Raw genomic sequence first — 114,469 nt, 5'->3', positions numbered from 1 at the left:
GGACTACAACGACGTAGCCGAGATGACCGAGGAGATGATCAGCACCGTTGCGCGCCAGGTGCTCGGCACCACCGTCATTGAGTTCCGCGGCCACCAGATCGATCTTGCGCCGCCGTGGCGCCGGATGACCTTCATCGAGGCGCTTCGCGAATTCGGCGGCCCCGATCTCGAGGCGATTACCGACTCCGACACCCTGCGTGACGAGCTCCGCCGCCGCGGGCTCCCGGTCACCGACCAGATGGGGTACGGCAAGCTCGCCGACGAAGCGATGTCCCACTACGTCGAGCCGAACCTCATCCAGCCGACATTCCTCCTCGATTACCCGGTCGAGCTTTCGCCGCTCGCCAAGCGCAAGCCCGAAAACCCGCGCCTCGTCGAGCGGTTTGAGTGCTTTATTGCCGGGTTCGAATGCGGGAATGCCTACACCGAACTGAACGATCCGCTCGATCAGCGGCAGCGGTTCGAACAGCAGCTGGCACTCAAGGCGGCGGGTGATGAAGAAGTCGAGCTGGTCGATGAAGATTTCCTCTTCGCGCTCGAACACGGCATGCCGCCAACCGGCGGATTCGGCATGGGGGTCGACCGCCTGGTGATGCTGCTCACCGGACAGCCGTCCATCCGCGAGGTCATCCTCTTCCCGCCGGTGCGGGCGCGCGAGGACTGACGCGTGGAGCCGCTCGAACGGCACCACACCGCGACGGCCTACATCGTTGCCGGAGGCCGAACCCTGCTCCTCTGGCATCGGGGCCTGCGCATGTGGCTTCCACCGGGCGGCCACCTCGAGCCAAACGAAGACCCCGTGCAGGGCGCCATCCGCGAGGCGCGGGAGGAAGCCGGGCTTGCCGTGGAAGTCATCCCCCCGCCGGGGCTTATCGCCGTCGAGCGGCCGCTGGTGCTGCCGCCGCCCGCGGTCATCCTCATCGAGGACATCGTCCGGTCCGACCAGCCGTTCCACCAGCACATCGACCACGTCTATTTCACTGCGGCCCTCGAGCAGGTTGATTTTGAGGCGCCGGTGCCGCACGGCCCGCATCGCTGGGTCACGCTTCAGGATCTGCGCATCGCGGTTGCGCTCCCGGAACCCGGTGGTACGCTCGTCCCCGTTGCCGAGGACGTCCGCCTCCTCGGCATTCGCGCCATCGAGGCAGCCGCGAATCGCGGGAGCGTACCCGGATGCTGAGCCTGCAATTCATCCGTGAAAACACCGACCGCGTCCGACGCGACATGCTGCTCAGGAATGCGGATGTCAACATCGATCGCATTCTCCAGCTTGATGAGCAGCGGCGAGCGCTCCTCCAGCAGGTCGAGAGTCTCCGGGCAAAGCGCAACGCCGCGAGCAAGGCCATCGGTGCGTCCAAAGATCCGGCCGAGCGCGAAGCCCGTATCGCTGAAATGCGCCTCGTCGGTGACGAAATCGAGCGGCTGGAGGGCAAGCTCCGCTCCATTGAAGACGAGCTCCAGCGGCGTCTCTACGAGGTCCCAAACATCATCGATGAATCCGTTCCCCGGGGCCCGGACGAGACCTCGAATGTCGTCGTTGAAACCGTCGGTGAGCCCCGGGAGTTCGACTTCGTTCCGCGGCCGCACTGGGAACTCGGCGTCATCGTCGATGGGCTGGACATTGAGCGCGGCGCGAAGATGTCGGGCTCGCGGTTCTACGTCCTCAAAGGTCCGCTCGCCCGGCTGCAGCGTGCGCTCATCCAGTTCATGCTCGACGAGCACGTCGCCGCCGGGTTCACGGAAGCGTATGTGCCGTACATGCTCTCCGAGGCGTCGCTGCTCGCCTCCGGCCAGCTGCCGAAATTCCGGGATAACCTGTACCGCGACGCCGAGGAGGACTTCTATTTCATCCCTACCGCCGAAGTCGCACTCGTGAACTACCACCGCGACGAGATCATCCCGCCCGGCCAGCTGCCGCAGCGGTTCGTCGCCCATACGCCCTGCTTTCGTCGCGAAAAGATGAGCGCCGGCCGCGACGTGCGCGGCATCAAGCGCGGCCACCAGTTCGAGAAGGTCGAGATGTTCGTCTATTGCGAGCCGGAGGCCAGCCCCGCCGAGTTCGACCTGCTCGTGAGCCGGGCGAAGCACATCGCCGCAGCGCTCGAGCTGCCGCACCGGGTGGTCGCGCTGTGCAGCGGCGACCTCGGGTTCAACGCTGCGCGGACGTTCGATCTTGAGGTTTGGGCCCCCGGCCAGGGCGAGTGGCTGGAAGTCAGCTCGGCCTCCAACTGCCTGGATTTCCAGGCGCGGCGCGCCAACATCCGCTACCGCCCGGCCCCGGACGCGCCGCTCCGCCACCCGCATATGCTCAATGCATCGGGCCTTGCGCTCCCGCGGACCGTGATCGCAGTGATGGAAAACTACCAGCAGCCCGACGGGAGCATCGTCATCCCGGAACCGCTGCGCCGGTACATGAATGCCGACGTGATCCCGGCGGTAACTCCTTTGCCGCCGCAGCGGGATTGACCACGGCTTTACTTCTGTTCACGTTTCACACGCAAATTACACAACCGCGATCTCATCCAGTTCACCGGAACATTTCCCGGGCGCACACTCGTCTCCAGCACCAGATCCGAGCGTCACTGGAGGAATGGCATGCGCATCTTCAAGTTCGCCGCGGGCGCTGCACTTGTCGCAGCGCTCCTCCTCGGGAGTCTCGCCTCCGCCGGAGGCGCGCTGGCACAGTCGCCGCCGGAGCCGCCGTCGCGGTTCGCCGGGACGGTGACCATTGACGGCCAGCCCGCCCCCGCGGGGACAGCCATCGAGGCCCGGGTTGGCAGCGCCAGCTGCGGGGTGACAACCGTCTTCCTGCAGGGCGGGCAGGCCCGCTATGTCATCGACGTCGCCAGCGCGGCAGCCCAACCCAACTGCGGGACGCCGGGCGCGACCGTCACGTTCATCGTTGGCGGAGCCCCTGCGCCCCAGACCGGTTCGTGGCGCAACTACGAGCTGGCGCAACTCGACCTCGCGCTGACGAGGTCCACTCCGACCCCGGCGGTCTCCCCATCGCCGACGCCGACGCCGCGGCCGCCGGTGGCGGGCACATCCACGTCGGCGGCCGACGCCCCGAGCGCCTGGTGGCTGGTGGCCATGGCCGGTCTCGGCGCGCTCGGGTTTGCCGGCATGGGCTGGGCCGCCTCGCGGCGCGACTGACCGGCCCGCGTGACGCAGTTCGAACCCCGAACGTAACTGGACTGCCCCGGTCGCCGCAGGCAACCGGGGCAGTATCATTTTCAGCCATGACGGACGTTCAACATGGCCGGGCCGGCTCCATTGAGTGGGCTGCGGCGACGGATATCGGGCGCCGGCGGGACGAAAACCAGGACGCCTGGCTGGCCGAGGAGACGCCAGCCGGGCTGCTCCTCGGCGTGGCTGACGGGATGGGCGGTCACCCGAACGGGGCCTGGGCCAGCCGCTATGCCCTCGCCCTGTTTGCACAAGGCGTGCGGGCAAAAGGCGCGCGGGCTGCGGCCCCGAATCGCGTCGACCTCGGGCGGGTCGCCAGGGAAACCAACGCCAACCTCCGCCGCGAGGCGGCCCGGATTGGCACGCCCGGGGCCGGAACCACGCTGGTCGCAGCACTCATCCAGTCCAATCGCGTTCGCTGGGTCAACGTTGGAGACAGCCGGTTATACGTTGCGGCTGACGAGGAGCTGCTGCAGATTAGCCACGACCACAATCTTGCCGCGGGGCCGGGCGGGGACCCGCGGCTCGCCAACATCTTGACCCGCTGCCTCGGATCGGATACGGCCGAGCCGGATGTCGGTGTGGTTAAGCTCGGCGCCGGGGTCCTCCTCGCCACCGACGGGCTTTACCTGCTCGTGCCCGAAGGGTCACTTCGCGATGCCCTGGCCGCGCCGGTCCTCGCAGAGGCCGCTGAGTGGTTGGTTGAGCTCGCCAACGACGCCGGCGGGCCCGACAACATCACCGTCCTCCTGGCCCGGCCGATAGCTACCGGCTAGCGCCGGGAGGCGGTACGCTTCCTCCCGCAATCCCTACCGGAGCACCCCATGAAGCTTCATGAGTATCAGGCGCGCGACCTGCTCGCGAAAAACGGCGTGCCGGTGACGGCAGGCCGCGTGGCTGCCACCCCGGCCGAGGCGCGGAAGATCGCCGAAGAACTCGGCGGCAAGGTCGTCGTCAAGGCCCAAATCCACGCGGGCGGCCGCGGCAAGGGCCGCCTCGTTGAACAGGCGGAGACCGCGGAGATGTACCAGAAACTGGTCTCCGACCCGGAGAACTACTCGGGCAAGGTCCGCGGCGACCGGGTCGGCGGTGTGCGGCTCGCCGACACCCCAGAAGAGGCCGAGCAGGCCGCCGCCGCCATCCTCGGGAAGTACCTCGTCTCTATTCAGACCGGCCCTGAAGGCAAGCTCGTCAAGCACGTGCTCGTCGCCGAGCAGACCGACATCGCGAAGGAGTACTACCTCGCCGCCATTATCGATGGCATGCAGGGCTGCCCGCTGATCATGGCCTCGGCCGAGGGTGGGCAGGAGATCGAGGTCGTCGCGCACCGAAATCCCGAGGCGATCGTTCGAATGCCCGTTCCCCCTGCTGCCGGCTACTCGCCGTACATCGGCCGAACGCTCGCCGCGCGCCTCGGCTTCACCGGCGACCAGGCCGACCAGTTCGGCCGCGTGGTTGAGGGCCTCTACCGGACGCTGATGGCCACCGATGCCAGCCTTGTCGAGATCAACCCGCTCGCCCTCACGACCGATGGCCGGGTCGTCGCCGTCGATGCCAAGCTCAACATCGACGACAACGCGCTCTTCCGCCAGAAGGAGCTTGCCGCCATGCGCGACCTCGACGAGGAGGACCCGCTCGAGGTCAAGGCCCAGCAGCTGGGCGTCGCCAACTTCATCAAACTCGACGGCAACATCGGCTGCATCGTGAACGGCGCGGGCCTCGCTATGGCGACGATGGATACTATCAAGCTGGCGGGCGGCGAACCGGCGAACTTCCTTGACATCGGCACGGTCAATGACCCGCAGCGCGTGGTCAACGCCATGAAGGTTATCCTCGAGGACCCGGCCGTGAAGGCGATCCTGGTGAACATCTTCGGCGGCATGGCCCGGGTCGACATCATCGCCCAGGGCGTCATCGAGGCGCACCGGCAGATGAAGATCGACGTTCCGGTCGTGATGCGGCTGGTCGGGACGAACCTTGCCGAAGGCGAGCAACTGATTCAGGAGTCCGGGCTCCCGCTCATCCGGGCGAACGGCCTGTTCGAAGCGGCGAAGAAGGCCGTGGAGGCCGCGAACGCGGCCTGAGCCGCCCGGTCCCGGTTCGCGGCACAACGAGGGCGCTCCGTTCGGAGCGCCCTCGTTGCATGCGCGATGCGCAGGGTCCGGGCTGGTGACCGTCTCAGCCCGCAGCGATTTTCCCGTTCGGGCTCCCTTCGCCCTTGGGCGGCCGGTCGAGGATTTCGTCGATCAGGCCGTACTCCTTGGCCGCAGGCGGGTCCAGCCAGAAGTCGCGGTCGGTGTCCTGTTCGATCTTCTCCATCGGCTGACCGGTCCGCTCCTGAATGATGGTGCGAAGCACGCGCTGGAGGCGGAGCGTCTCGCGGGCCTGGATTTCGATATCGCGGGCCTGACCCTGGGCGCCGCCGAGCACCTGGTGCAGGTGAATGGTGCTGTGCGGAAGCGCGTACCGCTTGCCTTTGGCGCCCGAGCAGAGGATGACTGTGCCCATGCTGGCCGCAAGGCCCATGCACAGCGTGGAAACCTGCGGGCGGATAAGGTTCATGGTGTCGTAGATGGCCAGCCCCGCCGTCACGCTCCCGCCCGGGCAGTTGATGTACATCATGATGTCCTTCTCATCATCCTCGCGGGCAAGATAGAGAAGCTGGGCGACGACGAGGTTCGCGACCATCGCATCGATCGGGGTGCCGAGGAAGACGATCCGCTCCTTCAGCAGGAGCGAGTAGATGTCGTAGGCGCGCTCCCGCCGTCCGTCGCTCTCGATCACGAACGGCATGATGTCCTGCGGCCGAACGATATCGGCGTCCGGACGCTTCCCGGCGACGAGTTCCTGGATCAGGTCGTAGCTGCTGCTCATCGCGGCCCTCCGGTCGTAGTGATGTCCAGTGTGCGGTGCCGCGCGCGGATTCGCAAAGGTCCGGGCGCCGGTCGCCGCTTCACCGGGTGCAGCCGCTCCCGCACACTGGAACTATGCCCGAGCGCCGCTCCGACATCCGCAACGTCGCCATCATCGCCCACGTCGACCACGGCAAAACGACGCTGGTCGATGCCCTGCTCAAGCAATCGCACGTCTTCCGCGATAACGAGCAGGTTGGCGAACTTGTCCTCGACTCCAACCCCCTCGAGCGGGAGAAGGGGATCACCATCATGGCCAAAAACGCCGCCATCGAGCACCGCGGCGTCCGCATCAACATCATCGATACCCCGGGCCATGCTGATTTCGGCGGCGAGGTTGAGCGCGTGCTGAACATGGCCGATGGCTGCCTGCTCGTCGTCGACGCGGCTGAAGGGCCGATGCCTCAGACCCGGTTTGTCCTGCGGAAAGCGCTCGAGCTTGGCCTCTACCCCATCGTGGTCATCAACAAAATCGACCGCCCGAACGCCCGGCCGGCCGAGGTGCTCGAGCTGACCTCCGACCTCATCCTCGAGCTTGCGACACAGGAGTATCAGCTCGATTTCCCGGTAATCTACGCCAGCGCGCGCGAGGGGTACGCCGGCACGTCGCCCGATGTGCGCGGCGGCGATATGGCGCCGCTGTTCGCCGCCATCCTCGAGCGGGTGCCCGGCCCGGAGTGCGATGCCGGTGCTCCCTTCCGGATGCTGGTGACCACGCTCCTCTACGATAGCTACCGGGGCCGCATCGCGGTCGGACGGATCCACGATGGGGCCGTGCGGCCTGGGATGGCCATCCAGCGGTTCGCCCACGACGGCGGGCGCGCCAGCTTCCGCATTGGGCAGGTCTTCGGTTTCCGCGGTCTCGACCGGGTGGAGCTCGAGGAGGCCCTCGCCGGCGACATCGTTGCCGTCACCGGCGTGCCCGACGTGCTCATTGGCGAGACGCTCGCCGACCCTTCCGTCACCGAGCCGCTGCCGTCCATTGCCCTCGAACCGCCTGCGGTGAAGATGACCTTCCGCGTGAACGACTCGCCGTTTGCCGGCCGCGAAGGGCAGTTTGTCACCAGCCGGCAGCTCCGCGAACGGCTGCTCCGCGAGGTCGAAACCAACATTGCGCTCCGGGTCGAAGACGGCGAGACGCCGGACCAGTTCATTGTCAGCGGCCGCGGCGAACTGCACCTCGCGATTCTCGTGGAGACCATGCGGCGCGAGGGGTACGAATTCGCGGTCACCCGCCCAGAGGTCATCCTCCGGGAGGGCCCGAATGGGCGCGAGGAGCCCTTCGAGCGCCTGTTCATCGAGGCTCCCGAGTCGGCGACCGGCTTCCTCATCGAGGCGCTCTCGGGCCGCAAGGCCCAAATGGTCGGCATGCACTCCGGTGAAGATGGGCGCGTGCGCTTCGAGTTCGATATTCCGACCCGTGGCCTCATCGGCTTCCGCGACGTGTTCATCACGGGAACCGGCGGCGAGGGCATCATGAACACCGAATACCTTGGATACCGGCCGTGGGCCGGCGAAATCGGCCGGCACCGCTCCGGCGCCCTGGTGGCCAGCGAGACCGGGACCGCGCTCGCCTACGGCATCGCTGCCGCCCAGGAGCGCGGCATCCTGTTCATCAGCCCCGGCGACGAGGTCTACACCGGGATGGTCGTTGGGCTCCACGCACGGGAGAACGACCTCGACGTGAACGTCTGCCGGGCCAAGCACCTTACCAATATCCGCAGCTCGACGGCTGACATCGCGGTCAAGCTCGTGCCGCCTCAACCGCCGAGCCTGGAGCAGGCGCTGACGCTCATTACCGCTGACGAGATGGTCGAGGTGACCCCGCGCTCCATTCGAATTCGCAAAGCCGAACTCAACCCGTCGCTTCGCGCCCGCGAGGCCCGCCGGGCGAAGTACGCCGCCGCGGAGGCCGCCCGCAGCTGACGGTAGCGAGACCGCCCGTGACGCCGTAAAGTCCCGCGCATGCGCCTCGATGACATCGACACCCCCGCGCTCCTGCTCGACCTCGACGCGGTCGAGGACAATATCGCCAGCATGCAGCGGCTCCTGGCGGGCAGCCATGTGCGCCTGCGGCCCCACTTCAAAACGCCCAAGTGTCCAGAGGTCGCGCGCATGCAGCTTGCGGCCGGCGCAATCGGTATCACGGTAGCGAAGCTCGGTGAAGCGGAAGTGCTCGCCGATGCCGGTCTCGGGCCGATCCTCGTCGCCAACCAGGTGGTGGGTCCGCAGAAGCTGAATCGGCTGATGGCGCTGCTCGCCCGGAAAATCGACATAACAGTTGCGGTCGAATCGGAGTTCAACGTCCGCGAGCTGGCGGAGGCCGCCCGCGAGGCAGGCGTTCGGGCGGGCGCAGTCATCGAAGTCGACGCCGGGATGCGCCGGTGCGGCACCGCGACACCCGCCGAAACGGTCCGGCTCGCACGGCTGCTGGTCGAGGAAGGCGTCAACTACCGGGGTGTCATGGGCTACGAGGGGCACATGTACGGTCAGCCCGACCCCATTGCCCGGGAGGCGCTCATCCGCGATGCGCTGGAGCTGGTGCGGAGCCACGTCGAGGCACTGAACGAGGCGGGCCTGCCGCCAGCAATGGTCTCGACCTCCGGTACGGCAAGTGTGCCAATCGCAGCCAGTATGCCTTTTGTCACCGAGCTCCAGGCCGGGACCTATATCTTCAACGATCTCCACAACGAAGCGTTCATTCCCGGTCACTTCCGGTTTGCGCTGACGCTCCTGACGACGGTCATTGCTGTGAAGGAGCGGTACGCCGTGGCAGATTGCGGCATGAAGTCGCTGACGAACGAGTTCGGCCCGCCCGTTTCCGTTGACGGGCGCATCCGAGCCGCGCGCTTGAGCGAGGAGCATGCAATCCTCGTGGGCGACGGCCTCGCCGACCTCCGCCCCGGGGACCGGGTCGAGCTGATCCCCAGCCATGGTGACACCACGCTGAACCTCCACGATGTCTACTTCGTCCGCAGGGGCGGTGAAATCGTGGACACCTGGCCGATCCTCGCGGCGCGGCGGTTCCGCTGAAGTCCGTACAATTTGCCTGGGAGCACCGCAGCGGCCGACGCTGCAGCTCGAGAGAGGGGTTCCGGCAATGCGCAAGTGTCCGTGGTGCGGACGTGAGAATCTCAGCGTGTACGCCTACTGCCAGGGATGCGGCCGGGGTTTCGCCGGGCCTGCCGAGCAGCGGGAAGAAAAGAAGCGACGGTTCCCCTGGCCCTTCGGTTCGAAGAAAGCCGCCTGACACAGACTTGCGCCCGGCCTGTCCGGGACCTACGCTTCGCGGCCTGCGAGGAGGTGCACCATGCAGGCCGCCGTATCGTCACTGCGTGACGCTGCCCGCGCGATCGCCCCGCTTGCGCGCGCATACGCCGACCAGACCGAGCGAGACCGCCGGCTTGCCGAACCTGTGGTAACGGCACTGCGCGATGCCGGGCTCTTCCGCATGCTGGTTCCGCGCGAACTTGGCGGCCCCGAGGCCACAGTGGCCGACCTGGTTGACTGTATCGCCACGGTGGCAGAGGGCGACGGCGCCGCCGGCTGGTGCCTGATGATCGCCGCTACCACCGGCCTCACCGCGGCCCTCCTCCCGAAACAGGGCGCGATGGAGATTCACGGCGACCCCGCGTCGATCACCGGGGGGATGCTCATGCCCCGCGGAACCGCCGAGCGGGTCCCCGGAGGCTACCGCGTGTCGGGCCGCTGGGCCTATGGCAGCGGCTCGCCGCACTGCACATGGCTGCTGGGCGGCGTGACAGTCATCGACGCCGACGGAAAGCCGGAGATGCTGCCCTCCGGCCATCCCCACTTCCGGATGGCATTTTTCCCCGCTGGCTCGTACACGGTCCACGATACCTGGCACGTAGCCGGTCTGCGGGGCACCGGCAGCCACGATTACGAGGTCCGCGACCTCTTCGTGCCCGAGCATCACACGGTCGGCATCGGCGGGGAACCGCCCTGGGTCGACGGCCCCCTCTACCGCTTCCCGATGTACGGGCTCCTTGCAATCGGCGTGGCGGCCGTGGGACTGGGCATCGCCCGGGCAGCGATCGACGAGCTCAGCTCCCTCGCCCGCGCGAAGACGCCGACCGGGAGCCGCCGTGTGCTCGCGGAGCGAGCCGCGGCCCAGGCCGGGCTCGCGGAGGCCGAGGCCCTGCTGGGCGCCGGCAGGGCGTTTCTCCTGGATGCCGTCGCCTCGGCCTGGGCCGCGGCCGAGGCTGGCGACGCGCTGCCTATTGCTGAGCGGGCGCGGCTCCGGCTGGCTGCCACCTACGCCGCCCGCAGCTGCGCCCGGGCGGTCGACATCTGCTACGACCTCGGCGGCGGGTCGGCGATCTACGAGTCGAGCCCGCTCCAGCGGCACTTCCGCGACATGCATACACTTACCCAGCACGTTATGGTCGGCCAGCAGATGTACGAAGTCGTCGGCCGCATCATGCTCGACCTTCCGACCGACACCTTCATGCTCTGACCAGGACGCCCATGGACCTCATCGACGGCATCATGACCCTGCGCGCCATCCGGCGGTACACGCCCGAGCCCGTGACCGACGACGAAGTGCTGACCTGCCTCCGGGCGGCCCGCCAGGCGCCGAGCGGGGGGAACATCCAGCCATGGCAGTTTCTCGTGGTCCGGGATGCGGCCACCCGTGAAGCCTTGGGCGAAATTTACCGCCGCGCCTACGACCGCTACGAACCGGCGATGCTGGCGGCGACGCCCCCGTTGAGAGATGAAGCCGAGGCTGAGCGCCACCGACGGACCGTGGCCTCGGCACGGCACCTCGCCGAGCATTTCGCCGAGGCGCCCGTTGCGGTCCTCTTCCTCATGCCGAACATCAGCATGACGCTCCGCGACGCCGAGGGGCCGCTCGATGTCGGCTCGCCCTACGCGTCCGTCTACCCGGCGGTGCAGAACTTCATGCTTGCGGCCCGAGCCCTCGGTATCGGGACGACCCTGACGACCGTGATCCGCATCTACCAGGACGAGGTCCGCCAGCTGCTCGGCATCCCCGACCGGTACGAAATCGCGGCGCTGGTGCCGATGGGCCGGCCCCGCGGCCGGTTCGGCGTCGCCCCGCGCAAGCCGCTCGGCGCGGTCACGCACTGGGAGCGCTTCGGCAACCGCCGCGTCGACCTGGATTGACCCGAGACCGCCCTGTAGCCGGCCTTCGCTGTCGTGGTGTACTGTAATTTGGCCGACCGTACAGGCGGCAGGAGGCAGCATGGAACGCAAGAACACCGAATTCGAATTCCGGGGCATCAACCACCTCGCGCTCGTCTGCCGGGACATGGAGCGCACCGTCGACTTCTACTGCAACGTGCTCGGCATGCCGCTCATCAAGACGATCGAGCTGCCGAACAACATGGGCCAGCACTTCTTCTTCGACATCGGGAACGGTGACTCGCTTGCCTTCTTCTGGTTCCCCGACGCTCCCGAGGCCGCGCCCGGGATTGCGTCGCCGGCCGGCATGCCCGGTGAAGGCGAACTGGCGACCGCCCACGGGTCAATGAACCACGTCGCCTTCGACGTGCCGCCCGAGAAGTTCGACGAGTACTACGAGAAAATCAAGGCCAAGGGCATCAAGGTCACCCCGATCCTGAATCACGACGACAGCCCGCGGCAGGTCTCGCGCGAGGTGCACGAGGGAACGTTTATCCGCTCCTTCTACTTCCAGGACCCGGACGGCATCCTTCTCGAATTTGCAACCTGGACACGGCCGCTCGGCCCGGACGACGTCAAGCACAGGCCGGCGCGGGCTGCGGACCGCGACCGCTACCTCGGCCTGGTCGGCACCGGCGGCGGCTAGAAACCGTTCGGGCAGAACGGCGCGTACGCGGTCCTGAAGAGGTCATCGGCGAGCCGGAGTTTCGCTTCGTCGGCGGCCTCGAGCCGCCCGGCGCGAGCGAGGAAGCTGGCAGACCACTGGCCGGCGAGGAGCGATGCCAGCGCGGCGGGCTCAAGGGTGATGTCCGCGCCCGGTCCGCTCACGCGGCGTACCTCCGCCCGGGGCCCGTTGGTTTCGAGTTCGTACGTGCCTGAATTCCAGGGGCACTCGTCGTCAGCCGTGAGCGATATGGTCAGTCGCCCTGCCGCTCCATACGCGCGCGCTTCGAGCGCTCGCTGAACATCGACGACGCGCATCCAGATGGCATCCTGCGTGCGCCGGTTGAGGACGCGCGGCTCGAGGAGAAGCAGCGGCGCCGGGTCATCGGGAGAGACGGCGCGAAGTTCGATCCGCCTGGCGAGGTCGTGCGACCGCAGGAACTCCCAGAGCGCCATCCATGCGGAAGCATCGAGGGCGACCAGCTCGTTCACGCGAATCTCCTGTTCACCCTCGTCGGGGGCGTGCTCCACCCCCTGCGCGGTATACACCGCGTACCCGCGCGGGGTGCCGTCAGCGTCGCGGTAGACGGCGACGTGCACCGGCAGGCCCTTCTTCGGCGGGCGAAACGTCGAGACGCGCCAGAGTTCGGCCGAGCGGTGGATGACGAGATTTCGCGGTGTGGCCCATTCGATGAAGACGGGCTTGATGACCGGATACGCCTCGTCCGTCGTCAGCAGCTCAATCTGGCCGGTAATATTCGGCCGTTGCGCGAGCCCCGCAAGCCGCGGGTCGAACCGGTAGGTCACCCCCGTGGAGGCGAGGCCATACCCGAACCGCTGGTAGATCGCCGCCATGCTCGCCCAAAGGATCGCCAGCGGCTGGCGCCGCTCGTACATCGTCTCCAGTGCCCTGCGCATCGTTTGGCGCAGCAGGCCGCGGCGCCGGTAGTTCGGCAGGGTCCCGACTGCGGTGACGCCGCCCATCGGAACGGGAACGCCGTTCAGCCGGACCGTAAACGGCCAGACGCCAAGGGTCGAAGCCATCTTCCCGTCGACGAACGCGCACACCGTCCATTCCGGCTGCGTGGCTGCGAGTTCGTCGTCCATCCCTTCCTCGCTGGCGAACACGTAGGAAACGATGCGGCCGTATTCGCGCAGCTCATCCCGGTCGGCGCAGGGGCGAATCTCGATAGTCATGGCGCGAGAGTATACGCAGCCGCGGTCACGGCTGGAGCGGCTGCAGGGTGACCGCCTCGCTGACCTGCACCTGGTAGGTTGCGCACGCCTCCACGAGGTCGAAGCCCGCCGTCCAGGCGGGTGCCGTGCCGTCGCCGAAGCGGCGCCAGCGCTGGGTAGCGGCGTCCCACTTCGCGACCTCGAGGAGCTTCCCCTCCAGCGAGGCAAGCGCATCGCGCGGGTCCGCGGACCCGCCGATGTAGACGACATCGTTCCAGCCCGGCTGCAGCGTGACCGGCACCGGGAACGAGACCGAGAAGCCGCCCGGCAATGTCAACGGCGTCGTGGCGAGAAACCAGTACTCCTGCCCCGGCTCGAGTGCCGCCAGCGTCCGGCCTGCCGGGGTCGCAGCCAGCCACCTGCGGTACTGCGGCGTCCCGTCGACCGCCTTGTAGATGGCCGTAACGGCGGGCGACTGCGCAGAAGGGAAGGCATCCCCCAGGATCAGCGGCGAACTCCCGAAGTACGCCACATGGTTCCACCCCGGCAGGAGCTGGACATTTCCGCAAACAACGGCGCCCGACCCAACCCGCGCCGGCCGGCTGAATTCGCTCGTGTTGCCCTCCGCATCGGTCGCCAGCGCCACCAGCCATTGCCCGGGCGAGACCGTCGCGGCCACGGAGAAACGACCGATTGCATCGGCGGTCACCGGCGGCCCGAGGGGCGCCGTGCCATAGTCGGTCTGCCCGCCGGGCGTATGGCTGGCCAGGTAGATCTCGACGCGGCAGCCCGGGCAGGTTGTGCCTTCGATGCCAGAAGGAGTCGCGCGCGTAATTGCGGGGTAGGCGACCCAGCCATTCGGACCGGGCGGCGGCTGGCCCGGCGGATTGCGGACGCCGTCTGCGCCGAGGTCGATCGCCAACCCGCGGATCCCCGCGAACGTGTTCCCGGTGAAGCTGTTCCCGTCGACAGGTGCCGGCTCAGTCACCGGGTCGACAACGATGCCGCTCCCGCAGTCCTCGAAGGCGTTGCCGCGGACGGTTGTCCCCGACGAGCCTGCCAGCAGCTCGACACATGGCCCGCTCACTGCGCGGAAGCTGTTCCCTTCGATGACAGCATTGGCTACGGGTACCGTGTTGCCCGAGACCCGGATTCCGACCGCCGTCCCTTCGACCGCGTTCCGGGCCGCGCCGGCCCCACCAATGGTGACATTGCTCCCGGACACCAGGATCCCGATGGCGTCCGGAAGCGAGGCCGGGTCAGCCGAGATGTCGTTCCCGGCGACTGTGCCGGCCGTTCCGGCGACCCGGATCGCGACGCCGCAGTCGTGGAACCGATTGGGAGCCGCCGGGGAGCCGACGGTGGCGTTCGCCCCTTCGGCCTGGAGGCAGGCGCCCGAAAAGCCCTCGAACGTGAGGCCCCGGATGGTGGCGCCAGGGCCGGTCACGCGCAGACCATCGTGCGGAACGGCCAGGCTGGCGGAGGCGCTGCGGAGGATGACGCCGCTGCCGGAGCCATCAATGGTCGCCCCGTCGGCGGTGAGCGGCGGGAGCGGGCTCGAGCCCACCGAGATGACCGCCGGGGCAGCCGCCGGGAAGATGGCCGGGTCGAAGCGGATGGTCGAGGCCCCTCCGCTGTTGACCGCGGCGATCGCTGCGCGAAGGGTGCAGTTGCCCGGGTGCGGGCAGGTCCCCGCGGTGTCGGCCGTTGACGTCACGGTGACGATGCCGGCGGCCCGGGCAGCGGGGGGCCATCCACCGCCGCCGGTAATGACTGCCGCAAGCGTGACGACAAAAAGGAGGAGGCCGAACCGGGCGCTCATTGCCCGTCACGCTACCGACTCGGCTGCTGCGACCGCAACTCGCCGTCAGAGCGGCTCGAAAACACGGCGGCCGTCCCGCCGGGTCAGCCGCCCGATGCCGGGGTGCGGCCAGTGCCCGGCCATCCAGAGAACGCCCTCCGCGATGGCGCGTTCGAAGAGCGCTTCGCGCGTCGCCGCGGACTGCACGGGGTCGACATCGAACGCGGGCGACCAGTCGGGGTGGATCAGCTGGGCCGGGTGGTGCGACGCATCGCCGATGATGAGCCCCCGTTCGAACCCGTCGACGATGCCGATGGCGACGTGTCCCGGTGTGTGCCCGGGTGTCGGGACGAACACGAGGTGCTCGTCGAGCGCGGTCTCGCCCTCGACGAAGCGGATGCGGCCTGTGTCGCGAAGGGGTTCGACGCACTCCCGCAGATGGTCGTTTCCCGGCGCCGCGAGCCGCTCCGGCGCCATCCAGTAGTCCCATTCCGTCTGCTGAATGACAAACTCCGCCTTCGGGAAGAAGACCTCGCGTCGCCCGCCGTCGAGGTCGATGGTGTTCCAGCCGACGTGGTCGATGTGCAGGTGGGTATGGACCACGAGGTCGATATCGGCCGGGTCCACCCCCGCGCCCCGGAGGGCCTCGTCGAGCCGGCCCACGGGGAATCCCGGCCGACGCCGGGGTCCCAGCCCGGTGTCGATGAGTAAGGTCCGTCCCGCGGAACGGACGAGGTAGCAGGTGATGCTCATGGTGAACAGCCCGCGCTCATCCGCCTCGGTTCCGAACTCTTCGTAGAAGCGGTCGGCGTGCTCGGGCAGGAAGTGGCGCGGGTTCATGAGGACCGGTGCGTCGAGCAGCGGTGCGATGGTGACTGACCCGATGGAGACCGCGTCGATGGCGGGCATCGGCGGGCTCCTACTTCAACCCCGAGCGGGCGGCAACGTCGGCCATCGCCTCGCCGAGCCGCTGGATGCCTTCTTCGATCTCTTCCATTGCGACATAACTGAAGGCGAGGCGGAGGTGGTTCGTGGCCTTTCCGTCGGCGAAGAACTGGGGGCCCTGTCCGACAATGACGCCACGCTCGTTCGCCGCGAGGTGGACATCGCGGGAGCTGAGCCCCTCCCGGAGCTCAAGCCAGAGGAAGAAGCCCCCCTTCGGACGGGTGTAGATCACGTATGGAGCGCAATAGCGGGCGAGCGCCTCTTCGACCCGTTCGAGCTTGCGTCGGTAGATCCCCCGGAGCCGGTCGATGTGGCGGTCCAGGTCGCCGTTCCGGATCATCTCGGCGATGACCCGGCCGAGGAAAGGACTGGAGCCCATGTCGTATCGGAGTGCCGCAATGCGCGAAATGAGCGCCGGCGGGCCCTGGATCCAGCCCATCCGGAGGCCGGTCGCGATGGTCTTGGAAAAGCTGCACACCTTGACCCCGTGCTCGCCGTTGCTGAGGGCAAAAATGGATGGCGGCGGTGGCTCTTCGAACCAGAGCTCACCGTAGGCATCGTCCTCGAGGACGAAGGTGTCGTATCGGCGGGCGAGGTCGAGCAGGTGCTCCCGGCGCGCGAGGCTCATCGTGCAGCCGGCCGGGTTCTGGTGGTTCGGAATGCAGTAGATGAACTTCGCCCGGCGACCCTGGGCGGCGAGTTCAGCGAGCTTCACTTCGAGGACATCTGTCCGCATGCCGTCGGCATCGAGCGGGATCGCCACCATCTCTGCGCCAAACGACCTGATGGTGCGCATCGAGCCGGGGAAGTTCGGGCTCTCGACCATAACGATGTCCCCGGGGTCGAGCAGGGTTTCGCAGACCATCCCAATCGCGTGTGCCGAGCCGCTGGCGATGATGACGTGGTCCCGGGAAACGGGAACGCCCTCCAGGCGGGTCCACCGCTCAGCGATGGCGTCCCGCAGGGGCAGCGGGCCGAAGGTGCCGCCGTACTCCAGGGCCTCCTTCCGCTCGCGATCGAGGACAGTGCGGGCGGCGCGGAGCAGTTCCTCGGCCGGGAGAGACGGGATATCGGGGAGGCCGCCCGCGAAGGAAATGAGGTGACGAGGGTCGGGTGTGGCCGCTGCCCAGACCTGCGGCCCGAGAATGCGGGCACGGGCGCTCACCACCTGGTCGACGCGTTCCGGGGTCCAGTAGGGCTCGGCCATGCGGCTGCTCCGGCGGGAAAGGGTGCCCGGATTATACGCGCTCGGGCCTGCGGAACCGGCCGGCGCGGCCGGACTCGACACGGTGATTGACGGGTTTGTTATACTTCAAGCTCACCCACCTTCTCGCGTGAGATTGCGAAGCATTTCACAAATGGCGCCCCGAAATTCCGGTGACGCCGAGGGCTTTTTTCATTTCGCAATCTCTTCGCGGCGGTGAGTCGGAACGAGGGGTACGCAGCATGCAGCATGCCGGAAGGCCCGCACGGCAGGGGCTCTACCAACCGGGGCTTGAGCATGACGCCTGTGGCGTCGGGTTCATCGTTCACCTCAAGGGACACCGCTCCCATCAGATTGTCCAGCATGCGCTGACGGCTCTGGAGAACCTGTACCACCGCGGGGCGTCCGGAAGCGAGCCCAACACGGGTGACGGCGCGGGCATCCTCATCCAGATGCCCCACGAATTCCTGCGCCGCGAATGCGCGCAGCTTGGCATCCGCCTGCCCGAGGCCGGCCACTACGGTGCCGGCCTGTTCTTCACATCACGCGACCCCCGGGCAACCGAACAGGCAAAGGCGCTCTTCGCCGCCATCGTGGAGGAGGAGGGCCAGCACCTCCTCGGCTGGCGCAGGGTGCCGACCAACAACGCTGACCTCGGCGCCACTGCGCTCGCGGCCGAGCCGGATATGTGGCAGGTCTTCATCGGCCAGGGCGCGAACGTGGCCGACAACGATGCGTTCGAGCGGAAGCTCTACGTCATCCGGAAACGGTTCGAGAAGGCGATCCAGCGCTGGGGCATCCGCGACGCTGAGTGGTTCTACTTTCCGAGCCTCTCCTCGCGCACCCTCGTTTACAAAGGCATGCTCACTGCCCGCCAGCTGCGCGGCTACTTCCCCGACCTCAGCGACCGCCACCTGATAAGCGCCCTCGCCATGTTCCACTCCCGGTTCAGCACGAACACTTTCCCGAGCTGGGAGCTGGCCCATCCCTACCGGATGATCGCCCACAACGGCGAAATCAATACCCTCCGCGGCAACCGGAACTGGATGGCTGCGCGCGAGGCGCTGTTCGCGTCGCCGCTCTTCGATGACATCAACAAGATTCTTCCCGTCATCAACGAGCACGGGAGCGATACGGCGAGCCTCGACGAAGCGCTCGAACTGCTTGTTATGGCCGGCCGCAGCCTGCCCCACGCCATGATGATGCTGATCCCTGAGGCGTGGCAGGAACACGAGAGCATGGACCCGGCAAAAAAGGCATTCTACGAGTATCACTCCTGCCTGATGGAGCCCTGGGATGGACCGGCCTCGGTCGCGTTCACCGATGGCCGCAACATCGGCGCCGTGCTCGACCGGAACGGCCTCCGCCCCTCCCGGTACTACGTCACGAAGGACGACCTCGTCATCATGGCCTCCGAAGTCGGGGTTCTGCCGATTGAGCCCGAGCGGGTCCTCATCAAGGGGCGTCTGCAGCCCGGCAAGATGTTCCTCGTCAGCCTGGAGGAAGGCCGCATCATCGACGACACCGAGCTGAAGATGAAGCTCGCGAACGAGCGGCCGTATGCCCAGTGGCTGAAGGAAAACCTGGTTCACATCGATGACATCCCGGCGACGGAGACGCCGCCGCCGCTGCCGCCCGACCTCCTGCTCGAGCAGCAGATGGCCTTCGGCTACACGATTGAGGACGAAAAGTACCACCTCGGTCCGATGGCCCAGAACGGTGAGGAGGCCGTCGGCTCGATGGGGACGGATACGCCGCTCGCCGTCCTCAGCGACCGGCCCCAGCCGCTCTACAACTATTTCCAGCAGCTGTTCGCGCAGGTCACCAACCCGCCGCTCGACGCCATCCGCGAGGAGCTCGTCACGTCGGTCAAGACGGTGATCGGCCCCGAGGGCAACCTCCTCGACCCGGAGCCGGAAAGCTGCCACCTGATCAGCCTCGACAACCCGTTCATCGACAACGAGCAGCTCGCCAAGTTCAAGTCGCTGAAGGACCACGCGCTCCGGGCCACGGTCCTCCCGATGCTCTTCCCGGCCAAGGCCGGCCCGGCGGGCCTCGAGGCCGCCATGGAAGAGCTGTGCCGCGCCGCCGACCGGGCAATCGAGCAGGGCGCGAAGATCCTCATCCTCTCTGACCGCGGCGTGGACGCCGACAATGCGCCCATTCCATCGCTGCTGGCTGTCGCCGGCCTGCACAACCATCTCGTCCGCGAAAAGAAGCGGACGCAGGTCGGCCTGGTGGTCGAGACTGGTGACGCTCGCGAGGTGCATCACTTCGCACTGCTCATCGGCTACGGCGCCGGCGCGGTGAACCCGTGGCTCGCGCTTGATTCGCTCGAGCAGGTACGCCAGGACGGCTACATCACTGCGGACTACCCAATTGAGAAGCTCCGGGCGAACTACCTCAAGGCGATTAAGAAGGGCGTCGTGAAGGTGATGTCCAAGATGGGCATCTCCACCATCCAGAGCTACCGCGGGGCCCAAATCTTCGAAGCCGTCGGCCTGAACGAGGAGTTCATCGACAAGTACTTCACCAATACGGTGTCGCGCATCGGCGGCATCGGCATTCATGAAATCGCGCAGGAGGTGCTTGTCCACCACCAGCGGGCGTTCCCCGAGCGCGATGGCGGCCTGCGCGAGCTCATGTGGGGCGGCCAGTACCAGTGGCGGCGCGATGGGGAGTACCACCTCTTTAACCCCGAGACAGTCTTCCGTCTCCAGCACTCCACCCGCACCGGCCAGTTCAAGATTTTCAAGGAGTACACCCGCCTCGTTGACGACCAAAGCAAGCGGCTCGCCACGCTCCGGGGGCTGTTCGAGCTGAAATCCGACCGCCAGCCGATCCCGATTGAAGAGGTCGAACCGGCCGAAAACATCTTCAAGCGGTTTGCCACCGGGGCCATGTCCTTCGGTTCAATCAGCGCCGAGGCCCACGAAACCCTTGCTATCGCCATGAACCGCATTGGCGGCAAAAGCAACACCGGCGAGGGCGGCGAAGACCGCCGCAGGTACACCCCCGACCCGAACGGCGACTCCCGCCGCTCCGCAATCAAGCAGGTGGCATCGGGTCGGTTCGGCGTCACGAGCGAATACCTCGTCAATGCCGACGAAATCCAGATCAAGATGGCGCAGGGGGCGAAGCCCGGCGAAGGCGGTCAGCTGCCAGGGAGCAAGGTCTACCCGTGGATTGCGGAAGTCCGCCACGCAACTCCCGGCGTCGGCCTCATCAGCCCGCCGCCGCACCATGACATCTACTCCATTGAGGACCTCGCGCAGCTCATCCACGACCTCAAGAACGCGAATCCGCGGGCCCGCATCAGCGTGAAGCTGGTGGCCGAGGTGGGCGTCGGAACGGTAGCGGCAGGCGTGGCGAAGGCGAAGTCGGACCACGTCCTCATCTCCGGCCATGACGGCGGCACCGGCGCGAGCCCGCTGACGTCGATCAAGCACGCCGGGCTTCCCTGGGAGCTCGGGCTTGCCGAGACCCAGCAAACGCTGGTGATGAACAAACTCCGGGACAGGATCGTGGTCCAGGTCGACGGTCAGATGAAGACCGGGCGCGATGTGATCATTGCGGCCCTGCTCGGCGCCGAAGAGTACGGATTTGCGACGGCGCCCCTGGTGGTGATGGGCTGCGTGATGATGCGTGTCTGCCACCTCGATACCTGCCCGGTCGGCATCGCGACCCAAAACCCGGCGCTGCGCGAAAAGTTCGCCGGGCGCGCCGAGCACGTCGTGAACTTCTTCCGGTTCATCGCCGAGGAGGTCCGCGAGTACCTGGCCCAGCTTGGCTACCGCTCGCTGGACGAGATCATCGGCCGGACGGACCTGCTCGATGTGCGCCGGGCCGTCGACCACTGGAAGGCCCAGGGGCTGGACCTTTCGGCCATCCTCTACCGGCCGGAGGTTGACCCGTCGGTGCCTGTGCGCTGTGTCACGACGCAGGATCATGGCCTTGAGCGGGCACTCGACAATGAACTCATCCGGCTCGCGCAGCCGGCCCTCGAGCGGGGCGAGAAAGTTGTGCTCGACATGCCGATCCGGAACGTGAACCGCACGGTGGGCACCATGCTTGGGAGCGAGCTGACCCGCCGCTACGGCCACACCGGGCTCCCGGATGACACCATCGACATCACCTTCCACGGCTCGGCCGGGCAAAGTTTCGGCGCGTTCCTGCCCGCGGGCATCACGCTGAGGCTCGAAGGAGACGCGAACGACTACATCGGCAAGGGCCTGTCGGGCGGCAAGATCATCGTTTACCCCCCGAAGAACGCCTCATTCGTGCCCGAGGAAAACATCATCATCGGAAACGTCGCCCTGTACGGCGCGACCAGCGGGGCCGCATTCTTCCGCGGGGTGGCCGGCGAACGGTTTATGGTCCGCAACTCAGGCGCCGTCGCCGTGGTCGAAGGCACTGGCGACCACGGATGCGAGTACATGACGGGCGGCCGCGCGGTGATCATCGGGCGCACCGGGCGCAATTTCGCCGCTGGAATGAGCGGGGGCATCGCCTACGTGCTCGACGAGCACGGCGATTTCCACACGCGCTGCAACATGGAGATGGTCGGCCTCGAGCCGCTTGAGGAGCCGGAGGACCTCGACCTTGTGAAGGGGCTGCTCGAGCGGCACGTCGAATACACCGGCAGCACCGTGGCTCAGCGTCTTCTCGCCGATTGGCCGGCAGCCGCAAAGAAGTTCGTGAAGGTCATGCCGACCGATTACCGCCGCGTGCTCGAGCAGCAGCGCTACCAGGCGCAAAATGGCGGGCAGGGCACGCAGACGTCCACCGTGGGAGCTGCCCGTGGCTAAGCCGACTGGATTCCTCGAATTTCCCCGCGAAACTCCAAAGCGCCGCCCTGTCGAGCAGCGCATCCATGATTGGCTCGAGGTCTACGAAGAGTTCCCGCTCGATAAACTCAAGACGCAAGCCGCCCGCTGCATGGACTGCGGGATCCCCTTCTGCCACCAGGGCTGTCCGCTCGGCAACATCATCCCCGACTGGAACGACCTGGTGTACCGGGACCGCTGGCGGGACGCCATCGACCGGCTGCACGCGACGAACAACTTCCCGGAGTTTACGGGGCGCCTTTGCCCCGCCCCATGCGAGGCAGCGTGCGTTCTCGGCATCAATGCTGACCCGGTGACCATCAAGCAGGTCGAGCTCGAAATCATCGAATACGCGTGGCAGGCCGGGTGGGTGAAGCCCCAGCCTGCCACCCACCGGACCGGGAAGACCGTTGCCATTATCGGTTCCGGCCCGGCCGGTCTCGCCTGCGCCCAGCAGCTCGCGCGGGCCGGTCACGACGTCACGGTCTTCGAGCGCGATGACCGCATCGGCGGTCTGCTGCGTTACGGCATCCCCGACTTCAAAATGGAGAAGAGGTTCCTCGACCGCCGGCTCGCGCAAATGGAGGCCGAAGGCGTGGTGTTCCGCCCGGGCGTGAACGTCGGGAAGGACATCGATGCCCGGGAGCTGCTCGAGGAGTTCGATGCCATCTGCCTCGCTGGCGGTGCGACACAACCGCGCGACCTCCAGGTCCCAGGGCGGGAACTCAAGGGCGTCTACTTCGCAATGGAATACCTGCCGATGCAAAATCGGCGCAATGCCGGGGACGAAATTCCTGACGAGGAATTCATTACCGCTAAGGACAAGCGCGTGATCATCCTCGGCGGCGGCGACACCGGAGCTGACTGCCTCGGCACTGCCATCCGCCAGGGCGCCCGGGAAGTTCTCCAGTTCGAGATCATGCCGAAGCCTCCGGTCAGCCGGCCGCCAGAGCAGCCGTGGCCGCTCTACCCGAACATCTACCGCGTCTCCTCGGCGCACGAAGAGGGCGGGGTGCGGGATTACTGCATCATGACTACCCGCCTCTCCGGCGAAAACGGCCGCCTGACGACCCTCCACGCGGTCCGTGTCGAGTTTGTGAACGAAAACGGGCGCCAGGTAATGCGCGAAATTCCCGGTTCCGAGTTCTCCGAGCCGGTCGACCTGCTCCTGCTCGCCATGGGGTTCCTCGGGCCCGAAAAGGGCGGCCTCCTCGAGCAGCTCGGCGTGCAGCTTACCGAACGCGGCAATGTCTGGGCCGATGAGAACAAGATGACCTCGGTCCCAGGGGTCTTCACGGCTGGCGACATGACACGAGGCCAGTCGCTCATCGTGTGGGCCATCGCCGAGGGCCGGGCCGCCGCCCGCGGCATCGACCAGTACCTGATGGGCGAAACGATGCTGCCGATCAACTAGGCCCGGGGGCATCCCGTCCCACGCTCGGCGTGGCGGCCTCAGGAATCTGCAGACGAACTCCGGGCTGGACCGAGCGGGTATTCGTGCTCGACCACCCGCGCCGGCACCCCGACTGCCGTGGCGTTCGGCGGGACGTCGCCGAGGACGACGGCATTTGCGCCTATCCGGGCGTTGTCGCCGATCGTGACGGGGCCGAGGATTTTCGCACCCGTGCCGATGAAGACGAAGCGACCGATCGTCGGACCCTCGAACGACACGTCCGGGCCGCCCGTATTCAACCCGATCGTGACGAAGGGTGCGATCGAGCAGTGGGGTCCGATACGGGTCGTTCCATCAATCACCACATGCCCGTGATTGATGAGCAGTCCCGGTCCAATTTCGACCCGGTCGCCGATGGAGACCCCGGCCAGCGCCATCGTGAGCCGTCGGCAGAGCACCGGCAGCAGTGGAATGCCCCGCTTTCGCAGCCAGGCCTGCAGGCGATAAATGAGCACGACCTGTGCTTCAGCCGAAAGGAGGACACTCGCGATCGTTTCGGCGCGGGGCCCGAACAGCCGGCGTACGCCGGGCACAGCGTGCCACGTGACCGCCTGACGGACGTCCTCGCGCACGTTCTCGAACATGCCGTCCTCCGCCGCTCGCCTCGTTCCTGGTTCACCTGCCATCGTCGCACCGGCCGTGCTAGCGGTCACGCTCGACGATGAGCCGCCCGAACTCGTACAGGCCCCCGGCCGCTCCGGCGGTCAGCCCTGTCGAGGCGAGCAGTGCTTCCGCCTCCCGCGCAAACGAATTCGCAAGCTCTCGGGTTCGCTCACGAGCCCCGGCCCGTTCGAGCAACTGCACAATCCGTGCGGTGTGCGCCGGGTCCTCGGCAGGCGAACGGTACAGCTCCCGGAGCTCCTCCCCTGCGCCCGTCGCCATCGCGAGAACGACCGGGAGTGTCTTTTTGCGCCGGACGATATCGCTCGACGTCGACTTCCCGGTCGCGGATACGTCGCCCCAGGCCCCGAGGTAGTCGTCGTGCACCTGGAATGCGATGCCGAGCCGCTCGCCCCACTGCCGCAGCCGCTCGACCTGCTCGCGGCCCGCACCGGCGAGGGCGGCACCGATGCCGGCTGCCGCTCCGAGGAGCGCGCCGGTCTTCCCGGCGACCATATCGAGGTACTCGGCCTCCGTGACGTCGGACCGCGATTCGAACGCAAGGTCGAGCCACTGCCCGGCGACCATCCGCTCGACTGCCTCGAAGAGCATCGCTAACGCCAGCTGCGCCCCTGGCGCCCGGCTCTCTGCAAGCTGCCGCAGCCCGCGCGTGTAGAGGAAGTTGCCGAGGTTGATCGCCTGCGCCTCGCCGATGAGCTGCCACGCCGTGGGCCGGCCGTGGCGGAGGAGGTCACGGTCCTGGATGTCGTCATGGACCAGCGAGAAGTTGTGCACCAGCTCCACGGCGACGGCGCCGGGCAGCGCGTCCACAGGGCTGGCGCCGCAGGCGGAGGCCACTTCCATGCACAGCAGCGGGCGAAGCCGTTTCCCGCCGGCTGCCGCCGGGGAGCCGTCGGCCGACTCCCACCCCAGGACGTAACGAGAAAGCCGCAGGAGCTCGGGGGGGCCGTCGGCAAGGGCAGCCCGCAGCGCAGCATCGAAAATGGGCAGATGGCGCGCCAGCGGCCCGGCGCTGCTCATGCGAGCGAAGGCGTCGGCGTGGCGGTGTTGCTGGTCGCTCCCCGGCCCGCGAGGGCCTCGCGCGCCGCAGCAGCAATCCCCTCGGCATCCAGGCGGTACAGGTGCCGCATAGTCGCCTGCGGTCCGTGGTCGACGATGGCGTCCGGCATGGCCAGCGCGCCGAGGTACCGGTCAGCCAGCCCGTGGTCAGCGAGCAGCTCCAGCACAGCGTCGCCGAAACCGCCCGCGCGGACGTTCTCTTCGGCTGTGATGATGCCGGCCGTCGACTGCGCGACCCCAAGCAGCAGCTCTTCGTCCAGCGGCTTCGCGAAGCGGGCGTTCACGACCGCCGCATCGATGCCCTCCGCGGCGAGCAGGTTAGCCGCTTTGAGGCACTCGGTCACCGGTGCGCCAAAGCCGACGAGCGCGATGTCTCGCCCCTCGCGGAGCAGTTCGCCCTTTCCGATAGGGAGCGCCTGCATGGGCAGGTTCGTCGGCGCGCCGGGCCCGCTGCCCCGCGGATAGCGCACGGCGAATGGGCCATTGTGCTGAATGCCCGTGTACAGCAGGTCGCGCAGCTCTCGCTCATCCTTCGGGGCGCTCACGACCATGTTGGGCAGGCAGCGCATGTAGCTGATGTCGATAAAGCCCTGATGCGTCTTGCCGTCGTCACCCACAAAGCCAGCCCGGTCCATCGCGAACACGACAGGGAGGTTCTGGACAACGACGTCGTGGACGACAGAGTCGTACCCGCGCTGGAGGAACGTGCTGTAGATGGCGGCGATGGGACGAATCCCCTGCGTGGCGAGGCCTGCGGCGAACGTCACAGCGTGCTGCTCGGCAATGGCGACGTCGAAGACGCGGCCCGGGTGATTCGCATGGACCGGGGCGAGCCCGGTGCCCTCCAGCATCGCTGCTGTGATGGCCACGACCCGGGGGTCCGACTCAATCAGCTCCTGCACGGCCTGGGCGAACACCTGGCTGTAGGTGGGCCGGGGTGGCGGAGCTGAGGGGTCCGTCTTTTTCAGCCAGTATGTCCCGCTGTGGCTCTTGATCGGGTCGGCGGCGGCCTCGGGGACGCCGTGACCCTTTTCGGTCAGGACATGCAGGAGCACAGGCTTTCCTTCCACCTTCTTGATGGCCTTGAGGGTCGCTTCGAGCTCCCGGATATCGTGGCCGTCAATGGGACCGTAGTACTCGAACCCGAACTGTTCCCAGAAGCTGGCAGGCACGAGGAGATCGCGCAGGCTGGCCTTGACGCGCTTGGCGCCCTCCCAGACCTGCCGTCCGAGAGGGAGGTGCTCAACGAGCTCGCCGATTTCCCGCTTGGCGTTCCGGTACAGCGGGTCGACGCGGAGTTTGTTCACGTTGCGGCTGAGCGCACCGACGTTCGGCGAGATCGACATCGCGTTGTCGTTCAGGATGACGATGAGCCGGTGGAGGCCGAGATGTCCGGCGTGGTTCATAGCCTCCAGGGCCATGCCGCAGGTCATGGCGCCGTCACCGATGACGGCGATGGTGTAGAAATCCTCGCCCTTCAGGTCGCGCGCCACCGCCATGCCGACGGCGGCGGAAATGGATGTCCCTGCGTGACCGGCGCCAAAAACGTCGTGCTCGCTTTCCTTCCGGTCCGCGAAGCCGCTCAGGCCGCCGAACTGCCGGATAGTGTGCATCCGGTCCTTGCGCCCGGTCAGGATCTTGTGGACATACACCTGGTGGCTGACGTCCCAGACGATTTTGTCCTTCGGCGAATCGAAGAGGCGGTGGAGCGCAAGGCTCAGTTCCACGACGCCGAGGTTCGATGCGAGGTGTCCGCCGCCGCCGATGCCGTCCACGGTTCGTACGAGGAATTCGCGGATCTCGCCAGCCAGCGTCTGCAGCTGCTCGTAGGTCAACCCCCGCAAGTCCCGCGGAGTTTCGATCCGGTCCAGTAGCTGAGCCACGTCATGCTCCTCCTGACTCATCAGTAGGCCACGGCCCTGGCCTTGCGAGCGGTACGGCGGCTTACGCGACCACCTCTCCCGCTGGCGTACCTGGCATGGGCGGGGGGCTCGTCACGCAAGCCTGCCAGCCTCCCACTGCAGCGCCCTGGGACGGCGCGAACCCGATTCCGCTCTCTCCCCGGCCGGGGCGTTCGGAAGCTCGACCCAGAACGTGCTGCCGACTCCAGGCTCGGAACGGACTCCGACGTTCCCTCCCATCGCATGGATGAGCTCCTTGACGATGGCCAGGCCAAGTCCCGTGCCGCCCTCGCGTCGACTCCGCCCTTTGTCGACCCGGTAGAACCGGTCGAAGATGTGGGGAAGCGCCTCCGCCGGGATGCCGGGCCCGTTGTCTTCTACCTCGACGCGCCCCGAATGACCGGTCTCCAGCACTCTAACGGTCACGGTGGCCCCTTCGCCGGAGTATTTAATTGCGTTATCCACCAGGTTCAAGACGCAGCGGTGGAGCAGGTCCGGGCTGGCCAGCACCTCCCCGCTATCGGGGGTGTCGAGCCGGAGGGCGACACCCCGGTTTGCAGCGAGCGGCTGGAGCTCAGCAACCACGTCACTGGCCAGCGCACCAAGGTCGACCGGTTCGCGCTCAATGCGTGCGCCCTCCTCGTTCGTCAGCAGGAGAAGGTCTTCGCTCAGGCGGGTCAGCCGCTCAGTCTGCGACTTGATGGTTGCAACCAGGTCGCGGTACTCCTCGAGCGTCGCATCGGGGTCCATCTCCGTGACTTCAATATTGGTCCGGATGGCCGCCAGCGGCGTGCGAAGCTCATGGGACGCATCCTGCACAAACTGGCGCTGGCGCTCGAATGACGCCTCGAGCCGGCCGATCATCGAATCGAATGTCTCAGCGAGGGCCCACAGCTCGTCACGTGGGCCCTGGTAGTTGATCCGCCGGCTGAGGTTGGTGGCGCTGATTTCGGAGGCGGCCTGCGTGATATCGCGGACCGGCCGGAGCAGCACCCCAGACAGGACATAACCTCCAATTCCCGAGGCCAGCGCCAGTCCAACCACCGAGACAAGGGACCAGTACTGGAGGCGATCGAGGCTGCGCGAGTAGATGCCGTCCTCCACCTCGCGAAGGGTGTACGACTCGGTCTCGATCGGCACGATGATCGCCTGGGCCGGCCCTGTTCGCACCGGCGTGTAGACCACATCGTTATAGCGTGAGAGCTCAAAGACCGGCGGCTGGTCAAGCCGTACTGCGAGGTTGAGCGCGACCACGAAGGCAACGCCGAACACCAGCAACAGGCTGGAGTACCAGACCGTTAGCCTGAAGCGGATGCTGCGGAAGAACGGCGGCAGTCGCACCCTAGAGCACGTAACCCTTTCCGCGGATCGTTTCGATCAGCTGCTCCTCAAACCCATCATTCAGTTTCCGTCGAAGATTGTTCATGTGCACCTTCACCGTCTGGGTGAAGGGGTTGGCGTGCTCGTCCCAGATCTTCTCGAGGAGCTCTTCCTGGGGCACGGCCCGCCCCTCGTTCCGGGCGAGGTAGTAAAGGAGGGCGAACTCCTTCGGCGTGAGGTGAATTTCCTTCCCCTCGCGTCGGCAACGGTTCGTGTTGGGGTCGAGCTGAAGGCCTCGGGTTTCGATGATCGGCTCACGCATGGAACCGTCCCGGCGGGTGATCGCCCGGATCCGGGCAGCCAACTCGCTGAACGCGAACGGTTTGACCAGGTAGTCGTCAGCGCCCTGGTCCAGACCCTCGATCCGTTCCCGGATTGAGCTGCGGGCAGTTAACATAATAATGCCGCCCGCGAATCGGTCCTCGCGGAGCCTTCGGCATACTTCGATGCCGTCGACCCGTGGCAGATTAAGGTCGAGGCAGATCACGTCGTAGTTCGTCGTGGCGGCCATCTCGAGCGCCTCGGCGCCGTCCCGGGCTACATCCACCTCGTACCCCTGCTTAATGAGGCCGCGTTCAATGGCGCCCGCGATTGCCTCCTCGTCTTCGACGACCAGCACGCGCATTGCCGCAATCCCTCCAACCCGTAGTTCTTTTACCGTAGCGCAGCAAATCCGAAGCGAAGGTAAAGGAATCGCGGAACAGCATGGTGCCGGGGCGCTTTGAGACGACTGGCTGATGCAGGCGCTGTATCATCCCCGTGGCGGCTCCCCGCCACATTGACCCAAGGGGACAACGTATGGTTCTCGCAGAACGCCCGACCCGCGAACTCTCCCTTTCCGACATCGCCGACATTCTTGGGGACGAAGCGCAGGACCTGCTTGAGCACCGCTGCGAAGGCATCCCTGCCTCCTCGCTCCACCTGCCCGGCCCGGACTTTGTGACCCGCGTTTGGGCCCAGTCCGACCGGTCGCCGCAGGTGCTACGCAACCTCCAGGCGATCCTGGACCACGGCCGACTTGGCGGCACCGGCTATGTCTCGATCCTGCCAGTCGACCAGGGCATCGAGCATTCGGGCGGCGCCTCCTTCGCCAAGAATCCCGCCTACTTCGACCCCGAGAACATCGTGCTCCTTGCCATCGAAGGCGGCTGCAACGCGGTGGCGTCCACCTTTGGGGTCCTTGGCGCGGTGGCCCGGAAGTACGCCCACCGCATCCCCTTCATCGTCAAAATCAACCACAACGAGCTGCTCACCTACCCGAACAAGTACGACCAGGTCATGTTCGGGACCATCAAAGAGGCGTGGAACCTCGGCGCCGCCGCAGTCGGCGCGACGATCTACTTCGGCTCAGAGGAGAGCTCGCGCCAAATTGTTGAGGTGGCCGAAGCATTCGCCTATGCGCATGAGCTCGGGATGGCGACCGTCCTCTGGTGCTACCTGCGAAACCCTGGCTTCAAAGTCGACGGCGTCAACCATGAGACGTCCGCCGACCTCACCGGTCAGGCGAACCATATCGGCGTCACTATCCAGGCCGACATCGTCAAGCAGAAGCTGCCCGAGCAGAACGGCGGGTACAGGGCGCTCAACCAAAAGGGCAGCTACGGCAAGTTCGATGAGCGCATGTACACGAAGCTCACCACCGATCACCCAATCGACCTCACCCGCTACCAGGTCGCCAACGGGTACATGGGCCGGGTCGGCCTGATCAACTCCGGTGGCGCCAGTTCCGGCGAGAGCGACCTGAAGGAGGCGGTCAAGACCGCGGTCATCAATAAGCGCGCCGGGGGTATGGGCCTCATAAGTGGCCGGAAGGCGTTCCAGCGGCCGATGAACGAGGGCGTTGCGCTGTTGAACGCCATCCAGGACGTCTACCGCTGCGAGGGCGTCACCATCGCCTGAAGCTCCGGGAGCAGGCTGGGATGCGACCGGCCCCGGCAGAATCTGCCGGGGCCGCTGTCGTGATGCGCTGTGGGGGGATACGCGGGCGTCAGGCGGCCTCCGTGGCCCGCGCCACGTCACGCCGGTTGCTGCGCCGCTCGAGCATGTAGCCGAATCCGCGGACGTTCACGATATAGCTCGGCTCGGCTGGGTCGTGCTCGACCTTCCTGCGGATCCGGCGGATGTAGACCTTCACAATCTCCTGTGCCTCCCGCTCCGAGTACGTGTAGTCCTGCACCGCGCGGAGGATTTCGACCGGGCTGACCACCTTCCCCGCATTCTTCGCGAGGTACGCGAGAATCTTGAATTCCGTCGGGGTGAGCGGGATGGTCTCGCCGTTACGCACGGCCTGGCACCGGTCAAAGTCAAGCACCAGGTCGCGGACGGAGATGGTGCTGGGGCCGTCCTCTTCGGGCTCAACCTGTGCCGCCACCTTCCGGCGCATCATGGCGCCCAGCTGTGCGTGGAACATCTCAGGCCCATCGGTGTCCCGCAGGCAGACATCAGCGCCGGCCTCAAGCGCGAGGCTGAGCCCGTGCGGGTGCGGCCCCGGTGCGACGACGATGATCTGCGCCTTGCATGCCCGGGTAACTTGGCGCACCAGCGCGATGTCTTCGTCGTGCCGCGGGTCGATGGCCAGCACCACGAGATCCGGGTCAAACTGCGCGAGCAGCCGTTCGGTCTCGCGGTCGTGCGGACGTTCCGTTGTCGTAAACCCGTGGCGTGCAAGCGACGGGAGCACGTCCGCGGAGCGGTAGTCGCGCGTGTGAGTCACAAACGCGACCTGGCTCCGGAAGCCGTCGTTGAAGCGGTCCGCCATTCCTTCACCCCCAGGAGGTCGTTCCCGGCCGATTCGCGGGGCCGCGACCGGGCACCGATGCACTGTTGAGCCCCTGCGGCGCGGGCCCGGGGGCCGGCGCGCGACAGGTGCTCACTCTCTATCTTCGGCAGGTGCAGTCCGGCTAATAGGGGTCCGGCCGGTGAACTGCATCCTTGTTCGTACCCGTTCTGCAACGAAGCGCCGAACACGACGCGACGGGGCCGGCACGCCGTCCACGGCATCCCGGCCCCGCTGGAGACTCAACCCCGAAAAATTGTTCAGGCTGCTTCCCGGAGCAGCGCTCTCCGCAGCCGCTTGACCGCCTGTGCGTGGAGCTGACTCACGCGTGTCTCCGACACCTGCAGCACCGCGGCGATGTCCCGCATCGTCAGGCGCTCAACATAATAAAGGCTGATGACCAGTCGCTCCCGCTCCGGGAGGGCCGCCACGGACTTCGCGAGCTCCTCATACAGCTCTTTCTCTTCGAAGGAGCGGGTGAAGTCCAGGTCCTCCTCTGCGGTCGGCATTTCGGCCGCAGGGAAGGAGTCGCCGTCGTCGTCCCGCTCCAGCATCCGGTCGAGGGAAACGGTGACCCAACGGGCATTCGACGACGCCTCGCGATACTGCTCCACCGAGACGCCCATATGCTCAGCCGTCTCTGCTTCTGTCGGGGTGCGCCCGAGCAGCATCTCCAGTTCAGACTGGGCACGCTGGACGTCGCGAGCCTTCTGGCGCATCGTCCGGCTGAGACGGTCCATGCGCCGGAAAGCGTCGATCATCGCGCCGCGAATTCGCTGGACGGCGTAGGCGTGGAAGTTCGTCCCCTTCGACGGATCGTACCGGCGCACGGCCTCGACGAGGCCGCACGTCCCGTAACCCACGGCATCTTCGAACTCGAGGAGGCCCGGGATTTCCAGCGGAAGCGTCCGGGCGACGCGGCGCACCAGCGGCGCATACTGCATGACGAGGCGCTGCTGCTCCTCGAGTGACAGGCGGTTCGGCTGGGCGTCCCCGCCCGGTTCAGGTTCCTGGTGAACTGACGGCCATTGCATCTCCTTGCTCCCCCGAACAAGCACCCGCATCGCAACCCTGTGTGCCTTGGTTGTCGAGCGGATGGGCCGATTGTTCAGGCCGGGCCGGTGACAGAACAACGCGCGCCCCGTGACGCGCAGGTGGTGCTTCGGTGACAACTGCAGACATAAGGGTTTTCCCGACCGCGCTCGGTGAGACACCGCACCCGGGGCCGCAGCAGCAACTTGGGCGGACAGCCGCCGCACCGGCTTGCAGCGATGGGCGTGTGCTGCCCAATCGCGGGCCGTTCCAGGGGCGGCAACGGCTTTCTCCGAGGCAATCCGTCGCGCGCTCCGGCACGAGCACGGGAGTATGCAGGTTCTCCAGAGCATAACTTGTATAGTGCGAAGTTTGGACAGGGAAGGCTGGGCCAGCCCTGGGGTTCACCCGTACCCTTTCCACTGTGCGACTCCTGGCAGTATCGAGCCTCGGCACCGTGTCACTGCGTGACCTGCATCTGGGCGACTCCCGCGTTGTTGTCAGCCGGGGCGGGAACTGGCCGGCTGCATCGCGGCGAAACGTCGTCGCAGCACCGGTTGCCTGGGTGGGCCCGGGGGAAGCCCCGCGTATCCGCCTTATCGGTGCGGCCGATGAGCCCGCCGACGTGCCCGGGACCTTGCTTGAGTCTGGAAGCGCCATTGCCCCGGGAATCACGCACTATGTCCTCTGGAGCCCGACCGCCGGAAGTCTCGCGCTGGTCCAGCCGCGGGACGGCTCACTTGAGCTCAGGCTTTGGACCGACGGCATGCCGCAATCCAGGCGGCTGGTGGCCGGCGCGCCGATCTTCGCATCCTTCAGTGATGATGGGTCCCGGCTTGCAATTCACCATGGGGGAATGGACGGCGCACGGCTCACCGTGGTTGACATGACGACCGGTGATCCGGGAGGCGTACGCCTCGTCCGCCACGGCGTCGGCGGTTTCGGGACGCCCGGCTTCGCACGCGGCGGCCAGGTGGTGGCCTGGGCTGAGCCGTCGGGCACCCGCCTCCGGCTCCGTGCAGCGGACCTCGCAGCCGGGCGAATCATCGACGGGCCCGCGGTGGAAGGCCAGGTGCGGTTCATCCCCGGGCCGCAAGGCGATGAGCTCGGGGTCGCAGTCGTGGCCCCCCGGGAGGCACCGATGTTTGACCGGCTCCTTGCCTGGGAACCGCTGACTGGCTCAGTGCGGACGGTGCACCGGGGGCGCTTCCTGGCCGCCTGGCGCAGTCCCGGGCCGGACCTGGTCGCGCTGGCGCTGCCCGGGTTCTCGGTCGAAAGCCGAATTCACATCGCGTTCTGTGATGCGAGCGGGCGCGAGCTGGGCCGCCTTGAGCCATTTGTGCCCTCGCCAGCGATGCAGCTCGCGCTGGCGTTCTTTGACCAGTTCGGGCGGTCGCACAATCCGTGGTCGCCTGATGGCACCTGGTTCGTCGTCGGTGGCCGGGCCCTGCGCGACGGTCCCTTCCCCCTATTCGGCCCGCCGGAACCTGACCGGATAATGGGAGTCTGCGTCAGCGAGGCCGGCCTACGGCCGCTGCGCTGGCAGGTCCTCGCGGACGGTACGGTTGGCTGGGTGCTCTGAAAGCGGGGCCAGCCAGGGCGTAAACCTCCGGTAATCGGCAAATTGAAGCGCCAGAAGTGGCGCCTGTACACTCGTGTCATCTCCGCATATCGCGCTCTGCGCGAAAAGGACTCCAATGGATATCCCCCGCGAATCCTCCCGTCCGGGCGGCGGCGAACAGGTTGCCCGTGCGGCCGTTGCGGTATTCCTCCTCCTCAGCATGCTCACCCTCGCCTTCGGCCTTGGGTATGCAGTCCATGACCTGACAACCGATACTCCCGCCAGCCGGCCAGCGGCGGAGCAGGCCGGCGCCGGCGGGGACGATGCCATTGGCGCCGCCATCATCGACGAGATCGTCGAGCTGCTGAAGACACGTTATGTCGATAAATCGGCCATCGACCCCGAGACCCTGCGCGAGGCCGCCATCGACGGGATCATTCGTTCGCTCAACGATTCTCACACGGAGTACCTCACGCCTGCAGAAATGGCCGCCGGCGCGCTCAATCTTTCGTCCAGCTACGACGGGATCGGCGCGACCGTCTCCGACCGTGGCGGGGTGATAACCATCGTTGCTCCCTTCCGCGACTCGCCGGCGGAGAAGGCGGGAATCCGCGCCGGGGACATCATCCTCGAGGTCGATGGCGTTTCCACGGAAGGCTGGACCCAGACGCAGGCGGTCCAGGTCATTCGCGGGCCGTCGGGCACCCAGGTGACGCTGAAGGTGAAGCACACCGACGGCACGATTGAGACCATCACGATCACCCGGGGCAATATCCCGCTTGAGAGCGTGTTCCTCGAGCCGAACCTCGAAGTCATCCCCGGCGAGAGCGGTTCGAAGCTCGTCGATCGCAATGGCAACGAGGTCACCGACATCGCCTACGTTGCCATCACGCAGTTCCATGACCGCACCCTCAATGAACTCCGCACCAAGCTGAAGGACGTCGAAGCCAAAGGGTACAAAGGTCTTATCGTCGACCTGCGCGGGAACCCCGGTGGTCTCCTCCAGGCGACGGTCGACGTTGCCGACGAGTTCCTCGATAGCGGCATAATCCTCTCGGAAGTCGACGCCGACGGAAAGATAGAAAGCTGGAACGCCCGTCGCGGCGGCATCCTCACCAGGATCCCGATCGTCATCCTCCAGGATCAGGGCAGTGCATCCGGTGCAGAAGTGCTGGCCGCAGCCCTGCGTGATAACGGCCGCGCAAGAATCGTCGGCACCCGCAGCTTCGGCAAGGGCACGGTCAACCAGCTGCAGGAGCTCAAGAGCTGCGGCGACCCGAAGGGCTGCGGCGCGCTATACATCTCGGTGGGCCGCTGGCTGACACCCAAGGGCGACCAGATTGAAGGGCTCGGCGTCAAACCGGACATCGAGGTCCCTATGAGTTATGACGACTACGTCGACCGGGGCGATATCCAGCTCTTCAAAGCCATTGACCTCCTGCGCGGGAACTGACCTCGCGGTAGACTGGAAGGATGCCAGGCGGGCCCATCGCGGATGGGCCCGCTGCGTTTCACCGAGATGTCCGACGCAACCATCGCCCAGAACCGCCGCGCCAGGCACGACTACGAAATCCTCGCCCGCTTCGAGGCCGGTATCGTCCTGACCGGGAGCGAGATCAAGTCAGTGCGGGAGCACAAGGTCCAGCTGCAGGGGTCCTATGCCAGGGTCAAGGACGGCGAGGTCTGGCTGGTAGGTGCCCACATCGCACCCTACCGGAACGCGGGGTACGCGGCCCACGACCCGACCCGCGACCGCAAACTCCTCCTCCACAAGCAGGAGATTCGGCGCATCGCCCGGATGGTCGAGGAGAAGGGCCTCACGCTGGTCCCGCTCTCGATGTACTTCAAGCGCGGCAAGGCGAAAGTCGAGCTGGGTGTGGGCCGCGGCCTGAAGCGGTACGACAAGCGGGAAGCGCTGAAGCAGCGCGACCAGCAGCGCGCGCTCCAGGAGGCGCTGCACCGGCGGCGGTAGTGCCCCGTGGCGAACAGCTGTGCTATGATAGGGCCATCACGGGGACGAAAGGATTCGACAGGAAGCCAGGTAGCCGGATAGCAGGCCGAGGTTGGCTGTCACCCTCGTTAATCAGGCGGCCAAAAATAAACGGCAACACTCGCCAACTCGCTCTCGCCGCTTAGTGCGGAGCCGTCCTCCCCGGGGCCCGGCCTGGTAGCGCCGGGGTAGGGCGTCACCAAAGCCAGGCTGCCGCGGGCTGACGCCGATACCGCCCGCGAAAGACGCATCGGCTGGCCGGAGAACGTGGGGACCACCACTGCAGTTCCCCGGCGAGACCTCTATCGGTGGGAAAGCCTGTAGGATAATCCGGAGCCGACCTTCTCTGGACCGGGAGTTCAACTCTCCCGCGTCTCCACCAGCGACACCACAACGGCCGGGGCAGCTGCCCCGGCCGTCGTCGTTCTTGCCCCAGTGTTGTCGAGCTTACCGTCGTGCCAGGAGGCCGGCGGTTCAGCGCTCCCGTGCCGTCGCGGCTGCTTGCTTTTCTGCGATGAGCCGGTCGAGTTCCTCTTTCAGCCGGTCGAGGACCGTATCGTACGGGAAGGCGCCCAGCTCGACCTCGCCACGTTTGAGGTTGACGAACGTCGGGGCACACCAGAGACCCAGGTCAGCATCATCGGTCTCGCCCGGCCCGTTGACCCGGCAACCCATGACCGCAATCGTTATGTCGTATTCTTTCGCGTAGGCGGTCATCTCCTTGACCTTGAAGGCAAGGTCCACGAACGCCTCGTTCTCGACCCGGCTGCAGCTCGGGCAGCTGATGATGTTGAGCCCGCCATCGAGGAATTTCGGCACGGAGCGGAACCTGCCAGCCTCCACGTCAGCGATGATCTGCCTGCCCACTTCAATTTCGCGCCACTTCTCGGCGAAGGGCAGGGTCAGGGAGACGCGGATCGTATCCCCGATACCCCGCGACAGGAGCTGTTCGAAGGCGATGCGCGTCTTGATCGCGCCGTCAGGAAGCATGCCGGCCTCGGTCACGCCGAGGTGGAGCGGCACCTCCGGACGGATCGCGGCAAACCGGGTGTTCGCCTCGATGACCTTCCTCGGGTCGGAGTCCTTGAGGGACACGACGTACCGGTCGAATCCGAGATCGTCCAGGATCGCGCAGTGCTGGAGCGCGCTCTCGACCATCGCGGTGACCCCGTCGAGTTCTGGCGGGTCGGCGCCGTCAAACTTCGCGGCCATCTCCGGGTCGACCGAACCGCAGTTCACGCCGACGCGAAGGGCAATCCCGTGGCGGTCCGCCGTCTCCGCGATGAACGCGACCTTGTCGCGGACGGACTTCTGCTTTTCGTGATGGTGCAGGTGTCCGGGGTTGTAGCGGACCTTGTTCACGAGCGGAGCAACCTGCGTGACCAGGCGGTAGTTTTCCTGCAGGTCAACCGAGAGATTCGCCTCCGGTACCCGCGCCCGGATCTCCACCAGCGCGGCCACGTCCTTCGCGCTATCAACCGCGACACGCACGACGCCCGCGCCGGCTTCATGGAGCATCCGCACCTGTGCGGCTGTCGCCTCGATATCTGTGGTGCGCGTGGCGCACATGGACTGGACGACGATGGGGTTGCCACCCCCGATGATGACTGAACCGACCGGGACAGGCCGGGTAGCTGCGCGCTTCATGACTTCAGTCTAGCAACCGGCGTGGGAACGGGCCGTGAGCGCGGACTGCGGCGCTACTGGGCGCCCTCCGCCACACCTGCGCCGGGCAGCGCAAGCAGGCCCCGGATGTCGGCTCAGCCGTGCGGCCCGGTGTGGTCAGCCGCTCCGCCCTCGTTGCCGAACCAGCCCCGGTCGATCCCGGTGAACACGAGCAGCGGCACGACGAGCAGGACAAACGCGAGCGCCATGGCGATGGCAGGCCCGCGGTTGGCCTGGAGCACGTTTTCAACTGGCGCCGTGTACGGGTTGCCGGCCGCTCTGGCGAGCGCACGGCCCTTCGTTCGGAGCCTGAGGCTGTTCGCCATGACGCTCACCGAGCTGAGCGCCATGGCCGCCCCGGCGAAGACCGGGTTGAGGAGCCCGAGGGCCGCGACCGGCAGCGCCACCACGTTGTACCCGAACGCCCAAACGAGGTTCTGGCGGATGGTGGTGAGCGTCTCCCGCGAGAGCGCTATCGCCTCGGCGATCTTCGCCACATCACCGTGGAGCAGGGTGATGTCGCCGGTCTCAATAGCGACATCGGTCCCGGTGCTCAGCGCAATGCCGACATCCGCCTGGGCCAGCGCCGGCGCATCGTTGATGCCGTCGCCCGCCATCGCCACCGTGAGGCCCTGCGCCTGCAGCTCGCGCACGAACGCGAGCTTCTCCTCAGGGCGGACACCGGCCCGGTACTCCGTGATCCCCACGCGGGCGGCCACCGCAGCTGCGGCCCGGGCATTGTCGCCGGTCAGCATGACGACCCGGAGCCCGAGCCGGCGCAGCGCTTCGACCGCCCGCCTGGCATTCGGCTTCACTTCGTCGAAGAGCCCGAGCAGGCCGACGACCGTCCCGTCGACGGCGACCACCGCCACCGTCCGGCCCGCAGCCTCCAGCTCCCCGATACGGGGCTCCAGCGGCCCTATCTTGTACCCAAGCTCCGCGAACATGGCCGGGCTTCCCACCTGGACGAGGCGGCCATCGACCATCGCCTGCACACCCCGGGCGGTCAGCGCCTCGAACCGGGTGGCGGGCGGAACCTCCAGGCCGGCCTCAATGGCGGCATCAACAACTGCCCGGCTGAGCGGGTGCTCGCTCGGCGATTCAGCCGCGGCCGCCAGGCGGAGCAGGTCGTCCTGGTTCATCTCACCAAGAGGCACAACGTCGCTGACCTGCGGGCGGCCCTCGGTCAGGGTGCCGGTTTTGTCGAGAACCACGACATCGAGCTTGCGTGTCCGCTCGAGGACGGCCGCGTTTCGGATGAGGATCCCGCGCGACGCGCCGAGTCCGGTGCCGACCATGATTGCCGTCGGTGTCGCGAGTCCAAGCGCGCACGGGCAGGCGACCACCAGCACGGCCACCGCGGCGGTCATTCCCTGCTGCCAGTCACCGGCGAAGAGCCCCCAGCCGAAAAACGTGATGGCGGCGAGCAGGATGACGACCGGGACGAAGACCGCTGCAACCTGGTCAACCAGGCGCTGAACCGGCGCCTTAGAGCCCTGCGCCTCCTCGACGAGCCGAACGAGCCGCTGCAGGGCGGCATCTGCGCCCACGGCCGTTGCCTCAATCGTGATGGCGCCGTGCTGGTTGATGGTTCCGCCAATCACCCGGTCGCCCGGCTTCCGCTCGACGGGCACCGACTCCCCCGTGAGCATCGACTCATCGACCGCCGAAAATCCGTCCACCACAACGCCGTCGACCGGGATGCGCTGGCCGGGACGCACGAGCAGCCGGTCGCCGACCTGTACCGCATCGAGCGGCACCTCCATTTCGGCACCGTCGCGGAGCACGGTTGCAGTCTCCGGCGCCTGCGCGAGGAGCGCGCGGATGGCCTGCGATGCGGCGCCTTTCGATGTCTCTTCGAAGTACTTGCCCATCGAGATGAACAGCAGCACCGCGGCGCTCACGTCGAAGTACATGTGGGTGTCGTGACGGCCGCTGACGACAACCCAGGCGCTGTAGCCGTATGCCACGCTGGTCCCCAGCGCGACGAGGACGTCCATATTGGGGTTACCCTGCCGGAGACTCGCCCAGGCGCCCCGGTAAAACCGCCAGCCCAGGCCGAACTGGACCGGCGTTGCCAGGGCCAGGACGACCCAGGCATGCAGGTTCGGCTCGCCGAAGAGGTGAAGCCCGGCAATATCCATCGCCATGGCGAGAATGACTGCGGGCACAGCGAAGACCGACGCGGCGATGAGCTGGATGAGCGTCCCCCGCGCCTGCTCGGCCGGGTTCGGCCGCTCCCGGTCTGTGAGCGGCCGCGCGTGGTAGCCTGCCTTTTCGACGGCCTGGATGAGCGCCTCGACCGGCACGGGCGCACCGAGCGTCACGCGCGCCGTCTCGGCCGCGAAGTTCACGGAGGCGGTTTCGACACCCTCCACCCTGCTGAGCGCGCGCTCCACCCGCCGGACGCACGAGGCGCAGGTCATTCCGGTCACGCTGAGCGTCACCGCCTTTTCTTCACTGGAAGCGGCCATGTGCAAACCTCCCGCGGAGCAGGGGCGAACCGCGCGAATTCAGGGTAGAGCGGCCTCGTATCCCTCTTCCTTCACCGCTTCGATGAGCTTCGCGGGGTCGAGATTCTCGCCCGTGATGCGGGCCGCCTTCTCGGCGAGGCTAACCACAGCCTCCTGAACGCCCGGCACTCCTTTGAGAGCCGCGGTGACCGCATTGACGCAGTGGTCGCAGGTCATTCCGGTGATGTTGAGTTCAATCGTCTGTGCCATAGGGTGCCTCCGAAGTTGTTGATAAGGTTAGGGTTCGCTTGGGCCCTGCGTGCGGTACAGGCGCTGAAGTTCAGCGATGGCCTTCTCCTCTTCACCGCTGCGGATCATCTCAACGACGTGGGTTTTCAGATGCCCGTCGAGGACGAGGGCGTCCAGGCTGCGAAGGGCGCGCTGTATCGAGAGTGACAGGTCGAGAATGTCCATGCAGTAGCGGTCGTCCTCGATCTGCTTCTCGAGGGCCGCGACCTGGCCGGCGATGATCTTGATCCGTCGGAGCGCCTGGCGGCGAGTTTCCGGTGTCATGCGCCCTCCAATAGGATACCCCCCTATCCTCACATTCGAACAGGCGCGGGTCAAGTGCCAACCACCAGGCAGCGCTTAGCGAGCCCCAATCACGCCCTGGCCGCGGAGCTCCTGGATGTCGTCCCAGCTGAATCCGAACTCCAGCAGCACCTGCTCGGTGTGCTCGTCAAACTCCGGCGCCCCCCGCGCAATCCGCCCCGGCGTCGCCCCGAGCTGCACCGCCGGTCCCACGATCTTTCGCCGCTCTCCGGAGCGGTGCTCGTACTCGACGATGTAGTCGTTGGCCACGACCTGGGGGTCGCGGATGACCTGGGCGTAGTCCTGGACTGGGGCGACGGGCAGGCCCTGGCCGCACAGCTCCTCGACCCACTCCCACTGGTCCTTCGCAGCGAAGATGCGGTCCAGCTCGGCGATCAGCTCGCGGCGGTGGTCCATGTGCGCCGGCAGCGCGCAAAATCGCGGGTCATCGCGCAGGTCGGGCCGCCCGATCGCCTCGCAGAACGGTGCCCACCAGCGGCTGAGCTGGGCCATGCTCAGCGCAATCCAGCCCCCGTCCTTGCACTGGTAGACATTCCAGAGCGGCGCGGCGTCTTCCCGCGAGCGGCGGGGCGGGACCTGCCCGGTAAAGAGTGTGCCGGTGATATTGAACGACTGGAGCATCACCTGGCCGCCGAGGAGCGATGCCTCGACGTGCTGGCCTTCACCCGTGCGCGCCCGGTGGATGAGGGCCAGCAGGATCCCGTAGCTGAGCGAAATCGCGCCGACCTGGTCGGCCATTCCCCCGAACGAAAAAACCGGCGGCTGATCGGGCGGGCCCTGCACCGTCATCGTGCCGCCGCGCGCCTGCCCGAGAATATCCATCGCAGGCCACCGGGCGTGGGGACCCTTCGAACCATAGCCGGAAGCTGTGGCGTAGATAATCCCGGGGTTGCGCGCCCGCACCGCCTCGTACCCAAGGCCAAGACGGTCCATCACCCCCTGCCGGAGGTTCTGCACAAAGACGTCTGCCTGCTCAGCAAGGCGCAGCACGGTTTCGCGGCCCAGCGGGTGCTTCAGGTCGACGACTATCCCGCGTTTGTTCCGGTTATGGCTTTCGAAGTACGCCTCGCTCAGGCCGCGGCCGGGGTCGGGCGAGTCCGGGCCCTCAATCTTGATGACATCTGCCCCAAAATCTGCCAGCATCGCCGTCGCATATGTGCCCTGCTGCCAAATCGTGCAATCAAGGACCACGAGCCCCGACAGCGGGAGCCCGGTATGGGGTACGTTGGGGAACATGGGTCCCTCCCGGTTGCGCGGGATCTTGGTCGCGTCGCAGGATCCTGTCAAACGCGAGGATTCGCCCGTGTCGAATGCTTCCGGCCACCGCCGTTTCGCCGCCGCCTGGGACTGGCTCGCCCGGCACGAAAGTGCCCGCGAGCGGCGCCTCCGCGCACGCCTTGCGGGGCAGGCCAGGGGCCGCGTGCTCGAGATCGGGTACGGCGTGGGCTCGAATTGGCCACACCTGCCCGCTGATGTTTCTTATGTCGGCATTGAGCCCGACCCATTCATGCGTGAGCGGGCCGAACGCCACCGCCCGCCGGACCGGCAGCTCGACCTTCGCGACGGCGATGCCCAGGAGCTTGACTTCCCCGACGCCAGCTTCGACACGGTGCTGGCCACCCTCGTCTTCTGCACGATTCCCGACCAACGAAAGGCGTTAGGGGAGGTTCGCCGGGTTCTTGCCCCTGGGGGCCGCCTGCTGTTCTGGGAGCACGTGACTGCTGGCTCACGCCTCGGGCGCGGTGTGCTGAACGCCATCACCCCGCTCTGGAAGCGCGTCGGCGGCGGGTGCCACCCCAACCGCGACACCCTCCAGGCGATCCATGAAGCCGGATTTTCGGTCCAAGACCTCAAGGTCACCCGGATTGGCCCGCTCCCGGCGATCGTCGGGGTCGCGAGCGTGGGAGGGGAGGCGTCAGCGTGAGAATCGGAGCGCATGTCTCGAGCGCAGGAGGCCCGCATCTCGCGTTCGAGCGGGCGGCCGCCATCGGTGCAGAGGTGGTCCAGCTCTTCGTCAGCGCGCCGCAGCAGTGGAAGCTCCCGGCGCTCACCCCTGACCAGATTGCACGATTCAATCGTATCCGCGAGGCGTCCGGCATGCCGGCGTTCTTCCATGGCGTGTACCTGATGAACTTCGGCAGCCAGGACCCCGCCGTCCTCGAGAAATCGCAAGCGTCGCTGCGCGCTTACCACCGGCTTGCCGGCGAAATGGGCGTCGTCGGCACCATCTTCCACATTGGCAGTCACCTCGGCGCCGGGTTCGACGGGGCGATGGTCGAGCGCATCGCGGACATGCTGGGCGCAATCCTCGCCGAACAGCCGGGCAACCCCGCGCTGCTCATCCTCGAGAACAATGCGGGGCAGGGGAACTGCATCGGCGGGCGATTTGCCGAGCTCGGCGCCATCGTGCGGGCGATGGGCAGCCCGCCGAACGTCGGCATCTGCTTCGACACCTGCCACGCCTACGCCATGGGGTACGACATCGCGACGCCGGCCGGCCTCGAGGCCACGCTCGAGGAGCTCGACAGGGAGCTCGGCCTCCAGCGCCTCGTGGCAGTCCACGCCAACGATACGAAGCAGCCGATTGGCACGTTCCGCGACCGGCACGAGAACATCGGCGAAGGCCACCTCGGACTATCGGGGTTCCGCACGCTGATGACGCATCCCGCCTTCGCCGATGTACCCTTCATCCTCGAGGTTCCTGGGTTCGAGGGGCAGGGCCCGGACGAGGAGAATATTCGGCGGCTGAAGCAGCTCCGGGACGAATTGGGCCTGCCAGCGCCCGAAACGCCTCTGCTTGAGGCGATCCGCCAGGCGGCGCATGGCTGAGTACAGCGAAACGACGAGGACGAAGGTGCCAGCGACGGGACGCCTGCAGGGTGCGCTTTTTACGGAATGTGCTGAGTGGATTTGGGAACAGCTCCAGGAGGACGGGTTCCATATCCAGGGGGAGCTCGTCGAATTGATCCTCGAGACGGAGCGGGAGCTGGGCATTCACACCCGGCCGCTCGACGCCATCGCTGCGGCCCTGGCAGAAGAGTTCGAGCGCCGCGGCGTGGTGGCCCGGCCGTACGGCATCGATGCCCGCCTCATCAGGCTCGTCCTCGAATGGGAGGACGACTTCCTCGGTTTTGCGGGGATACCTCGTGTCGAAAGTTGACGGCCGAGACGCGGACCCCGGACACTCTGGGGCGACGCCAGGCCGGAGGTAGGTCCAGGGAAGGCCAGCATCAGAAGTACCAGAGGCACGCAGGGAGCACACCAGCAAGCGCCAGGTCCGCGCGGTTATGCGCGGATGACGAGGCGGGGGCAGTATCGAACCACTCGGCGGATGGCCCCCCGGCTGCACAGCCGCAGGTGACGCACAAACCACGCCGGGTGACCGCGTGACAAAAGCGCACCACGTGCACGGGTTCCCCTCCCGTTCTTCGCTCCTCACTGTCTGATTGCCCGCTGTCGCCTGTGCCGGCTCGCGGGCACCGCGTGCCACAAGCGAGCAGGCACCCCATGCCTGCGACCGGAGGAGCCAGCCTCATGTGTGGAATCGTCGGGTACACGGGCCACCGCCCGGCTGTGCCGATCCTTTTGCGAGCGCTCAAGGACCTCGAGTACCGCGGCTACGATTCGGCCGGTATCGCAGTACTCGACGGTGACCGCCTCGCCATCACGAAAAAACAGGGCAAGATCGCGAACCTCGAAGCGGCGATCGGGCCGCTCCCGGCTGCAACTGCCGGGATCGGTCATACCCGCTGGGCCACCCACGGCCGGCCGAGCGACCGGAACGCGCATCCTCACAGCTCCTGCGACGGACGCGTTGTCGTCATCCACAACGGTATCGTGGAAAACTACACCGCACTCCGGAGCGAGCTGCAGGCTCGCGGGCACGCGTTCCAGAGCGAAACGGACACCGAGACCGTTGCTCACCTGCTCGAAACAGAGATGGCGGCCGGCGCCGACCTGTTCGAGGCGCTCGCCCGGACGGCGCGCCGGCTCGAGGGTTCGCAGGCCCTCGTGGCGATGACGGTCGACGAACCGGGCACGCTCGTCGCCACGCGCCTCGGCAACGCAGGCGGCATCGTCATCGGATTCGGTAATGAGGAGACCATCGTGGCAAGCGACCTGGCGGCTGTCCTGCCGCTAACGCAAGAGGTCGCGTTCCTCGCTGACGGGCAGGTCGCCCGTGTCACTCCGTCCGGGGCGGAGGTGGTCACGCTCACCGGCGAGCCGGTGATGCTGCAGCGCAGGCGGATCCCAATCGACCCGGTCACTGCCCTCAAAGGGCAGTACCCGCATTTCATGCTGAAAGAAATCCACGAGCAGCCCGAGGCGATTACCGACACAATCTGGAGCCTGGCGACGCTCGACCCGCCTGCCCTCTACTTCGACGACCTCGGCAGTGCAGGCGACCGCCTCGCGGCAGTCGAGCGCGTGGTCCTCCTCGGCATGGGGACGAGCCTGCACGCTGCGATGATTGGTCAACGGTACATCGAGGCGTTTGCGGGTCTCCCGGCGGCTGCCGACAACGCGTCGGAGTTCCGATACCGCGACCCGGTCCTGGATGACCGGACGCTCGTCATCAGCGTTTCGCAATCCGGAGAGACTGTCGATGTCCTCGAAGCGATGGCCGTCGCCCGCCGGGCGGGGGCTCTCCAGGTGACGGTCTGCAACACGGAAGGTGCGCAGACGACCCGGGTGGCCGACGGAACGGTGTACACCCGCGCCGGGCTCGAGCGAGGCGTCGCCAGCACGAAGTGCTTCACCACCGCCCTCGTCGCGCTGTACCTGCTGGCACTGCGCATCGCGCAGGCGAAGGGGAGGCTCTCCGAAGAGGCGCTTGCGAGTCACCTGCACGACCTCGCCCAGCTGCCGCGTGCGGCCGCAGATGTACTGCGACGCCGCGACCAGATCCGGAAGCGGGCGGTCGCACTGGCCGCAGCGCAGCACGTCCTGTTCCTCGGGCGCGGTCTTGCATTTCCCGTTGCGATGGAGGGCGCGCTGAAGCTCAAAGAAGTCTCCTACATCCACGCGGAAGGCTACGCTGCGGGGGAGATGAAGCACGGCCCTATTGCGCTCATCGAGCCGACGTTCCCGACCGTCGCGATCGCCACGCAGCATGCCTTGCGTTCCAAGATGATTTCGAACATCGAGCAAATCCAGGCGCGAGGCGGACCGGTGACCGGGGTCATCACCGAAGGCGACGCCGAGCTCACGGCGCTCTGTGATGCGGTGATAACGGTCCCTGCCGTTTCGTCGTGGCTCGAGCCCGTGGCGGCCGTGATCCCGCTTCAGCTCCTCGCCTACGATGTGGCAGTACACCGCGGCTGCGATGTCGACCAGCCGCGCAACCTTGCGAAAACGGTGACGGTCGAATGAGCGGCCGTCCAGGCGGGCAATTCGGGCCGTTTGGCCGGCCGTGCAAACTGCCGGCATCGGCCTATAATCGTGCGACCGAAGCCATCGGTCTGCACTATGCGCGATGCGCGGAGGTATAGACAGATTGGTAAGCGTCACTCGTTCCGTTGTGTGGTTCTCCGAGGTCGGCCGCGAAGACATCGGCCTCGTCGGAGGCAAGGGCGCCAACCTCGGTGAACTCACCCGCGCCGGCATTCCGGTGCCGCCCGGGTTCGTTGTCACCGCCGATACCTACTTTCGCTTCATCCACCAGAACGGACTTGAGCCGGTCATCAAGAAAGAGCTCTTCGGCCTGAATGTGCATGACACCCGCCAGCTGAACGAGCGAGCCGAGAACATCCAGCGCCGCATCAAGAGTGCCCCGATGCCGGCCCACATCGCTGACGAAATCCGTGCCGCGTACCGGGAGCTCGGCGGCGGACCGGTCGCCGTGCGCAGCTCGGCGACCGCAGAAGACCTTCCCGAAGCAAGCTTCGCCGGCCAGCAGAGCACCTTCCTGAACGTGGTCGGCGAGGACAACGTCGTCCGGGCAGTCCAGGCATGCTGGGCGTCGCTGTTTGAGGCGCGTGCCATCTTCTACCGTGAGGAATCTGGCTACGACCACACAAAAGTCGGGCTGGCCGTTCCCGTCCAGCGCATGGTGCAGTCCGAAATCTCGGGCGTCATGTTTACGGTCGAGCCGGTGACGTCCGACCGCACCCGGATCACCATCGAAGCGGTGTACGGCCTCGGTGAGGGGATCGTCTCCGGCGAAATTTCGCCTGACCTCTACCTCGTCGACAAGGAGTCCCTCCAGATCATCTCCAAGACGGTGACGCCGCAGGACCGGATGATCGCCCGCCGGCCGGATGCTGACGGCAGCCACGAAGGGGCGAACGCCTGGCTGCCGGTTCCGGAGCACCTGCGCGAACGCCAGAAGCTCACCGATGCCGAGATCCGCGAGCTTGCCCGAATTGGCCGTGCCGTCGAAGCACATTACGGCAAACCGCAGGACATCGAATGGGCCTACGAGCAGGGCAAGTTCTACCTGGTGCAGGCGCGGCCCGTGACGACGCTCAAGGCAGCCGTGGAGGCCGACGAGGGAGAAGAGGAGACCGCCCCCATCCTCCTGACCGGCCAGCCGGCAAGCCCCGGGGTCGGCGTTGGCCTGGTGCGGATTGTCCACGACCCGCGCGAGATTGACATCGTCAAGCAGGGCGATGTGCTCGTTGCCGAGATGACGACGCCCGACTTCGTCCCGGCCATGAAGCGGGCATCTGCAATCGTCACCGAGCGCGGCGGCCGAACCTGTCACGCTGCGATCGTGAGCCGCGAACTCGGCATCCCGTGCGTTGTGGGCGTCGCCGGGGCGATGGGCCTCGAAGTCGGCCGCGAAGTCACCGTCGATGGGTCAGCCGGGCGGATTTATGACGGCCGGGCAGAAGCACGCCTCGCCTGGTACGAGCGCCAGAAGGAGCGGTACGCACGAGCAGCAGCGCTGAAGACGACCACCAAACTTTACGTGAACCTCGCCGAGCCTGAGCTTGCGGAAGTTGTCGCAAAACGTCACGTCGACGGCGTCGGCCTGCTGCGCGCCGAGTTCATCGTGGCCCAGATTGGCAAGCACCCCCGGCAGTTCATCGAAGAGGGACGGCCGGAGGAATACACCCGCCGGCTCGAAGAGGGCATTAAGGAGTTCTGCCGGGCTTTCAATCCTCGCCCGGTGGTGTACCGGCTCACGGACTTCAAGACGAACGAATACGCCAACCTCGAAGGCGGAGCGAAGTATGAGCCGACCGAAGAGAACCCGATGATCGGCTACCGCGGCGCGAGCCGGTACCTCCGCGAGCCCGACATCTTTAAGCTTGAACTCGAAGCGATCAAGGGCGTTCGCAAGGAATTCAAGAACCTTTATGTTATGGTTCCCTTCGTGCGCACGCCCGATGAGCTGCGCGGCGTTAAACAGCTCATGTCGGAGCAAGGGCTCGTCCGCGGTGACGATTTCAAGCTGTGGATGATGGTCGAAGTGCCGTCCAACGTCCTCATCCTCGACCGCTTCATCGATGTCGGCATCGACGGCATCTCTATCGGGTCCAATGACCTTACCCAGCTCGTTCTCGGCATCGACCGCGACAGCGAGGCGCTCGCCGATATCTTCGACGAACGGAACGAGGCGGTCATGGCGGCGATCCAGACCGCCGTCACCGTCGCCCGCCGGCGGGGTATTACGGCCTCGATCTGCGGCCAGGCGCCAAGCGTCTACCCGGAGGTGACCGAAAAGCTGGTCGAATGGGGCGCAACCAGCGTCAGCGTGAGCCCGGACATGATCGACCAGACGCGGGAGATCATCGCGAACGCCGAAGCAAAGCTGGGCCGCGCTCCCGTTCACTGAACGTCCGCCTGGACCTCCCCGGGCCTCCCGTCTAACGGGGCCCGGGAGCCATACGACCGAGCCCCCGATGCGACCTCCTCCCGCCGTGCCGGTTGCCGAGCCTGGTTGGGGGAGGCGGACTTGGACCGTACAATCCCGAACGTATGGACCTGTTCGACGTTCGGCGACGGCTCGAGGCGCTCGAATCGAACCTCAGCCCCTATGCTGCCCGGAGCGCCACGAGCCGGGGTCGAAAGCGCCCCGAACCGCCCTCGCCGCTTCGCGTCGAGTTCCAGCGAGACCGCGACCGGATCCTGCACACGAAGGCGTTTCGGCGCCTGAAACACAAGACTCAGGTCTTCATCGCTCCGACCCAGGACCACTTTGTCACCCGGCTCACCCACACCCTCGAGGTGGCCCAGGTGGCCCGGACCATCGCCCGCGCATTGAACCTGAATGAGGACCTCGCCGAGGCTGCTGCACTGGGACACGATATCGGGCACGGACCCTTCGGCCATGCCGGCGAGGAGGCGCTGGCAGAGTGCCTGCCCGAGGGGTTCCGGCACAACTACCAGTCGGTGCGCGTGCTCGACCGGCTCGAAAACGGCGGCAAGGGGCTCAATCTGACCTTCGAAGTACTCGACGCCGTCGAGAAAAGTTCCAAAGCCCGCGAGGACATCTTCGCCGAGGGCTGGGGCGTTCCTGTGACCCTCGAGGGGCAGGTGGTGAAGACCGCCGACGCCATCGCGTACCTCAACCACGACATCCTCGATGCCGTCCGGGCGGGGATCATTACCGAGGATGACCTCCCCGACAGCACGAAACGGCTCATCGGCCGCAGCCATGCCGAGCGACTCGATACCCTCATTTGCGATATTGTCGCGGCCAGCTGGTCAGCCACCGGGGCAGGGCCCGACCCGGTGATCCGATTCAGCCCGGAGATTCACGCCGCCGCCAACGAACTCCGCGAGTTCATGTTCCAGCGGGTCTACATGTATGACGACACTCGCCGTGAGGCTGAACGGGGAAAGCGGATCGTGCGGTTCCTGTTCGAGTATTTCGTCCGGCACCCGAACGAGATCTCGCCGGACTACTCCCTGCCCGAGGACTCCGTCGAGCGGAGGGCGGCAGACTACGTGAGCGGCATGACTGACCGTTTCGCCATCCGGCTGGCCGCGTCGCTGGGCTGCCCTGACGCGATCGGCTGGCAGGTCTGAAGACGCACGGTCCTTTCCTCCGCGTTTCACTGTCGGGAGCGTTCTGCCTTGAAGGTAGATGGAGGCGCGCTGATACTCGGGTCAGCCCGCCATGTCCAATCGTTTCGGCTCCAGCTACGACAACGAGCCCGTCATCGGTGCGACCTATCCGCCAGACGATGAGCCGGTCATCGGCGGTTCATATCCCCCCGACGAACCGGCGCCACCGACCATCGGCGGGTATACCGGAGAGCCGTACTACGAAGACGATGAGTTCGCCGGGGAAGACGGTTACTGGGACGACGAATACTACGCCGATGCGGAGCCACCCGCCCGCCAGCCGATGTTCTACCTGTTCCTGTTCCTGGCGGCGGTCGTGGGCGGCGTCCTCGTGTTTCTCGTCTTGAACCTGGTGCGGGGCGATGGCGGCAACAGTGGAACACCCGCGACCGAGTTCGCGGTCCAGATTGAATCCCCAACTCGCGACCAGCGGCTGGAAATCAATCGCGAGCACGAGGCCATCGTCCAGGCCTCAGCGACCGTGCCACTCCGCCGTTTCGAGCTGTTCGTCGGCGACCGCGTCGTGGACGCCATCGACCTGGCTGAGGTACCGCCGGACAACCGTTACCGGGCGACGCTCAGGTTTACGCTCCCGGGCAAAGGCACGTACGAGCTCTTCGTGCGCGTCTTCGCGGAGTCGGGCGCGTCAAAAGATTCCGCGAAGGTCCGGGTTGTCGCCATTGAGCCAGTGGGCGAACGCCCCCAATCGATCCAGGGGCGCGTGGTTGCCGATGCCACCCTGCGCGAGGGCCCCGGCGACACCTTCGCCGAGGCTGGCAGCCTCCGCGCCGGCGCACAGGTGACGATTACCGGGAAGACCCGCGACCTCTCGTGGCTGCTCGTGCAGCCGCCCGCGGGGCGCGCCGGGTGGGTCCGGCGGGCCGCCATCGAGCCGCTCGACACGCTCGACCTTGTGCCGGTGCGGGATGTCACGCCGACACCCGTCCCCACAGCAACCGCTACCCCGGAACCATCGCCGACTGCCACCGTTTCGCCGTCGCCGTCGCCTTCTGCCAACGCGCCCGACTTCGTGCCCACCAACGCCGTGCTCGCGTCGGGCGGGGCGGTCCTCCGGGTCACCGTGTCGAACGTCAGCAATAACGCGTACAGCGGCCCGCTCGTGGTTGCCGTCGGCGGGGATGTGCCCCAGCAGGAGCTTGCTGTCAACGTGAATCTCCCGGCCAACGGAGGCTCGACAGTCGTCGAATTCCCGGTCAGCCCGCCGATTACGCAGCCTGAGGCGCGTGCGGTGGTAACCGTCGACCCGGCGAATATCGTGCGCGAGCAGCGGGAGGACAACAACGGCGCGACCTTCGTGCTCCAGCCGCCTGTTGAAGCGCCGAATCTCGTGATTACCTCTGCGACCGTTACGACAACAACAGTCGACGTTGTGGTTCGAAACGACGGCGGCCCGCTCCCGGTGAGCACCGTAGTCGTCCAGGTCCAGCTCGGCGGCGAGACGACGAGCAAGAGCGTCAGTATCGCCCTCGCAACCGGGCAGTCGTCTCCGGTCATCTCGGTGGCGCGCCCCGCCGGCTCGGGACAGGCGACCGTCACCGTCTACGTCGGCAATCAGCCGCTGGCCAGCACCACCGTGCAGCTTCCCTAGACGTAATGCCACCACGCACGTTCAGGCCCGTGTGGCGGCACCACCACTGGCCGCTCGGGCACGTACGATGGGTCTATGGACGTTGTTGACGCCATTAAACGGCAGGTCGACCTCGTCGCCTACATCGGGCGGGTCACGCCCCTGCAGAAGTCCGGGCGGAGCTACCGCGGCCTCTGCCCCTTCCACAGCGAAAAGACGCCCTCGTTTTATGTCTTTCCCGAACGCGGGACATGGCGCTGTTTCGGCGCCTGCGGCGAGGGCGGCGACCTCTTTACCTTCGTCGAGAAGCGAGAGAACGTCGACTTCCGGGGGGCGCTCCGCATCCTCGCTGCCGAGGCCGGCATCCAGCTCCACGAAGACGACCCGAAGCGCCGCTCCCACATCGAACGGCTGGCCGCCATCGTTTCCGCTGCCGTCGGCTTTTATGAGCGCCAGCTGCACGAACCTGGGGGCGCGGAGGCCCTTGACTACCTGAGGGGCGCGCGGGGACTCACCGTCGACACCATTGCAGCATGGCATCTCGGCTGGGCCCCGGATGGGTGGCATCACCTCCGTGATTTTCTCCTGAACCGCGGATACACCATCCCGGACATGGTGGCTGCCGGCGTCCTCGTTGACGCCGAGAAGGGCCGCGAGCCATACGACCGGTTCCGCGGACGCGTCATCATCCCAATCGCGAACGAGCGCGGCGAGTTCGTGGCGCTGGCGGGCCGCGGCCTCCACGGAGAAGAGCCCAAGTACCTGAACTCGCCCCAGACCGAGATCTTCGACAAGGGCCGCACGCTGTTCGGCCTGCACGCCGCCGCTGATGCCATCCGCGCGCATGGCGAAGTCGTCGTCGTCGAAGGGTACATGGATGTCCTTGGGCCCTGGCAGGCAGGCTACCGCAACCTCGTTGCGACGATGGGCACCAGCCTCACGCGCCACCACGCTGCGCTGCTCCGCCGCTTCGCACCGCGCATCGTCCTCGCCCTCGACCCGGATGCGGCCGGGATGAACGCCGCCGAACGTGCCGGCAGCCTGCTCTTCGGCTTCACCGGCGAAGACCAGGCTGCTGACGCCGCCCGCGCAGCCGATACCCTTGCCGCCGATACGGACATCGACCTCCGCGTGGCCCCGCTGCCCGCAGGGCGCGACCCCGACGAACTCGTCCGGGACGACCGCCCCGCGTGGGAGCAGGCCATCGCGGGAGCGCAGCCGTTCGTAGAGTTCCTGCTCTTCCGCATGCTTGGCAGGCGCCGATCCCTGTCGCCGCTCGAGGTGCGTCACCTGGTCGACCGGCTCGTCCCGGTGCTTCTTGCGGTGAGCGACCCGGTCGAGCGCGGGCTCTACATCCAGCGGGTCGCCCGGCATCTTGGGGTACCGGAGGCAACCGTTGCCGACCGCCTGCGTCGAGGACGCCAGGCGCGCCCCAGGGGAGCCCCGGAGCAGGAGGTGCGTCGCCCCCTTGGACCCGAAGAGGTACTACTCGCCCTCCTCCTGCAGCATCCCGGGCTCCGGCTCGCCTACCGCAACTACCCCGAGTCGCTCTTCACCGGCGCTCTTGAGCGCGAGGTATTCCGCCGCTGGCTCCGCGACCCGGACGCTGTGCTGGCTGCCTCGGACGAAGCAGGCCAGCTAGCCAGGGAGCTCGCAGCCTATCGACTGCCGCCGCTCACCGAAGCGGAGGCCCGCCGAGCCGCTGACAGGAAGATCGAAGACCTGCTCCGGGAGCGTATCCGCCTCCACCAGGCAGCGCGCGCCGAAGAACTTTCCGAAGCGGAGCGCACGCGGGGTGCGAATGAACTGGCGCGGCTAGCGCTTGCGGCGTATCGCGGCGAGGTGCCCGCAGGGCCCGAACGCGACCTGGCCGAAGCGCTCATTGAAGAGTTCGAGCTCGGACTGAGCATCCACCGCCGCGAGACGCCGCCCGCGCACTGAGAAATTAAGGACTGTCGCAGCCGAAAGCTTCGCCACCCGGCGATTTACCATCTTGACACCATTCTGTTCCGCGCCGTATTACATACCGGCCGGTCGGCATCTTGCCGCCGGATTCTCGCGGGAGGTGCCTAATGGCTAGGCTCCGGATGCTCCTCGTTGCTGGCGCGCTGGCTGCGGTCGCGGTCGTTTCGACGGCTGCGCCCATGCTGACCATCAGCTGGTAACAGAGAGCGACCCCATCAGGAGGGGCCGCTCCATGCGGCCCCTTCATCATGTCCGGGCGTCAGGCTGAATCTCCCGCAGCCGCCGCGCCACGGTAGCGGGCGTGGAGCGCAGCGGCGTCAATGAGCCGGCCGACCAGTTCGGCGGTCGCCAGTGCTTCTCTCGGCCCCTGACCAGCCCGAATGGCCGCTGCCCCAAGCAGGGTCGACCGCTCGGCGAGGAAGGCATCGAGCAGCTCCCCGACGGCTCGCTCTCGGCCTGCAGTTATCCAGATGTCGAGCATGAGTGCGCTGTGCTCCGCATCGCGGGTTGTTCCCAGGAACGCCTCGGCCGCGGCGGGCGGCGATGCTCCGGCTGCGAGCGCCTCGGCAGCCCGCTCGAGTCGCCGTCTGGCCTCCTCCAGCACATCGGAGACCACTGCGAGGTAGAGGTCGAGCTTGGTGGGGAAGTGCGCGTAGACGGCGCCCTTCGAGAGCCCGGCCGACGCTGCGATGGCGTCGAGCGAGGCACCTTCAAATCCGCGGGCTGCGACTGCCCGACGTGCCGCTTCGACCAGCTGGCGGCGAGTCTTAGCTCGCCGCTCTTCCTGGCGCACCATCTGCCTGCCTCCATGCCGGGAGGTACAGCAGCGGCCGGGCGGGGTTTCCTGGCTCCTCCTGCCTCCACCGGGGGAACAGTGCTTCGAACGCCTCGACGACCCGCGGGTCGAACTGCGTCCCCGCGCACCGAAGTATCTCAGCAAGCGCCTCCTCTGGCGACTGACCGCGCCGGTACGGCCGGTCCGAGATGATGGCGTCGTAGGTATCGCAGACGGCAAAGATACGCGCTCCGACCGGAATCTCCTCCCCTGCGAGGCCGCGCGGATACCCGTTCCCGTCCCATCGCTCGTGGTGCGCCAGCACGATCTTTGCCGCCGGGCGGAGGTACGGCACCTGCGCGAGGATGCGGTAGCCAATTGCGGGGTGGCGCCGCATAAACTCCCACTCCTCCTCGGTCAGCCGGTCCGGTTTCAGCAGAATTGCGTCGGGCACCCCGATCTTGCCGACGTCGTGCATGAGGGCACCCCGGTAGATCGTGAGCAGCTCTTCCTCGTCCTTGATGCCGAGCAGCCTGGCGATATCCAGTGCGTGGTGCGCTACCCGTACCGAGTGGCCCCTTGTCTCCTGGTCGCGGACGTCCAGCGCGGTGACCAGCGACTCCAGCGTGCCGGTATAGGCATCCCGGAGCTGCTCCGACATATCGCGGATTTCGATGTAGGCGCGGTGGAGCTGCTCGTTCGAACGCTCCAGGCGGAGCACGTTCTCCCGAGTGCGTTCGACGAACTGGGTGACTGAGTACCGGGCGAGCACCACCGGCAGCACCATGACTGCGACGGCTGCCACGCCAAGCTCATTGAAGATGACCGCCAGGCCGCCGGCGACGAGCCCGAGCACGCCGTAGTAGGGGAACAGCCAGCCGATGTTGTCGCGGAAGGTCGCGCCGAAGCTCCGTTGCGTCGTCAGCGAAATGATGGCCGCCACGGCGACCCCGTCGACCGCGAACAGGGCGAGCGAAGCCAGGCCCCCTTCGACGAGGGCGAGCACGGACCGCGGAAGGTAGCTGCCGAGTACAGCCTGGACCCCGGCCACGAGCATGGTCGCCACGAACGCTGCCAGCGTCTCGTGCCCAAAGTTGAACGCAAGCTTTCTCTGCGCGCGCTCTCGACGGAAGTACCCGACCAGGGCGATAACCGCTGCTACGGTCACAGCCCCGGGCGGGCCGAACAGGACCGCCGCCATCGCGGTCCCGACGAAGCTCACGGAAACCCAGCCGCCGAAGTAGAGCCGGACTGAGAGGGCCTCTGTCAGCCCGGCGAGCAATACGACAATCGCCAGACCAACCGGGTCCGTAATCGGCTGGACAAAGAACGCCACGGTGAAGGCCACGGAGCCGGCCGCAAAGGCAAGCGCGATGAACCAGTCTTCCCGGGTGCGGAGCGAGCAAAGGAAGGGCATCTCACGGGTACTTATCGACCGCCCAGCATCCCCTCCGCAGGCGGCACCGAAACGCTCGGCTTGCCGGTGTGTCGTGCCCCTGTCGTCGATCCATGGCGTCGTGCCCGTTCGGTGAATGACCTTGCGCGGTAGCGATCCCCGGCCCGAGGCCGCTCACTATATTCGACGGCACGGCTTTCGGCCGCCTGAAGTCCGAGCGTGGGGCACCCGCGCCGGCGCGCTGGTGACAATGGCGACGATTTGGTGACGGAAACACGGCTTCGCAACCGACCTGCCTGCGCGTAGACTCAGTCCCATGTCCGCTCCGCTCGAAGGGATCCGCGTCATCGACTTCACCCGGTACCAGCAGGGACCGTTTGCGACGGTCATCCTCGCCGACTTCGGCGCCGATGTGATCAAGGTCGAAGAGCCGAATGGCGACTACGGCCGTCGCATGTGGCGCGAGCCGGACGGATTTTCGGCATTCTGGGAGTCGCTCGACCGGGGCAAGCGGTCGGTCTGTATCGACCTTCGCAGACCCGACGGCGCGGAGCTCGCCTTGCGACTCGCGGACACCGCCGATGTACTGGTCGAAAACTTTCGACCCGGCACGATGGAACGATGGGGCCTTGGCCCTGGCGCCGTACTCTCGCGCAATCCCCGGCTGGTTTATGCCCGCGCGACCGGCTGGGGCTCAAAGGGGCCGATGGCGCACCTCCCGAGCTTTGACCAGATTGCGCAGGCCTACTCCGGCTTCGCCCAGCACGCCGGCGGCGGACCGGGCCACCGGCCGGAAATCCCCTACCCCGGTATTGCCGACCAGACCGGCGGGATGAACCTCGCCCTCGGAATCATGACGGCGCTCTACGCCCGCGAGCGGACCGGACGCGGGCAGGTCGTCGAAGTGTCGCTGCTCGGTACCCAGCTCGCCCTGCAGGCGCCCGAACTCCAGCACGTGCTCCACTTCGGCACCGAACGCCCGCGCGAATTCCGGGCCTCGCCGACCGTGGGCCATTACCAGTGCTCCGACGGGCGCTGGGTGATGATCGTGGGCATCGACCAGAAGTTCTGGCCGAGAATCGCCCGGGCGCTCGGCCTCGAGCATCTCATCGACGACCCCCGATTCTCCCGCGGGTACGTGCGGTACAAGAACCGCCACGAGCTTGAACCAATCCTCGAGGCCGCGTTCGCCAGCAACACCTCCGCGCACTGGCTCGAACGACTCCGGCAGGAGGACGTGCCCGCATCGCTCGTCCAGGACTATTCGGAGCTCGCTGAATCGGAGCAGGCCTGGGCAAACGGCTATCTTCTGGAGATCGATCATCCTCGCTTCGGGCGCCAGCGGGTCGTTGGGCCGCACATCCAGCTTTCCGAAACCCCGCCCCGTCTTAGCTTCCCAGCGCGTGACCTCGGCGTCGATACCGAGGCGGTCCTGCGGGAGGCCGGCCTTTCGGATGCCGAGCTGGAGCGGCTCCGGCGTGAACGGGTCATCGGGCCGGCCGAGGGCTGAGTTCAGGGCGAGAAGTCGCCGTTTGCGGGGCCCCGCGCCCCGGCGAAGGCAAACCCGAGCACCTGGAGCGCCTTCCGGACCGCCGCGGCTTCGGCAGCATCCCCGGAGCCCGTGAGCACCCGGTGCGCGGCCGCGTCGGCGGCATCGAGCGCCCCGGGCACGTCAAAATCGTCGTCGAGCCGCTCCAGGAACTGCGAAAGGACGGCCCGGTCAGCTTCAGCCTCGCCTGCCCGGGCTGCGGCCGCCTTCAGCCGTTCGTACCGGTCCCGGAGCCGCTCGAGTGAGCCGTCGGTGTAATTCGCGTCCGCACGGATGTGGGTGCTAAGCAGGTAGAGCCGCAGGTGGTCCGGCTCGACGCGCTGCATCAGGTCGCGGGCGAGCACCAGGTTGCCGAGCGACTTGCTCATCTTGACCCCGTCGAGCTGCAGCATGCCGTTGTGCACCCACCAGCCGCAAAACGGCTCCACATCGTAGGCGCATTCGGCCTGGGCGATCTCGTTTTCGTGGTGTGGGTATTTCAGGTCACTGCCGCCGCCATGGATGTCGATCTGCGTGCCGAGGTGTTTCACCGCCATCGCGGTACATTCGATACTCCAGCCGGGGCGGCCCGGTCCCCACGGACTGTCCCACGAAGGGTCGCCGGGGTCCACCTGCTGCCAGAGCAGGAAGTCGAGGTGGCCCCGCTTCTTGTGGGCGCGCTTCGACTCCGGGTTTTCGCGCTTGCCCAGCTCCTCGAGAGTCATGCCGTTGAGGCGGCCGTACCGGGGGAACGAGGCCACGTCGAAGAATACGTCCCCGTCGACGACATAGGCGTGGCCGCGGTCGATGAGCCTGCGCGTGGTCTCGATGATCTCCGGGATATGGTCGGTCGCGTACGGGTACACGGTCGGGCGGAGGACGTTCAGGCGGTCGAGGTCAGCGCGGAGGATGGCATCGTTTTCGTCCCGGATCTCAGCAATCGGCCGGCCGCCCTGGCGTTTCGAGACCATGATCATGTCGTCGTCGATGTCCGTGACGTTCTGGACGTATCGGACGCGATAGCCCAGCCAGGTCAGATACCGCCGGAGGGTGTCGAACTGCACGTAGGAGAAGGCATGCCCGAGGTGGGTCACGTCGTACGGCGTGACACCGCAGACGTACATTCGCACCTCGCCGGGGCTGACCGTGCGAAACTCGCGAACTTCGTTACCGAGCGTTGTGAACAGGCGAAACGGCACGATTGGCGCTCCCCGGCGATGGCTCCAGTTAGCGTAGCAGAGGCTCGGTTGCTGTTCGCAACCGTCAGGAGAGCACCCCGCCTGCCATGAGTTCGGCGATCCGCTCGTCGTCGTAGCCCAGCACCGTGGAGAGCACCTCGAAGGTGTCCTCGCCGACCTGCCGAACTCCTTCGTACACGGGCGGCCGCTCCCCGTCGAACCGCGCCGGGAACCGGTCGATCCCGTACTCGCCCCACTTTTCCGCACGTGCGCTGCCGAAGAAGTCCCGCGCCGCGAGCTGCGGGTCGCGTTCGGCAAGGTCCCCGGCGTGCTGCACCGGCGCAGCGCACACCCCCGCCCGCTGAAGCCGTTCGGCGAGTTCGTACGGGTCTTCGCGGCGGGTCCGCGCTGCTATCGCGGCATCCAGTTCCCGCCAGTTGGCCACGCGGTCGGCATGGATGGCGAACCGTCCGCCAGGCTCGATGCCAAGCATGCCCGCGAGGCGCCGCCACTCCTCATCGCCGCGGACCGCGATGGCAACCCACCGGTCCTCGCCAGCGCAGGGGTAGATCCCGTGCGGAGCCCAGGCATCGAACGGGTGCCGGTTGCCGCGCGGCTCGGGATTCGTGCCGTTGGCGAGGTAGTCGATGATCGTCGGGCCCATGATGCCAAGTCCGAGCTCATACTGGGCAAGGTCGATAGCCAGCCCCTGGCCGGTCCGCTCCCGGTGTTCGAGCCCCTCGAGCGCCGCCAGCGCCGCGGCGAGACCGCTCAGGTGGTCCGTCAGCGAAAAGCCGTAGCCGTCGGTGTACGTTCCCTCGGGATTCGTGAGATAGGTCAGGCCGGTCAGGGCGTGAATGGTCGGCGCGTAGGTCACGAACTCCTTCCAGGGGCCGGTCTGTCCCATGCCGCCCATGGAGATGACCGTTACTCCCGGGTGGTCTGGCGCGAGGGACGCGCGGTCGAGCCCCCAGCGCTCGAGCACCCCGGCCGAAAAGTTTTCGATGATGATGTCGCTCGCGAGCGCCAGGTCTCGCGCAATCGCCCTGGCCTCGGGCCGGGTCATATCGAGCGCGACGCTCTTCTTGTTCCGGTTCCAGCACACGTAGTAGGGGTGGTCGGGGGAGTTGGCACCGCCGCTCCGCTTCGCACTGCTGACCTTGATGACCTCGGCCCCGAGGTCGGCGAGCACGCGGGTGCCGAACGGCCCCGCCAGCACATGGGTGAAATCGAGCACGCGGACGCCCTCCAGTGGCCGGCTGGCGGGGAGCTGCCGGTTGGGCGCGATGCCGGCTGCGGGACCCCGGGGCGCCCAGGCGACTGCTGACACCTCGACCTCGCGCGCGGGCTGGGGAGGCGGTCCGTCGGCGCTGGTGCGGAAAAATCGCCCTGGCAGCCGGACAGCCCCAACGCCCGGGACGTCGGCTTCGTACAGGTAGCCCCGGGCCGCGATCTGGGGGCTTTTCGTCAGCGCCTCGGCGACGTTCCAGACCACGCCGAACGGCTGGTGACGCCGCTGGGCTTCATAGAACAGCTCCTCGCCGCTCCACTCGGCCACCCACTCGCGGAGCACCTTCATGACGTATGGGAGGTTCTTGACCATCGCGACCACGTCGGGAAACTTCTCGCGGTCTGCAAGCTCCTGGGCGGCGCCGCACTCGATAAGCCATGGCACCAGGACTTCGGTGAGCTTCAATGAGGCAGTGACCATGACCCCGTGGCCGTCGCGGGCGGGGTAGACCTCATAGGCGCCGCTCCAGTGCAGGCTCCCCTGGCGCCGGGCGATGGGCGTGCCCCACGTGCCGTTGGGGAAAAACCACTGCATCAGCACCTGTTCCGTGCAGGTGACGAGCGCTTCGTGCGCCGAGAGATCGACGTGGATGCCCCGCCCGGTGAGGCGGGCGTAGCGAGCCGCCGCGAGGGCGAGCACAGCCGCGTAGAGACCGACGGTATGGTGTGATTGGTTGCCGTAACCGGAGATCGGCGGGCTCGCCGGGTCACCGGTGACCCATGCAGAACCGCAGAGGGCGTTCGCCGCAAGGTCGTTAACGCGCCAGTCGCGCCACGGCCCGTCCTGGCCCATTGGAGTCACGGCGATGTGGGCCAGCGGCGGGTTTGCGGCGCGCAGTTCAGCCGCGGTGAAAGGGGGAGCCCCTGGCACCCAATCCTCGATAAGGATGTCGGCCGCGGCGGCGAGTGCAAGAAACTGCTCCCGCCCGGCCGGTTCGCCCAGGTCCAGCCGGATGGTGCGCTTGCCGGCGTTGTAGAAGGTTGACTGGATGGAGACGCCGGTCGAGCCAAAGAACGGCGGCTCGACGGCCAGGGGATCGCCCCCCGGCGGGACCACCCGGACAACGTCAGCGCCGGCTTCGGCCAGGAGTCGGCCAGCCAGGACCCCGTTCCACCCTGCGCATTCGATGACGCGGAGCCCTGCGAGCGGCTGGAGGGCGGCCATGCCGAGATTGTACGGATTGCGCCCCAACAGGCAGCCCGCGGGAGCACGTTCGCCGCAATCAGCCGCCCGCCGGTCGGGACGAACCTGATTTGCCGTTGGGGAAATGCCGATTCAAGTATCGTGCGGGTTGTCACAACTCGCACGGCTGGGGTACGGTGCCCGGAGCCCTCAGGAAACAGGAGCAGGTGCGATGCCGATGACCCGCCACCGGCACACCCTGGCAACCGTCCTGGTCGCCATCCTTGCCATTGCCGCCGCCGCCATCACCCGCGCCGACGCCCATGCTGACGCGGACCATCCCATCGTCCAGCGCGCCCTAAGCGACCTCGGGACCTACCAGGGCGACTGCTGGCCCTGGGTGAAGCGCGTTGTTCGGGACGCAACCGGCCGGGAGATCGGTTTCGACTACCGGCACGGCTTCTTCGAAGCCGGCGCCGTCGAGGTACCCCTCGCCGAGGCTGCCCCCGGAGATATTATCCAGGTCGCGCTCGATAGCTGGACTTCGCCCGACGCCGACTACGCAGGCCTGCACACCGCGATCGTGATCCGGAACAACGGCGACGGCACGTTCGACGCGATTGATTCGAACCAGCTCTGGGACGGCATCGTGCGGCTGCGGCCCGCCTACAACCCGGCGGCCCAGGCCGCGGCAGCGGGCCTGCAGGTTCACGCTTACCGCTTCCCCCTCAATGGGGCAACGCCGGCTGCGCCCCCGATCCCGGTCGGTCCCGCGACGCTGAAGCCGGGCGATAGCGCCCGCGTCAACACCCCGGGCGACTGCCTCCGCCTGAGAACCGCACCGGGCGGCGAGATCATCACCTGCCTGGCCCATGGCACGCGGGTGACGGTCATCGAGGGCCCGGTCGATCGGCTCGGCGTGGCGTGGTACCTCGTCTCGTCGCCCGTCGGCGACGGCTGGATGGCGGGGCAGTACCTCCAGCGCGAGGCCGGCGGCCCCGGGGCCAACCCCAGCGCGCAGGGGCCCACCCGGCCGCTGATGCAGTACCGGGCGGTCGTTCCGCTCGCAGCTGCCGATTGACCCAGCGCTGAACCTTTGCTCGATAAGCATCACGAGATGTCGCGGCGGTAACGGCTGATTCCGGCCGCCGATCGCCGTAGGCTGATCGTCATGCACGCAGAGCGTCGTCCCACGTGCACATGGTGAGCGTCGACAACCCGCGCCTTCGCCCCGGTCAGCGCCTCGCGCTTGAGCGGTGGAACCGGGCGCTTGCCGCCGGCTCCCGCTCCGAGCTCGTCGTTGTGCCCGTCGGTTATGGAAAGACAATCATCGGCGTCGGCTCGTTCGCCGTCGCGGCTGCCGGGGGCCACGCCGATACCTGCCTTTACCTCACGCCGACCGACGTCCTCCGCACACAGGTCTACCACGGCCTCGAGCGGGCCCTGGAGGTCCTGGACGCGCGCCTCGATGTCCGCAAGTACCTGGCCGAAAACGCCACACTCCACCGCGCCGCGGCCAACCGTGCCAACGTTATCGTGGCGACCTACCAGCAGGTTGCCGCCGCCCCGCAGCGGTATGCGAAGCTCTGCGCCCGGCGGCGCGTGCACCTCGTCTGCGATGAAGCCCACCACCTCGGCGAGCGCGGACAGTGGGCCGCGGCGCTCCGCGCGCTCCCGGTTGCAACCACCATGCTCCTTTCCGCGACGCCGGTCCGTCTCGACCGCGAACCGCTGGCCGGCGCCCGCTACGTTCCAGTCGAGGACGGCGAGGGGCTCGTCATCGATCCCCTGGTCCACGTGACCATGCGACAGGCGTGGAGGGAGGGGCGCATCCTCAAACGGCTGGCGATGCAGATGAAAGACTACGCCGTCGAACTCCGGAGCGCTGACGGCGAAATCTATACCTTCACCGCATCGGAAATGGCCGAACTGCCTGACTTCGACCAGCGGTGCGTCCGTCAGCAGCTCCGCTGGAATGATGATTATGTTCAGCCGCTCGTGCGCGAATTTGCGCGGACGCTGGAACGGAAGCGCGCCCTGGCGCCGGGCCAGCACCAGGGGCTGGTCTTCGCCGCGACCACAGCCCACGCCGAGCACCTGGCGCGGGTCTTCGCCCGTCATCACCCGGGGCTGCGCTGCGCGGTGGTCCATAGCGGCGACGAGCTGCCTGCGGCGGAGGCCGAGCAGCGGCTGCGCGATTTCCATGCCGGCCGCTACGACGTCCTCATCCAGGTCCGGAAGGCAAGCGAGGGGTTCGATGCCCCAACGGTCTCGGTCCTCCTGAAGCTCGACGCGGTGTTCAGCCGCGAGCCCGTCATCCAACAGCTCGGGCGCGGCCTGCGGTACAACCACAACCTGCCCGAAGCCCAAAACGTGCTGCACGTATTTATCGGGCGCGACCCCCGGCTCGCGCCCATCATCGACCACCTGGAGCGCGAGGCAGCACTACCCGCGATCCCTGGCCAGCGCAACCGTGACGAACCGCGCCTGGAGGTCGAGGCCACGGAGGACGAGCCTGAGCAGCTGGCCGGCGAGGCGGAGGACCGCGCCACGCCCGAGATCGTCGACGTCGTCGAAGCCGGCGATGCGGTACTCGATGAGACCGGGCGCCTCATCGAGGGCCAGCAGCTGACGATGTTCGGCATCCCGGCACCGCCGCCTGCACCCCGCGCTGCCGCGTCCGTCGCGCCGCCGCCGGCGCCGGCCCAGCGCGAAGTGGTCGACCTCCAGGCGGAGCTGCAGGAGGCTATCGACTACTGCAAGACCTGGACGAGCCGCGCTGCCCGGGAACGGGCGAAACGGTTCGGCCCCCGCGAGAACCACTTCGCCATCCTCAACGCCGCCTACGCCCGGGAGACCGGCCAGCGCGGCACGCTTTCCACGGCGGCAGACTACCGGCGAAAAGGCGACTGGATGAAGCGGAAGTACCTGGAGCTACTCGGCTGATGTTCCCGGGCGAAGGTCAACCGCGCGGGCGCCGGTGACCGCAACGAGGTCGGCCGGGGCCAGCTCGATGTCGGCGCCCCGCACGCCCGCGCTGACAAACACGGTGGCGTGGCGGAGCGCCGCCGCGTCGACCAGGGCCGGGAACCCTTTGCCGGCAAGCGCCAGCGCACTGATGCCGCCGACTTCCAGGCCGGTCATCCGCTCGGCGTCGGCGTGGCGGGCCATCCGGAGCCGCTTCAGCCCAAGTACGGCCGCCAGCTGCTTCAGGTCCACCTCAATCGTTGCCGGCACCATGAGCAGAACGGGCTTTCGCTGCGGCGGCTCCGGTTCGAGCACAAGCGTTTTCAGCACGCGGGCCGGTTCCACGCCGGCCTCCCGGGCAACGTCGACCGCCGACCGGATGGCCGGGTCGAACCGAATGAGCCGGTGCGGGACCTTCCGCGCCTCGAGCAGGCGGACGGCCGGTGGTTTCGATGGAGGCAAGCCGCGGCTCCTGCCGGTAGGATACGCCGGCAACCTTCGACAGCGAGGCGTCGCCCCTATGGACTTTGAGCTTCCGCCCCACATCCCTGAATTGCTCCGCGAGCTGGACGACTTCATCGAACGCGAAATCAAGCCCCTCGAGCAGCAGGACGACAACATCCGCTTCTTTGACCACCGCCGCGAATGGGCCCGGACCGATTGGGAGAACGGCGGCATTCCGCGCAAGGAGTGGGAGGAGTTGCTCGCCGAGATGCGGCGCCGCGCCGACCGCGCCGGCTGGCTCCGGTTCGCCGTGCCGAGAAAGTACGGCGGGCGCGATGGCACGAACCTCGAGATGGCGATCATCCGCGAGCACCTCGCGAAAAAGGGCCTCGGCTTGCACAACGACCTCCAGAACGAGTCCTCAGTCGTGGGCAACTTTCCCACGGTGAAGATGTGGGAGCAGTTCGGTACCGAGGATCAGAAGAAGGAGTTTCTCGAGGGCATGTTCACGGGGAAGACCCGGGTCGCCTTCGGGCTGACCGAGCCGAACCACGGCTCCGACGCAACGTGGCTCGAAACCCGGGCCGTCCGCGATGGTGACGAATGGGTCATCAACGGCAAGAAGCGGTTCAACAGCGGGCTCCACAATGCGACCCACGACCTGATTTTTGCCCGCACCTCGGGCGAGGAGGGAAAGGCCCGGGGCATCAGCTGTTTCATCGTCCCGACCAATGCCGAGGGGTTCTCGGTGGATTTCATGTGGTGGACGATGAACATGCCGAGCGACCACGCCGAGGTTACGCTCAAGGACGTGCGGGTCCCCGCAACGGCGATGCTCGGCAAAGAGGGCGACGGGCTCGCCCTGGCCAACACCTTCGTCCACGAGAACCGCATCCGGCAGGCAGCCTCCGGCGTAGGCGCCGCGCAGTACTGTATCGACCGGTCCGTTGAGTACGCGAAGCAGCGGGTGACGTTCGGCCAGCCGCTCGCCACCCGCCAGGCAATCCAGTGGCCGCTCGCAGAGCTGCAGACCGAGTGCGAAATGGTCCGCTGGATGGTCTACCGCACGGCGTGGCTGCTCGACCAGAAGCATCACATGGAAATCAGCGACAAGGTCGCGATGTGCAACTACCGCGCCAACCGGCTCGCCTGCAACGCTGCCGACCTGGCCATCCAGGTGCACGGCGGCATCGGCTACACCCGGCACATGCCGTTCGAGCACATCTACCGGCACCATCGGCGCTACCGCATCACCGAGGGGAGCGACGAGATCCAGATCCGGCGCATCGCCCAGGTGATGTTCGGCATGGGGAGCTCCCGCAAACCGGAGGCGTAACGCCCGGCCCGGTGCAGGCCATTGACGCTGCTGGGGTAAAATCGCGGCTCCGTGGGGAACCTGGATTTCGCTTTCGTCGGAACCGGCAACGCTTTTGCGCCCGGGGGCCTCTGCTGGAACGGCTTCGTGGCGGATGGCCGCTACCTGTTCGAGGCGCCGCCGCAGGCCCTCCAATCGCTTAACCGGATGGGCATCGACGCGAACGAGCTCGAGGCAATCATCCTCAGCCACCACCACGGCGACCACTTCCTCGGGCTGCCGTTTCTGCTGCTCCACTGGAAGTACTTCGGCCGGTCCCGCCCGGCGACGATCGTGGGCCCGCCCGGCACGCAGGAGCTCGCGGTCGCGATTGGCCGGTCAGTCTACCCCGGGCTGTTCGATATCGTGTACGAGCTTCGCTGGGTGGAACTCGCGGACGGCGAATCTGCGCAGGTCGGGGACCTGCGGCTCACTGCCCAGCGCGTTGAGCACGACGCGCGGCTCAGCCTGAACCTTGGGTACCAGTGCGAGCTTCGCGGCAGGGTGTTCGCCTACACGGGCGACACAGGGTTCTGTGAAGCGATACTGGAAATGGCGCGCACATCGGAGGTGCTGGTGGCGGAATGCTCGTCCGTCGACGAGCATGTGCCAATCCATCTCAACCTCATCGAGGACATCCCGCGGCTCCGCGACGTGATGGCTCCTGAAGCGCACCTCATCCTCACGCACCTGACGCCGGCTGTGTCAGCCGCGACGCTTCGCAACACAACGATTGCTCGCGACCTCGAGCACTACCGTATCTGATGTCCGCCGGTAGAATGGGCCGGCGAAGGAGAATACCTCGACCTATGGCGCACCCGCTTCGTGGAGTCGCGGCCATCACCGGGCTTGGCATGACCGCGATGGGCCGCATCTACCGCTCGACCAACGAACTTGCAGCGGAGGCGGTCGCGACAGCCATCGCTGACGCCGGCCTCCGGAAAGACGACATCGACGGCCTGCTCATCAACGCGGGGATCACGGGGACTACGGGCGGCGGCCTGACGCTCGGCCTGCAGAACTACCTTGGGCTGAAAAACCTCCGGTTGCTGAACCACATGAACGCTGCCGGCTCAACGGCGGCACAAATGGTGCAGTACGCCACCATGGCTATCCACGCCGGCATGGCCACCCATGTGCTGTGCGTCTTCGCGGACGCTCCCCTGAAGGAGGGAACGTCGGCCGGGGCGGCCTACGGGGGCGCCGCACGCAACCCCCAGCGGCCGAAGGGCATGGCAGGGCTGTACGCAGCGGCTGGCTATTTCGGCGCCAATACCCCCTACGCGCTCGCTGCACGCCGCCACATGGCCCTCTACGGTACGAAACAGGACCACCTCGGCATCATCGCCGTCGGGCAGCGGCAGTGGGCCACGATGAACCCGCTGGCCCAGATGCGCGAGCCGATCACGCTCGAGGACTACCACGCCTCGCGCTGGATCATCGAGCCGCTCCACCTGCTCGACTGCTGTCTCGTCTCCAACGGGGCCGTGGCGGTCATCGTCAGCCCGGCCGAACGCGCCAGGGACATGCCGCAGCCGCCGGTGTACATCCACGGGATGGGGCAGGGACACCCGGGCGATAGCGGCCGCGCGGGCTCGGAGTGGGAAACCGAGACGGGCGCGCGCATCGCTGCCGAAACCGCGTACCGGATGGCCGGCGTCGGCCCATCCGACATCACCTGCTGCCAGATTTACGACTGCTACACCTACACCGTGCTCGTGACGCTCGAGGATTACGGGTTCTGCAAGAAGGGCGAGGGCGGCCCCTTCGTGGAGGACTGGAAGCTGGCTCCCGGGGGGTCTCTCCCGACAAATACCGGCGGCGGCGAGCTCTCGGCCTATTACATGTGGGGCATGACCCCGCTGAGCGAAGGCATCATCCAGGGACGCGGCCACGGCGGCGAGCGGCAGGTGAAGAACGACGTGATTCTCGTCACCGGGAACGGCGGCAACCTGAGCTACCACGCCTGCCTCATCCTCAGCCCGCACCCGGCCTGACCCCCGAAGGACGTCATAGATGACTGAGACTCAGCCGACAATCCCGGTTCCCGAGCCTGACGAAGCCTCGCGTCCATTCTTCGACGGCGCGGCTGCGGGCCGTCTGATGCTGATGCGCTGCATCGACTGCCAGACCTGGCGCCTCCCGGCAAGGCAGCACTGCGACGTCTGCCTCAGCGACCGGTACACATGGGAGGCCGCCAGCGGCCGCGGCCGTGTCCGGACCTTCGGTATCATGCACCAGCGGTACCATCCCGCGTTTCAGGTGCCATACAACGTCACCGTGGTGGAGCTTGACGAGGGCCCCCGGCTGCCCACCAACCTCGTCGAGGTCGCGAACGAAGACATTTACGTCGGCATGTCCGTGGAGGTCGTTTTCGAACGGTACGACGACGTTACGCTGCCGCGTTTCCGGCCAGTCCGGGACTTATGACGAGCTCATCCCTTCACACTTGACAGCAAATTACCGGAGGGAGACGGTTCGAGCGTGACACGGGAGCCGGTCCTGGGCATGGTCTTCTGGGCGACCGATGTCGGCGCCCTTGCGGACTTTCTTGTGGCGGTTGCGGGCGCGGAACTGCGTGAACGCCACCCGGGCTACGCGGCGCTGCGTCTCGCCGGATCCCTTATCGAGGTCCATGCCGACGAGTCGTTCCGCGGCCATCCGTGGTTTCATGCGCTTGCCCGCGAAGGCGTGGCCCGTGGCATCGGAGCGGAGCTGGTGATCCCCGTTGCCGACGTAGCCGCCGCGTACCGCACGGCGCTCGCACTCGGCGCTCAGGCCATTGCGCCGCCGTACGAGTTTGAAGGCAGGCTCGAATGCGAGGTCATGGGCCCCGACGGCTATGTCTTCAGTCTATGGCAGCCATGGGACTTCGCTACATCGGGCTGAAATTTTCGAAGCTGTAACGTTATCGCTACTTTCCTGTGCTACGGTGGTTGTGAGGAAACGCACATTCACTGTGCAGGGAGGTGCCTCATGTACAACCTCGACCCAATGTCGCTGGAGTATCTCGCCCGGCCGCATGAACCGACGCCCGAGACGCGATTCCGCGAGGAATACGAACGGGCCCGGGCAGATTCCCGCCGCCACCACGATGAGCTTGTCGACCCCGAGCGGCGCAACGCGGCCCGGCTGCTGCGCGAGCGCGTCATCGTCAATATCGGGCGGTTCCTGGCCCGGCCCTCGTAAGCGCAAAGCTGCGGTTCGCACCCGTAAGGAACGAAAGGGCCTGCTTCCGGCGGGCCCTTTCGGTGTCTCTGCGCTCCATCGATATCTCCCGGCGACAGACAGCCGGGCTTCCTACTCGTAGCGGAGGGCCTCCGCGACTGGCACGCGCGACGCGCTCCGCGCCGGGAGGACGGTCATCAGAATCGACGCCCCGAATGCGACCGCGCAAATCACCGCGAGTTGCAGCCAGGGGACGATAAAGCTCACTGACTCCGACCCTTCGAAGAAGTCTTCAGTCGTAAACAGTACCCACGCGAGCGACAGTCCAAGAACGAGACCAAGCAGGATGCCGGCGATCGCGATAAAGGCGGATTCGAGCAGGAAGCTGAGTGCCACCATGCGCCGGGTGTAGCCGATCGCCCGTAGCATGCCAATCTGCTGACGGCGTTCCACAACCGCCCGCGAGGCGATGACGGCGAGCGCAGCGATGCCGACGATCAGACCGAGGCCCATGAATCCCTGGAAGACGAGGAGGAACCCGGTCTGCTGCCGCTGCTGGTCGGCGAGGAGGGCATCGAGCGAACTGGCTGACGCCTGCACCAGGGCCGCCTCGACCTGCTTCGCGTAGGCTTCCGAGTCGGTGCCCGGCGCGAGGCGCAAGAAAAATAGCTCCCCTCGCGCCGCCGGAAATGCTTCCTGGAGGGTGGCCTCGCGGACCACGATCCCGGTCCCAAAATCCGGGCTGCTGAGCGCGAAGAATGTGTCGGCAGATTCCTTCAGCTGCCCGATGACCGTAACGGTGGTCACCTCGCCCGTCCCCGGGTCGCGCAGGTTGAGCGTGAACGGCTCAAACCCTTCCGTCAGCGGCTTCAAGCGAAGCCGCAGGTTGCCTCCGCCGCCGAATCCCTGGGGTGCGGTCGTGGCGTCTGCCGGGAGAAGGGCGAGATTCGGCTGCTCCCGAAGCGCCTTCCACACCGCCGCATCATCGGGATAACCGGCCGCCCGGAACTTGAGCTTCAGCTCCTGTGCGGCGAGGAAGCCGTCATCGACCCCAAACAGCTTGATGCTGCTGTACGGGGCCACCTTACCGTCTTCGGTGTTGACAAAGCCGTCGCGGTTTTCGACCTCGACTTCCTGTTGATAGGCCACCCGGGCCACACCAACTGCTTCGATCGGTCGGGTATCGGCACCGGCGGAGGACAGCGCTGCCCTGATGTCGTCGATCGGGTTGTTCTCGTTGACGGTGCCGACGACATCGAAGCCGCCTTTCGACTCATCGTTGAGGAACAGTGCGGCGAAATTCTCATTGATGGTTGACATCATTACGAGCGAAAACATGATCAGTCCGATCATGGCCATCGTCATGCCGGTGCGGAACCGCGATGTGAGCGGGTAGGCCACTGCAGTTTTGATCGCCGGGACCAGGCGTCCGAAGCGGTTCCCCAGGCTCGCAATCGCCGGCAGCACGATGTCGGCGTTGTACACGACGATGAACACGCCGCAGGTGACCATCACGACGCCGCTCAGGAAGAACATCTCGATGTCTCCTTCGAGCGGCCCGGTGAGCGGCTCGAGCCACTTGCTGGGCAGGTACCACAGGGCGAGGAGCAGTGCGCTTGTCCCCGAAAAAGCGAGGCGTTCTGAGACTCCAAAGTAACGGAGGGTCACCGCACCCCAGAGAAAGACGGTCGAGACTCCCAGGAGGAAGAAGAAGGCGCTGTCCCGGTCGAGGCCGCCATACGTGAGCGCGACGCCGGCGATGCCGAATGCGATGGCCGCCGCAACGGTCCAGGGGACGCGCACGCGCCAGTCCTGCAGCATCGCTGCGAGAAATGCGAGCGGCCACACCGCAAGCGCCCCAATGCCAAGCCAGCGAGGCAGCGTTTGCGGCTTGCGGTCGCGGGTCAGGCGCACGAGGATCAGCGCGACGGCGTACCACGGAAGCACGAGGAACCAGCCGATCACCGGGATGAAAATGCCCACCAGCCACGGCCATCTCGGCGCCGGCTCCCCGGTGCGCCGGGCCTTCGGCGCGGCCACGTCCCCATTGCGGAGGAGGTAGAACCAGGGGCTGATGAGCCCGACGAGCATGAGCGGGACCCCCAGCAGGAGCCCGGGCGCGCCGAACAGCAGGAATGCCGCGCCGATCGGCAGACTGAACGCCGCGATGCCGTTGATCGTTGCACGGTAGTAGCCCCGCCAGGTCGATGCCTCCGGGTCGATTGGGCTTGTCTCCGGCAGATCGCGAATGGCTGCCGTGATGTTGATGCGGCTCGCCCGCCACGAGGCGATGAAGATGACGAGGAACGTGGCGATGATGCCGAGGCAGAACGCCGTCACCATGCTCCGCAGCGTGAAGCTGATGGCCAGGTCGAGGCCGAGGCTGTCGCCCCCGAAGTACTGGATGACCTGGACCATGCCTGCCGTGACCGCCATGCCGGCGAACAGCCCAACGACCGCTGAGCCGAGGTCGTACCCCATACCCTCAGACAGGAACGACTCGACAATCTGCCGGCGCTTCGCGCCCACGGCCCGGGCCATCCCGATCTCGGGCTTCCGTTCCGCGGCGAGCATCACGAAGATGAGGAAGATGAGCAGGATGCCGGCGGCGATGGAAAACAGCCCAAAGACGACGAAGATGGCCGTAAACGCCGAACCGACGAGTTCGGCCGTTTCAACGAGTTCCCGCTTCACCTCTACGACGCGGTAGGGCGTTCCCTCAAGCAGGGATTCCAGCCGGGCAGTCACGGCACGCGAGCGTTCCAGCCCGTCCTTGACACCGCCGACGTTGGACACTGCGACGGCGTCGGCCACGTCGCCGCGGCCGGTCAGCTGGGCAAAGGTGTCGAACGGAACCGCGCCGCCGCGGAGCGCGAACGGGCCCACCGCCCCGGAGAGAACATTCGACGGGGTGACTGCGACCACCGTGAATTCGACCGGCTGGCCCCGGTAGAAGAGCAGGACCTGGTCGCCCTCCCTGGCATCCAGCTGCTTTGCCAGGTCTTCGTTGACGGCGATCGTCCGGCCGACCAGTTCAACCGGGTTGCCCTTGAGGTCCTTCAGCCCGCCGAGCGCCGCAGCGTCATCCGGCCGGAAGGCCACAATGCGCGCTGACGGCTCGTTGAGGCGGGTGCGCACGTTCTGGACAGGAAGCGTCTCGCGCTGGAGCGGGACGATGGCTTCAATGTCGGGGTCACCCGCGAGCTTCGCTTTCCATTCGTCGACGAGCGCCAGCGGGATGACCTGGTCTTCCTGCGGAGCCGGGTTCTCCTGTGCATCCCACGAGATCCACTCATCCGTCTCACCAAGGATGTTGTAAACCTGCGTGCTGACGGAGGAGGTGAGGGTATCGCCGGTGCCAAACGCGGCGCTCATGATGAGCGTCGACAGCATGAGGCCGACGATGATGAGCGTCGTCTGGGCCTTCCGTCGCGGGATGTTGCGGAGCCCCATCTTGAACATCACCGGGTTGCGCCAGGCGATGAACGCGATCGCAAGGAAGATGAGGAGCGTCACCGCCACGCAGATACTGGCGATGATGGTCATCGAGACGCCGAACAGCTCGTTCATCTACTCGGCCCCGCCGCCGGCCGCAACCAGTGCCCGCATCGCTTCGCGGCTGTATTCGCGTACGATGACGCCGTCCGCCATGTGAATCGTGCGATGACAGCGGGCGGCAACCTTCGGGTCATGGGTCACGATGACGCAGGTCTGCTGCTCGGTCGCGTTGAGCTCGACAATCAGGTCCATGATTTCGTTGGCTGTCTTCGAGTCCAGTGCGCCGGTCGGCTCATCGGCCCAGACGATAGAGGGGTGGTTGACGAGCGCCCGGGCGATGGTCACGCGCTGCCGCTGGCCGCCCGACAGCTGCCCCGGTCGCTGGTTCGCCCAGGCCCGGAGATTGACGCGGTCGAGCGCCTGGAGCGCCTTTTCGCGTGCTTCTTTCGGCTTCGTTCCCGAGACGATGAGCGGCAATTCGACGTTTTCAACCGCGCTCAGCACCGGCAACAGGTTGTAGGTCTGGAAGACGAACCCCATCTCCCGGGCACGGAACTCGGTTTTCCGGTCGTCGGGCATGTGGGCGATGTCGTGGCCGGCAATGAGCACCGTGCCGCTGTCGAACTCATCGAGGCCTGACAGGCAGTTGAGCAAGGTCGTCTTGCCGCAGCCCGATGGGCCCATGATTGCGACCATTTCGCCGCGGCGCACCTGCAGATTGACGCCGCGAAGCGCCTGCACCTGCACGGTACCCGTGTCGTAGGTCTTAACCAGGTCCCGAGCATCGATCACGACATCGTCCGCTGCGTGTTGGGTCATAGTTACCCCCGGCCGCTCGTTTTCCGGAGAGAACCCCAGTCCTGGCAGGGTCTCGCGCTGGCGGCTCACCAACGAGTATAACGGTGGCGATTAAATCGAAGTTCCACGCGAACGCCTGCTCGTCAGGCGGGGACCGTGATGTCCATCGCCAGGGGACGGCCCTCCTCGTCGAAACCCCACGCGCGCCACCGCCGGGCCTCAGCGGGAAGGGCGGATGCATCGAAATCCATCACCGGCCGCTGCGCAAGGGGAAACCGCTCCACGCCGCCCGGACCAAGCTCTTCGAGCAGCTCGCGAGCTCCGTCGAGCGCGCGCCAGATGCCTTCCGTGTCGAACCCCATCGCCGGCCCCGGACGATAGGGTTCGAGGTAGCCGAGTGCCGTCCGGAGGAGCCTGCTTGCGCCGGGGTACCTGCCGCGCTGGAGGTGAACGTACGCTGCGGCCGCCTGGATCAGCGCCTTGTAGAGGTCCCGGACCGGGCCATGCTCGAACTGCCAAATCTCTTCCAGGTGTTCGTGGGCCTCGTAGAAGCGCCCGGAATTGAAGTCAGCGCAGTAGCGCGCGAACGCCTCGGGAACCGTCACCTGTTTCGTCACGAACCGCTTGCGCCGCGCGACCACGACCCCAGCCTACCTCGGCATGCGTGACCCAACCAGCGAGACCGGCAAGAATTCGGACAGCACCTTCCCTGGAGCAGGATTGCCATGGCCGACCACCATCACGCGCCCGCCAACCCGAACGCGGCCCCCATGCACACCGATGTACGGGAGAGCTTCGACCCCGGCGCGGTCGCCTTTTGCTACATCCTCGCCGTTATCGCCCTCGTGGCGGGACTCGTCTCTGGCCTGGTCTTCGTCAACGATTAAGGATTTGCTGGCTTACCGGCCAGTATTTTTTGCGAAGTTCACGTAACATCGCTTGGCGAGCGCGGTTCCGCGTGTATCATCCGGCAATGGACGTCCGAACAGCGCGGGCCCGCCCGGGCGCCAGGGTGCTCCTCAGGGCAACGAAGTACGACGGCACCGCCCACTGGCTCCAGCCGTTCCGGGTACTCTCCGATGACGGCAACCTCCTCGTCACGGCCTACCGCGCGCGCACGCCCATCTACACATCCCGCGGGGAGTTCCGTTCCCCATACGATTCCATCGTCTATTTCTGGCGCGACCGCTGGTACAACGTCTTTCGCCTCTCCCGCCCGGGCTGCCGCACCGCGCTCTGGTACTGCAACGTCACCACACCGCCCACGTTCGACGGGTGCCAGATTGGCTATATCGACCTCGACCTCGATGTGAAGGTCTACCCCGGCGGCTGCATCGAGCTGCTCGACGAAGACGAATTCGAAGCGCACCGGGTCGCCTACGGCTATCCCGAGCATGTCGTGGCGAACGCCCGGAGGGCGGCGGAGGAAGTCGCGCGGCTCGCCCGGGAGCACCGGTTCCCGTTTAGTTGCGGATGAGCCGCCGGCCTGTCGCAATCCGCGCAGGCACCGTACGCTGTAGGCTCGATGCCCGACACGCGAACCATCCGGACCCATCTCGAATCGATCGTCGCTGAGGCGGCCCGCGCCGCTATCTCCGCCGGCGACCTCCCCGATGTCGCCATCCCCGGGGCCGCCATTGAACGGCCGAAGGACGCCGCGAACGGCGACTTCGCATCGACGCTGCCGCTCCGCCTGGCCCGCGCTGCAATGCGGCCGCCGCTTGAGATCGCCCAGGCGATTGCGAAGCACATCCCCGCCGACCCCGCCATCGAACCGGCGTCGGTCGCCCCGCCGGGGTTTGTCAACTTCCGCCTGTCGGTCCCCTTCCTCCAGCAGCAGGTCGAGCACATCATCGCAGCGGGTCAGGCCTATGCGGATCTCGAGCTGGGCGCCGGGCGATCGGCCCAGGTTGAGTTCGTCTCGGCCAATCCGACGGGACCCCTGCATGTGGGGAACGGGCGCGGCGCAGCCATCGGGGATGCGCTGGCTAACGCTCTCGCCGCCGCGGGGTATCGGGTTGAGCGCGAGTACTACATCAACGACGCCGGCACGCAAACGGACTACTTCGCCGAGACCCTGTACGCCCGGTACCAGCAGCTCTTTGGGAGAGATGTCCCCATTCCGCCTGACGGCTATCCCGGGGAGTACATGGTGGAGCTGGCGCGCGAGGTGAAGGAGCGCCACGGCGATGCCTTTCTGCGTCCCCCGGGCGAACCCATGCCGCCCGAACTCGGCGCACTCGGCATCGAGCTGATGGTAGCCCGCATCCGGGCGACGCTCGAACGGTTCGGCGTGCGGTATGACCGCTGGTACTCCGAAAAGTCCCTCTACCAGCCGGGCGGCGCCTACGAGCAGGCGATGGCCATCCTGCGCCAGGCCGGGATGCTCGTCGAACGCGAAGGGGCGCTCTGGTTCGCCTCGAGTGAACTCGGGGAGGACAAAGACAACGTCGTCGTGCGTTCCGACGGCCGGCCAACCTACTACGCCAGCGACATCGCCTACCACTGGGAAAAATTCATCCGCCGCGGCTTTGACCTCGTGGTCGACGTTTGGGGGGCAGACCACCACGGGCATGTTTCGCGGCTCAAAACCGCCACCCGCGCGGTCGGTGCCGACCCCGAGGCGCTCCACATCCTGCTCTACCAGCTCGTCACCCTGAAGCGGGGCGGCGAGGTCGTCCGGCTGTCGAAGCGTGAGGGGGAGATCATCACCCTCGATGAGCTGATCGATGAGGTCGGGACGGACGCTGCCCGCTTCTTCTTCCTGCTCCGCTCGCCCGGGGCGCAGATGGATTTCGACCTCGACCTCGCGGTTCGCCAGTCGTCGGAGAACCCTGTGTATTATGTCCAGTACGCGCACGCGCGTCTCTGCTCGATCCTCGAGCGCGCGAAGGAGCAGGGGCTGACGCCGGAAGGCGGCGACGTCGCCCGCCTCACGGCGCCGCACGAGCTGGCGCTCATCCGCGAGATGATGCGGCTGGCTGACGTCATCGAAACGGTCGCCACGCGCTTTGAGCCGCAGCACCTCCCCCACTACGCCCAGGACCTCGCCACCGCGTTCCACGCCTTCAACGACGCCTTCAAGCAGCAAAACGACCCCGGGCTGAAGGTCATCACGGATGACGAGGCGCTCAGCCGGGCCCGGCTCAGGCTCGTGCTCGCAGCACGGATCGCGCTTGCCCGGGTCCTCGGGCTTATGGGGATGTCTGCCCCCGAGCGGATGTAAGCCTGGCAGCTCCGGGCACCACAATCAGCCCTGCGGCCGCTGAACCGAAGAGGTCGCCGGGCTCCAGCCCACTGGTTGCGGCCTGCCACGCGGCAAATGCGCAGACTGCGGCATCGAGCCGGTCCTCCGCCGCTTTGAGCTCGCGCCCTGTTGGACATGCCCCATCGGCCGGGACGGCGGGCCGCGGGAAGTCCAGACGCAGGCCGGCAGCCATGAGCGCCGCTTCAAGCAGGTCGTAGCAGGTCGCCAATGCTGCAGAACGGTCGGCGAGCCGGCCGCGCTTGTACGGGGGCACGTCCGCGGCCCCCAGCAGCGACAGGATGAGGGCGCGAGGGAACGTTTCGAACGCGAACCGCCGCCCCGCCCCGGGGCCCGGGGGCTCGAATGACCAGCCGCTGGCAGCGAGCAGCTCTCCGAGCCGGGGTCCCGCCGCCAGCCCGCGCCGTTCGAGGAAGCCGTTGCCGATGCCGTAGGCCGTCACGCCGTACCGGCCCAGCGCCCGCGCCAGCTCTGCTTCAGCCGTTCGACCCGGGCGATTGACGAGCGGCGCATCGACCGCGACGACAGCATCCTCGAACCCATCGAGCCATGCCGCCACCTCGGCCGGTGCAAGCGTGGCCGTCCACGTCCGGACCAGTCCCTCGGCGGCCGGGTCGATGAGCGCGAAGCCGGAAGGCCTGCGGGCCGTCCAGGAGAGGTCGATGCCGATGCAGCGCATGGCACCACGGTAGCTGCCGAAGCCGGGCGTGTGCCACCATGGGGACGTGGATGAGCTGCTCCCTGCGATTCGGGACCGACGCGCGAGCCGGGCATTCCGCCCTGAACCGGTCCCGGTTGCGGCCCGCGACCTCCTTTGGGAGGCCGCAGCCCGCGCCCCCAGCCACGGCAACACCCAGCCGACACGCATCCTGGTCGCCGAGAGCGAGGCTGTTCGCGAACGACTGGTCGCGGCCCTGAACGAGGGGAACCGGCACTGGGCACGCCACGCACCACTGCTCTTCGTGCTGGCCGCGGACCCCTCGCATGACATTGTTGTTGAAGGCACCGACGGCAGCCGGCGCGAGCTCTATCCCCTCCACGTCGGGATCGCGCTCGGGAATTTGATGGTGCAGGCCACGGCACTCGGCCTGGTCGCCCACCCGATGGCGGCATTCGATGAGGCCGCTGTACGCGAGGTCTTCGGCTGCCCGGGGCAGGTCCGCATCCTGGCGGTTGTCGCCTGCGGGTACCCCGGCGACCCGAGCACGCTCCCGCCCGACCTCGCAGCCAAGGAGACGGCCCCCCAGCGGCGGCTTCCGCTGCAGCACCGGGTCGCGGTCGACCGCTGGGGCTCCGACCTCGAGGTGAGTCCCCGCGACCTCCGGAGGAAGGACGGGTGAGCGAGGCTGACCTCCCGCGCTCGGCCGCCGGCGGCGATGCGCTTGAGATCGCGAGGCACTGCGCTCGTGTCGCCCGCGACATCATCCGGGCGGCAGCCAGTCACGCCGAAGTGACAGGCGTCAAGGGGCGCGGCAATGTCGTGACTGCGACCGACCTTGCCGTCGAGCGCGCGGTAATGGCCATCCTCAGCGAGCATTTCCCCGGGCACGCCATCCTAAGCGAGGAGACGGCATCCGCCACGACGCTGGACGGCTGGACGTGGGTCATCGACCCGCTCGACGGCACAAAAAACTTCTCCCGCGGTATCGCCCATTTCGCGTTTACCCTCGCGCTCTGCCTCGACGGCGAGCCCGTGCTGGGACTGACGACCCACCCGCTCCTCGGGCTTGAAGTGGTCGCCATCGCGGGGGGCGGCTGCACGGTCGACGGCCGCCGCGCCGCGCTGCGTCCCTGCCCGACGGTTGCGGACGCAGTCGTGGCGATGGACCTCGGCTACGACGCCGAGCGGGCGCGCCGGCAGCTCGAACTCGCCGCCTACCTCTGGCCGCGCATGCAATCGCTGCGGATCCCCGGCTCGGCAGCGCTTGGATTTGCCGGGCTTGCAGCTGGCTGGTGGGACGTGTACCTCCACTCCGACCTCCAGCCGTGGGACCTCGCCGCCGGTCTGCTCATCGTTCGCGAAGCGGGCGGTGTGGTGCTGACCCGCGATGGGACTCCCGCCGCGCTGACCAGCCGCGCGGTTATTGCCGGCACCGGGACGGCAGTGCGGGATGCGCTGTCCCGCGCCGGTGAACTCCCTGTCACGTGACCGTTTCGCTGCGTCCCAGCAGCGGGCTGCCCGGCAGGCGCTCATGTCGCGACGACCTTTCCCCGGGGGCGTCCCGCTCGTAGACTTGCGGGCCGTGAAGGCAGAAATCATCGCGATAGGCACCGAGATCCTGCTCGGCGAAATCGTCGACACCAACAGCGCCTTTATCGCGCAGCGGCTTCCGGAGCTGGGCATCGACCTCCTGTACACCTCCGTCGTCGGCGACAACCTCGGGCGGATTGTCGAGACGCTCGAACGGGCGTGGAACCGCTCCGACCTCGTCATCACCACAGGGGGCCTCGGTCCGACCGATGATGACCTGACGCGAGAGGGCGTCGCTCGCGTGCTCGGCGAGGAACCGTACGTCGACCCTGCCCTCGAGCAGCGACTCCGCGCGTGGTTCGCGGGACGCGGGTATCCCATGCCGGAGTCGAACATCAAGCAGGCATGGCTGATCCCAAGCGCCCGGCCGATCGAGAACCCCCGCGGGACCGCCCCCGGCTGGTGGGTGGAACACGACGGGCACATCATCGTCTGCATGCCGGGCGTCCCATCCGAAATGGAGCGGATGTGGACCAAGGAGGTCCAGCCCGAACTCGAACGGCGGTTCGCCGGCGAAGTGCTGGTCACCCGGACCCTGAAGACGGTGGGCATCGGCGAGGGGACGGTCGATGAGATGGCGCGGCCGCTGTACGCGACCCCGGGTATCGGCATCGGCACCTACGCCCGCGCCGACGGCGTCCACCTCCGTATCGGTGCGAAGGCGCGCACGCGCGAAGAGGCATGGGCGCGAATTCGGCCGGTGGAAGAGGCGCTCGAACGCATCTTCGGCGATGCCATCTGGGGCCGCGACGACGACACGTTCGAAGGCCACATCGCCGACCTCATGCACGAGCGGCGCGCCACCCTCGCGGTAATGGAATCCTGCACCGGGGGGCTGCTTTCGAGCACGCTCACCGATGTCCCGGGCGCCAGCTCCTACTTCGTCGCAGGTCTGGTCACCTACCAAACCGAGCAAAAGATCGCGTTCGGCGTCCCGGCAGAAACCATCGCTGAGCACGGCGTCGTCTCGCAGGAGACCGCCCGGGCGATGGCCCTCGCGGTCCGCGAGCGCATCGGTACCGACTACGGGATCGGCATCACCGGCGTCGCCGGCCCCGACCCGCAGGACGGCATCCCGCCGGGAACTGTGCACGTTGCGGTCGCAACGCCGGACGGGGAGGCGTACGTCATCACCACCGCGATGAACCAGGGACGCGCCGCCGTGAAACGCCGGGCAGTAACGACTGCCATGCTGCTCCTCCGGCGGGCCCTGCTCGGTCAGCTCTCGGCCCGCCCGGCCTGAACACTCCCTGCGAGGAGCGGGACAGCCTCGGCCACTGAGCGCACGCGGACGATATTGCCGCCTTCCAGCCACCGGTTGCGCGGCCAGTCGACGAGAAAGACCTGCGGAATCAGTTCTGCTACCCAGCAGGCAGTGAACGGGTCATCCTCGAAGTGGGCCTCGGGACCGAGCTCACGAATTACGCGCACCTTGAACTGCGCCGACGTCTCGTTGGCTGACGGCCGCATCCGCAGCTCAGGGACCCGCCCGAGATAGCGCCGAAACCAGCGTTCCGTGAGCGGCCGAGCCTGCTCGCCGCGCGCTGTGACGACCACGACGTCGAACATGCCGGCGACCTCATCGAGGGCTTCAAGCGCACCGGGCATCGGGCGACGGCCGATGTAGCGCCAGCGCTCGGTCAGCCAGAGGATGCCGGCATGGCCCCGGGCATCGCGGCGCTTGCCCCTCCCGCTGCCCGGGTTGATGCCGAAGGGCGGTCTGCAAAGCACGCCATCGAGGTCGAAGGTGAGGAGCCGCCGAGCCATGTCGCCAGCCTAGCGCCTCTGGCGCGTACGGGCCGCGTTTGCCAGCGTAGGGCGTCGCATGGACCTCCAGAGTGCAGCCGGCCTCGCCGCAGCGGCATTCGCCGCCGGGGCAATCAACGCCGTGGCGGGCGGCGGCTCCCTGGTGAGCTTTCCCGCGCTCCTGGCAGCGGGGTACCAGTCCAAGGCCGCAAACGTGACCAACACCGTCGCGCTCTGGCCGGGGTACGTCGGGGGGAGCATCGGCTACCGCGGGGAACTCCGCCGCCAGCGCGGCCGGGTTGCGGCCCTCGCGGCGCCCAGCATTCTCGGCTCGCTGGCCGGGTCAGCCATCCTCCTGCTCACGCCCGACTCGGCCTTCGATGCGGTCGTTCCCTTCCTCATCCTGTTCGCCTGCGGCGTGATGGCATTCCAGGGGCCGCTCTCGCGGCTGGCCCGCCGTGCTCATACGCCCCCGGGGAGCCAGGCGCGGGTATCGCCGCAGCTGCTCGCTGTTGTGTTTGTGCTGGCCATCTACGGCGCCTACTTCGGCGGCGGACTTGGCATCATCATGCTTGCGGCGCTCGCCATCCTCCTGCCCGATGAGCTCCAGCATTCGAATGCGCTGAAAGGCCTCCTCTCGGCAGTCATCAACTTTGTTGCCGTTGCCTATTTCGTCCTCTTCGGCCCTGTCGCCTGGGAGGCTGTGCTAGTTATGGCAGCTGGGGCGCTCGCCGGGGGATACCTTGGTGTCGGCCTGGCGCGCAGGCTCGGCCAGCGGTGGCTGCGGGTCGCGGTGATCGCCTACGGCACGGCGGCCGCCCTGGTCCTCCTGGTCCGTTAGCCGGGCCGCATCGCCGGCGGGGTGCGGCAGGGCTATACTTCCATTCACGCCACTCCCAGGAGCCCACCATGCTGTTTTCCGTCCGGCTGGTATCCCGGCAGCCGCACGATATGCCGCCCGAGCAGTGGCAGGCGCTCGTCAGCGAGCAGCTCCGCGCAGTCCGCGCCCAATACGACCAGGGCAAGATCCGTGCGATCTACCGCGAAGCCGGCGTGGGCGTCCTCGCCATTTACGACGCTGCCGATGCCCGCGAAATGGACACCCTGATCGCTTCGCTGCCGCTGGCCCGGTATTTCGTCGAGACGACGGTCCACGCCCTCTGGGACATGGTGCCGTCGTTGCCGCCGGCGTAGGCTGTATGTCCGCCACACTTTCGCTGGACGATTTCAAGGGCGCGCTCGGCTCCTGGGCCTCGGGCGTCACCATCGTGACCACCGAACTTAACGGGCTGGTCTACGGCATAACCGTCTCGAGCTTCTCGTCGCTTTCGGTTGACCCCGTGCTGGTCCTGGTCAGCCTCGCCGATACGAACCACCTTCCCCGCATGATTCGCGAGTCGGGCCGGTTTGCGATTAGCATCCTCTCGGCCGGGCAGGAGAACGTTTCGAAATACTTCGCGACATCAGGCCGCGAGCCAGCGCCAGCGTTTGACCCTTCGATCCCAACCGAGACCTGGCTCACCGGCTGCCCGCTCATCCCAGGGGCCATCGCCCAGATTGACTGCGAGCTCCACCAGGCGCTGCCCGGCGGCGACCACACCATCGTCATCGGCCGGGTCGTTGGGGCGCGGTTCGACCCGGAACGCTCGCCCCTGATTTACTTCCGCCGCGCATACCGCTCCCTCGCGGAGGGCTGAGGCTATGGCTGTCAAGGTCGTCATCGAACGTCGGGTCCTCCCCGGACACGAACGAAACGTCCTGGAGCTGCTTCGGCAGCTGCGCATCCGCTGCCTCGACGAACCCGGCTACATTTCCGGGGAGACGCTCCGCGATAGCGAGGACCCGCACAACCTCGTGGTCATCAGCACCTGGTTCGGCCTCGGCGACTGGAAACGCTGGTCCCAGTCGCCGGACCGGCGGGAGTTTGAATCCCGCATCCGCCAGCACCTGGCGGCGCCGGAACGCGTCAGGGTGTTGCTCGAAGGGCTCTCCGAACAGCTGTCGGGGGCGTGAACTGCTCACCGGGTCAGCGGAAACTTTGCGCATTTCTGCACAAGCGGAGTAGTATCCCGACGGAGGTTTGGCTGTGTCACCTGCGCTGGCTTTCCTTGGCGTCTCAATCCTCGGCACGTGGGGCATCGCAAGTATCGGCCTCATCGTTGGCGGCATCATCCTGCTCTTCTTCCCGGGCGACCCCGTGACCGCGTCGGACAACACGCTCGGGGGCATCGTGCTCCTGGTTGCCGGCCTCGTTTCCGGCGGGCTGATGCAAGTGGTCGTTTCGCCCCTCCTCGGGCTTGATGCGCCGGTGCCCATCCGGGCGAAGGAGATTACGCCGCACGCAGCAATGACCCGCTGGGCGAAGGTCGGACTCCTCCGCGACTTCCCCGACGGCCTCCCGAAGGAGGTCCGCGCCCGCGCGCAGCGCGTCGTTATCGTCCGCACCGGCGATAAGGTCCACGCGCTGAACGCCCTCTGCTCGCACGCTCGCCTCCCGCTGGCCGGGTTCCCCGGCTCGCCGATTCGGCCCGAACCGATTAAGGACAACTGCGTCATGTGCCCCTTCCACGGGGCCCGGTTCGACATCGAAACCGGCAAGGTCGTCCGCCAGCCGTTCTCGAGCCAGTTCAACGCGGAGCATCCCTTCCTGGGCGGCATTCAGTCGAAGCTCTTCAAGCTCCTCCGCTTCATCCCGATGCCGTACCAGGCCTTCCCAGTGCCGAAGTTCGCCCGCCCCACCCTCACCGCCGAGGATATGCAGACCTACCCCGTGAAAGTCGAAAACGGCGAGGTCTACGTCGGACTCCCGCGGTAGCTCCGCCTTCCGCGCAGCTTGTGTATCGGGCATGCTCGCTGGCATGCCCGATTTGCTTTCCTGGCGCTCACGCTTCCCGGTCCTCGCCCGCAAGACCTACCTCATCAACAACTCACTCGGCGCGATGCCGGATTCGGTGCCCGGAGCGCTCGCCGAATATACCCGCCTGTGGGCTGAGGAAGGCGTTGTCGCCTGGGATACCTGGCTCCCGCAGGTCGCCACCGTAGCCTCCATCCTCGAAGACATCATCCGGGCCCCGCGCGGTTCGATGACCATGTGCCAGAACGTCACCAACGCGCTCGCGGAGATTCTCTCGTGCCTGGAGTACGAACCGCCGCGCAATCGTCTTATCGCCTGCGCGGGCGAATTCCCGACGGTCGAATACCTGCTCGATGGGCAGCGTGCGTACGGCGCTGAAGTCGTTCGTATCGGCAGCGACCCGCTTACCTTCCCGGCGGAGCAGCTCATCGAGGCGATTGACCACCGCACACTCCTCGTCGTCGTCTCGCACGTGCTCTTCCGGACCGCCGAACTGGTCGACGTGCGCCCGATCGTCGAGCGCGCCCACGAGTACGGCGCGATGGTCGTCCTCGATGCCTACCAGTCGATGGGATCGGTACCGTTCGATGTCGTCGAGCTGGGCGTCGACTTCCTGGTTGGCGGCTCAGTCAAGTGGCTGTGCGGCGGCCCCGGCGCCGGGTACCTGTACGTCCGCCCTGACCTGGTTGACCGGCTCGAACCGCGCATGGCCGGCTGGTTCTCGCACGCCCGCCCGTTCGGGTTCGAACCGCCGCCAATCGTCTATGCGCCGGGCATTGGGCGGTTTACGGGCGGCACACCAAACATGCCCGCCTATTACCAGGCGCGCGAGGGTTACCGGATCATCCGGGACGTCGGGGTCGAAGCAATCCGCGAGAAGGCCCGCCACCAGACGTCGCTGCTCATCGAAGGTGCGCTCGCCCGGGGGTTCATCGTCCGCACGCCGCTGGAGTTCGAGCGGCGCGGCAACCACGTCACGGTCGACCTGCCCCATGCCGAGCAGGTGAAGGACGAACTTATCCGCCGCGGGTTCGTCGTGGACTACCGGCCCGGGGCCGGCATCCGCATCGCGCCGCACTTTTACAACACGGACGACGAGTGCCGGGCCATCATCGACGAGATGTCGGCGATCTGCTCAGAGCTCGGGATTCAGGTGTAGCGGAAAAATCCGCGCCCGGTTTTTCTGCCGAGGTAGCCGAGGCTCACCAGCCGGCGGAGCAGCGTTGGCGCTTTAAACCGCGGCTCGCCGTACTCCTCGAACATGCTCTCCGCGATCGCTTTCAGGGTATCGAGCCCGATCAGGTCGGCCGTTGCCAGCGGGCCCATGGCGTGGTTCAGCCCGACCCGGCAGGCGAGGTCGATATCCTCCGCCGAGGCGACACCGGTTTGGAGCAGCTCGATGGCATCGAAGATGAACGGGACGAGCAGCCGGTTCGCGATAAAGCCCGGGGTATCCTTCACCTGTACGGTGACACGGTCGAGCTGCCGACAAAGCTGCAGCGCATCCTGGAGCGTTTCTTCGGTGGTCGAAGCAGTCGAAACGACCTCCACGAGCTTTAGGGCCCACGGCGGGTTGAAGAAATGCAGTCCGATCACCCGCTCAGGCCGTCCCGAGGCCGCCGCGAGGTCACTCAGCGGGAGCGAGCTCGTGTTGCTCGCCAGGAGAGCGTCCGGCCGGCAAACCCTGCCGAGCTGACGGAAGATGCGCGTCTTGACCTCCAGGTCTTCGACGACGGCTTCTATCACCGCCTCGGCGCGTGCAACCGACGTGAGGTCGGTAATGTCCGCGGAGCCACGTAGACGGTGCGACGCGGCTTCTGCCGCCTCCGCACTGATACGGCCCCGTTCGGCCTCGCGCTCCAGCCGCGCCCGGATGGCCGCGATGGCCCGGTCAACGTGGGCCTGGTCAACATCGACGAGCGTGACGTCGAGCCCGTGGTAGGCAGCGACCTGCGCGATGCCGCTCCCCATGAGACCGGCTCCGATGATGCCAACTTTCTCGACGCGCACCGCGCTCCTCCTCGCCATTATGGAAGGATATTCCCGATCTATGGCAGCACCGTTCGCTCCGGTCAAACTTGTCGGCCGGCCAGCCAGGCCCTTCGCAACGGTCGCGCAACCCGGTACCATCCCGCCGCATCACCGAATTCCAGGGACAGGGGATGGAGCAGGTTCGCTGGATTGAAGACCAGCCATACAACCCAAAGGCATCGTTCTGGACCCGGGCGAACGTCGGCGAGGTGCTGCCCGAGCCGCCAAGCCCGGCAGGCTGGGAACTCGTTTTCGGCAACGGTGGCACCGTGCGCGGCTGGCGCGATTGTGCGGTCAACCGCCTCGGCATCGATGACGAGGAGCTGGACCCGGACCCGAACCGATGCGACTTCATTGGGCTCATCGGCGGGTACGGCTACCTGAATGCGACCTGGATTCGTGTCTGGGGCGAGCGGACGCCTGGGATGTCGGCCGCCGCCATCGATGCCGCATACTTTGGCGACCACCCCGACGTGCCCCCATACGTCAAAGAACCGTGGCACGAAAACCCGCGCACCACAGCCGTGATGGAGAAGTGGCTCGGCTGGGTGCTTGGCGACATGGACCAGTCGGAACTGGAAGCCGACCGGCAGCTTGCCCGGAAGATCCGTGCCGAACGGCCCGACCTAACGAAGCTCACCGATGTGGAGCTCATTGAGCGGGCCATCTCCATGCGCCCGTACTGCCGGCGGATGTTCGACCAGCACATTAACCAGAGCGGTGCCTCGGCGATTGGTCCCGGCGCGTTCGCCGCCATCTGTGCCGCCATCGGCAGGCCGGCGGACGCCATGAAGTTGATCGCCGGGCTCGGCGGGGTTGACTCGGCGGCGCCCTCGTACGCAATGTGGGAGCTCAGCCGCATGGTCAGGGCTTCCGAAGCGCTGACCCGGCTGTTTGACCAGGGGCCATCCGGACTGTACGAGCGGCTCCAGGCGTCCGGTCACCCCGATGTCGAGAAGTTCCTGGCAGCCTTCGCCGACTTCCTCGCCGAATACGGCTCCCGCGGTCCGAACGAATGGGATGTAATGGCCGACACCTGGGAGACCAATCCCGACATCGCACTGGCAGCCATCGACCGGATGCGGCTGAGCGGCGATGAGGGTTCGCCGGCGCGCAAGAACGCCGAGCGGGTCGCGGAGCGTGAGCGGATTCGAAATGAGATCCGCGAGGCCCTCGCCGGCGACCCCGACACGCTCGCCCAGTTCGACGCAGCGATGAAAAGCGCGCTCACTTTCGTGCCCGGCCGCGAGCGTTCGAAGACCAACATCATCCGCGTCATCGAAGAGACGCGCATGGCACTGCGCGAACTCGGCCGGCGGGCCGTCGAACGCGGCCACCTCGACCGGCCGCAAGACCTCTGCCTGCTCTTCGAGGATGAGCTGCGGGCCTACGCTGAGGGCCGGCTCGGCGACCTGCACGAACTCGTCGAGCCGCGCCGGCGCTACTACGAGTGGCTGCTCTCGCTCGAACCGCCGTTCATCATCAACGGCCCGCCGCCGCCGAACACCACCTGGCGGCGCCGGACGGAGCACCGGGCCGAGGCCGCGCGGCCGGGCGATGTCATCCAGGGTCTGCCGGGCTGCCCCGGCAAGGCGCGCGGAACCGCCCGGGTCGTCCTCGACCCGCTCGACCCGACGGTCCTGGAGCCCGGGAACATCCTCGTCGCGCCGATGACCGACCCGGCCTGGACACCCCTCTTCGTGCCCGCGGCCGGCGTCGTCGTCGATGTCGGGGCGACGCTCAGCCACGCGATCATCGTCAGCCGGGAGCTCGGCATCCCCTGTGTGGTTTCGGCCACGGACGCGACGAAACGCATCCCGGACGGCGCCATCATCGAGGTTGACGGCGATACCGGCGCGGTGACCGTGATCAGCGTTCCCTGACCGCTGGCCCCTCCCGGTATGCCGGAAAAGCTGGCAGACTACGGGCACCCCGAATCCGCTGCCGGCGGTGCCCCCGCCTGCGAAACTGCCGGCGACCAGTGGAGGATGCATGGCAATCCCTGAACAGAGCCTGATCACCGACGAACACCGTGCTGTCATCGGAAAGAAGAGCGAGCCGGTCACGGTCACGATCCGCGAGGAGGACGCCCGCCGCATGCGCGACGTGCTCGGCGACCGTGACCCCCGGTACGCCGACGGGACCGGCATCGCGCCGCCGTACGTTATTGCGATGCTCGCCGGCGGGCCCCGGCGCGGTATGCCTCAGATCCTGCCGAACGGTCTGCTGACTCAACAGGAGTGGCGGTTCACCCGCCCCTTCCGTATCGGCGAACAGCTGCAGGCTGTTTCACAGGTCTACGACATCCGCGACCGACTTGGGGGCCGCTACGGCTATAGCGTGCTCGTCACCCAGGGCACGGATTTTTACGACGCCGAGGGCAACCACGTGGCCGCGGCCATGATCACCATCACCCAGTTCGACCCAAAGATGGCCACCGGCGGGAGCGAGGAATGAGCCAGCGCTACTTCGAAGATGTGAACATCGACGATGAGCTCGAGCCGCTCGAGCGTGTCCCCACAACCGACATGGCCATCGACTTCTTCGGGCGCGACAACCCGACTAATCCCGCATTTGCCGATGCCGAAGCCGGGAAACGGCTCGGCGTCGGAGGCGCGCTCGTTCCCGGGCTGCTGAAACTCGCCTGGATTACCCAGTATGTTTCGGACTGGGCAGGGACCGGTGGGATGGTCCGGAGTGTGCGCGCTGCCTACCGCCGCCCCGACGTTGCCGACCGGCCGCTGGTGCTGGCCGGCAGGGTTGTGGAGAAGCGCGTGGAGGATGGTGCGCACCTCGTGGAGCTGGAGGTCGTGACGCTCGCCGAGGGCCAGCCGAGCACCCGGGCGAACGTCCAGGTTCAGCTCCCCTCGAGGTCCTGAGCCCGGGACGCACAGCGGCCTCCGCAAGCTGCTACGCTGGTAGTTGCATCTGCAACTAAGGAGGCCGCCGTGCCAGCAGTTTCCGTCGCGAATCCCCTCGCCCTCCCGCGGGTCGAACGGCTCGCGCCCGGCGCACGCCCGCGTCCGGTCTACCTTGTCGTCACGGCATCGACGTACCTCGAGGGGGAGGGCTTCCAGGTGCGGAGGCCCTTTCCCGGGCTCGACCTCGGCATCGCTGATCCGTTCCTCCTCCTCGACCACATCGGCGCGGTCGAGTACGCCCCGGGCGAAGCCAAAGGTGCGCCGTGGCACCCCCACCGCGGCTTTGAGACCGTCACGTACATGATCGACGGCGCGCTGGAGCACCACGATTCCACGGGCGGAGGCGGGTATATCACCGACGGTGCAACCCAGTGGATGACGGCCGGGGCGGGCATCCTCCACGACGAAGTGCCGCCCGCATGGCTTGTCCAGAAAGGCGGCCTGTTCCACGGCGTTCAGCTCTGGGTCAACCTCCCCGCGGCAATGAAGTGGACACCGCCGCGCTACCAGGATATCGATGCCGGCAGGGTGACGCTCCTTTCCTCGTTCGATGGCGGCGCGCTCATCCGCCTCATCGCGGGGGAGCTGGGCGGGTATTCCGGGCCGGGCGTGACGTTCACGCCGATTACGTACGCCCATGTCACGCTCTCCCCGGGGTCGCGGTTTGAATCCCCCTGGCGGCCGGACTTCAACGCCCTCGCCTATGCGCTGAACGGGCGCGGCCGGGCGGGAGCTGAGCGCCGGCCGTTCGGCGAAGGGCAGCTGGTGGTCTTCGGCAACGGAGACGGCATCATTCTCGAAGCCGATGAGGTGCAGGATTCGCGGGCGCCGCAGCTCGATGTCCTCATCCTCGGCGGTCGGCCGATTCGCGAACCGGTCGTGTTCCACGGGCCGTTCGTAATGAACACGCGCGAGGAGATCGTGCAGGCGATCCGTGATTACCACGCAGGGCGCATGGGGCAGATTCCGCCGACACGCATAGATTTTTCGAAGTTGCACGGCGACCGCGGTCCGGCTGTCCGGGAGCAGCACCCGGGGGGATGAGGTCAGCGGTGCGCCCGCGTAAGATGTGGCGCCGTGAGCCGCCCCCTGGAAGGCCTCCGTGTTGTTGAATTCGGCACCTTCGTCTCAGCGCCCTATTGCGGCAAGCTGTTCGCCGGCTACGGAGCCGAAGTTATTAAGGTCGAACCGCCCGGCGGCGACATCGCCCGGGCCCACGGCCCCTTTCCCCGCGGCGAACCGAACCCCGAGGCGAGCGCCCTGTTCCTGTACCTCAACACCGGGAAGCAATCGGTCGTTCTCGACCCGCGCGAGCCGGCTGACCGCGAACGCCTGCTCCGCCTCATCGCAACGGCCGACGTGCTCATCGAGAACTACCGCCCCGCCGACCTCCGCGCGCTTGGGCTTGACTTCGCTACGCTGTCGGAGCGCAACCCACGACTGGTGATGGTCTCCATCACGCCATTTGGCCAGAGCGGACCGTACGCCGAATACCGCGGCGACAACCTCATCGCCTTCGCAATGGGTGGTCAGATGTACATCACCGGCACACTGGAGGGCGGACCGCTCAAGAACGGCGGCTACCAGGCCGACTACCAGGGCGGGCTCAACGCCTTTTCGGCGGCGGTGCTTGCCGTGCTCGCGGCCGAGCGGGATGGCGTTGGCCAGCACGTCGACATTTCTATCCAGCGGTGCATGGCGCCCATCCTCGAAGCCTCGATACCGTACTACTGCTATCTTGGGCAGTGGAGCGGCATTCGGCGGGGCAATCACATGGCCAGCTTCATCGGTGTCTACCCGTGCGCTGATGGGCACATCGGCATCCACCTGATGCCGCGCAACTGGAAGCCCTTCCTCGAGGTCATCGGCCGGCCCGACCTGGGCGAGGACCCGCGGTTCGCCACCCAGGCCGACCGCGTCCAGCACAACGATGAGCTGATGGCCGAGCTGTACGCCTGGGCTGCGACCGAAACGAAGCACGACCTCTACCGCCGCGCCGGCGCAGGGCGCGCGCCGATCGCCTTCGTGCACACGATGCAGGACCTCATCGAGAGCCCGCAGCTCACCGCGCGGGGGTTCCTCCGGCGCATCGACCACCCGGTGGCGGGGGAGGCGGTCTACCCCGGGCCGCCGTGGTGGATGGGCCCCGCAGACTGGGATGCCGGCCGGGCCCCACTGCTGGGCGAACACACGAGTGTGGTCCTGGAGAGCATCGGAGCATGAACGAGCGTGAGCGGGTCGCCCGCGCCGTAGCGTTCTTCGAACAGTGCGACGACCTCGCGCTCCTCCACCGCCTCACCGCAGAGGCTGCGCCCCGCGCCCGGAAGTACGTCGCAACGCTGCTCGCCCGGGGTGACGAGGATACGATCCCGCCGCCGGCGGAGCTGCGGCCCGCCCGGGAGGCGGCGGACCTCGACGAGGCGCTCGAGACCTTCCGCAAAACCAGCGACTTCGCCCTCTTCCAGGTGCTTGCCCGTTCCATCGGTCGCCGCATCGAGGCGCTCGAGATCATTGCCAGCGCCGAATTCCCACCCGGCGCCCGTGTCCTCGTGCCCCGCAAAGCCGGGTACCCCGCCGGTACGCCCGAACTGCCGGGCACGGTCGAGCAGACGGGCACGCAACTGACCGTCGCGCTCGATAACGGCGAGGTCTGGCAGGGGCCGCCCAGCCTCGCGCGCAGGGAGAGCACAAGGTGACGCGGCCCCTCGCGGGAATCCGGGTGGTCGACCTGACGATGGTCTGGGCCGGGCCGATGGGCACCCGGCTGCTTGGCGACTATGGCGCCGAGGTTATCAAGGTCGAGAGCCCGCGCCAGTGGGACCTGCTCCGCGCGCTCGGGCTTATCCCGCGGGACGTCCCCCGCTGGTACAACCGATCGGCCTATTTCAACCACAACAACCGGAACAAGTACGCCATCTCCCTCGACCTCGCCCATCCGCTCGGGCGCGAAACCGTGCTCGCACTCTGCGCGAAGTCCGACGTACTCGTCGAGAACTACCGCTCCGACGTGATGGACAACCTCGGGCTGAGCTACGAGGTAGTCCGCGCCGTGAACCCGGACATCATTTATGTCTCAATGCCGGGACACGGCAAAACGGGGCCGGAAAAGGACTACGTCGCCTACGGCTCCAACGTCGAGCAGCTGGCCGGGCTCGTTTCGATCTCCGGGTACGAGGACGGCGAGCCAATGAAGACGGGGTTCAGCTACGGCGACCCCATGGCCGCGACCGCGCTCGTCGGTGCCGTCGCCATGGCGCTGCGCAAGCGGCGGCTGACCGGGGCCGGCTGTTACGTCGAGCTGGCGCAGCGGGAGAACCTCACGATGTTCGTCGGCGAGCATCTCGTCGGCTACTCCCTTACCGGGGAGCTTCCGCGTCCGATGGGCAACCGGCATCCGCACCATGCGCCCCACAACGTCTACCGCTGCGCCGGCGAAGACCGCTGGGTCGCCATCGCCTGTGAATCCGACGAGCAGTTCCGGGCGCTCTGCCAGGTGATGCGCCGGCCCGACCTCGCCGAAGACCCGCGCTTTGCGACCGCCACCGCCCGGAAACAGCATGAGCACGCGCTCGACCCGGAGATCGAAGCCTGGACGCGCCAGCGCGGCCACCACGAGGCGATGCACCTCCTCCAGCGGGCCGGAGTGCCGGCCGGGGCCGTGCTCACCACGCCGGAGCTCGTCGCCGACCCCCACCTCCGCGCCACAGGTGCGTGGGTGGCGCACACTCACCCCGACGCCGGCACCTGGGAGATGGAGGCGCCGCCGTGGGTCCTTTCGCGGACGCCCGGCCACATCCGGCTGCCGGCCCCCGGGTTTGCCGAGCACAACGACTACGTGTTCCGTGAGCTCCTTGGGCTCGATGATGCCCGCATCGCAGAGCTGTACCGGGCGGGGGTCGCGGCAGATGTCCCCGATGAGTCGCTCCACCGGTAGGCCAGGGTCACAGGAAGAGCAGGAAGAGCGGAACCGCGACAATGGTGGCCAGGAACAGCCCAAGGTGCCGCTCGCTCCGCGTGACGTGGTGCGCCAGCCTGAGGACCGCCCGTGAGTACGGCCCGTAGCCCAGCGTGAGGATGACCAGCGACACCGCAGCCACCGACACCATCTCGGTGAGCACCACCGTGAAGGCCGCTGCCCCGCCCAGGATGAGGGCGCCCGCCAGCGTGTCGATGAAGGTCGTGATATTGGCGCCCATCACGTATGGAAGGACCTGCTCTCGCTTGAGGTAGCCCTTCAGGCTGAGCGGCACGAGCAGCGTCAGAGAGATCGACACGCTCATGGTCATGGACGTGACCGCGCCGCCGATCAGGAACATGTACCAGCGCGAGCGCATGCGGTGGAGCAGGCGGTCGAAGCTGCTCGACCCGGCCTCGAGCTGCGGAAGCGCCCGGTCGAAGACAGCGAAACTTCCGAGGAGCACGAGCACGCCGAGGCCGAACATTCCGCCGGCCGGAAGCTGCCGGTCGAGCCAGCGAACCGGGTCACCGTACAGCGCATCGACCCAGTCGAGCATGCCCGGTGGCGGCGTGAACTGGAACCGGTCGAGCCAGCCGTAATGGAGCGAGACAAGGCCCAGCAGGATGGCGGGCCCTTGCGTCGTGAACGTCGTGAGCAGCGCGATAACGCCGATGGCGAGACTGTCGGGGTTGCGGCGCCGGGCGAGGTAGAGCACGAACCCAACGGCCAGCACGATGAAGGAGGCCCCGAGACGCGACCCGCCAATGACGCCGAACGACTCCGCAGGGGTGAGGACACCGCCTGCGAGCAGCGTCACGCCAATCGCTGCGACTGGCGACCCGCTCATGGCCGCGTACGCGAGGAGCCACCCGAAACCGACCGCGTTAGCCGGCCCTGAAACACTGAGCCCGTCGAGAATGGGAACGAGCGCCCTGGCGCCGGTTTTCAGCACCTGAAGCCCGAAAATGAATAGCAGGATGCCCGCGGAGGCCGCCGCTGCCCTGGTCGCCGGGACGGCCACCTGTGCGGCAGCGCGTCGGCTCCCCCGGCCGGGCACCGCCTCGAGCTCGACGGCAGGCCGCTCCAGCGCTTTGCGCCCCGGGGCACCATTCATGGGGCGCCAGCCGGCACGGGAGCGTGAACCGCGCGGACCATACCTGCGCCGGTCGTATGCCGAGTCGCCGGGTCGATGATGATGAACGCCCCGGTCTCGCGACTTGTGGCGTACTCGTCGGCAACGATCGGCTCCATGAGCCGGAGCCGAACGCGGCCGATATCGTTCAGCCCGAGGGCAGATGGTTCGGGAACCCGCGCCAGCGCCTCGACATCGAGCCTATCGATGAGCGCCGCAACGACGGCCCGCGTGCGGCGCGTGGTGTGCTTGATGAGCACCTGCCGGCCGGGCTCGAGCGCCGAGAGATCGGTCATCCAGCACACGTCAGCTTCGATCTGCGTCGCCGGCAGGACCTGGTCACTCGCTGCAACGAACATCGCGCCGCGGCCTGCGTCGAGCTCGTCTTCGAGCCGGATTACGACAGCGTCCCCGGCGCGGGCTTCGCGCAGCTCCTCGTCGAACCGGTCAATGGCGGCCACCCGGGTGGTCGCACCGAGGGGCAGCACCCGTACGGCCTCTCCGACGCGGACTCTGCCGGCGGCGACAGTCCCGGCGTACCCGCGGTAGTCGGGGAACTCGCGCGACTGCGGCCGGATGACGTACTGCACCGGGAAGCGGAGGGGTGCGTCGAGCCCCCGGTTGGGCACCTCGACAGTTTCCAGAAACTCCAGCAGCGTGGGTCCTTCGTACCAATCGAGCGCTGGGGAGCGGTGGACCAGATTCGCCCCTTCGAGAGCGGCAAGCGGAATAACCGTCACGCTCTCGATGCCAAGCTGAGCCGCGACGCCGCGGTACTGGGCCTCCACCTCGCGGAAGCGGGCTTCCGACCAGTCGACGAGGTCCATCTTGTTGACGCACAGGACGACGTGGTGGATGCCGAGCAGCGCAGCCAGCGCAGAGTGCCGGCGGGTTTGCTCGACGACTCCTTTGCGCGCGTCGACGAGGATGAGCGCGAGCTGGGCAGTTGACGCGCCGGTCACCATGTTTCGCGTGTACTGCACGTGGCCGGGGGAATCCGCGATGATGAACTTCCGGCGGGGCGTGGCGAAGTACCGGTACGCAACGTCAATGGTGATCCCCTGCTCGCGCTCGGCGCGCAGTCCATCGGTGAGGAGGGCGAGGTTCAGGTCGTCGAGGCCCTGCGCCTGGCTGGCCCGTTCGATGCTCGCGAGAGTGTCTTCGAACACCTGGCGCGTGTCGTAGAGAAGCCGTCCAATAAGCGTGCTCTTGCCGTCATCGACGGAGCCGGCGGTCACGAACCGGAGCAGGTCCATTAAAAGTACCCCTCCCGCTTCCGGTCTTCCATCGCCGCATCCGAGAACTGGTCGTCGGCGCGGCTGGCTCCGCGCTCGGTCACCCGGGCAGTGGCAACCTCGGCGATGATCTCCTGGACGGTCCGGGCCGTAGACCGGATCGCGGCGGTGCAGGTCATGTCTCCGACCGTCCGGTACCGCACCGTTTCCACAAACGGGCGCTCGTGCGGCAGCATCGGGAGGTAGGGGTTGACCGCCATCAGCATGCCGTCGCGCTGGAACACCTCCCGCTCATGGGCGAAGTAGATGGACGGAATCTCGAGCCCCTCCCGGGCGATGTAGCGCCAAACGTCAAGCTCGGTCCAGTTCGACAGCGGAAACACGCGCATGTGCTCGCCGCGAAGGTGGAGGCCGTTGTAGAGGTTCCAGAGTTCGGGGCGCTGGTTCCTTGGGTCCCATTGCCCGAACTCATCGCGGAAGGAGAAGACCCGCTCTTTGGCTCGCGCTTTCTCTTCGTCACGCCGGGCCCCGCCGATCGCAGCGTCGAACTGGTGGCGAGCGATCGCGGCGAGGAGCACGGGGGTCTGCAGCCGGTTCCGCGAGGCCCGCGGCCCGCGCTCCTCCTGGAGCCACCCTTCGTCGATCGCCTCCTGGACTGAAGCCACGACCAGCCGCGCCTTCAGCTCCGCGATGCGGCGGTCGCGGAACTCGATCACCTCGGGAAAGTTATGGCCGGTGTCGACGTGCATGACGGTGAATGGGAAGCGGGCCGGCCAGAAGGCCTTCTCGGCGAGGCGGAGCAGGACGATCGAATCCTTGCCTCCCGAGAAGAGGAGCGCGGGCCGTTCGAATTCGGCGGCCACTTCGCGCAGGATGAAGATGGCCTCGGCCTCGAGCTGGTCAAGGCCCGGGTCGTGGTCGACGGGTATCACCACCTGGGCTGTCATGCGCCGACCTCCGACGCCGCTGGGAGCAGGCCGCGCCCTTCGAGCAGTCGAATGAGCGCAGCGAGGCTCTCCTCAACCGACTGGACGCCGGTGTCGAGCCGGAGCTCTGGGGCCTCAGGCGGTTCGTACGGGTCGTCGATGCCGGTGAAGCCGGGCCGTCGACCGGCGCGCGCCTCCGCGTACAGTCCCTTTACATCGCGCGCTTCGCAGGTCTCGAGAGACGCGGCGAGGTGCACCTCAAGAAAGGGCACGCCCTCGGCGGTGATTTGTTCGCGAGCCCTTTCGCGCGTTGCCCGGTAGGGCGAGATTGCCGCGGTGATCACCGCTACCCCGTTCCGGGCGAGCAGCTTCGCAACGTAGGCGATCCGGAGGATGTTGGTGTCGCGGTCTTCGCGGCTGAAGCCGAGGCCCTTCGAGAGGTGGGTGCGCACCTCATCACCGTCAAGCACCTCAACCCGGAGGCCGCGCTCGCGGAGCAGCGGGGCCAGCGCGTTCGTGAGGGTCGATTTCCCTGAGCCCGAGAGCCCTGTGAACCAGAGCACGAACCCGTGCGTTTGACCGGTCATCATCATGCCTTTGCCTGTGAAGGGATGGTTTCGATGCGGCAGCGAGGTCAGGTATGCAATCCGCATTCGTCTTTCTCGAAGCCCTGCCACCGGCCAGCCCGTCCCTGGACGCCGGGCACGGTGCAGTTGTAACAGCCGATGCTCGCGTAGCCGCGGTCGAGGAGCGGGTTGTACGGGACCTTGTGCTCGAGGATGTACGCCCAGGTCTGCTTCTCGGACCAGTTGGCCAGGGGGTTGATCTTCACGACGCCGAACTTCTCCGCCCACGAGATGATGGGGATCGCAGCTCGGCCCTCGGACTGGTCGCGGCGGAGTCCGCTGACCCAGGCCGTCCTGCCCTCAAGCGCCCGGCGGTTGGGTTCGACCTTGCGCAGTTCGCAGCAGAGGTCGGGGTCGCGCATCCAGAGGGCCGCGCCGTACTGCCGGGCCTGCTCTTCGTGCGTCAGTTTCGACTTATAAACCTGCACGTTGGTGAGCCCGAGGGCCGGCACCGCGCGGCGCATCGTCTCGTAGGTCTCCTCGAAGAGGTAATCCGTATCGAGCACGAAGACGTGCACATCGGGCTTGAGGCGCGAAACCATGTGCAGGATCGCCATCCCGCTGGCCCCGCCGAAGCTCGCGCCGACCGACAGTCCATCACCAAAGGTCGTGACCGCCCACTCCACGATGGCCTGAGGCTGGGCCGACTCAAACCGTTCGTTGAGGGTCTCAATCTCGGCATCGCTCGGGACCGGAGAAGGCATGGCAGCTCCCTTAGGCGAGTAACTTCGTCAACTTTATGGACAGGGATGCTTGCGGTCAACAGGGTAAGTTGATAGATTCAGTCAGCTTTCTATTCGGAAGGCCCCCGGCGCCGTCGCCGGGAGACCACCCCGGGAAAGGTCAACGCCATGCCCGACGTCGAGACCGTCGTCTACACCAACGAGCCCGGCCGCGTGCTGCCTGTGCTCGAGCAGGAGCTTGAGGACTTCAAGACCGAGGCAGCGCGCTTCCTCAAGGGCGAGTGGGATGAGGCCCAGTTCATCGGGTTCCGGCTGAAGCAGGGCGTCTACGGGCAGCGCCAGCCCAACGTCCAGATGATCCGGGTGAAGCTGCCCTTCGGCGGCGTTACACCCGAGCAAATGGAGGCGTTCGCCGAGGTAGCGGAGAAGTACGCGCCGCTCCGGAAGGGCCACATCACCACCCGGCAGAACATTCAGTTCCACCACATTCCGCTGCTCAAGGCCGCCGAGGCGCTCTTCGTTCTCGGGCGGGCAGGCCTGTCAACCCGGGAGGCGTGCGGCAACACCGTTCGGAACGTGACTGGCGACCCGTGGGCCGGCATCCAGGAGGGGGAACCATTCGACCCGACCCCGTATGCTGCCGCCTTCGCCCGCCGCTGGCTGCGGAACCCGCTGACCCAGCTCCTGCCCAGGAAGTTCAAGGTCGCGTTTACGGCGAACGACGAGGACCGCGCAATCACCGGGATTCATGACCTCGGCTTCATCCCCCGGGTCAGGGATGGCGTACGTGGCTTCACGATGGTCGTCGGCGGCGGCCTGAGCACGATGCCACGCAAGGCGCCGGTGCTGTACGAGTTTGTCCCGGTCGACGAGTACCTGAAGGTCTCCGAAGCCATCCTCCGCATCTTCAACCGTGCCGATGAGCTCCGGAAAAACCGCGCCAAGGCGCGTATCAAGTTCCTTGTCGACCGGGTTGGCATCGACGAGTTCCGCCGGATGGTCGAGGAGGAGCTCGAGGGCGACTGGACCGTCGGGCGGGACTTCCGTCCCGACCCACTCCTTTTCGTCCACGACGAGGAGGCGAACGCACCCGCCCGGCGCCCGCACTATCAGCAGCCGAACGGCGACCACCGCGAATTCACCGCGTTCGTTGCCGCCAACGTTCGGCCACAGAAGCAGCAGGGGTTCAGCGCGGTCGAAGTCAAAGTGCATCGCGGCGACCTGCGGCCAGAGCAGTTCCGCGGCCTCGCAGCCATCATGCGGGAGTACACCGGAGGCTACGCCCGGACGACCATCGGGCAGAACATCGTGCTCCGCTGGGTCCGGGATGAAAGCCTCTACGAGGTGTACTCCCGGCTGAAGGAGCTCGGGCTGGCAGATGTCGGGGCCCAGACGATTACCGACGTCGTGAGCTGCCCGGGGACCGACAGCTGCAAGCTGGGCATCACGTCGTCGATGGGGCTGAACCAGGCGATCCAGGAGCGCGTCGAGGCGATGAAGATTACCGACCCGCTCACCAAACAGATTCACATCAAGATGAGCGGCTGCCCGAACAGCTGCGGGCAGCACCACATCGCCACTATCGGGTTTCACGGCGCGGCCATGAAGGTCGGGGAGCACCAGCTCCCGGCCTACCATGTCTTCATCGGCGGCAACTACGACAACGGCGAGCTGCGGCTGGCGCAGCAGCTGAAAGTGCGGCTGCCCGCGAAGCGGGGGCCCGATGCCGTCGAACGGTTCATCCGCCTCTACGAAGCCGAGCGCCAGCCGGGAGAGACGTTCAATGCGTTCTTCGACCGCGTCGGGCCGGAGCCGTTCGAACGTGCAATCGCGGACCTCTGCATCCCGGGCGAGTTCACGGAAGACAACCGCGGGATGTTCATCGACTGGAACCGGCTCGAACTCTACCGCCTGCAGCGCGGGGAAGGAGAATGCGCCGTCTGACGTCGGCTCCGGTGCGGTCAGCTCCCGCGCAGGTTAAACCAGGCAACCTCGAACGGGAGCCCGCCAGCCTGGGCTGCTTCGAGGAGGGCGCGGCGCTGGCGTTCTTCCGGGAGTCTCGCCAGGTAGACTGAGGGGTTTGCACTCACTTCCTGCGCAAACCATTCGTGCCGGACGATGACGCCGCAGAACGCTTCGAACATGGCGTCCCGGTCGAGGTAGTTCTCGAAGACGAAGAGCGAAATGTCGTCCAGAGCGTCTTCATCGCCAGCTGCCGCAAGCCGGTCGAAGATGTCGCCGAGCCAGTCGGCGGTTTGCTCCCACTCGAAGGCTGCGCCGGGACAGCCCCGGGACTCCATCGCCTCGAGCGAGGCCATGAGGACGACGAGGAAGGTCGGCAGCCGCCGGGCATCGTATCCCTCACGTGCGAGCGCAGCCCAGCGCGCATCATCGTTGCAGGTGCCATCAGGGGAGAGCACGGGGATTGCCCCCGCGAGTTCGTTCGCTTCGGCATCTGGAAGGGTTCGAATCCAGTCGCGGACAACCGAGGGGTCAACATCTGCAAGGTTAATGACCGACAGCGCAGCCAGCCGCCGCTCGGGCGAGCCGTCCTGCACCTCGGCGACCAGCTCTGGCGTGGTCATCCGGCGCATGCGCCCCTCGTGCGCCTGCCAGCCTTCATACTGCGGCGGCAACCGTCGTTCCATCGTTCCCTGGCTCCACAGGATACCGCCCCTCGCTCATCTCGCCCTCCGGGGGTTCACCGATGCTAGACTGGCAACCGATGCAACTCGGGACCTTCGCCCGTCATCGCCGGCTCCGCTCGACGGAAGCGATGCGCCGGCTCGTCCGCGAGAACGAGCTCACCCCGTCGCACCTCATCTACCCGCTCTTCGTCGAGGCCGGACTCTCCGGTCGCCAGCCCATTCCCTCGATGCCAGGGCAGGACCGGCTCGGGCTGGACGCGCTGGCAGATGAAGCCCGCGACCTCGCCCGGCTGGGTATCGGCGGCGTGATGCTGTTCGGACTCCCGGCAGCCAAGGATGACCTCGGGAGCGGGGCGTGGGCTGCCGACGGCATCGTCCAGCAGGCCATCGGCAGGCTGAAGGACGCTGCGCCGGACCTGGTCATCATGGCCGACGTCTGCCTCTGCGAGTACACCAGCCATGGGCACTGCGGCCCCCTTTCCGCCGATGGCTCCGTCGACAACGACGCGGCGCTCCCGCTCCTCGCCGAAACGTCGGTCTCGCTGGCGCGCGCGGGCGCCGACGTCATTGCGCCGAGCGACATGATGGACGGCCGCGTGCTTGCCATCCGGCGCGCGCTCGACGCCGCAGGGTTTGCGACGGTCCCCATCCTCTCGTATGCGGCGAAGTTCGCGAGCGGGTTCTACGGCCCGTTCCGCGAAGCTGCCGACAGCGCACCTGCCTTCGGCGACCGGCGCGGCTACCAGATGGACCCTGCCAACGCGCGGATGGCGCTCGGCGAGGTATTCGCCGACCTCGAGCAGGGCGCGGATATGGTGATGGTCAAGCCCGCGCTCCCCTACCTCGACATCATCCGTGCCGTTCGCGAGCGGACGACGGTCCCGGTTGCCGCCTATAACGTGAGCGGCGAGTACGCGATGGTCATGGCCGCGGCCCAGAATGGCTGGATTGACCTCGACCGCGTGGTCGACGAGACTCTCACGGGTATCCGCCGGGCCGGGGCCGATATCGTCATCACTTATCACGCGAAGCAGTGGGCCACCCGCCGGTAAGCGCTGCGTCCCAGGGCCGCTTCTTTTCCACCCGCACCGCGCAGACCTTGTACTCCGGGATGCGAGAGGGTTCATCGTAGGCGTTGTTCGTCAGGAAGTTGGCGGCGCTCTCGCGAAGTTTGACGAACGGAACGAATACCGAGCCAGTCCGCACAGCATCGGTGACGACGGCTCTCCCGGTCAGCCGCCCGCGACGTGAGCGGACTACCACCTCATCGCCGTCGGCAATGCCAAGCCTCTCCGCATCGCCGGGGTGGATGGTCACCGGCACCTCGCTCACCTGGTCCATCAGGGCCTGGACGCGCCGGGTCAGGGTGCCGCCGTGCCAGTGGTAGAGCACCCGGCCAGTGTTGAGGATGAGCGGGTAATCCGCATCGGGCAGTTCGGCAGCCGGCGTAGCCTGCCGGACGGGCACAAATCTTCCGCGCCCCCGCGGGAAGCTCTCTGCATAGAGGAAACGCGTGCCCGGGTGATCGGCCGACGGGCAGGGCCACTGGATGCCGCCCTCGCGGTCCAGCTGCTCATAGCTGATGCCCCGGAGCTGCGGCGTGAGCCGCGCCATCTCGGCGAAAATCTCCGCAGGCGAGCGGTACGCGAACTGGCCGAGGTCGACCCCCACGCGCGGCGCCATCCGCCGGGCCAGGTCACAGATGATCTCCCAGTCCGGCCGGGACTGTCCGACCCGCGGGACGGCTTGGCGCACCCGCTGCACCCTTCGCTCGCTGTTGGTAAACGTCCCGTCCTTTTCCGCAAACGAGCAGGCGGGCAATACCACGTCGGCAAGCTCTGCGGTCTCGTGAAGGAACAGGTCCTGGACGACGAGAAACTCGAGCCGACGAAAAAGATCGCCCGCGTGTGCCAGGTTCGGTTCTGACAGCAGCGGGTTCTCGCCGACGATGTACATCGCCCGGATCTCGCCGGTCGCGATGCGCTCGACCATGTCGGTTGCTTTGATGCCCGGCTCGCGGGGAATGCCGGCATTCCAGGCCTCTTCAAAGCGCGCGGCAACGTCATCCCGGTACGGCTGGTACCCGGGCAGCGAATCCGGGATGCAGCCGGCATCCCCGCAGCCCTGCACGTTGTTCTGACCGCGCAGCGGCGAAATCCCGCAGCCCGGCCGGCCCAGCTGGCCCGCGAGCAGCGCCAAATTGATGAGCGCATGCGCGTTATCCGTCCCGTGGGTGTGCTGGGTGATACCCATGCCCCAGGCGAGGCAGCTCCCCGGGCGCTCATCCGCGGGCAGGCCGCGCCGGGCCGGCGGCCGGGCATACAGGCGGGCGGCCAGCCGGAGTGCGTGCGGGTCCACCCCGCACGCCTGGGCGTACTCCTCCACGGTCCGTTCTATCACCACCGCCCGCCAGGCTTCGAACCCCTCGGTCCGTGCGGCGATGAATTCCCGGTCCTCAAGGCCATCATCGAGGATGGCGCGGGCCATGCCGTTGAAAAGGGCGACATCGGTCCCGGGCGCAGGCTGCAGGAAGACGTCGGCCCGCTCTGCGAGGTCGATCCGCTTCGGGTTGACGACCACCAGTTTCGTCCCGTAATCGTCGACCGCCTTGCGCATCCTCGAGGCGATGACCGGGTGGTTCGAATCAGGGTCGCACCCGACGACGACCAGGCACGATGCCTCCTCGTAGTCGATGTAGGAGTTGCTCGTTGCCCCGCTGCCAAGCTGGACCAGCATCGCCTCCACGCTCGGGGAATGGCAGAGCCGGGTGCAGTGGTCGATGTTGTTGGTCCCCATCACCAGCCGGACGAATTTCTGCTGGACGAAGGCGTCCTCGTTGGTCGCCTTCGCGCTCGCGAAACTGCCAAAGGCGCCGCGGTACTCAAGGAGCCGCTCGGCCACGATGTCCAGGGCGTCGTCCCAGCTCGCGGGCTGAAGTTCGCCGTCGCGGCGAACCAGCGGCGTCGTGAGCCGGTCGGGGTGCTGGACAAAGGGGATGCCGAACCGCCCTTTCACGCAGAGCATCCCCCGGCTCGACGGGTTGCCCGGGTCGTCGTCGACCCAGGTGATGCGGTCGTCGCGTGTGTGCAGCACGATCCCGCAGCCGACGCCGCAGAACGGGCAGGTGCTAACGGTCTTCCGTTCCATTTCCTCGTCTCCTGGAGCGGCCAGCCTGCGCTGGGTCGCTCATCGGCTTCGGACGCAGGGCATGCGTGGGGCATGCCGCCACGCACGAGCCGCACGCCGTGCAGATCGAACTCGCGAAGGTTGCCCCGGCGCCCGGCGTGACGCGGGCCGAAGTCGCCGTCCCGGCGATGCCGATCGCCCCGATGTGCTGGAGCTGCTGACAGGCCGTGACGCACCGCCCGCAGAGGATGCAGGCCTGTTCCTCGAATTCGAAGAACGGGCTCGTGGCATCGGTGCCGTCGCGGATGCGCCGCGGAAACGCCGGGCGTTCGAGGCCGTGCTCCTCGTACGCTGCCCAGATCTCACCGCTCCGCGGACCGCCCGCCACATCGGGCTCGCGGCCGTGCATCCGAGACGTGAGCCGAAGCACCTCGCGCCGCAGCCGGGCGACCCGCTCAGAAGCGGTCAGGACTTCGCTAACGCCTGCCGCTGGGGTGTGGCAGGCCGCGACAACCCGGCCATCGGCCTCCACCAGGCAGGTACGGCAGGCCCCGATCGGTGGCAGGTTATCGTCCTTGCACAGGTGCGGCAGGTGGATGCCGAGCGCGAGCACGGCATCGAGGATGCTGCCGGTCTCCGGGGCGGTGCGCCCGTCGACTTTCACGAGAACACCTCCGGCCAGAACGCAAGCGCGGAGCGGACCGGTCCGGTTGCCATCTGGCCGAGGCCGCAGAGGGATGCCAGCTGGATGGCGTCGAGCAGGTCCTCGGCCAGGTCGGCGGGATTGCCCCCCAGTGCCTCGAGCAGAAGCGGCGTCCCCTCCCGGCAGGGGGTGCATTTGCCGCACGACTGTTCGGCGTTGAAGGCGGCCATGGTGAGGGCCGCCCGGCGAATGTCGCCCGGGGCTTCAAGCACCACGATGCCCCCGGCGCCGAGCATCGCACCGGTCGGGTGGTAGCGGCCGGGCAGGACCGGCTGGGCGGCCAACCCTCCGGGGAGAAACCCGCCCGACGGTCCACCGCACAGGACCGCGGCCCGCTCCTGAGCGGGCGCCCCGGCCCGGTCGAGGACCTCCGCAAGCGGTGTCCCGAGCGGCACTTCGTATACTCCCGGGCGCTCAACCCTGCCGCTGAGCGAGAGGATTCGGGTCCCCGGCGCCTCGGGGGCACCAAGGGCGCGGAACGCTGCGGCGCCCTCGCGCAAAATCACCGCGACGGCAGCGAGAGTTTCGACATTATTGACCACGGTCGGCATGCCGAAGAGGCCCGAATCCACCGGCAGCGGCGGGCGCGGCCGGGGCACGGCCCGGCGACCTTCGATGGCGTTCAGGAGCGCGGTCTCCTCCCCGAGCACGTAGCCGCCGGCGCCGCGGTAGAGCAGAACCTGGCCGGCAATCGGCGAGTCCGCGAGCGCCAGCTCAAATGCCTCCGCGGCGGGGTCGGCTTCGCCGTTGATGAACGCGATGGTCACCGCCGGCTTTAAAGCCTCCATAGCGATGGCCAGCCCTTCAACCACCCGCTCCGGGCGGAGGCAGAGCAGCGCACGGTCCTTGAAGACACCGGGCTCCCCCTCCTCTGCGTTCATGACGAGGGCGATCGGCGTCCCGTGGCGGAGGGCGGCGCGCCACTTACGGGCGGTGGGGAAGTAGGCGCCGCCGCGACCGCGCAGCCCGGCCTCTTCAATCGCGTCGAGGACTGCGGCCGGCCCGATTCGGCGGGCGCGCTCCAGCCCCGCCCACGTCCGGTCGGTCGGCCCGAGAAGCGGACCGGCTTCGCGCACCATCTCCGCCGGGAAGGGCTGCTCGTCCCCGGATGCCGGCGGGGCGTAGCAGCGAAACAGGCAGCCGGCGGGCAGCTCGGGCTGGCGATAGCCAGGGTGGAGTGCGCAGGCGATCCCGGCGCAGGCCCGCTCACCAGCTGGCGCATCGAAACGGAACTCGTGGGACGACCGCGCGGCCTCCCATGCCTCCGCCGCCGGGATACCCAGCTCCCGGGCGACCGCCTCAACGGACGCTGGCGTGAGGAAGCCGTCGTCACGGTGACGGGCAATCAGTGCAGGAAGGAGCCGGGCGCGACGGGGAAGGGTGAAGACTGACGCGGCAGGCACGCCGCCGATCGTACGCCGGGGCGGTGACCGATACTAGACCCGGCGCGCTGCAAGTGCGTGCGTGCCATTCAGGGCCGAGGGGACGATGGTTTTGCGGGCAGGCTTGAGCGGCTCCTTGCAGGCCGCGACCAGGGTGCGGTCGACGATATCGCTGATGCCGCGGGCTCGGGCCTCATTGCGCACGTAAGCAACGGTGGACGAGATGGTGGCTTCGGCGCCGGGCCACGGTTCACAGCGGATGATGCGCAGGTGGCGGGACGATTCGTTCCATTCGACAACGAGCCGGGGATGGGACCCCGGCCCGGCGCAGTACCTCGTGTAGCCGCCCAGGTACTCCTGCGTCATGTGGAGCCCGCGAGCGGATGGGTCGATCCCGGCCCGGTGAAGGCCTTCCCAGAGGTCGCCGAGGGCAAGCAAGAGGCGGAATGCTACATCGGAGGTGTCAGCGCGCAATGGTCGTCCCGTGCGGATAGGGTGTCGTGCGCGGCCCCCGCGGTGCCGCAGCCTGATTGTACGCGATCCCGCCGGAGACGATGCAAGCCGTGGATGCGAGCTATAGATGAAAGCCCCGATTGTCAGCGCTTCAGATAGGCCGCCAGGCCCTCCTCAAGCGGCGTCAGGCGGAGGCCGAACACCTCGCGCAGGCTGCTGGTGTCGGCAACTCCGTCCATCGTGATGAAGTCGATGGCGTCGGGGGTGAGCGGCCGGCCGGGCGCAAGCTGCGCAACCGAAGCGACGAGCTTCATGACCGGCTTCGGGCTGTGGAGCAGGAGTCGCCGGCGGCCCGACACCCTGAGCGCGGTCCGGATGACGTCGTCCATGGTGAGGACTTCAGGCCCGCCGATTTCGAAGATGCGCCCGCGCGCCTCCGGCTTCTGGACCGCTGCCACGACATGTGCCGCAAGGTCTTCGACGTAGAGCGGGTTGATTCGCGTCTTCCCGTTGCCAATGACCGGGACAAACGGGAGGAACTTCGCAAAGCTAAGGAACCGGTTGAGCGAGACATCACCGGGTCCGTACACCCAGCTCGGCCGGAAGACTACGTACGGCACGCCGGACGCCACGATATGCTGCTCCTCCTCCCACTTGAACCGCTGCCAGTGGTAGGGTGCGTGCTCGGCCGCGCCGACGCCGCTGAGGCCGATGAACAGCGGCGTCCCGGCTGCTTTGGCCGCATCGACCAGGTTGCGGGTACCGCCGAGGTCGATCCGTTCGAAGGTATACCCCTTCTTCGGGTTCTCGATGGGCGAATTCGGGAACTGGACGGCGTCGACGACTGCGTCGGCCCCGGCGAGCAGCGCCGAGAGCGTCTCGGGAGCCGTGACGTCGGCTGCGACCCATTTCGCCCGCGGGTCGAGCGGCGCCTTCTCGGGCCGCCGCCGCGAGCCGACCACGACGTCGTGACCGGCGTCAAGAAGCGCCTTCGTGATCGAGCGGCCAAGGAACCCCGTGCCGCCAGCGACTGCGATTTTCATGCCGCACCTCCTGTGATGCGTGAACGTCCGAGCTGATTGATGAGTGCGACCGCCTCAACGAGGCGGGGCCCGCCATAATACGCGTTCTCAATACGAAGGGAGGGGTCGGCGTCGAAGGCGCCGCCGCCGTAGACGATAGCGGTCAGCGGCGCGGTTTCGGCGAGGGCGTTCACCACCCCCGGGAGGTGGCGCGCACCCTCCGGCGTCCCCGCATTGACAGCGAGCACCTCGGGCTGGGCGTCTTCCACGGTCCGGATGAGGTCTTCGTCCGGGACATCCTGGCCGAGGTAGATGGTCCGAATGCCCTGGAAGCGGAGCATGACGGCGAGCATCAGCAGGCCGATTTCATGGTGTTCGCCTTCGAGACAGGCAAGGACGACGGTCGCGGCGCCGGGCAGCGGCTGCACCTGTCGGCTGAGCTGGTCGAGGCGGGCCCGCACGAAGTTGGACGCGAAGTGCTCCTGTGCGATGGTGATGCGCTGCTCATGCCAGGCGATGCCGATATCGCGCATCAGGGGCACGACCACCCGTTCGAACCCGCTCAGCAGGTCCAAGGTATCAAAAAGCTCGGTCCAGGCCGCCGCGGCCCGCGGCTCGTCGAACGCAAGCAGGGCGTCGAACAGCTCCGTCTTCAGCAGTGCGATCCGGGGGCCGGTCCCCTCGCCCGGCGTGGCCGCCTCCTGGAGCACGATCTCAGCGGCGCGGGCCAGCGGAACGCCCTGGCTGGCCAGTTCGTGCATGCGGCGGATCATCGCGATGTCCGCCTCGGAGTAGGTGCGCTGCTGGCCGCCAGTGCGGCTGGGCCGGGGAACGCCGTACCGGCGCTCCCACGCCCGGAGTGCGTGCGCGCTCACGCCGGTCATGGATTCCACCTGGGCAATCCGGTAGATGCCGGGCTTCCGCATAGTGGTATCCTCGCCGGATTTCAAAGATTTGTCAAACTCTCGTCGAGGTCTCTACCATGGTTACATGGTTTCAACAGACTGTGAGGCCGACATCCTGGTCATCGGGAGCGGTTTCGGCGGGCTCACCGCGGCAGCGCTTTCGGCGAGGGCCGGAGCAAGGGTGCACGTGTTCGAGCGGCACACGCGCCCGGGCGGCTGCGCCGGCGATTTCGCGCTCGGCGGATTCTGGTTTCCCGCAGGAGCGACCGTCGTCACCGGGCTCGAGCCGGGCGGCATCCTTCGACAGGTTTTCGACGCGGTCGGCCTCGATGTCGAGGCAGTTCCGCTCGACCCTTCGATCGTGTTCCACCTGCCTGACCGGGTGGTGCCGTACGTCGCTTCCCATGCGGCGTGGGAAGCCCTGTTCGCGGAGCAGTTCGCGGGCGCACCGGCTGGCTACCGGCGCTTCTGGCGGTGGGTGCGGCTCGTGGGCGGCGAGGTGTATCGCATCGGCGCGGCGCTCCCGTCGTTCCCGCTCGAGCGGCCGGCCGACATCCGCCGCTCGCTCCGGGCGGTCAGCCCCTCGCTGGTGCTGGCAGCGCCGTGGCTCTTCGCCACCATCCGCCGCGTCAAGCGGCTCCTGGGCGCTGACGGCGACCCTGCTGCTGACGCGCTGATCAACGCCCTCCTCCTGGACGCAACGGGCGCAACGGCGACCGACTGCAGCGCGGTGCAGGGCGCCATCGCGCTCGACCTCTACCGGCGGGGCTGCCAGTGGGTCGACGGGGGCACGGGCGCGCTCGCGATGAAACTGGTCCGCGCCATCAGAGCCAGCGGGGGCACCGTGACCTTCGGCAACGGCGTCGCCGGGCTTCGGCCGGACGGCAGCGGCTGGAGAGTGCGCCTCGACGACGGGACCACCCTGTCGGCTCGGGCAGTTATTGCGAACCTGCCGCCCGGCGGACTCGACCTCCTCATGGGCCGGCCGCCCCGCTTACCCGAGCCCGGGAAGGCCTGGGGCGCGTTTGTTCTCCACCTCGGAATCGACGCGACCGGGCTCGCGCCGCTCCACCCGTTCCACCAGATCGTTTCCGACCTTAACGACCTCGAAACTCCCGGCAACAACTGCCTTGTGTCGATCTACCCCGGCCGCGGCGACCGGGCGAACCGCTGGAGCATCTCGGTCTCGACGCATGTGCCGCCTGGTGCCTTTGCCGTACCCCCGGCCCAGGCGCAGCGGCTGCGCTGCAGGCTCGAAGGGCGTCTCCTCGAGGCCGTACGGCGCGTCATCCCGGACGTCGACCATCGGATCCTTTTGCTGCGCTCTGCGACCCCGGCGACCTACCAGCGGTTCACCGGGCGGCCCGGGGGATTCGTCGGCGGGCTTCGCCAGACACCGTCGGTCGTCGCACTTCGGGCCCCTGGCCGTCGCGCCGGACGGGGGATGGTGCTCGCGGGCGACCACACATTTCCCGGCCAGGGTACCGTCGGGACGGCCCTCTCCGGCATCAACGCCGCGCGCGACGTACTGGAGTACCTTGGTATGGAGGCGCCCTTATGACGAACCTGCGGTTCCGCAGTCAGCTTCCCGTCCCGGCAGAACGGCTATTCGAATTCCACGCCGATGTGTCGAACCTCGGCCGAATTTCGCCGCCTTTTCCGCCGTTCCGGCTGGTTGCCGGCGGAGGTGCGCAGACGCGAGAGGGCGATGTCCAGGTTTTTCGGCTTGGATGGAAGCGCGCGGGAATAACGTGGGAGGCACGCATCACACGGGTGGTCGAAGGCCGGCTTATCGAAGACGCTCAGGTCCGCGGACCATTCCGTCGCTGGCGTCACCAGCACCGCTTCATCCCGGCGGCCGACGGAGCGGTGCTCGAGGACGCCGTCGCCTTTCGCCTGCTTCCTACGCCGGTCGGAGAGCTTGTCGAGTGGCTGCTTGTCCGCCCGGCTTTGCTCGGCATGTTCTGGTGGCGGCACCGGAGGACCCGGGCGCTGCTCACCGCCGGTCAAAAATCTTGACGAAGGACGCCACCGTTATTGCGGCCACCGTGCTAGGCTGACCGGCGCAGCCCCCAGGGAGGAGCGACCCTTGTCACCGTGCGCAATCTGCCAGCTTTCGGGCCAGCGCGGTGTGCCCGTTCTCAACCCCATTGGCCTGCTCACCTCGAGACCCGACCTTCTTGGTGCGGCAACGCACCGGATGGGAACGATCGACGGCGAGGAACACGCCATGGTTCCCGTTTGTCCCGAGCACGTCGTCGATATTTACCGGGGACGGGTCCCCGGTGTGCGGATGGCGTGGCGGCTCGGCTCCGCTGATTCGAACGGCGCTACGGCCGATCCCGCAAGTCCCGCAGCAGGGTCCGCATTCCCGGCTTGAACACCACCTTGCCGTCAATGACGACAATTTCGCCGTTCAGGTAGAGCTGGACGGCCCGGCTCAGGACGACGCCTTCCAGCGCGCGCCCCTTACGGCGCACATCCTCGACGGTGTCTACCCCGACATCGATGTGAAAGACGTCCTGCAGGATGATCGGCCCGGCGTCGAGTTCCTCAGTTACGAAATGGGCGGTACAGCCGGTCACCCGCACGCCATCCTCCCAGGCGCGGCGGTAGGGGTTCGCCCCCGGGAAGTACGGCAGCAGCGAGGGGTGGATGTTGATGATGCGCCCAGCATAGGGCTGGACCACTGCGGGGCTCAGGATCTGCATATAGCGGGCGAGCACCACCAGGTCGGCCCGGTAGTGCGCCAGCCGGTCGAGCAGGAACGCTTCATGGGCGGCCTTATCCTCCGACGGGTACCACTCGAAGGGGATGCCGGCAGCTTCGGCAACAGGGCGCAGCACCTCGTGGTTCGAGAGCACACAAACCAGGTCGCCGCGGAGGTCGCCGCTCCTCCAGTCGGCAATGAGCTGCTCGAGGCAGTGCGGCTCCTTTGAAACGAGAATTGCCACCCGCTGACGCTGACGCTCGCTGTGGAGCGTCACGCGAATCTCCATGCCGATCTCCTGGCCGATGGCCAGGAGGCCCGTGACGAGCTCATCGAGCGTGACCGTCGCATCGGTGATATCGATGAGCATGTCCATCAGGAACTGGCCGCGGACCACCCGCTGCTCGATGTCTTCGATGTTGATGTTCCGCTCGGCAAGGTAGGTGCTAATTCGGGCGACAACACCCTTCTGGTCGCGGCCCTGCACGTGCACGATGGCAAGAATTCGGCTCACCCGGCCGGCTCCTTGGATACGGTACTGGCCTTCAGCATAGGTTCGCCGCGACGTCGGGGCGAGCCGGCGCCATTCGGTATTCGTGCGCCGCGCACACCGTTGTGGGGCCCGCAATCATCCCGGCCCGCAGGGAGGTACGCCGGCACACGTTTCGGCTTCGAAAAAACGCTACCCGGCCCGGTAAAGATTTGTTGACACTAGCGAAACCCGGGAGCACCTTACCGGTCGGTCAATCGCAAAGAGGAGGGAACCACGACCGATGACCAAACGTTACTGGCGCACGCTGCTCAGCGCAGCTGCCATCGTTGCCGTCGCCGTCGCGGCCGTCGCCTGCGGCGACGACGACGATGACAGCGGCTCCGGTGGCAACGGCGGTTCGGCTGCAACCGCAACTGCCCCGGGCGGCACCGGTGCCCCTTCGGGCACCATCACGATCGGGGCAACTCAGTTCGAAACCTGGGACCCGCACTTCTCCGACTTCGCGCAGGACATTGCCCACTTCGTCTACGTCTGGCGCGGCCTCTACCACCTCGACATCAACGACAAGCCTCAGCCCGCCATGGCTGACGGCGCCCCCCAGGTCTCCAGCGATGGCAAGACCTACACAATCAAGCTCAAGAAGGACCTGAAGTGGTCGGACGGCCAGCCGCTCACGGCTGAGGACTTCGTCCTGGGCATCCAGCGCACCTGCAACCCCGATGTTGCCGGCCACTACCAGTACATCCTGATGAACATCGTCGGCTGCGACGACTACTACAACGCCGCGGACAAGTCGGCTGCAGAGAAAGAAGAGCTGCGGAAGAAGGTCGGCGTTAGGGCCATCGACGCTCAGACGCTCGAAATCAAGATCCAGGAAGCTCAGCCGACCTTCCCCATCATCCTCGCGCTGTGGCCGACCTTCCCCGCTCCGAAGCACAAGCTCGCCAGCGTGGACGCTCCCTGGCCCGGCCCGCTCGAGAACGTGTACAACGGCCCGTTCATGCCCTCCGCATATACCGAGAAGGCCAGCATGGAGCTGAAGCCGAACCCGAACTGGTCCGGGACGCCCGTGGGAGTCGAGAAAGTCGTCCTGAAGTACGTTGATGACGCGGCCGTCCTGAACAACGCCTACCGGACGGGTGAAGTCGATGCGACCGTCGCTAACAAGCCGGAACTCGACAAGCTGAAGACCGAGTTCGCCAAGGAGCTCCACCTCTACCCGGCCACCCGCACCATCGGCCTCGAGTTCAATGTCACTAAGAGTCCTGTGGATAAGCCGGAGGTCCGCCTCGCCCTCTCGCAGGCGACAGACCGTGCCACGCTCGTCAAGGTCATCTTCAAGGACGCCAACACTCCGACGACCAGCTGGGTACCGCCGGCCCGCAACGGCCTGAAGGGCGGCGAATACGACGCCATCCTTGGGTTCAACCCGACGAAGGCGAAGGAGAACCTGGCCAAGGCCGGCTACCCCGACGGTAAGGGGTTCCCTGAGCTCACCCTGCTCCTTGTCGACAACCAGACGAGCAAGCTGCTGGGCGAATTCCTCCAGGCTGAGTGGAAGAAGCACCTCGGGATCGACCTCAAGCTCGAGTTTGTGGACTCCAAGACTCGTTCGTCGCGCTTTAACAGCTCGGACTTCCAGCTGGTCACCGGCGGCTGGCAGGAGGACTACCCGGACCCCGAGAACTGGTTCCTCGGACTCTGGGAGACGGGCGGCTCGATCAACAAGACCAAGACCAGCATCAAGGCGCTCGACGACATCATCGCGAAGGCCAAGTTCAACACGAACGACGAGCAGCGCCGCCAGCAGTACCGGGAGGCCGAGAAGCTCCTGCTCCAGGAGGCGAACGGTATCGCTCCGCTCTGGCATACCCTCGCCGCCTTCCTGGTGAAGCCGCACATCTCCGGGATGGTCGAGAACAAGCGGCCGGGCGATACGTTCGTCCCGGGCGACTGGTACATCGAGCTCTGGAAGACGTCAAAGAAATAACGTCCACCCCAGGGTGAACCGCTGCGGAGCCGGGACCGGGCCCGGTCCCGGCTCCGTCACGTCCCAAGGAAACCGCTATGGTCGCCTACACCATCCGGCGCATCCTCGCGATGATTCCCCTCATCATCGCCATCGCCACCATCACGTTCCTCCTGATGCACGCTGTGGAGGGAGGCCCGTTTGATACAGACAAGCCACTGCCCGCGGCGACGCTGGAGAACCTGAAGCGCCGATACGGGCTCGACGACCCGCTGCCCATTCAGTACGTCAATTACCTAGCAAACCTCGCCAAATTCGACTTCGGCATCTCCATCGCGAACAACCGGGACATCACCGACATCATTCGTGAGCGGATGCGGGTCTCCGTGCAGCTGGGCATCGCGACGTTTCTCTTCGCCACGGTGTTCGGGCTGACCCTGGGCATCCTTTCAGCCCTGAACCAGAACGGCCCCGGAGATTACGCAGGCGTATTTATCGCGACCATCGGCGCAGCCATGCCGTCCATCGTCCTGGCCCCGCTCCTGACGATTGTCTTCGCGGTGAAGCTCGGCTGGTTCAATGTGCTCAGTTCCGACTACGGCTTTACGGACTGGTTCCGGGGTGATTTCAGCAACTGGCGGCAGGTCGTCCTGCCGACCGTTGCGCTCGGATTCCTGCCCATGGCGTTCATCGCGCGGATTACCCGGGCGTCGATGCTCGAGGTACTGCGGCAGGATTACGTTCGCACCGCACGCTCGAAAGGCCTGAGCGAATTCGTCGTGGTGGTCCGCCACGCAGCCCGGAATGCCATGATCCCGGTCCTCACGGTCCTCGGGCCGATCTTTGCCGGGCTCATCACAGGCTCACTCGTCATTGAAACACTTTTCGCTATCCCCGGGCTCGGGCGCGAATTTGTCCGCTCCGTGCTGATCCGCGACTACGGGCTCATCATGGGCGTGACCGTCTTCTACGCGGTCATCATCGCGTTCATGAACCTGGTCGTCGACCTGCTCTACGGTCTTGCGGACCCCCGCATCCGGTACTGATACGCTCCAATCATCTTCAGCCAGGACTGCCACCGTGGCCGCCACTGACCAACCCATCGCCCAGCCATTCGACTTCCTCAGCGAACAGCTGCACACCAAACAGCGCGGCCTCTGGGCCCAGGCATGGCAGCGGCTCCTCCGGAACCGGCTCGCCGTCGCGGCAGGCGTCATCCTGATCGTCATCGCCGCGGTGTCATTCGCGGCCGACGTGAGCCGGACCGTGCAGCGGTACGATCCCACTGTCCCGGACTTCCAGGCGACTGAGCAGAATCCGAGCTGGGACCACTGGCTGGGCACCGATACCCTCGGCCGTGACCTCTGGTCCCGCCTCCTCCAGGGGACCCTGTTTTCACTGAAAATCGGCATCGGGACCCAGGTCATCGTTCTCCTCATCGGGGTCACCATCGGCATGGCCGCAGCGCTCGCCGGGCGAGTGAGCGACACCGTCCTGATGTGGATTACCGACCTCGCCTACGCCTTCCCCGACCTGCTCGCCATCATCCTCCTGCGACAGGTGCTGCTCGGCCGGGACTGGCCCATCATCGGTGAGGGCGACCCGCAGATCCCCGGCTTCAACGGGGTGTTGCTCGTCACCATCATCGCCATCTCCTTCGTCAGCTGGACGACGGTCGCCCGCCTGGTGCGCGGCCAGATGCTCTCGATCAAGGAACAGGATTATGTCACGGCCGCGCGGGCGATGGGCGCCAGCCCCTGGCGTGTGGTGCGGGTTCACATGCTCCCGAACACCCTGAGCGCCGTCATCGTCTCTGCGACGTTCGGCATCCCGCTCGCCATCTTCGCCGAAGCCACGCTGGGGTTCATTGGCCTTGGCGTGCCGCCTCCCAATGCGTCACTCGGCTCGCTGATCGGCGCCGGGCTGGACTCCATCCAGGTGCACCCTGTGCAACTCATCTGGCCCACCGTCATGGTGGCCACACTCATGCTCTGCTTCACCTTCCTCGGCGACGGCCTGAGGGACGCGCTCGACCCGCGAACACGGCGGTAGGCGTGGCCGTTCGGCAGGCGGCAGTTTGGCGCGGAATTGCGCCTGCTGGTACTATCAGGAGGAGAAGGGCGGGGCTGTAGCTCAATCGGGAGAGCGCAACACTGGCAGTGTTGAGGTAAGGGGTTCGAATCCCCTCAGCTCCACCAACCCCCAGAACCCCGTCAGGCAACGCACACCGGAACGGCCGGGCATCCCCCGGCCGTTCGCGTTTCCGCCGGGCCGCATGGGATGCCGTTCACCGTTCGGGCTTCCGGCCGACTGGCCCCGGCCGAGGTTCGCTATGGCGCCCCCCGCCCGACCCGGGTGATAACGTGGCAGCGGCCGCGCCAGCGGCGAACTGCCAGAGCGGGTGCAACAAAAAGAGGCCCGACAGATGTCGGGCCTCGCCAGTGGTGCTGGTAGCGCGTAGGGGATTCGAACCCCTGATCTCCACCTTGAAAGGGTGGCGTCCTGGGCCTCTAGACGAACGCGCCGCTGTACGTCTCGGAACAGGCTACCATGCCGGGCGCTTCCGGGCACCTGTTCTGTCCCTTGGGCCGCCCGCGAGCGATGTCGAGGGGGCACCCTTTGCTAGAGGCCCTGGTTGAAATCCGCGAACGTGAAGAAGTCGTTCAGCGCCGTCAGGCGCCCGCTGACGAGCAGGACTCCGACCACGATCAGGGCCATGCCGCTAATGATCTCGATGATTGGGCCATACCTTTGAACCCGCCGAATGATTCGCTGTGCGTCCGAGACCGCGAGGCCGGCCATCAGGAAGGGCACGGCGAGACCGGCTGCGTACCAGGTGAGCAGATAGGTCCCCCGCAGCGCTTCACCCGATGTGGCTGCCAGGGTCAGGATGGAGCCGAGGATCGGCCCCACGCACGGCGTCCACCCCAGCGCAAATGCTCCGCCCACGAACGCCGA

The 114,469-nt window shown here is 67.0% G+C and carries 102 protein-coding genes, 2 tRNA genes and 1 other RNA gene (2 of these 105 running past the window's edge); 62 read left to right on the top strand and 43 right to left on the bottom strand.

Features of this window, described 5'->3' with window-relative positions; all coding sequences use genetic code 11:
- The 6 genes from lysS to sucC all read left to right on the top strand — a co-directional run.
- Window positions 1-664: the 3' portion of a lysine--tRNA ligase gene (gene lysS, locus A9A59_RS09485; RefSeq protein ID WP_098504858.1), read on the top strand. The gene continues 794 nt to the left of window position 1, outside the view; 664 of the gene's 1,458 nt are visible here — the last part of the coding sequence; the start codon falls outside the window, past its left edge; the stop codon is at window positions 662-664.
- A 3-nt stretch (window positions 665-667) separates the two neighbouring features.
- Window positions 668-1,180: an NUDIX hydrolase gene (locus A9A59_RS09480; protein ID WP_098504040.1), complete on the top strand. Its 513-nt coding sequence runs from the start codon at window positions 668-670 to the stop codon at window positions 1,178-1,180.
- Complete coding sequence (gene serS / locus A9A59_RS09475; protein ID WP_098504039.1) at window positions 1,174-2,466, top strand: serine--tRNA ligase; 1,293 nt, start codon at window positions 1,174-1,176, stop codon at window positions 2,464-2,466. Before A9A59_RS09480 ends, serS begins: the two co-directional genes overlap by 7 nt.
- Before the next feature lie 129 nt (window positions 2,467-2,595).
- A complete protein-coding gene (locus A9A59_RS09470) occupies window positions 2,596-3,153 on the top strand; it encodes a hypothetical protein (protein ID WP_098504038.1) in 558 nt (185 codons plus the stop codon).
- A gap of 86 nt (window positions 3,154-3,239) precedes the next feature.
- Window positions 3,240-3,962, top strand: a complete 723-nt coding sequence (locus A9A59_RS09465; RefSeq protein WP_098504037.1) for a PP2C family protein-serine/threonine phosphatase — start codon at window positions 3,240-3,242, stop codon at window positions 3,960-3,962.
- Between the two features lie 48 nt (window positions 3,963-4,010).
- Window positions 4,011-5,270: an ADP-forming succinate--CoA ligase subunit beta gene (sucC, locus tag A9A59_RS09460; RefSeq protein ID WP_098504036.1), complete on the top strand. Its 1,260-nt coding sequence runs from the start codon at window positions 4,011-4,013 to the stop codon at window positions 5,268-5,270.
- 94 nt (window positions 5,271-5,364) lie between these two features.
- Here sucC and A9A59_RS09455 read toward each other — a convergent pair whose 3' ends face one another.
- Window positions 5,365-5,979, bottom strand: a complete 615-nt coding sequence (locus A9A59_RS09455; protein ID WP_181950242.1) for an ATP-dependent Clp protease proteolytic subunit — start codon at window positions 5,977-5,979, stop codon at window positions 5,365-5,367.
- Window positions 5,980-6,173: 194 nt separating this feature from the next.
- Between A9A59_RS09455 and typA the strand changes: the two genes are divergently transcribed.
- The 5 genes from typA to A9A59_RS09430 all read left to right on the top strand — a co-directional run bounded on the left by typA (window position 6,174) and on the right by A9A59_RS09430 (window position 11,910).
- On the top strand, window positions 6,174-8,024 hold the full coding sequence (gene typA / locus A9A59_RS09450) for a translational GTPase TypA (RefSeq protein ID WP_098504034.1): 1,851 nt from the start codon (window positions 6,174-6,176) through the stop codon (window positions 8,022-8,024).
- Between the two features lie 39 nt (window positions 8,025-8,063).
- Window positions 8,064-9,131, top strand: a complete 1,068-nt coding sequence (locus tag A9A59_RS09445; protein ID WP_098504033.1) for a DSD1 family PLP-dependent enzyme — start codon at window positions 8,064-8,066, stop codon at window positions 9,129-9,131.
- Window positions 9,132-9,408: 277 nt separating this feature from the next.
- Window positions 9,409-10,575: an acyl-CoA dehydrogenase family protein gene (locus A9A59_RS09440; protein WP_098504032.1), complete on the top strand. Its 1,167-nt coding sequence runs from the start codon at window positions 9,409-9,411 to the stop codon at window positions 10,573-10,575.
- 11 nt (window positions 10,576-10,586) lie between these two features.
- Complete coding sequence (locus A9A59_RS09435) at window positions 10,587-11,246, top strand: nitroreductase family protein (protein WP_098504031.1); 660 nt, start codon at window positions 10,587-10,589, stop codon at window positions 11,244-11,246.
- A 79-nt stretch (window positions 11,247-11,325) separates the two neighbouring features.
- Entirely contained in the window at window positions 11,326-11,910 is a 585-nt protein-coding gene (locus tag A9A59_RS09430; protein WP_098504030.1) for a VOC family protein, read from the top strand.
- Here the strand turns inward: A9A59_RS09430 and A9A59_RS09425 are convergent.
- From A9A59_RS09425 to A9A59_RS09410, 4 genes are read right to left on the bottom strand one after another with little or no spacing between them, the layout of a single operon-like run.
- A complete protein-coding gene (locus A9A59_RS09425) occupies window positions 11,907-13,124 on the bottom strand; it encodes a GNAT family N-acetyltransferase (RefSeq protein WP_165772634.1) in 1,218 nt (405 codons plus the stop codon). The two genes, A9A59_RS09430 and A9A59_RS09425, sit on opposite strands and share 4 nt — an antisense overlap.
- A gap of 25 nt (window positions 13,125-13,149) precedes the next feature.
- The gene (locus A9A59_RS09420) at window positions 13,150-14,925 is read right to left on the bottom strand and encodes a right-handed parallel beta-helix repeat-containing protein (protein WP_098504028.1); all 1,776 of its coding nucleotides are present in this window, start codon (window positions 14,923-14,925) and stop codon (window positions 13,150-13,152) included.
- Between the two features lie 45 nt (window positions 14,926-14,970).
- Window positions 14,971-15,813 carry an MBL fold metallo-hydrolase gene (locus A9A59_RS09415; protein WP_098504027.1) on the bottom strand — a complete coding sequence of 281 codons (843 nt, stop codon included), beginning with the start codon at window positions 15,811-15,813 and terminating at the stop codon, window positions 14,971-14,973.
- A 10-nt stretch (window positions 15,814-15,823) separates the two neighbouring features.
- Window positions 15,824-17,056, bottom strand: a complete 1,233-nt coding sequence (locus tag A9A59_RS09410; RefSeq protein ID WP_098504026.1) for an aminotransferase-like domain-containing protein — start codon at window positions 17,054-17,056, stop codon at window positions 15,824-15,826.
- 239 nt (window positions 17,057-17,295) lie between these two features.
- Between A9A59_RS09410 and gltB the strand changes: the two genes are divergently transcribed.
- Both gltB and A9A59_RS09400 read left to right on the top strand, forming a co-directional pair.
- Window positions 17,296-21,861, top strand: coding sequence for a glutamate synthase large subunit (gene gltB / locus A9A59_RS09405; protein ID WP_098504025.1), 4,566 nt, complete (start codon window positions 17,296-17,298; stop codon window positions 21,859-21,861).
- Window positions 21,854-23,293 (top strand): glutamate synthase subunit beta, encoded by a 1,440-nt coding sequence (locus A9A59_RS09400; protein ID WP_098504024.1) that lies wholly within the window; start codon window positions 21,854-21,856, stop codon window positions 23,291-23,293. Before gltB ends, A9A59_RS09400 begins: the two co-directional genes overlap by 8 nt.
- Window positions 23,294-23,331: 38 nt before the next feature.
- Here A9A59_RS09400 and A9A59_RS09395 read toward each other — a convergent pair whose 3' ends face one another.
- The 5 genes from A9A59_RS09395 to A9A59_RS09375 form a co-directional block, all read right to left on the bottom strand.
- Window positions 23,332-23,916 carry a serine O-acetyltransferase gene (locus A9A59_RS09395; RefSeq protein WP_165772633.1) on the bottom strand — a complete coding sequence of 195 codons (585 nt, stop codon included), beginning with the start codon at window positions 23,914-23,916 and terminating at the stop codon, window positions 23,332-23,334.
- Between the two features lie 58 nt (window positions 23,917-23,974).
- Window positions 23,975-24,973, bottom strand: a complete 999-nt coding sequence (locus A9A59_RS09390) for a polyprenyl synthetase family protein (protein ID WP_098504022.1) — start codon at window positions 24,971-24,973, stop codon at window positions 23,975-23,977.
- Window positions 24,970-26,895, bottom strand: coding sequence for a 1-deoxy-D-xylulose-5-phosphate synthase (dxs, locus tag A9A59_RS09385; protein WP_181950232.1), 1,926 nt, complete (start codon window positions 26,893-26,895; stop codon window positions 24,970-24,972). The genes A9A59_RS09390 and dxs overlap by 4 nt, the downstream gene beginning before the upstream one ends.
- A gap of 111 nt (window positions 26,896-27,006) precedes the next feature.
- Window positions 27,007-28,254: a sensor histidine kinase gene (locus A9A59_RS09380; RefSeq protein WP_098504020.1), complete on the bottom strand. Its 1,248-nt coding sequence runs from the start codon at window positions 28,252-28,254 to the stop codon at window positions 27,007-27,009.
- Between the two features lies 1 nt (window position 28,255).
- Window positions 28,256-28,918 carry a response regulator transcription factor gene (locus tag A9A59_RS09375; RefSeq protein ID WP_098504019.1) on the bottom strand — a complete coding sequence of 221 codons (663 nt, stop codon included), beginning with the start codon at window positions 28,916-28,918 and terminating at the stop codon, window positions 28,256-28,258.
- 173 nt (window positions 28,919-29,091) lie between these two features.
- Here A9A59_RS09375 and A9A59_RS09370 point away from each other — a divergent pair, with 173 nt between their 5' ends.
- Window positions 29,092-30,192, top strand: coding sequence for a class I fructose-bisphosphate aldolase (locus A9A59_RS09370; RefSeq protein WP_098504018.1), 1,101 nt, complete (start codon window positions 29,092-29,094; stop codon window positions 30,190-30,192).
- A gap of 88 nt (window positions 30,193-30,280) precedes the next feature.
- On the opposite strand, the gene A9A59_RS09365 is transcribed toward A9A59_RS09370, so the two are convergent.
- Window positions 30,281-31,051, bottom strand: coding sequence for a winged helix-turn-helix transcriptional regulator (locus tag A9A59_RS09365; RefSeq protein ID WP_098504017.1), 771 nt, complete (start codon window positions 31,049-31,051; stop codon window positions 30,281-30,283).
- Window positions 31,052-31,329: 278 nt separating this feature from the next.
- Window positions 31,330-32,103 (bottom strand): FliA/WhiG family RNA polymerase sigma factor, encoded by a 774-nt coding sequence (locus A9A59_RS09360; RefSeq protein ID WP_165772632.1) that lies wholly within the window; start codon window positions 32,101-32,103, stop codon window positions 31,330-31,332.
- A 422-nt stretch (window positions 32,104-32,525) separates the two neighbouring features.
- Here A9A59_RS09360 and A9A59_RS13770 point away from each other — a divergent pair, with 422 nt between their 5' ends.
- From A9A59_RS13770 to ssrA, 4 genes are all read left to right on the top strand, one after another.
- The gene (locus A9A59_RS13770; protein ID WP_133117583.1) at window positions 32,526-33,683 is read left to right on the top strand and encodes a TolB-like translocation protein; all 1,158 of its coding nucleotides are present in this window, start codon (window positions 32,526-32,528) and stop codon (window positions 33,681-33,683) included.
- 115 nt (window positions 33,684-33,798) lie between these two features.
- Window positions 33,799-35,115 carry a S41 family peptidase gene (locus A9A59_RS09350; RefSeq protein WP_098504014.1) on the top strand — a complete coding sequence of 439 codons (1,317 nt, stop codon included), beginning with the start codon at window positions 33,799-33,801 and terminating at the stop codon, window positions 35,113-35,115.
- A gap of 66 nt (window positions 35,116-35,181) precedes the next feature.
- Window positions 35,182-35,634: an SsrA-binding protein SmpB gene (smpB, locus tag A9A59_RS09345; protein WP_098504857.1), complete on the top strand. Its 453-nt coding sequence runs from the start codon at window positions 35,182-35,184 to the stop codon at window positions 35,632-35,634.
- A 40-nt stretch (window positions 35,635-35,674) separates the two neighbouring features.
- Window positions 35,675-36,034, top strand: a transfer-messenger RNA (tmRNA) gene (gene ssrA, locus A9A59_RS09340).
- A gap of 92 nt (window positions 36,035-36,126) precedes the next feature.
- Here ssrA and ispG read toward each other — a convergent pair.
- From ispG to A9A59_RS09315, 5 genes are all read right to left on the bottom strand, one after another.
- The gene (ispG, locus tag A9A59_RS09335; RefSeq protein WP_098504013.1) at window positions 36,127-37,299 is read right to left on the bottom strand and encodes a (E)-4-hydroxy-3-methylbut-2-enyl-diphosphate synthase; all 1,173 of its coding nucleotides are present in this window, start codon (window positions 37,297-37,299) and stop codon (window positions 36,127-36,129) included.
- A 113-nt stretch (window positions 37,300-37,412) separates the two neighbouring features.
- Complete coding sequence (locus tag A9A59_RS09330) at window positions 37,413-39,791, bottom strand: heavy metal translocating P-type ATPase (RefSeq protein WP_098504012.1); 2,379 nt, start codon at window positions 39,789-39,791, stop codon at window positions 37,413-37,415.
- Between the two features lie 39 nt (window positions 39,792-39,830).
- Window positions 39,831-40,040 carry a CopZ family metallochaperone gene (locus A9A59_RS09325; RefSeq protein ID WP_098504011.1) on the bottom strand — a complete coding sequence of 70 codons (210 nt, stop codon included), beginning with the start codon at window positions 40,038-40,040 and terminating at the stop codon, window positions 39,831-39,833.
- Between the two features lie 27 nt (window positions 40,041-40,067).
- A complete protein-coding gene (locus tag A9A59_RS09320; RefSeq protein ID WP_098504010.1) occupies window positions 40,068-40,343 on the bottom strand; it encodes a metal-sensitive transcriptional regulator in 276 nt (91 codons plus the stop codon).
- A 75-nt stretch (window positions 40,344-40,418) separates the two neighbouring features.
- Window positions 40,419-41,618 carry a CaiB/BaiF CoA transferase family protein gene (locus A9A59_RS09315; protein ID WP_098504009.1) on the bottom strand — a complete coding sequence of 400 codons (1,200 nt, stop codon included), beginning with the start codon at window positions 41,616-41,618 and terminating at the stop codon, window positions 40,419-40,421.
- Window positions 41,619-41,685: 67 nt separating this feature from the next.
- On the opposite strand from A9A59_RS09315, the gene A9A59_RS09310 reads away from it, so the two are divergent.
- The 8 genes from A9A59_RS09310 to dnaG all read left to right on the top strand — a co-directional run bounded on the left by A9A59_RS09310 (window position 41,686) and on the right by dnaG (window position 52,929).
- Window positions 41,686-42,306, top strand: coding sequence for a class I SAM-dependent methyltransferase (locus tag A9A59_RS09310; protein ID WP_165772631.1), 621 nt, complete (start codon window positions 41,686-41,688; stop codon window positions 42,304-42,306).
- The gene (locus A9A59_RS09305; RefSeq protein WP_165772630.1) at window positions 42,303-43,211 is read left to right on the top strand and encodes a deoxyribonuclease IV; all 909 of its coding nucleotides are present in this window, start codon (window positions 42,303-42,305) and stop codon (window positions 43,209-43,211) included. Before A9A59_RS09310 ends, A9A59_RS09305 begins: the two co-directional genes overlap by 4 nt.
- Window positions 43,204-43,542, top strand: coding sequence for a hypothetical protein (locus A9A59_RS09300; protein ID WP_098504007.1), 339 nt, complete (start codon window positions 43,204-43,206; stop codon window positions 43,540-43,542). Before A9A59_RS09305 ends, A9A59_RS09300 begins: the two co-directional genes overlap by 8 nt.
- Before the next feature lie 374 nt (window positions 43,543-43,916).
- Window positions 43,917-45,755 (top strand): glutamine--fructose-6-phosphate transaminase (isomerizing), encoded by a 1,839-nt coding sequence (gene glmS / locus A9A59_RS09295; RefSeq protein WP_098504006.1) that lies wholly within the window; start codon window positions 43,917-43,919, stop codon window positions 45,753-45,755.
- Between the two features lie 148 nt (window positions 45,756-45,903).
- On the top strand, window positions 45,904-48,165 hold the full coding sequence (ppsA, locus tag A9A59_RS09290; protein ID WP_278286857.1) for a phosphoenolpyruvate synthase: 2,262 nt from the start codon (window positions 45,904-45,906) through the stop codon (window positions 48,163-48,165).
- Window positions 48,166-48,308: 143 nt separating this feature from the next.
- Window positions 48,309-49,361 carry a deoxyguanosinetriphosphate triphosphohydrolase gene (locus A9A59_RS09285; protein ID WP_098504004.1) on the top strand — a complete coding sequence of 351 codons (1,053 nt, stop codon included), beginning with the start codon at window positions 48,309-48,311 and terminating at the stop codon, window positions 49,359-49,361.
- Window positions 49,362-49,452: 91 nt separating this feature from the next.
- Complete coding sequence (locus A9A59_RS09280; protein ID WP_098504003.1) at window positions 49,453-51,009, top strand: CARDB domain-containing protein; 1,557 nt, start codon at window positions 49,453-49,455, stop codon at window positions 51,007-51,009.
- A 75-nt stretch (window positions 51,010-51,084) separates the two neighbouring features.
- Entirely contained in the window at window positions 51,085-52,929 is a 1,845-nt protein-coding gene (gene dnaG / locus A9A59_RS09275; protein ID WP_098504002.1) for a DNA primase, read from the top strand.
- A 283-nt stretch (window positions 52,930-53,212) separates the two neighbouring features.
- Here the strand turns inward: dnaG and A9A59_RS09270 are convergent, their stop codons facing one another.
- Entirely contained in the window at window positions 53,213-53,749 is a 537-nt protein-coding gene (locus tag A9A59_RS09270; RefSeq protein WP_098504001.1) for a TetR/AcrR family transcriptional regulator, read from the bottom strand.
- On the bottom strand, window positions 53,721-55,145 hold the full coding sequence (locus A9A59_RS09265; RefSeq protein WP_278286856.1) for an HD domain-containing phosphohydrolase: 1,425 nt from the start codon (window positions 55,143-55,145) through the stop codon (window positions 53,721-53,723). Before A9A59_RS09265 ends, A9A59_RS09270 begins: the two co-directional genes overlap by 29 nt.
- Before the next feature lie 295 nt (window positions 55,146-55,440).
- On the opposite strand from A9A59_RS09265, the gene A9A59_RS09260 reads away from it, so the two are divergent.
- A complete protein-coding gene (locus A9A59_RS09260) occupies window positions 55,441-56,634 on the top strand; it encodes a CaiB/BaiF CoA transferase family protein (RefSeq protein ID WP_098504000.1) in 1,194 nt (397 codons plus the stop codon).
- Window positions 56,635-56,636: 2 nt separating this feature from the next.
- Here A9A59_RS09260 and cysS read toward each other — a convergent pair whose 3' ends face one another.
- Window positions 56,637-57,851: a cysteine--tRNA ligase gene (cysS, locus tag A9A59_RS09255; RefSeq protein ID WP_165772629.1), complete on the bottom strand. Its 1,215-nt coding sequence runs from the start codon at window positions 57,849-57,851 to the stop codon at window positions 56,637-56,639.
- Between the two features lie 64 nt (window positions 57,852-57,915).
- Window positions 57,916-60,285, bottom strand: coding sequence for a CaiB/BaiF CoA-transferase family protein (locus A9A59_RS09250; RefSeq protein WP_098503998.1), 2,370 nt, complete (start codon window positions 60,283-60,285; stop codon window positions 57,916-57,918).
- Between the two features lie 190 nt (window positions 60,286-60,475).
- Between A9A59_RS09250 and A9A59_RS09245 the strand changes: the two genes are divergently transcribed.
- Together A9A59_RS09245 and A9A59_RS09240 are read left to right on the top strand one after the other, a co-directional pair.
- A complete protein-coding gene (locus A9A59_RS09245; protein ID WP_165772628.1) occupies window positions 60,476-61,324 on the top strand; it encodes an SH3 domain-containing protein in 849 nt (282 codons plus the stop codon).
- 119 nt (window positions 61,325-61,443) lie between these two features.
- Window positions 61,444-63,189, top strand: a complete 1,746-nt coding sequence (locus A9A59_RS09240) for a DEAD/DEAH box helicase (protein WP_133117581.1) — start codon at window positions 61,444-61,446, stop codon at window positions 63,187-63,189.
- Here A9A59_RS09240 and A9A59_RS09235 read toward each other — a convergent pair.
- The gene (locus tag A9A59_RS09235) at window positions 63,178-63,672 is read right to left on the bottom strand and encodes a YbaK/EbsC family protein (protein WP_165772627.1); all 495 of its coding nucleotides are present in this window, start codon (window positions 63,670-63,672) and stop codon (window positions 63,178-63,180) included. The two genes, A9A59_RS09240 and A9A59_RS09235, sit on opposite strands and share 12 nt — an antisense overlap.
- A gap of 58 nt (window positions 63,673-63,730) precedes the next feature.
- On the opposite strand from A9A59_RS09235, the gene A9A59_RS09230 reads away from it, so the two are divergent.
- The 6 genes from A9A59_RS09230 (at window position 63,731) to A9A59_RS09205 (ending at window position 68,197) form a co-directional block, all read left to right on the top strand.
- Complete coding sequence (locus tag A9A59_RS09230; protein ID WP_098503995.1) at window positions 63,731-64,990, top strand: acyl-CoA dehydrogenase family protein; 1,260 nt, start codon at window positions 63,731-63,733, stop codon at window positions 64,988-64,990.
- Between the two features lie 51 nt (window positions 64,991-65,041).
- Window positions 65,042-65,773 carry an MBL fold metallo-hydrolase gene (locus A9A59_RS09225; RefSeq protein WP_098503994.1) on the top strand — a complete coding sequence of 244 codons (732 nt, stop codon included), beginning with the start codon at window positions 65,042-65,044 and terminating at the stop codon, window positions 65,771-65,773.
- A gap of 44 nt (window positions 65,774-65,817) precedes the next feature.
- Window positions 65,818-67,005, top strand: a complete 1,188-nt coding sequence (locus tag A9A59_RS09220; protein WP_098503993.1) for a thiolase family protein — start codon at window positions 65,818-65,820, stop codon at window positions 67,003-67,005.
- Window positions 67,006-67,024: 19 nt separating this feature from the next.
- A complete protein-coding gene (locus A9A59_RS09215) occupies window positions 67,025-67,438 on the top strand; it encodes a Zn-ribbon domain-containing OB-fold protein (protein ID WP_098503992.1) in 414 nt (137 codons plus the stop codon).
- A gap of 78 nt (window positions 67,439-67,516) precedes the next feature.
- Complete coding sequence (locus A9A59_RS09210) at window positions 67,517-67,897, top strand: VOC family protein (RefSeq protein ID WP_133117580.1); 381 nt, start codon at window positions 67,517-67,519, stop codon at window positions 67,895-67,897.
- An 87-nt stretch (window positions 67,898-67,984) separates the two neighbouring features.
- Window positions 67,985-68,197 carry a hypothetical protein gene (locus tag A9A59_RS09205; protein WP_098503990.1) on the top strand — a complete coding sequence of 71 codons (213 nt, stop codon included), beginning with the start codon at window positions 67,985-67,987 and terminating at the stop codon, window positions 68,195-68,197.
- 111 nt (window positions 68,198-68,308) lie between these two features.
- Here A9A59_RS09205 and A9A59_RS09200 read toward each other — a convergent pair whose 3' ends face one another.
- The 3 genes from A9A59_RS09200 to A9A59_RS09190 all read right to left on the bottom strand — a co-directional run bounded on the left by A9A59_RS09200 (window position 68,309) and on the right by A9A59_RS09190 (window position 73,113).
- The gene (locus A9A59_RS09200) at window positions 68,309-71,746 is read right to left on the bottom strand and encodes an ABC transporter permease (RefSeq protein ID WP_098503989.1); all 3,438 of its coding nucleotides are present in this window, start codon (window positions 71,744-71,746) and stop codon (window positions 68,309-68,311) included.
- Window positions 71,747-72,493 (bottom strand): ABC transporter ATP-binding protein, encoded by a 747-nt coding sequence (locus tag A9A59_RS09195; RefSeq protein WP_098504853.1) that lies wholly within the window; start codon window positions 72,491-72,493, stop codon window positions 71,747-71,749.
- Window positions 72,494-72,615: 122 nt separating this feature from the next.
- Window positions 72,616-73,113, bottom strand: a complete 498-nt coding sequence (locus A9A59_RS09190) for a DUF309 domain-containing protein (RefSeq protein WP_098503988.1) — start codon at window positions 73,111-73,113, stop codon at window positions 72,616-72,618.
- 84 nt (window positions 73,114-73,197) lie between these two features.
- Here A9A59_RS09190 and A9A59_RS14120 point away from each other — a divergent pair, with 84 nt between their 5' ends.
- The 3 genes from A9A59_RS14120 to argS all read left to right on the top strand — a co-directional run bounded on the left by A9A59_RS14120 (window position 73,198) and on the right by argS (window position 75,698).
- Window positions 73,198-73,359 (top strand): hypothetical protein, encoded by a 162-nt coding sequence (locus A9A59_RS14120; RefSeq protein WP_165772626.1) that lies wholly within the window; start codon window positions 73,198-73,200, stop codon window positions 73,357-73,359.
- Between the two features lie 86 nt (window positions 73,360-73,445).
- A complete protein-coding gene (locus A9A59_RS09185; RefSeq protein ID WP_098503987.1) occupies window positions 73,446-73,949 on the top strand; it encodes a DUF402 domain-containing protein in 504 nt (167 codons plus the stop codon).
- A gap of 48 nt (window positions 73,950-73,997) precedes the next feature.
- Entirely contained in the window at window positions 73,998-75,698 is a 1,701-nt protein-coding gene (gene argS / locus A9A59_RS09180) for an arginine--tRNA ligase (protein WP_098503986.1), read from the top strand.
- Here argS and A9A59_RS09175 read toward each other — a convergent pair.
- A complete protein-coding gene (locus tag A9A59_RS09175; RefSeq protein ID WP_098503985.1) occupies window positions 75,667-76,416 on the bottom strand; it encodes a DUF429 domain-containing protein in 750 nt (249 codons plus the stop codon). The two genes, argS and A9A59_RS09175, sit on opposite strands and share 32 nt — an antisense overlap.
- A gap of 46 nt (window positions 76,417-76,462) precedes the next feature.
- On the opposite strand from A9A59_RS09175, the gene A9A59_RS09170 reads away from it, so the two are divergent.
- The 3 genes from A9A59_RS09170 (at window position 76,463) to A9A59_RS09160 (ending at window position 79,231) form a co-directional block, all read left to right on the top strand.
- Window positions 76,463-77,077, top strand: a complete 615-nt coding sequence (locus tag A9A59_RS09170) for a nitroreductase family protein (protein WP_165772625.1) — start codon at window positions 76,463-76,465, stop codon at window positions 77,075-77,077.
- The gene (locus tag A9A59_RS09165) at window positions 77,074-77,886 is read left to right on the top strand and encodes an inositol monophosphatase family protein (protein WP_165772624.1); all 813 of its coding nucleotides are present in this window, start codon (window positions 77,074-77,076) and stop codon (window positions 77,884-77,886) included. Before A9A59_RS09170 ends, A9A59_RS09165 begins: the two co-directional genes overlap by 4 nt.
- Window positions 77,887-77,980: 94 nt before the next feature.
- Window positions 77,981-79,231 (top strand): competence/damage-inducible protein A, encoded by a 1,251-nt coding sequence (locus A9A59_RS09160; RefSeq protein ID WP_165772623.1) that lies wholly within the window; start codon window positions 77,981-77,983, stop codon window positions 79,229-79,231.
- Here A9A59_RS09160 and A9A59_RS09155 read toward each other — a convergent pair.
- Window positions 79,207-79,755, bottom strand: coding sequence for a hypothetical protein (locus tag A9A59_RS09155; protein WP_098503981.1), 549 nt, complete (start codon window positions 79,753-79,755; stop codon window positions 79,207-79,209). The two genes, A9A59_RS09160 and A9A59_RS09155, sit on opposite strands and share 25 nt — an antisense overlap.
- Window positions 79,756-79,813: 58 nt before the next feature.
- On the opposite strand from A9A59_RS09155, the gene A9A59_RS09150 reads away from it, so the two are divergent.
- The 6 genes from A9A59_RS09150 to A9A59_RS09125 all read left to right on the top strand — a co-directional run bounded on the left by A9A59_RS09150 (window position 79,814) and on the right by A9A59_RS09125 (window position 83,747).
- Window positions 79,814-80,575 (top strand): sulfite exporter TauE/SafE family protein, encoded by a 762-nt coding sequence (locus tag A9A59_RS09150; RefSeq protein ID WP_098503980.1) that lies wholly within the window; start codon window positions 79,814-79,816, stop codon window positions 80,573-80,575.
- Window positions 80,576-80,643: 68 nt separating this feature from the next.
- Window positions 80,644-80,928, top strand: a complete 285-nt coding sequence (locus tag A9A59_RS09145; protein ID WP_098503979.1) for a muconolactone Delta-isomerase family protein — start codon at window positions 80,644-80,646, stop codon at window positions 80,926-80,928.
- A 5-nt stretch (window positions 80,929-80,933) separates the two neighbouring features.
- Entirely contained in the window at window positions 80,934-81,431 is a 498-nt protein-coding gene (locus A9A59_RS09140) for a flavin reductase family protein (RefSeq protein WP_098503978.1), read from the top strand.
- A 4-nt stretch (window positions 81,432-81,435) separates the two neighbouring features.
- Window positions 81,436-81,747, top strand: a complete 312-nt coding sequence (locus A9A59_RS09135; protein WP_098503977.1) for a putative quinol monooxygenase — start codon at window positions 81,436-81,438, stop codon at window positions 81,745-81,747.
- A gap of 73 nt (window positions 81,748-81,820) precedes the next feature.
- On the top strand, window positions 81,821-82,549 hold the full coding sequence (locus A9A59_RS09130) for a Rieske (2Fe-2S) protein (protein WP_098503976.1): 729 nt from the start codon (window positions 81,821-81,823) through the stop codon (window positions 82,547-82,549).
- Window positions 82,550-82,592: 43 nt separating this feature from the next.
- On the top strand, window positions 82,593-83,747 hold the full coding sequence (locus A9A59_RS09125; protein ID WP_165772622.1) for an aminotransferase class V-fold PLP-dependent enzyme: 1,155 nt from the start codon (window positions 82,593-82,595) through the stop codon (window positions 83,745-83,747).
- On the opposite strand, the gene A9A59_RS09120 is transcribed toward A9A59_RS09125, so the two are convergent.
- Window positions 83,738-84,616, bottom strand: a complete 879-nt coding sequence (locus tag A9A59_RS09120) for a 3-hydroxyacyl-CoA dehydrogenase family protein (RefSeq protein ID WP_165772621.1) — start codon at window positions 84,614-84,616, stop codon at window positions 83,738-83,740. The genes A9A59_RS09125 and A9A59_RS09120 overlap by 10 nt on opposite strands.
- A gap of 134 nt (window positions 84,617-84,750) precedes the next feature.
- Between A9A59_RS09120 and A9A59_RS09115 the strand changes: the two genes are divergently transcribed.
- The 7 genes from A9A59_RS09115 (at window position 84,751) to A9A59_RS09085 (ending at window position 91,474) form a co-directional block, all read left to right on the top strand.
- The gene (locus tag A9A59_RS09115) at window positions 84,751-86,502 is read left to right on the top strand and encodes a PEP-utilizing enzyme (protein WP_098503973.1); all 1,752 of its coding nucleotides are present in this window, start codon (window positions 84,751-84,753) and stop codon (window positions 86,500-86,502) included.
- Window positions 86,503-86,611: 109 nt separating this feature from the next.
- A complete protein-coding gene (locus A9A59_RS09110) occupies window positions 86,612-87,076 on the top strand; it encodes an FAS1-like dehydratase domain-containing protein (protein WP_098503972.1) in 465 nt (154 codons plus the stop codon).
- Window positions 87,073-87,498, top strand: a complete 426-nt coding sequence (locus tag A9A59_RS09105) for a MaoC family dehydratase (protein WP_098503971.1) — start codon at window positions 87,073-87,075, stop codon at window positions 87,496-87,498. Before A9A59_RS09110 ends, A9A59_RS09105 begins: the two co-directional genes overlap by 4 nt.
- 69 nt (window positions 87,499-87,567) lie before the next feature.
- Window positions 87,568-88,584, top strand: coding sequence for a pirin family protein (locus A9A59_RS09100; RefSeq protein WP_098503970.1), 1,017 nt, complete (start codon window positions 87,568-87,570; stop codon window positions 88,582-88,584).
- Between the two features lie 33 nt (window positions 88,585-88,617).
- Window positions 88,618-89,763: a CaiB/BaiF CoA transferase family protein gene (locus tag A9A59_RS09095; protein ID WP_098503969.1), complete on the top strand. Its 1,146-nt coding sequence runs from the start codon at window positions 88,618-88,620 to the stop codon at window positions 89,761-89,763.
- Window positions 89,760-90,236: a hypothetical protein gene (locus A9A59_RS09090; protein ID WP_098503968.1), complete on the top strand. Its 477-nt coding sequence runs from the start codon at window positions 89,760-89,762 to the stop codon at window positions 90,234-90,236. Before A9A59_RS09095 ends, A9A59_RS09090 begins: the two co-directional genes overlap by 4 nt.
- Window positions 90,233-91,474, top strand: a complete 1,242-nt coding sequence (locus A9A59_RS09085; protein ID WP_098503967.1) for a CaiB/BaiF CoA transferase family protein — start codon at window positions 90,233-90,235, stop codon at window positions 91,472-91,474. Before A9A59_RS09090 ends, A9A59_RS09085 begins: the two co-directional genes overlap by 4 nt.
- A gap of 7 nt (window positions 91,475-91,481) precedes the next feature.
- Here A9A59_RS09085 and A9A59_RS09080 read toward each other — a convergent pair whose 3' ends face one another.
- The 5 genes from A9A59_RS09080 to A9A59_RS09060 are packed head-to-tail and all read right to left on the bottom strand — an operon-like array spanning window position 91,482 to window position 96,121.
- On the bottom strand, window positions 91,482-92,612 hold the full coding sequence (locus A9A59_RS09080) for a hypothetical protein (protein ID WP_098503966.1): 1,131 nt from the start codon (window positions 92,610-92,612) through the stop codon (window positions 91,482-91,484).
- Entirely contained in the window at window positions 92,609-93,886 is a 1,278-nt protein-coding gene (locus A9A59_RS09075) for a sulfate adenylyltransferase subunit 1 (RefSeq protein WP_098503965.1), read from the bottom strand. Before A9A59_RS09075 ends, A9A59_RS09080 begins: the two co-directional genes overlap by 4 nt.
- On the bottom strand, window positions 93,886-94,812 hold the full coding sequence (gene cysD / locus A9A59_RS09070) for a sulfate adenylyltransferase subunit CysD (RefSeq protein WP_098503964.1): 927 nt from the start codon (window positions 94,810-94,812) through the stop codon (window positions 93,886-93,888). The genes A9A59_RS09075 and cysD overlap by 1 nt, the downstream gene beginning before the upstream one ends.
- Window positions 94,809-95,378, bottom strand: a complete 570-nt coding sequence (gene cysC, locus A9A59_RS09065) for an adenylyl-sulfate kinase (RefSeq protein WP_098504852.1) — start codon at window positions 95,376-95,378, stop codon at window positions 94,809-94,811. Before cysC ends, cysD begins: the two co-directional genes overlap by 4 nt.
- Window positions 95,379-95,425: 47 nt before the next feature.
- Window positions 95,426-96,121 (bottom strand): phosphoadenylyl-sulfate reductase, encoded by a 696-nt coding sequence (locus A9A59_RS09060; RefSeq protein WP_098503963.1) that lies wholly within the window; start codon window positions 96,119-96,121, stop codon window positions 95,426-95,428.
- Window positions 96,122-96,268: 147 nt separating this feature from the next.
- On the opposite strand from A9A59_RS09060, the gene A9A59_RS09055 reads away from it, so the two are divergent.
- A complete protein-coding gene (locus tag A9A59_RS09055) occupies window positions 96,269-98,044 on the top strand; it encodes a nitrite/sulfite reductase (RefSeq protein WP_098503962.1) in 1,776 nt (591 codons plus the stop codon).
- A 17-nt stretch (window positions 98,045-98,061) separates the two neighbouring features.
- Here the strand turns inward: A9A59_RS09055 and A9A59_RS09050 are convergent, their stop codons facing one another.
- Window positions 98,062-98,748 (bottom strand): hypothetical protein, encoded by a 687-nt coding sequence (locus A9A59_RS09050; RefSeq protein ID WP_133117579.1) that lies wholly within the window; start codon window positions 98,746-98,748, stop codon window positions 98,062-98,064.
- Between the two features lie 77 nt (window positions 98,749-98,825).
- Here A9A59_RS09050 and hemB point away from each other — a divergent pair, with 77 nt between their 5' ends.
- A complete protein-coding gene (gene hemB, locus A9A59_RS09045) occupies window positions 98,826-99,800 on the top strand; it encodes a porphobilinogen synthase (RefSeq protein WP_098503960.1) in 975 nt (324 codons plus the stop codon).
- On the opposite strand, the gene fdhF is transcribed toward hemB, so the two are convergent.
- From fdhF to A9A59_RS09015, 6 genes are all read right to left on the bottom strand, one after another.
- Window positions 99,763-101,895: a formate dehydrogenase subunit alpha gene (fdhF, locus tag A9A59_RS09040; protein ID WP_098503959.1), complete on the bottom strand. Its 2,133-nt coding sequence runs from the start codon at window positions 101,893-101,895 to the stop codon at window positions 99,763-99,765. The two genes, hemB and fdhF, sit on opposite strands and share 38 nt — an antisense overlap.
- Window positions 101,876-102,538 (bottom strand): 2Fe-2S iron-sulfur cluster-binding protein, encoded by a 663-nt coding sequence (locus A9A59_RS09035; protein WP_165772620.1) that lies wholly within the window; start codon window positions 102,536-102,538, stop codon window positions 101,876-101,878. The genes fdhF and A9A59_RS09035 overlap by 20 nt, the downstream gene beginning before the upstream one ends.
- A complete protein-coding gene (locus A9A59_RS09030; protein ID WP_098503957.1) occupies window positions 102,535-103,980 on the bottom strand; it encodes an NADH-ubiquinone oxidoreductase-F iron-sulfur binding region domain-containing protein in 1,446 nt (481 codons plus the stop codon). The genes A9A59_RS09035 and A9A59_RS09030 overlap by 4 nt, the downstream gene beginning before the upstream one ends.
- A gap of 33 nt (window positions 103,981-104,013) precedes the next feature.
- Window positions 104,014-104,397 carry a hypothetical protein gene (locus A9A59_RS09025; protein WP_098503956.1) on the bottom strand — a complete coding sequence of 128 codons (384 nt, stop codon included), beginning with the start codon at window positions 104,395-104,397 and terminating at the stop codon, window positions 104,014-104,016.
- Between the two features lie 158 nt (window positions 104,398-104,555).
- Window positions 104,556-105,455: a complex I NDUFA9 subunit family protein gene (locus tag A9A59_RS09020; RefSeq protein ID WP_098503955.1), complete on the bottom strand. Its 900-nt coding sequence runs from the start codon at window positions 105,453-105,455 to the stop codon at window positions 104,556-104,558.
- Window positions 105,452-106,360, bottom strand: a complete 909-nt coding sequence (locus tag A9A59_RS09015) for a MerR family transcriptional regulator (protein WP_098503954.1) — start codon at window positions 106,358-106,360, stop codon at window positions 105,452-105,454. The genes A9A59_RS09020 and A9A59_RS09015 overlap by 4 nt, the downstream gene beginning before the upstream one ends.
- A gap of 64 nt (window positions 106,361-106,424) precedes the next feature.
- On the opposite strand from A9A59_RS09015, the gene A9A59_RS09010 reads away from it, so the two are divergent.
- Both A9A59_RS09010 and A9A59_RS09005 read left to right on the top strand, forming a co-directional pair.
- The gene (locus A9A59_RS09010) at window positions 106,425-107,900 is read left to right on the top strand and encodes a phytoene desaturase family protein (protein ID WP_165772619.1); all 1,476 of its coding nucleotides are present in this window, start codon (window positions 106,425-106,427) and stop codon (window positions 107,898-107,900) included.
- Window positions 107,897-108,358 (top strand): SRPBCC family protein, encoded by a 462-nt coding sequence (locus A9A59_RS09005; RefSeq protein WP_098503952.1) that lies wholly within the window; start codon window positions 107,897-107,899, stop codon window positions 108,356-108,358. The genes A9A59_RS09010 and A9A59_RS09005 overlap by 4 nt, the downstream gene beginning before the upstream one ends.
- Before the next feature lie 311 nt (window positions 108,359-108,669).
- On the opposite strand, the gene A9A59_RS09000 is transcribed toward A9A59_RS09005, so the two are convergent.
- Complete coding sequence (locus A9A59_RS09000) at window positions 108,670-109,563, bottom strand: formyltetrahydrofolate deformylase (RefSeq protein WP_165772618.1); 894 nt, start codon at window positions 109,561-109,563, stop codon at window positions 108,670-108,672.
- A 259-nt stretch (window positions 109,564-109,822) separates the two neighbouring features.
- On the opposite strand from A9A59_RS09000, the gene A9A59_RS08995 reads away from it, so the two are divergent.
- The 4 genes from A9A59_RS08995 (at window position 109,823) to A9A59_RS08980 (ending at window position 113,709) form a co-directional block, all read left to right on the top strand.
- Window positions 109,823-111,532 carry a peptide ABC transporter substrate-binding protein gene (locus A9A59_RS08995; protein WP_098503950.1) on the top strand — a complete coding sequence of 570 codons (1,710 nt, stop codon included), beginning with the start codon at window positions 109,823-109,825 and terminating at the stop codon, window positions 111,530-111,532.
- 77 nt (window positions 111,533-111,609) lie between these two features.
- Window positions 111,610-112,557, top strand: a complete 948-nt coding sequence (locus tag A9A59_RS08990; protein WP_098503949.1) for an ABC transporter permease — start codon at window positions 111,610-111,612, stop codon at window positions 112,555-112,557.
- 34 nt (window positions 112,558-112,591) lie between these two features.
- Complete coding sequence (locus tag A9A59_RS08985) at window positions 112,592-113,563, top strand: ABC transporter permease (RefSeq protein WP_098503948.1); 972 nt, start codon at window positions 112,592-112,594, stop codon at window positions 113,561-113,563.
- Window positions 113,564-113,633: 70 nt separating this feature from the next.
- Window positions 113,634-113,709, top strand: a tRNA-Ala gene (locus A9A59_RS08980).
- A 250-nt stretch (window positions 113,710-113,959) separates the two neighbouring features.
- On the opposite strand, the gene A9A59_RS08975 is transcribed toward A9A59_RS08980, so the two are convergent.
- Window positions 113,960-114,036 (bottom strand) — tRNA-Glu (locus A9A59_RS08975).
- A 97-nt stretch (window positions 114,037-114,133) separates the two neighbouring features.
- Window positions 114,134-114,469, bottom strand: partial view of a cytochrome c biogenesis CcdA family protein gene (locus A9A59_RS08970; protein WP_165772617.1) — the 3' end only. 678 nt of this gene lie beyond the right edge of the window; the window shows 336 of its 1,014 coding nt (coding positions 679-1,014); its start codon lies off the right edge, out of view; the stop codon is at window positions 114,134-114,136.

This window comes from Tepidiforma thermophila (assembly GCF_002563855.1).
GTDB classification, from domain to species: Bacteria; Chloroflexota; Dehalococcoidia; order Tepidiformales; family Tepidiformaceae; genus Tepidiforma; species Tepidiforma thermophila.
Note: the sequence above shows the minus strand (reverse complement) of the source record. Positions and strands in the feature narration are given on the sequence as shown.

Excerpts from the sequence above, each read along its gene's own strand:
- fdhF (WP_098503959.1), bottom strand. The coding sequence starts at position 101,895 with ATGGAACGGAAGACCGTTAGCACCTGCCCGTTCTGCGGCGTCGGCTGC.
- A9A59_RS09315 (WP_098504009.1), bottom strand. The coding sequence starts at position 41,618 with ATGTTCCCCAACGTACCCCATACCGGGCTCCCGCTGTCGGGGCTCGTG.
- A9A59_RS09090 (WP_098503968.1), top strand. The coding sequence starts at position 89,760 with ATGAACGAGCGTGAGCGGGTCGCCCGCGCCGTAGCGTTCTTCGAACAG.
- A9A59_RS09265 (WP_278286856.1), bottom strand. The coding sequence starts at position 55,145 with ATGCCCTTCCTTTGCTCGCTCCGCACCCGGGAAGACTGGTTCATCGCG.
- A9A59_RS08995 (WP_098503950.1), top strand. The coding sequence starts at position 109,823 with ATGACCAAACGTTACTGGCGCACGCTGCTCAGCGCAGCTGCCATCGTT.
- A9A59_RS09435 (WP_098504031.1), top strand. The coding sequence starts at position 10,587 with ATGGACCTCATCGACGGCATCATGACCCTGCGCGCCATCCGGCGGTAC.
- A9A59_RS09410 (WP_098504026.1), bottom strand. The coding sequence starts at position 17,056 with ATGGCCGAGCCCTACTGGACCCCGGAACGCGTCGACCAGGTGGTGAGC.
- A9A59_RS09005 (WP_098503952.1), top strand. The coding sequence starts at position 107,897 with ATGACGAACCTGCGGTTCCGCAGTCAGCTTCCCGTCCCGGCAGAACGG.
- hemB (WP_098503960.1), top strand. The coding sequence starts at position 98,826 with ATGCAACTCGGGACCTTCGCCCGTCATCGCCGGCTCCGCTCGACGGAA.
- A9A59_RS09445 (WP_098504033.1), top strand. The coding sequence starts at position 8,064 with ATGCGCCTCGATGACATCGACACCCCCGCGCTCCTGCTCGACCTCGAC.
- A9A59_RS09320 (WP_098504010.1), bottom strand. The coding sequence starts at position 40,343 with ATGACACCGGAAACTCGCCGCCAGGCGCTCCGACGGATCAAGATCATC.
- A9A59_RS09430 (WP_098504030.1), top strand. The coding sequence starts at position 11,326 with ATGGAACGCAAGAACACCGAATTCGAATTCCGGGGCATCAACCACCTC.
- A9A59_RS09300 (WP_098504007.1), top strand. The coding sequence starts at position 43,204 with ATGGCTGAGTACAGCGAAACGACGAGGACGAAGGTGCCAGCGACGGGA.
- A9A59_RS09420 (WP_098504028.1), bottom strand. The coding sequence starts at position 14,925 with ATGAGCGCCCGGTTCGGCCTCCTCCTTTTTGTCGTCACGCTTGCGGCA.
- A9A59_RS09200 (WP_098503989.1), bottom strand. The coding sequence starts at position 71,746 with ATGAACGAGCTGTTCGGCGTCTCGATGACCATCATCGCCAGTATCTGC.
- dnaG (WP_098504002.1), top strand. The coding sequence starts at position 51,085 with ATGGACGTTGTTGACGCCATTAAACGGCAGGTCGACCTCGTCGCCTAC.
- A9A59_RS09375 (WP_098504019.1), bottom strand. The coding sequence starts at position 28,918 with ATGCGCGTGCTGGTCGTCGAAGACGAGGAGGCAATCGCGGGCGCCATT.
- A9A59_RS09455 (WP_181950242.1), bottom strand. The coding sequence starts at position 5,979 with ATGCCGTTCGTGATCGAGAGCGACGGACGGCGGGAGCGCGCCTACGAC.
- A9A59_RS09440 (WP_098504032.1), top strand. The coding sequence starts at position 9,409 with ATGCAGGCCGCCGTATCGTCACTGCGTGACGCTGCCCGCGCGATCGCC.
- A9A59_RS09150 (WP_098503980.1), top strand. The coding sequence starts at position 79,814 with ATGGACCTCCAGAGTGCAGCCGGCCTCGCCGCAGCGGCATTCGCCGCC.
- A9A59_RS09365 (WP_098504017.1), bottom strand. The coding sequence starts at position 31,051 with ATGGCGGACCGCTTCAACGACGGCTTCCGGAGCCAGGTCGCGTTTGTG.
- gltB (WP_098504025.1), top strand. The coding sequence starts at position 17,296 with ATGCAGCATGCCGGAAGGCCCGCACGGCAGGGGCTCTACCAACCGGGG.
- A9A59_RS09105 (WP_098503971.1), top strand. The coding sequence starts at position 87,073 with ATGAGCCAGCGCTACTTCGAAGATGTGAACATCGACGATGAGCTCGAG.
- A9A59_RS09470 (WP_098504038.1), top strand. The coding sequence starts at position 2,596 with ATGCGCATCTTCAAGTTCGCCGCGGGCGCTGCACTTGTCGCAGCGCTC.
- A9A59_RS09145 (WP_098503979.1), top strand. The coding sequence starts at position 80,644 with ATGCTGTTTTCCGTCCGGCTGGTATCCCGGCAGCCGCACGATATGCCG.
- A9A59_RS09020 (WP_098503955.1), bottom strand. The coding sequence starts at position 105,455 with ATGAAAATCGCAGTCGCTGGCGGCACGGGGTTCCTTGGCCGCTCGATC.
- A9A59_RS09110 (WP_098503972.1), top strand. The coding sequence starts at position 86,612 with ATGGCAATCCCTGAACAGAGCCTGATCACCGACGAACACCGTGCTGTC.
- A9A59_RS09330 (WP_098504012.1), bottom strand. The coding sequence starts at position 39,791 with ATGGCCGCTTCCAGTGAAGAAAAGGCGGTGACGCTCAGCGTGACCGGA.
- typA (WP_098504034.1), top strand. The coding sequence starts at position 6,174 with ATGCCCGAGCGCCGCTCCGACATCCGCAACGTCGCCATCATCGCCCAC.
- A9A59_RS09230 (WP_098503995.1), top strand. The coding sequence starts at position 63,731 with ATGGACTTTGAGCTTCCGCCCCACATCCCTGAATTGCTCCGCGAGCTG.
- A9A59_RS09245 (WP_165772628.1), top strand. The coding sequence starts at position 60,476 with ATGCCGATGACCCGCCACCGGCACACCCTGGCAACCGTCCTGGTCGCC.
- A9A59_RS09050 (WP_133117579.1), bottom strand. The coding sequence starts at position 98,748 with ATGGAACGACGGTTGCCGCCGCAGTATGAAGGCTGGCAGGCGCACGAG.
- serS (WP_098504039.1), top strand. The coding sequence starts at position 1,174 with ATGCTGAGCCTGCAATTCATCCGTGAAAACACCGACCGCGTCCGACGC.
- A9A59_RS09260 (WP_098504000.1), top strand. The coding sequence starts at position 55,441 with ATGTCCGCTCCGCTCGAAGGGATCCGCGTCATCGACTTCACCCGGTAC.
- smpB (WP_098504857.1), top strand. The coding sequence starts at position 35,182 with ATGTCCGACGCAACCATCGCCCAGAACCGCCGCGCCAGGCACGACTAC.
- A9A59_RS09350 (WP_098504014.1), top strand. The coding sequence starts at position 33,799 with ATGGATATCCCCCGCGAATCCTCCCGTCCGGGCGGCGGCGAACAGGTT.
- A9A59_RS09120 (WP_165772621.1), bottom strand. The coding sequence starts at position 84,616 with ATGGCGAGGAGGAGCGCGGTGCGCGTCGAGAAAGTTGGCATCATCGGA.
- A9A59_RS09415 (WP_098504027.1), bottom strand. The coding sequence starts at position 15,813 with ATGCCCGCCATCGACGCGGTCTCCATCGGGTCAGTCACCATCGCACCG.
- A9A59_RS09135 (WP_098503977.1), top strand. The coding sequence starts at position 81,436 with ATGGCTGTCAAGGTCGTCATCGAACGTCGGGTCCTCCCCGGACACGAA.
- ispG (WP_098504013.1), bottom strand. The coding sequence starts at position 37,299 with ATGAAGCGCGCAGCTACCCGGCCTGTCCCGGTCGGTTCAGTCATCATC.
- A9A59_RS09250 (WP_098503998.1), bottom strand. The coding sequence starts at position 60,285 with ATGGCCGCCCTCCAGCCGCTCGCAGGGCTCCGCGTCATCGAATGCGCA.
- A9A59_RS14120 (WP_165772626.1), top strand. The coding sequence starts at position 73,198 with ATGGCCGACCACCATCACGCGCCCGCCAACCCGAACGCGGCCCCCATG.
- A9A59_RS09370 (WP_098504018.1), top strand. The coding sequence starts at position 29,092 with ATGGTTCTCGCAGAACGCCCGACCCGCGAACTCTCCCTTTCCGACATC.
- A9A59_RS09210 (WP_133117580.1), top strand. The coding sequence starts at position 67,517 with ATGGTCTTCTGGGCGACCGATGTCGGCGCCCTTGCGGACTTTCTTGTG.
- argS (WP_098503986.1), top strand. The coding sequence starts at position 73,998 with ATGCCCGACACGCGAACCATCCGGACCCATCTCGAATCGATCGTCGCT.
- A9A59_RS09205 (WP_098503990.1), top strand. The coding sequence starts at position 67,985 with ATGTACAACCTCGACCCAATGTCGCTGGAGTATCTCGCCCGGCCGCAT.
- glmS (WP_098504006.1), top strand. The coding sequence starts at position 43,917 with ATGTGTGGAATCGTCGGGTACACGGGCCACCGCCCGGCTGTGCCGATC.
- A9A59_RS09080 (WP_098503966.1), bottom strand. The coding sequence starts at position 92,612 with ATGAATGGTGCCCCGGGGCGCAAAGCGCTGGAGCGGCCTGCCGTCGAG.
- A9A59_RS09240 (WP_133117581.1), top strand. The coding sequence starts at position 61,444 with ATGGTGAGCGTCGACAACCCGCGCCTTCGCCCCGGTCAGCGCCTCGCG.
- A9A59_RS09185 (WP_098503987.1), top strand. The coding sequence starts at position 73,446 with ATGGACGTCCGAACAGCGCGGGCCCGCCCGGGCGCCAGGGTGCTCCTC.
- A9A59_RS09115 (WP_098503973.1), top strand. The coding sequence starts at position 84,751 with ATGGAGCAGGTTCGCTGGATTGAAGACCAGCCATACAACCCAAAGGCA.
- A9A59_RS09155 (WP_098503981.1), bottom strand. The coding sequence starts at position 79,755 with ATGGCTCGGCGGCTCCTCACCTTCGACCTCGATGGCGTGCTTTGCAGA.
- A9A59_RS09075 (WP_098503965.1), bottom strand. The coding sequence starts at position 93,886 with ATGGACCTGCTCCGGTTCGTGACCGCCGGCTCCGTCGATGACGGCAAG.
- A9A59_RS09390 (WP_098504022.1), bottom strand. The coding sequence starts at position 24,973 with ATGAGCAGCGCCGGGCCGCTGGCGCGCCATCTGCCCATTTTCGATGCT.
- A9A59_RS09425 (WP_165772634.1), bottom strand. The coding sequence starts at position 13,124 with ATGACTATCGAGATTCGCCCCTGCGCCGACCGGGATGAGCTGCGCGAA.
- cysC (WP_098504852.1), bottom strand. The coding sequence starts at position 95,378 with ATGACCGGTCAAACGCACGGGTTCGTGCTCTGGTTCACAGGGCTCTCG.
- A9A59_RS09010 (WP_165772619.1), top strand. The coding sequence starts at position 106,425 with ATGGTTTCAACAGACTGTGAGGCCGACATCCTGGTCATCGGGAGCGGT.
- A9A59_RS09215 (WP_098503992.1), top strand. The coding sequence starts at position 67,025 with ATGACTGAGACTCAGCCGACAATCCCGGTTCCCGAGCCTGACGAAGCC.
- A9A59_RS08990 (WP_098503949.1), top strand. The coding sequence starts at position 111,610 with ATGGTCGCCTACACCATCCGGCGCATCCTCGCGATGATTCCCCTCATC.
- A9A59_RS09280 (WP_098504003.1), top strand. The coding sequence starts at position 49,453 with ATGTCCAATCGTTTCGGCTCCAGCTACGACAACGAGCCCGTCATCGGT.
- A9A59_RS09175 (WP_098503985.1), bottom strand. The coding sequence starts at position 76,416 with ATGCGCTGCATCGGCATCGACCTCTCCTGGACGGCCCGCAGGCCTTCC.
- A9A59_RS09360 (WP_165772632.1), bottom strand. The coding sequence starts at position 32,103 with ATGCAATGGCCGTCAGTTCACCAGGAACCTGAACCGGGCGGGGACGCC.
- A9A59_RS09125 (WP_165772622.1), top strand. The coding sequence starts at position 82,593 with ATGCCCGATTTGCTTTCCTGGCGCTCACGCTTCCCGGTCCTCGCCCGC.
- cysD (WP_098503964.1), bottom strand. The coding sequence starts at position 94,812 with ATGACAGCCCAGGTGGTGATACCCGTCGACCACGACCCGGGCCTTGAC.
- A9A59_RS09195 (WP_098504853.1), bottom strand. The coding sequence starts at position 72,493 with ATGACCCAACACGCAGCGGACGATGTCGTGATCGATGCTCGGGACCTG.
- A9A59_RS09395 (WP_165772633.1), bottom strand. The coding sequence starts at position 23,916 with ATGTTCGAGAACGTGCGCGAGGACGTCCGTCAGGCGGTCACGTGGCAC.
- A9A59_RS09015 (WP_098503954.1), bottom strand. The coding sequence starts at position 106,360 with ATGCGGAAGCCCGGCATCTACCGGATTGCCCAGGTGGAATCCATGACC.
- A9A59_RS09325 (WP_098504011.1), bottom strand. The coding sequence starts at position 40,040 with ATGGCACAGACGATTGAACTCAACATCACCGGAATGACCTGCGACCAC.
- A9A59_RS09055 (WP_098503962.1), top strand. The coding sequence starts at position 96,269 with ATGCCCGACGTCGAGACCGTCGTCTACACCAACGAGCCCGGCCGCGTG.
- A9A59_RS09270 (WP_098504001.1), bottom strand. The coding sequence starts at position 53,749 with ATGGTGCGCCAGGAAGAGCGGCGAGCTAAGACTCGCCGCCAGCTGGTC.
- A9A59_RS09285 (WP_098504004.1), top strand. The coding sequence starts at position 48,309 with ATGGACCTGTTCGACGTTCGGCGACGGCTCGAGGCGCTCGAATCGAAC.
- A9A59_RS09060 (WP_098503963.1), bottom strand. The coding sequence starts at position 96,121 with ATGCCTTCTCCGGTCCCGAGCGATGCCGAGATTGAGACCCTCAACGAA.
- A9A59_RS09465 (WP_098504037.1), top strand. The coding sequence starts at position 3,240 with ATGACGGACGTTCAACATGGCCGGGCCGGCTCCATTGAGTGGGCTGCG.
- A9A59_RS09140 (WP_098503978.1), top strand. The coding sequence starts at position 80,934 with ATGTCCGCCACACTTTCGCTGGACGATTTCAAGGGCGCGCTCGGCTCC.
- A9A59_RS09220 (WP_098503993.1), top strand. The coding sequence starts at position 65,818 with ATGGCGCACCCGCTTCGTGGAGTCGCGGCCATCACCGGGCTTGGCATG.
- sucC (WP_098504036.1), top strand. The coding sequence starts at position 4,011 with ATGAAGCTTCATGAGTATCAGGCGCGCGACCTGCTCGCGAAAAACGGC.